This is a genomic window from Enterobacter cloacae complex sp. Mu1197 (assembly GCF_040059225.1).
Lineage (GTDB): Bacteria > Pseudomonadota > Gammaproteobacteria > Enterobacterales > Enterobacteriaceae > Enterobacter > Enterobacter quasiroggenkampii.
Map to the genome: position 1 here is coordinate 4009784 of NZ_CP157375.1, position 112291 is coordinate 4122074.

116 protein-coding genes, 1 tRNA gene, 1 other RNA gene and 1 pseudogene (1 of these 119 only partly in view) are annotated in these 112291 nt (G+C 56.0%); 61 read left to right on the forward strand and 58 right to left on the reverse strand.

Annotation, left to right across the window (positions count from 1 at the left end; genetic code table 11):
- On the reverse strand, positions 1 to 250 hold the 5' portion of the coding sequence (folB, locus tag ABFV38_RS18765; RefSeq protein WP_023309215.1) for a bifunctional dihydroneopterin aldolase/7,8-dihydroneopterin epimerase. It extends 119 nt beyond the left edge of the window; 250 of the gene's 369 nt are visible here — the first part of the coding sequence; its start codon is at positions 248 to 250; its stop codon lies off the left edge, out of view.
- A gap of 107 nt (positions 251 to 357) precedes the next feature.
- Here folB and plsY point away from each other — a divergent pair, with 107 nt between their 5' ends.
- Positions 358 to 972 (forward strand): glycerol-3-phosphate 1-O-acyltransferase PlsY, encoded by a 615-nt coding sequence (plsY, locus tag ABFV38_RS18770; RefSeq protein ID WP_008502955.1) that lies wholly within the window; start codon positions 358 to 360, stop codon positions 970 to 972.
- A 90-nt stretch (positions 973 to 1062) separates the two neighbouring features.
- Positions 1063 to 2529: an MFS transporter gene (locus tag ABFV38_RS18775; RefSeq protein WP_348957783.1), complete on the forward strand. Its 1467-nt coding sequence runs from the start codon at positions 1063 to 1065 to the stop codon at positions 2527 to 2529.
- A 38-nt stretch (positions 2530 to 2567) separates the two neighbouring features.
- On the opposite strand, the gene ABFV38_RS18780 is transcribed toward ABFV38_RS18775, so the two are convergent.
- A complete protein-coding gene (locus ABFV38_RS18780; RefSeq protein WP_126534079.1) occupies positions 2568 to 2990 on the reverse strand; it encodes a MarR family transcriptional regulator in 423 nt (140 codons plus the stop codon).
- Between the two features lie 148 nt (positions 2991 to 3138).
- Here ABFV38_RS18780 and ABFV38_RS18785 point away from each other — a divergent pair, with 148 nt between their 5' ends.
- From ABFV38_RS18785 to ureG, 9 genes are all read left to right on the forward strand, one after another.
- A complete protein-coding gene (locus ABFV38_RS18785; RefSeq protein ID WP_023617354.1) occupies positions 3139 to 4152 on the forward strand; it encodes an alpha/beta hydrolase in 1014 nt (337 codons plus the stop codon).
- A 146-nt stretch (positions 4153 to 4298) separates the two neighbouring features.
- Complete coding sequence (locus ABFV38_RS18790; protein ID WP_348957785.1) at positions 4299 to 5126, forward strand: urease accessory protein UreD; 828 nt, start codon at positions 4299 to 4301, stop codon at positions 5124 to 5126.
- A 10-nt stretch (positions 5127 to 5136) separates the two neighbouring features.
- Entirely contained in the window at positions 5137 to 5439 is a 303-nt protein-coding gene (locus tag ABFV38_RS18795; protein WP_003862556.1) for an urease subunit gamma, read from the forward strand.
- 10 nt (positions 5440 to 5449) lie between these two features.
- Complete coding sequence (locus tag ABFV38_RS18800) at positions 5450 to 5764, forward strand: urease subunit beta (protein ID WP_024906478.1); 315 nt, start codon at positions 5450 to 5452, stop codon at positions 5762 to 5764.
- A complete protein-coding gene (gene ureC / locus ABFV38_RS18805) occupies positions 5757 to 7460 on the forward strand; it encodes an urease subunit alpha (RefSeq protein ID WP_348957787.1) in 1704 nt (567 codons plus the stop codon). Before ABFV38_RS18800 ends, ureC begins: the two co-directional genes overlap by 8 nt.
- Before the next feature lie 9 nt (positions 7461 to 7469).
- Positions 7470 to 7934 carry an urease accessory protein UreE gene (gene ureE, locus ABFV38_RS18810; RefSeq protein WP_045909994.1) on the forward strand — a complete coding sequence of 155 codons (465 nt, stop codon included), beginning with the start codon at positions 7470 to 7472 and terminating at the stop codon, positions 7932 to 7934.
- Between the two features lie 9 nt (positions 7935 to 7943).
- Positions 7944 to 8483, forward strand: coding sequence for a HupE/UreJ family protein (locus ABFV38_RS18815; RefSeq protein ID WP_235402271.1), 540 nt, complete (start codon positions 7944 to 7946; stop codon positions 8481 to 8483).
- Complete coding sequence (locus ABFV38_RS18820; protein ID WP_348957788.1) at positions 8483 to 9157, forward strand: urease accessory protein UreF; 675 nt, start codon at positions 8483 to 8485, stop codon at positions 9155 to 9157. The genes ABFV38_RS18815 and ABFV38_RS18820 overlap by 1 nt, the downstream gene beginning before the upstream one ends.
- 9 nt (positions 9158 to 9166) lie before the next feature.
- The gene (gene ureG, locus ABFV38_RS18825; protein WP_008503187.1) at positions 9167 to 9784 is read left to right on the forward strand and encodes an urease accessory protein UreG; all 618 of its coding nucleotides are present in this window, start codon (positions 9167 to 9169) and stop codon (positions 9782 to 9784) included.
- Between the two features lie 85 nt (positions 9785 to 9869).
- Here ureG and tsaD read toward each other — a convergent pair whose 3' ends face one another.
- Complete coding sequence (tsaD, locus tag ABFV38_RS18830; protein ID WP_045909996.1) at positions 9870 to 10883, reverse strand: tRNA (adenosine(37)-N6)-threonylcarbamoyltransferase complex transferase subunit TsaD; 1014 nt, start codon at positions 10881 to 10883, stop codon at positions 9870 to 9872.
- Between the two features lie 236 nt (positions 10884 to 11119).
- Between tsaD and rpsU the strand changes: the two genes are divergently transcribed.
- The 3 genes from rpsU to rpoD all read left to right on the forward strand — a co-directional run bounded on the left by rpsU (position 11120) and on the right by rpoD (position 15208).
- The gene (gene rpsU, locus ABFV38_RS18835; RefSeq protein ID WP_001144069.1) at positions 11120 to 11335 is read left to right on the forward strand and encodes a 30S ribosomal protein S21; all 216 of its coding nucleotides are present in this window, start codon (positions 11120 to 11122) and stop codon (positions 11333 to 11335) included.
- 114 nt (positions 11336 to 11449) lie between these two features.
- Complete coding sequence (dnaG, locus tag ABFV38_RS18840; protein WP_003862574.1) at positions 11450 to 13195, forward strand: DNA primase; 1746 nt, start codon at positions 11450 to 11452, stop codon at positions 13193 to 13195.
- A 165-nt stretch (positions 13196 to 13360) separates the two neighbouring features.
- Complete coding sequence (gene rpoD / locus ABFV38_RS18845; protein ID WP_023333459.1) at positions 13361 to 15208, forward strand: RNA polymerase sigma factor RpoD; 1848 nt, start codon at positions 13361 to 13363, stop codon at positions 15206 to 15208.
- Positions 15209 to 15647: 439 nt separating this feature from the next.
- On the opposite strand, the gene mug is transcribed toward rpoD, so the two are convergent.
- The gene (gene mug, locus ABFV38_RS18850) at positions 15648 to 16154 is read right to left on the reverse strand and encodes a G/U mismatch-specific DNA glycosylase (RefSeq protein ID WP_008503183.1); all 507 of its coding nucleotides are present in this window, start codon (positions 16152 to 16154) and stop codon (positions 15648 to 15650) included.
- Between the two features lie 124 nt (positions 16155 to 16278).
- Between mug and ABFV38_RS18855 the strand changes: the two genes are divergently transcribed.
- Positions 16279 to 16354: transfer RNA gene (locus tag ABFV38_RS18855), tRNA-Ile, on the forward strand.
- Between the two features lie 71 nt (positions 16355 to 16425).
- Here the strand turns inward: ABFV38_RS18855 and ABFV38_RS18860 are convergent.
- The 25 genes from ABFV38_RS18860 to ABFV38_RS18980 form a co-directional block, all read right to left on the reverse strand.
- Positions 16426 to 16626, reverse strand: a complete 201-nt coding sequence (locus ABFV38_RS18860; protein WP_048224951.1) for an ogr/Delta-like zinc finger family protein — start codon at positions 16624 to 16626, stop codon at positions 16426 to 16428.
- Between the two features lie 67 nt (positions 16627 to 16693).
- Complete coding sequence (locus ABFV38_RS18865) at positions 16694 to 17848, reverse strand: phage late control D family protein (protein WP_348957792.1); 1155 nt, start codon at positions 17846 to 17848, stop codon at positions 16694 to 16696.
- A complete protein-coding gene (locus ABFV38_RS18870; RefSeq protein WP_111967458.1) occupies positions 17845 to 18309 on the reverse strand; it encodes a phage tail protein in 465 nt (154 codons plus the stop codon). Before ABFV38_RS18870 ends, ABFV38_RS18865 begins: the two co-directional genes overlap by 4 nt.
- An 11-nt stretch (positions 18310 to 18320) precedes the next feature.
- Positions 18321 to 20582 carry a phage tail tape measure protein gene (locus tag ABFV38_RS18875; RefSeq protein WP_348957794.1) on the reverse strand — a complete coding sequence of 754 codons (2262 nt, stop codon included), beginning with the start codon at positions 20580 to 20582 and terminating at the stop codon, positions 18321 to 18323.
- Positions 20575 to 20694, reverse strand: a complete 120-nt coding sequence (locus tag ABFV38_RS18880) for a GpE family phage tail protein (RefSeq protein WP_023616176.1) — start codon at positions 20692 to 20694, stop codon at positions 20575 to 20577. Before ABFV38_RS18880 ends, ABFV38_RS18875 begins: the two co-directional genes overlap by 8 nt.
- Before the next feature lie 32 nt (positions 20695 to 20726).
- Positions 20727 to 21029, reverse strand: a complete 303-nt coding sequence (locus ABFV38_RS18885; protein ID WP_023616177.1) for a phage tail assembly protein — start codon at positions 21027 to 21029, stop codon at positions 20727 to 20729.
- A gap of 56 nt (positions 21030 to 21085) precedes the next feature.
- Complete coding sequence (locus tag ABFV38_RS18890) at positions 21086 to 21604, reverse strand: phage major tail tube protein (RefSeq protein WP_045910027.1); 519 nt, start codon at positions 21602 to 21604, stop codon at positions 21086 to 21088.
- Positions 21605 to 21615: 11 nt separating this feature from the next.
- Positions 21616 to 22803, reverse strand: coding sequence for a phage tail sheath protein (locus ABFV38_RS18895; protein ID WP_023616179.1), 1188 nt, complete (start codon positions 22801 to 22803; stop codon positions 21616 to 21618).
- 287 nt (positions 22804 to 23090) lie between these two features.
- Positions 23091 to 23522, reverse strand: a complete 432-nt coding sequence (locus ABFV38_RS18900; RefSeq protein ID WP_348957797.1) for a tail fiber assembly protein — start codon at positions 23520 to 23522, stop codon at positions 23091 to 23093.
- Position 23523: 1 nt separating this feature from the next.
- A complete protein-coding gene (locus ABFV38_RS18905; protein ID WP_348957799.1) occupies positions 23524 to 25602 on the reverse strand; it encodes a tail fiber protein in 2079 nt (692 codons plus the stop codon).
- A gap of 11 nt (positions 25603 to 25613) precedes the next feature.
- Complete coding sequence (locus ABFV38_RS18910; protein WP_104950071.1) at positions 25614 to 26144, reverse strand: phage tail protein I; 531 nt, start codon at positions 26142 to 26144, stop codon at positions 25614 to 25616.
- Positions 26137 to 27045, reverse strand: coding sequence for a baseplate assembly protein (locus ABFV38_RS18915; protein WP_348957801.1), 909 nt, complete (start codon positions 27043 to 27045; stop codon positions 26137 to 26139). Before ABFV38_RS18915 ends, ABFV38_RS18910 begins: the two co-directional genes overlap by 8 nt.
- A gap of 5 nt (positions 27046 to 27050) precedes the next feature.
- Complete coding sequence (locus ABFV38_RS18920) at positions 27051 to 27401, reverse strand: GPW/gp25 family protein (RefSeq protein ID WP_045910031.1); 351 nt, start codon at positions 27399 to 27401, stop codon at positions 27051 to 27053.
- Positions 27398 to 28039 (reverse strand): phage baseplate assembly protein V, encoded by a 642-nt coding sequence (locus ABFV38_RS18925; protein WP_045910032.1) that lies wholly within the window; start codon positions 28037 to 28039, stop codon positions 27398 to 27400. The genes ABFV38_RS18920 and ABFV38_RS18925 overlap by 4 nt, the downstream gene beginning before the upstream one ends.
- Before the next feature lie 112 nt (positions 28040 to 28151).
- The gene (locus ABFV38_RS18930) at positions 28152 to 28619 is read right to left on the reverse strand and encodes a phage tail protein (protein WP_045910033.1); all 468 of its coding nucleotides are present in this window, start codon (positions 28617 to 28619) and stop codon (positions 28152 to 28154) included.
- Positions 28582 to 28827 carry an Rz1-like lysis system protein LysC gene (gene lysC / locus ABFV38_RS18935; RefSeq protein ID WP_229226321.1) on the reverse strand — a complete coding sequence of 82 codons (246 nt, stop codon included), beginning with the start codon at positions 28825 to 28827 and terminating at the stop codon, positions 28582 to 28584. The genes ABFV38_RS18930 and lysC overlap by 38 nt, the downstream gene beginning before the upstream one ends.
- The gene (gene lysB / locus ABFV38_RS18940) at positions 28715 to 29140 is read right to left on the reverse strand and encodes an Rz-like lysis system protein LysB (protein ID WP_348957804.1); all 426 of its coding nucleotides are present in this window, start codon (positions 29138 to 29140) and stop codon (positions 28715 to 28717) included. The genes lysC and lysB overlap by 113 nt, the downstream gene beginning before the upstream one ends.
- Entirely contained in the window at positions 29137 to 29646 is a 510-nt protein-coding gene (locus ABFV38_RS18945) for a lysozyme (protein WP_111967455.1), read from the reverse strand. The genes lysB and ABFV38_RS18945 overlap by 4 nt, the downstream gene beginning before the upstream one ends.
- Positions 29630 to 29851 carry an HP1 family phage holin gene (locus ABFV38_RS18950; RefSeq protein WP_023616187.1) on the reverse strand — a complete coding sequence of 74 codons (222 nt, stop codon included), beginning with the start codon at positions 29849 to 29851 and terminating at the stop codon, positions 29630 to 29632. The genes ABFV38_RS18945 and ABFV38_RS18950 overlap by 17 nt, the downstream gene beginning before the upstream one ends.
- A complete protein-coding gene (locus ABFV38_RS18955) occupies positions 29842 to 30045 on the reverse strand; it encodes a tail protein X (RefSeq protein ID WP_024906438.1) in 204 nt (67 codons plus the stop codon). The genes ABFV38_RS18950 and ABFV38_RS18955 overlap by 10 nt, the downstream gene beginning before the upstream one ends.
- Positions 30046 to 30223: 178 nt before the next feature.
- On the reverse strand, positions 30224 to 30664 hold the full coding sequence (locus ABFV38_RS18960; protein ID WP_348957807.1) for a DinI-like family protein: 441 nt from the start codon (positions 30662 to 30664) through the stop codon (positions 30224 to 30226).
- A gap of 109 nt (positions 30665 to 30773) precedes the next feature.
- Positions 30774 to 32963 carry a replication endonuclease gene (locus ABFV38_RS18965; protein ID WP_348957809.1) on the reverse strand — a complete coding sequence of 730 codons (2190 nt, stop codon included), beginning with the start codon at positions 32961 to 32963 and terminating at the stop codon, positions 30774 to 30776.
- 1 nt (position 32964) lies between these two features.
- The gene (locus ABFV38_RS18970) at positions 32965 to 33186 is read right to left on the reverse strand and encodes a TraR/DksA family transcriptional regulator (RefSeq protein ID WP_048028939.1); all 222 of its coding nucleotides are present in this window, start codon (positions 33184 to 33186) and stop codon (positions 32965 to 32967) included.
- On the reverse strand, positions 33186 to 33413 hold the full coding sequence (locus ABFV38_RS18975) for a DUF2732 family protein (RefSeq protein ID WP_348957811.1): 228 nt from the start codon (positions 33411 to 33413) through the stop codon (positions 33186 to 33188). The genes ABFV38_RS18970 and ABFV38_RS18975 overlap by 1 nt, the downstream gene beginning before the upstream one ends.
- 68 nt (positions 33414 to 33481) lie before the next feature.
- Complete coding sequence (locus ABFV38_RS18980) at positions 33482 to 33820, reverse strand: DUF5347 domain-containing protein (RefSeq protein ID WP_048028937.1); 339 nt, start codon at positions 33818 to 33820, stop codon at positions 33482 to 33484.
- Between the two features lie 227 nt (positions 33821 to 34047).
- Here ABFV38_RS18980 and ABFV38_RS18985 point away from each other — a divergent pair, with 227 nt between their 5' ends.
- Complete coding sequence (locus tag ABFV38_RS18985; RefSeq protein ID WP_045910040.1) at positions 34048 to 34623, forward strand: phage repressor protein CI; 576 nt, start codon at positions 34048 to 34050, stop codon at positions 34621 to 34623.
- Positions 34624 to 34678: 55 nt separating this feature from the next.
- On the opposite strand, the gene ABFV38_RS18990 is transcribed toward ABFV38_RS18985, so the two are convergent.
- Positions 34679 to 35026: a hypothetical protein gene (locus ABFV38_RS18990; RefSeq protein WP_348957814.1), complete on the reverse strand. Its 348-nt coding sequence runs from the start codon at positions 35024 to 35026 to the stop codon at positions 34679 to 34681.
- Positions 35023 to 35526, reverse strand: coding sequence for a hypothetical protein (locus ABFV38_RS18995; RefSeq protein ID WP_348957816.1), 504 nt, complete (start codon positions 35524 to 35526; stop codon positions 35023 to 35025). Before ABFV38_RS18995 ends, ABFV38_RS18990 begins: the two co-directional genes overlap by 4 nt.
- A gap of 397 nt (positions 35527 to 35923) precedes the next feature.
- Between ABFV38_RS18995 and ABFV38_RS19000 the strand changes: the two genes are divergently transcribed.
- Positions 35924 to 37093 (forward strand): DNA repair protein, encoded by a 1170-nt coding sequence (locus ABFV38_RS19000; RefSeq protein ID WP_045910042.1) that lies wholly within the window; start codon positions 35924 to 35926, stop codon positions 37091 to 37093.
- Here the strand turns inward: ABFV38_RS19000 and ABFV38_RS19005 are convergent, their stop codons facing one another.
- Positions 37094 to 37858, reverse strand: a complete 765-nt coding sequence (locus ABFV38_RS19005) for a siderophore-interacting protein (RefSeq protein ID WP_348957818.1) — start codon at positions 37856 to 37858, stop codon at positions 37094 to 37096.
- Between the two features lie 147 nt (positions 37859 to 38005).
- Here ABFV38_RS19005 and ABFV38_RS19010 point away from each other — a divergent pair, with 147 nt between their 5' ends.
- Complete coding sequence (locus ABFV38_RS19010) at positions 38006 to 38500, forward strand: PadR family transcriptional regulator (RefSeq protein ID WP_045910044.1); 495 nt, start codon at positions 38006 to 38008, stop codon at positions 38498 to 38500.
- Here the strand turns inward: ABFV38_RS19010 and ABFV38_RS19015 are convergent.
- Together ABFV38_RS19015 and ABFV38_RS19020 are read right to left on the reverse strand one after the other, a co-directional pair.
- Positions 38497 to 40056, reverse strand: a complete 1560-nt coding sequence (locus tag ABFV38_RS19015; RefSeq protein WP_048028929.1) for a methyl-accepting chemotaxis protein — start codon at positions 40054 to 40056, stop codon at positions 38497 to 38499. The genes ABFV38_RS19010 and ABFV38_RS19015 overlap by 4 nt on opposite strands.
- A gap of 337 nt (positions 40057 to 40393) precedes the next feature.
- Entirely contained in the window at positions 40394 to 41914 is a 1521-nt protein-coding gene (locus ABFV38_RS19020; RefSeq protein ID WP_348957820.1) for a methyl-accepting chemotaxis protein, read from the reverse strand.
- Positions 41915 to 42349: 435 nt separating this feature from the next.
- On the opposite strand from ABFV38_RS19020, the gene ygjG reads away from it, so the two are divergent.
- The 9 genes from ygjG to ABFV38_RS19065 all read left to right on the forward strand — a co-directional run bounded on the left by ygjG (position 42350) and on the right by ABFV38_RS19065 (position 51824).
- Complete coding sequence (gene ygjG, locus ABFV38_RS19025; RefSeq protein WP_348957821.1) at positions 42350 to 43729, forward strand: putrescine aminotransferase; 1380 nt, start codon at positions 42350 to 42352, stop codon at positions 43727 to 43729.
- A gap of 546 nt (positions 43730 to 44275) precedes the next feature.
- Positions 44276 to 44824 carry a fimbrial protein BcfA gene (locus ABFV38_RS19030; RefSeq protein WP_045910048.1) on the forward strand — a complete coding sequence of 183 codons (549 nt, stop codon included), beginning with the start codon at positions 44276 to 44278 and terminating at the stop codon, positions 44822 to 44824.
- 223 nt (positions 44825 to 45047) lie between these two features.
- Complete coding sequence (locus ABFV38_RS19035; protein ID WP_235403243.1) at positions 45048 to 45686, forward strand: fimbria/pilus periplasmic chaperone; 639 nt, start codon at positions 45048 to 45050, stop codon at positions 45684 to 45686.
- 110 nt (positions 45687 to 45796) lie between these two features.
- Positions 45797 to 48352 (forward strand): fimbrial biogenesis usher protein, encoded by a 2556-nt coding sequence (locus tag ABFV38_RS19040; protein ID WP_229226359.1) that lies wholly within the window; start codon positions 45797 to 45799, stop codon positions 48350 to 48352.
- Positions 48353 to 49369 (forward strand): fimbrial protein, encoded by a 1017-nt coding sequence (locus tag ABFV38_RS19045; RefSeq protein WP_348957823.1) that lies wholly within the window; start codon positions 48353 to 48355, stop codon positions 49367 to 49369.
- A gap of 10 nt (positions 49370 to 49379) precedes the next feature.
- Positions 49380 to 49922 (forward strand): fimbrial protein, encoded by a 543-nt coding sequence (locus ABFV38_RS19050; RefSeq protein WP_235403237.1) that lies wholly within the window; start codon positions 49380 to 49382, stop codon positions 49920 to 49922.
- Between the two features lie 9 nt (positions 49923 to 49931).
- Positions 49932 to 50462 carry a fimbrial protein gene (locus ABFV38_RS19055; RefSeq protein WP_235403236.1) on the forward strand — a complete coding sequence of 177 codons (531 nt, stop codon included), beginning with the start codon at positions 49932 to 49934 and terminating at the stop codon, positions 50460 to 50462.
- Positions 50428 to 51165 carry a molecular chaperone gene (locus tag ABFV38_RS19060; protein WP_235403235.1) on the forward strand — a complete coding sequence of 246 codons (738 nt, stop codon included), beginning with the start codon at positions 50428 to 50430 and terminating at the stop codon, positions 51163 to 51165. Before ABFV38_RS19055 ends, ABFV38_RS19060 begins: the two co-directional genes overlap by 35 nt.
- 32 nt (positions 51166 to 51197) lie before the next feature.
- Complete coding sequence (locus ABFV38_RS19065) at positions 51198 to 51824, forward strand: hypothetical protein (RefSeq protein WP_069719935.1); 627 nt, start codon at positions 51198 to 51200, stop codon at positions 51822 to 51824.
- A 53-nt stretch (positions 51825 to 51877) separates the two neighbouring features.
- Here ABFV38_RS19065 and lsrG read toward each other — a convergent pair whose 3' ends face one another.
- From lsrG to lsrA, 6 genes are read right to left on the reverse strand one after another with little or no spacing between them, the layout of a single operon-like run.
- On the reverse strand, positions 51878 to 52171 hold the full coding sequence (lsrG, locus tag ABFV38_RS19070) for a (4S)-4-hydroxy-5-phosphonooxypentane-2,3-dione isomerase (RefSeq protein ID WP_044597614.1): 294 nt from the start codon (positions 52169 to 52171) through the stop codon (positions 51878 to 51880).
- Positions 52168 to 53055: a 3-hydroxy-5-phosphonooxypentane-2,4-dione thiolase gene (gene lsrF, locus ABFV38_RS19075; RefSeq protein ID WP_032653516.1), complete on the reverse strand. Its 888-nt coding sequence runs from the start codon at positions 53053 to 53055 to the stop codon at positions 52168 to 52170. Before lsrF ends, lsrG begins: the two co-directional genes overlap by 4 nt.
- Positions 53056 to 53066: 11 nt before the next feature.
- A complete protein-coding gene (gene lsrB / locus ABFV38_RS19080) occupies positions 53067 to 54068 on the reverse strand; it encodes an autoinducer 2 ABC transporter substrate-binding protein LsrB (protein ID WP_235403234.1) in 1002 nt (333 codons plus the stop codon).
- A gap of 1 nt (position 54069) precedes the next feature.
- Complete coding sequence (lsrD, locus tag ABFV38_RS19085) at positions 54070 to 55047, reverse strand: autoinducer 2 ABC transporter permease LsrD (RefSeq protein ID WP_348957827.1); 978 nt, start codon at positions 55045 to 55047, stop codon at positions 54070 to 54072.
- On the reverse strand, positions 55048 to 56079 hold the full coding sequence (gene lsrC / locus ABFV38_RS19090; protein ID WP_348957829.1) for an autoinducer 2 ABC transporter permease LsrC: 1032 nt from the start codon (positions 56077 to 56079) through the stop codon (positions 55048 to 55050).
- Positions 56076 to 57563, reverse strand: a complete 1488-nt coding sequence (gene lsrA / locus ABFV38_RS19095; RefSeq protein ID WP_348959435.1) for an autoinducer 2 ABC transporter ATP-binding protein LsrA — start codon at positions 57561 to 57563, stop codon at positions 56076 to 56078. The genes lsrC and lsrA overlap by 4 nt, the downstream gene beginning before the upstream one ends.
- Positions 57564 to 57778: 215 nt before the next feature.
- On the opposite strand from lsrA, the gene lsrR reads away from it, so the two are divergent.
- The 3 genes from lsrR (at position 57779) to ABFV38_RS19110 (ending at position 62597) form a co-directional block, all read left to right on the forward strand.
- Positions 57779 to 58750, forward strand: coding sequence for a transcriptional regulator LsrR (lsrR, locus tag ABFV38_RS19100; protein WP_003862617.1), 972 nt, complete (start codon positions 57779 to 57781; stop codon positions 58748 to 58750).
- A gap of 33 nt (positions 58751 to 58783) precedes the next feature.
- A complete protein-coding gene (gene lsrK / locus ABFV38_RS19105; RefSeq protein WP_348957831.1) occupies positions 58784 to 60400 on the forward strand; it encodes an autoinducer-2 kinase in 1617 nt (538 codons plus the stop codon).
- 175 nt (positions 60401 to 60575) lie between these two features.
- Positions 60576 to 62597: an NADPH-dependent 2,4-dienoyl-CoA reductase gene (locus ABFV38_RS19110; RefSeq protein WP_348957832.1), complete on the forward strand. Its 2022-nt coding sequence runs from the start codon at positions 60576 to 60578 to the stop codon at positions 62595 to 62597.
- Positions 62598 to 62687: 90 nt separating this feature from the next.
- Here the strand turns inward: ABFV38_RS19110 and rlmG are convergent, their stop codons facing one another.
- Entirely contained in the window at positions 62688 to 63824 is a 1137-nt protein-coding gene (rlmG, locus tag ABFV38_RS19115; RefSeq protein ID WP_063622490.1) for a 23S rRNA (guanine(1835)-N(2))-methyltransferase RlmG, read from the reverse strand.
- 83 nt (positions 63825 to 63907) lie between these two features.
- Between rlmG and ABFV38_RS19120 the strand changes: the two genes are divergently transcribed.
- The 4 genes from ABFV38_RS19120 (at position 63908) to sstT (ending at position 68194) form a co-directional block, all read left to right on the forward strand.
- Complete coding sequence (locus tag ABFV38_RS19120; protein WP_024906411.1) at positions 63908 to 64411, forward strand: M48 family metallopeptidase; 504 nt, start codon at positions 63908 to 63910, stop codon at positions 64409 to 64411.
- Between the two features lie 70 nt (positions 64412 to 64481).
- Positions 64482 to 65480 (forward strand): Gfo/Idh/MocA family oxidoreductase, encoded by a 999-nt coding sequence (locus ABFV38_RS19125; protein WP_045910061.1) that lies wholly within the window; start codon positions 64482 to 64484, stop codon positions 65478 to 65480.
- A gap of 251 nt (positions 65481 to 65731) precedes the next feature.
- The gene (locus ABFV38_RS19130; RefSeq protein WP_021242367.1) at positions 65732 to 66697 is read left to right on the forward strand and encodes a TerC family protein; all 966 of its coding nucleotides are present in this window, start codon (positions 65732 to 65734) and stop codon (positions 66695 to 66697) included.
- Between the two features lie 255 nt (positions 66698 to 66952).
- The gene (gene sstT, locus ABFV38_RS19135) at positions 66953 to 68194 is read left to right on the forward strand and encodes a serine/threonine transporter SstT (protein WP_048028904.1); all 1242 of its coding nucleotides are present in this window, start codon (positions 66953 to 66955) and stop codon (positions 68192 to 68194) included.
- Positions 68195 to 68280: 86 nt separating this feature from the next.
- Here the strand turns inward: sstT and ABFV38_RS19140 are convergent, their stop codons facing one another.
- Both ABFV38_RS19140 and uxaC read right to left on the reverse strand, forming a co-directional pair.
- Positions 68281 to 69768 carry an altronate dehydratase family protein gene (locus ABFV38_RS19140; RefSeq protein WP_348957835.1) on the reverse strand — a complete coding sequence of 496 codons (1488 nt, stop codon included), beginning with the start codon at positions 69766 to 69768 and terminating at the stop codon, positions 68281 to 68283.
- 17 nt (positions 69769 to 69785) lie between these two features.
- The gene (gene uxaC / locus ABFV38_RS19145; RefSeq protein WP_348957837.1) at positions 69786 to 71198 is read right to left on the reverse strand and encodes a glucuronate isomerase; all 1413 of its coding nucleotides are present in this window, start codon (positions 71196 to 71198) and stop codon (positions 69786 to 69788) included.
- Between the two features lie 476 nt (positions 71199 to 71674).
- On the opposite strand from uxaC, the gene ABFV38_RS19150 reads away from it, so the two are divergent.
- The 11 genes from ABFV38_RS19150 (at position 71675) to ABFV38_RS19200 (ending at position 79041) form a co-directional block, all read left to right on the forward strand.
- Positions 71675 to 72973: an MFS transporter gene (locus tag ABFV38_RS19150; RefSeq protein WP_045910065.1), complete on the forward strand. Its 1299-nt coding sequence runs from the start codon at positions 71675 to 71677 to the stop codon at positions 72971 to 72973.
- Positions 72974 to 73156: 183 nt separating this feature from the next.
- Positions 73157 to 73933, forward strand: a complete 777-nt coding sequence (gene exuR, locus ABFV38_RS19155; RefSeq protein WP_023615584.1) for a transcriptional regulator ExuR — start codon at positions 73157 to 73159, stop codon at positions 73931 to 73933.
- Between the two features lie 344 nt (positions 73934 to 74277).
- Positions 74278 to 74940, forward strand: a complete 663-nt coding sequence (gene yqjA / locus ABFV38_RS19160) for a DedA family general envelope maintenance protein YqjA (RefSeq protein ID WP_023309289.1) — start codon at positions 74278 to 74280, stop codon at positions 74938 to 74940.
- A 2-nt stretch (positions 74941 to 74942) separates the two neighbouring features.
- Entirely contained in the window at positions 74943 to 75326 is a 384-nt protein-coding gene (gene mzrA / locus ABFV38_RS19165; protein WP_045910066.1) for an EnvZ/OmpR regulon moderator MzrA, read from the forward strand.
- A 143-nt stretch (positions 75327 to 75469) separates the two neighbouring features.
- Positions 75470 to 75838: a DUF1090 domain-containing protein gene (locus ABFV38_RS19170; protein ID WP_348957839.1), complete on the forward strand. Its 369-nt coding sequence runs from the start codon at positions 75470 to 75472 to the stop codon at positions 75836 to 75838.
- 29 nt (positions 75839 to 75867) lie between these two features.
- Complete coding sequence (locus tag ABFV38_RS19175) at positions 75868 to 76173, forward strand: YqjD family protein (RefSeq protein WP_008503141.1); 306 nt, start codon at positions 75868 to 75870, stop codon at positions 76171 to 76173.
- Position 76174: 1 nt separating this feature from the next.
- A complete protein-coding gene (locus ABFV38_RS19180) occupies positions 76175 to 76573 on the forward strand; it encodes a phage holin family protein (RefSeq protein ID WP_196346524.1) in 399 nt (132 codons plus the stop codon).
- A complete protein-coding gene (locus tag ABFV38_RS19185; RefSeq protein ID WP_008503139.1) occupies positions 76570 to 76866 on the forward strand; it encodes a YqjK-like family protein in 297 nt (98 codons plus the stop codon). Before ABFV38_RS19180 ends, ABFV38_RS19185 begins: the two co-directional genes overlap by 4 nt.
- A 252-nt stretch (positions 76867 to 77118) precedes the next feature.
- Positions 77119 to 77511 (forward strand): DoxX family protein, encoded by a 393-nt coding sequence (locus ABFV38_RS19190; protein WP_023309292.1) that lies wholly within the window; start codon positions 77119 to 77121, stop codon positions 77509 to 77511.
- Positions 77512 to 77582: 71 nt separating this feature from the next.
- Positions 77583 to 78569 carry a glutathione S-transferase family protein gene (locus ABFV38_RS19195; RefSeq protein WP_045910067.1) on the forward strand — a complete coding sequence of 329 codons (987 nt, stop codon included), beginning with the start codon at positions 77583 to 77585 and terminating at the stop codon, positions 78567 to 78569.
- Between the two features lie 106 nt (positions 78570 to 78675).
- Positions 78676 to 79041, forward strand: coding sequence for a DUF805 domain-containing protein (locus tag ABFV38_RS19200; protein ID WP_023615581.1), 366 nt, complete (start codon positions 78676 to 78678; stop codon positions 79039 to 79041).
- Between the two features lie 39 nt (positions 79042 to 79080).
- On the opposite strand, the gene yhaJ is transcribed toward ABFV38_RS19200, so the two are convergent.
- Complete coding sequence (gene yhaJ, locus ABFV38_RS19205; protein ID WP_008503135.1) at positions 79081 to 79983, reverse strand: DNA-binding transcriptional regulator YhaJ; 903 nt, start codon at positions 79981 to 79983, stop codon at positions 79081 to 79083.
- A gap of 104 nt (positions 79984 to 80087) precedes the next feature.
- Between yhaJ and ABFV38_RS19210 the strand changes: the two genes are divergently transcribed.
- A complete protein-coding gene (locus ABFV38_RS19210; RefSeq protein ID WP_023309295.1) occupies positions 80088 to 80789 on the forward strand; it encodes a pirin family protein in 702 nt (233 codons plus the stop codon).
- A gap of 80 nt (positions 80790 to 80869) precedes the next feature.
- On the opposite strand, the gene ABFV38_RS19215 is transcribed toward ABFV38_RS19210, so the two are convergent.
- Together ABFV38_RS19215 and ABFV38_RS19220 are read right to left on the reverse strand one after the other, a co-directional pair.
- Positions 80870 to 82174 carry a serine dehydratase subunit alpha family protein gene (locus ABFV38_RS19215; protein ID WP_348957841.1) on the reverse strand — a complete coding sequence of 435 codons (1305 nt, stop codon included), beginning with the start codon at positions 82172 to 82174 and terminating at the stop codon, positions 80870 to 80872.
- Positions 82175 to 82194: 20 nt separating this feature from the next.
- Positions 82195 to 83526, reverse strand: a complete 1332-nt coding sequence (locus ABFV38_RS19220; protein WP_348957843.1) for a hypothetical protein — start codon at positions 83524 to 83526, stop codon at positions 82195 to 82197.
- Between the two features lie 348 nt (positions 83527 to 83874).
- On the opposite strand from ABFV38_RS19220, the gene ABFV38_RS19225 reads away from it, so the two are divergent.
- From ABFV38_RS19225 to tssD, 3 genes are read left to right on the forward strand one after another with little or no spacing between them, the layout of a single operon-like run.
- Entirely contained in the window at positions 83875 to 84324 is a 450-nt protein-coding gene (locus ABFV38_RS19225; protein ID WP_348957844.1) for an STM2901 family protein, read from the forward strand.
- 2 nt (positions 84325 to 84326) lie between these two features.
- Complete coding sequence (locus ABFV38_RS19230) at positions 84327 to 84644, forward strand: DUF1493 family protein (RefSeq protein WP_167213870.1); 318 nt, start codon at positions 84327 to 84329, stop codon at positions 84642 to 84644.
- 21 nt (positions 84645 to 84665) lie between these two features.
- Positions 84666 to 85151, forward strand: coding sequence for a type VI secretion system tube protein TssD (gene tssD, locus ABFV38_RS19235; protein ID WP_111967420.1), 486 nt, complete (start codon positions 84666 to 84668; stop codon positions 85149 to 85151).
- A 75-nt stretch (positions 85152 to 85226) separates the two neighbouring features.
- On the opposite strand, the gene ABFV38_RS19240 is transcribed toward tssD, so the two are convergent.
- The 11 genes and pseudogenes from ABFV38_RS19240 to garL form a co-directional block, all read right to left on the reverse strand.
- The gene (locus ABFV38_RS19240; protein WP_167213303.1) at positions 85227 to 85637 is read right to left on the reverse strand and encodes a hypothetical protein; all 411 of its coding nucleotides are present in this window, start codon (positions 85635 to 85637) and stop codon (positions 85227 to 85229) included.
- 152 nt (positions 85638 to 85789) lie between these two features.
- Complete coding sequence (gene pflB, locus ABFV38_RS19245) at positions 85790 to 88084, reverse strand: formate C-acetyltransferase (protein ID WP_348957846.1); 2295 nt, start codon at positions 88082 to 88084, stop codon at positions 85790 to 85792.
- Between the two features lie 15 nt (positions 88085 to 88099).
- Positions 88100 to 89308: a propionate kinase gene (tdcD, locus tag ABFV38_RS19250; RefSeq protein ID WP_167213868.1), complete on the reverse strand. Its 1209-nt coding sequence runs from the start codon at positions 89306 to 89308 to the stop codon at positions 88100 to 88102.
- A 30-nt stretch (positions 89309 to 89338) separates the two neighbouring features.
- Entirely contained in the window at positions 89339 to 90670 is a 1332-nt protein-coding gene (gene tdcC / locus ABFV38_RS19255; protein ID WP_045415282.1) for a threonine/serine transporter TdcC, read from the reverse strand.
- Positions 90671 to 90679: 9 nt separating this feature from the next.
- Positions 90680 to 91669 (reverse strand): bifunctional threonine ammonia-lyase/L-serine ammonia-lyase TdcB, encoded by a 990-nt coding sequence (tdcB, locus tag ABFV38_RS19260; protein WP_167213297.1) that lies wholly within the window; start codon positions 91667 to 91669, stop codon positions 90680 to 90682.
- 100 nt (positions 91670 to 91769) lie between these two features.
- Positions 91770 to 92690 (reverse strand): transcriptional regulator TdcA, encoded by a 921-nt coding sequence (gene tdcA / locus ABFV38_RS19265; RefSeq protein ID WP_045910073.1) that lies wholly within the window; start codon positions 92688 to 92690, stop codon positions 91770 to 91772.
- Between the two features lie 755 nt (positions 92691 to 93445).
- On the reverse strand, positions 93446 to 94303 hold the full coding sequence (gene wcaA / locus ABFV38_RS19270; RefSeq protein ID WP_348959436.1) for a colanic acid biosynthesis glycosyltransferase WcaA: 858 nt from the start codon (positions 94301 to 94303) through the stop codon (positions 93446 to 93448).
- A gap of 99 nt (positions 94304 to 94402) precedes the next feature.
- A pseudogene (locus ABFV38_RS19275) lies at positions 94403 to 94735 on the reverse strand (pentapeptide repeat-containing protein); the annotation flags it as partial.
- A 298-nt stretch (positions 94736 to 95033) separates the two neighbouring features.
- An RNA gene (rnpB, locus tag ABFV38_RS19280) (RNase P RNA component class A) lies at positions 95034 to 95410 on the reverse strand.
- Between the two features lie 59 nt (positions 95411 to 95469).
- Complete coding sequence (gene garR / locus ABFV38_RS19285; protein WP_069719922.1) at positions 95470 to 96360, reverse strand: 2-hydroxy-3-oxopropionate reductase; 891 nt, start codon at positions 96358 to 96360, stop codon at positions 95470 to 95472.
- A 21-nt stretch (positions 96361 to 96381) separates the two neighbouring features.
- A complete protein-coding gene (gene garL / locus ABFV38_RS19290) occupies positions 96382 to 97152 on the reverse strand; it encodes a 2-dehydro-3-deoxyglucarate aldolase (RefSeq protein ID WP_348957848.1) in 771 nt (256 codons plus the stop codon).
- A 374-nt stretch (positions 97153 to 97526) separates the two neighbouring features.
- On the opposite strand from garL, the gene garD reads away from it, so the two are divergent.
- Positions 97527 to 99098 (forward strand): galactarate dehydratase, encoded by a 1572-nt coding sequence (gene garD / locus ABFV38_RS19295; RefSeq protein WP_045415288.1) that lies wholly within the window; start codon positions 97527 to 97529, stop codon positions 99096 to 99098.
- 46 nt (positions 99099 to 99144) lie between these two features.
- Here garD and ABFV38_RS19300 read toward each other — a convergent pair whose 3' ends face one another.
- Complete coding sequence (locus ABFV38_RS19300; RefSeq protein ID WP_045415290.1) at positions 99145 to 99948, reverse strand: DeoR family transcriptional regulator; 804 nt, start codon at positions 99946 to 99948, stop codon at positions 99145 to 99147.
- Between the two features lie 239 nt (positions 99949 to 100187).
- Between ABFV38_RS19300 and kbaZ the strand changes: the two genes are divergently transcribed.
- The 11 genes from kbaZ to ABFV38_RS19355 all read left to right on the forward strand — a co-directional run bounded on the left by kbaZ (position 100188) and on the right by ABFV38_RS19355 (position 112281).
- Positions 100188 to 101495 (forward strand): tagatose-bisphosphate aldolase subunit KbaZ, encoded by a 1308-nt coding sequence (kbaZ, locus tag ABFV38_RS19305; RefSeq protein ID WP_348957850.1) that lies wholly within the window; start codon positions 100188 to 100190, stop codon positions 101493 to 101495.
- An 18-nt stretch (positions 101496 to 101513) separates the two neighbouring features.
- Positions 101514 to 101987, forward strand: a complete 474-nt coding sequence (agaV, locus tag ABFV38_RS19310; protein WP_023333561.1) for a PTS N-acetylgalactosamine transporter subunit IIB — start codon at positions 101514 to 101516, stop codon at positions 101985 to 101987.
- Positions 101988 to 101997: 10 nt separating this feature from the next.
- The gene (agaW, locus tag ABFV38_RS19315) at positions 101998 to 102777 is read left to right on the forward strand and encodes a PTS N-acetylgalactosamine transporter subunit IIC (RefSeq protein ID WP_024906387.1); all 780 of its coding nucleotides are present in this window, start codon (positions 101998 to 102000) and stop codon (positions 102775 to 102777) included.
- Positions 102767 to 103645, forward strand: coding sequence for a PTS N-acetylgalactosamine transporter subunit IID (gene agaE, locus ABFV38_RS19320; RefSeq protein ID WP_348957852.1), 879 nt, complete (start codon positions 102767 to 102769; stop codon positions 103643 to 103645). The genes agaW and agaE overlap by 11 nt, the downstream gene beginning before the upstream one ends.
- A gap of 16 nt (positions 103646 to 103661) precedes the next feature.
- Positions 103662 to 104096, forward strand: coding sequence for a PTS galactosamine/N-acetylgalactosamine transporter subunit IIA (gene agaF / locus ABFV38_RS19325; RefSeq protein WP_045355421.1), 435 nt, complete (start codon positions 103662 to 103664; stop codon positions 104094 to 104096).
- Positions 104093 to 105226, forward strand: coding sequence for an N-acetylglucosamine-6-phosphate deacetylase (gene nagA, locus ABFV38_RS19330; RefSeq protein ID WP_348957854.1), 1134 nt, complete (start codon positions 104093 to 104095; stop codon positions 105224 to 105226). The genes agaF and nagA overlap by 4 nt, the downstream gene beginning before the upstream one ends.
- Before the next feature lie 246 nt (positions 105227 to 105472).
- Complete coding sequence (locus ABFV38_RS19335; protein ID WP_045910081.1) at positions 105473 to 106618, forward strand: SIS domain-containing protein; 1146 nt, start codon at positions 105473 to 105475, stop codon at positions 106616 to 106618.
- A gap of 12 nt (positions 106619 to 106630) precedes the next feature.
- The gene (gene kbaY, locus ABFV38_RS19340; RefSeq protein WP_048225073.1) at positions 106631 to 107503 is read left to right on the forward strand and encodes a tagatose-bisphosphate aldolase subunit KbaY; all 873 of its coding nucleotides are present in this window, start codon (positions 106631 to 106633) and stop codon (positions 107501 to 107503) included.
- A gap of 115 nt (positions 107504 to 107618) precedes the next feature.
- Positions 107619 to 109190, forward strand: coding sequence for a maltose/glucose-specific PTS transporter subunit IIBC (malX, locus tag ABFV38_RS19345; protein WP_045415298.1), 1572 nt, complete (start codon positions 107619 to 107621; stop codon positions 109188 to 109190).
- Positions 109191 to 109202: 12 nt separating this feature from the next.
- A complete protein-coding gene (locus ABFV38_RS19350) occupies positions 109203 to 110375 on the forward strand; it encodes a PatB family C-S lyase (RefSeq protein WP_235403216.1) in 1173 nt (390 codons plus the stop codon).
- Between the two features lie 16 nt (positions 110376 to 110391).
- Positions 110392 to 112281, forward strand: coding sequence for an enterotoxin (locus tag ABFV38_RS19355; protein WP_235403215.1), 1890 nt, complete (start codon positions 110392 to 110394; stop codon positions 112279 to 112281).
- Positions 112282 to 112291: the final 10 nt, after the last annotated feature.

The window sequence follows — 112291 nt, forward strand, 5'->3', positions numbered from 1 at the left end:
GCAGCAGTTCTGCGACTTCTTCCGCCACCCGTTCGACCAGCGCAAAACGTTGCCCTTCAACGTGGGCGATGACCGTTTCACTGATATCGGCGTAGCTCAGACAGTCATTCACGTCATCACTTTTTGCCGACTTGCGGTTATCCCAGCCCATTTCGATATCGAACACCAGCTTCTGCTCGATGGTCTGTTCCCAGTCGTAAACACCAATAGTGGTGATTACCGAAAGTTGCTCTATAAATACAATATCCATCACGACCTGCCTGCTTTTTGGCTAAACCGGATACCACTTCCGGCGAATTATGCGTATTATCCACAGATGCTGAGAATACAGATACATTTTCAAAACGGAACAGCGTTATGAGTGCAATCGCGCCTGGAATGATCCTCCTCGCCTATCTTTGCGGCTCAATCTCCAGCGCCATTCTGGTCTGCCGCATCGCCGGGTTACCTGACCCGCGTGAAAGTGGTTCCGGGAATCCGGGAGCGACCAACGTACTACGAATTGGCGGCAAGGGAGCAGCCGTAGCGGTTTTGATTTTTGATGTTCTGAAAGGGATGCTACCCGTCTGGGGCGCGTATGCGCTGGGCGTCACGCCGTTCTGGCTGGGGCTTATTGCGATTGCTGCCTGTGTCGGCCACATCTGGCCCGTATTCTTCGGTTTTAAAGGCGGCAAAGGTGTGGCGACCGCCTTTGGTGCCATTGCGCCTATCGGCTGGGACCTAACCGGCGTGATGGCCGGGACCTGGCTACTGACCATTCTGCTGAGCGGCTATTCGTCGCTGGGCGCCATCGTCAGCGCGCTGATCGCGCCGTTCTACGTCTGGTGGTTCAAGCCCCAGTTTACCTTCCCGGTGTCGATGCTCTCCTGCCTTATCCTGCTGCGTCATCACGATAATATTCAGCGCCTGTGGCGTCGTCAGGAGACAAAAATCTGGACGAAGCTCAAGAGGAAGAAAAAAGACGCCCCGTAAGGTTAGTTATGCCTTATAGCCAAATGTGATTTTGGTCACCTTCTGCCTGTGGTAACTGTTAATGACACAATACAACCACATCAGAAGAAAATGGCAGAAATCACAGAAACCACTCCCCTTTCAACGGCAGGAAAACACCCCGATGGCGACATCCAGTGGGTGCGCAGCGCCTCGGATGTCTCACGCCTCGTTAATGACGGTTCTCAGGGTCGGGCCAACGCCCGTATCGTGGTCGGTATCGCGCTGGGCGGGATTTTCCTCGATGCCTACGATCTGGGCGCGCTGGCCTTCGGCATTAAAGACATCACCCGCGAATTTAACCTGACGCCCGCCGGTACCGGCATGGTGGCCTCGGCCATTACCTTTGGCGCCATTGTCGGGGCGCTGCTCGGCGGTTATCTCACGGATAAAATCGGGCGCTATCGCGTCTTTATGGCTGATATGGTGTTCTTCGTCGTAGCGGCTATTGCCTGTGCGCTGGCTCCGAACGAATATGTGCTGGCGGGTGCTCGCTTTGTCATGGGGCTTGGCGTCGGGATCGACCTTCCCGTGGCGATGGCGTTTTTAAGCGAGTTCGCCAGGCTGAAAGGCCCCGGCAATAAGGCCTCCAGCGTCGCCATGTGGTGCCCCACCTGGTATGCCGCCATCAGTATCTCCTACCTGCTGGTGCTTTTCTTCTACGCCGTGCTGCCGGAAAGCCACAGCGACTGGCTGTGGCGTTTGATTCTCGGCTTTGGTGCCGTGCCGGCGCTGGTGATTATTGCCATCCGCAGCCGCTATATGAGCGAATCGCCGGTCTGGGCGGCGAATCAGGGCAACCTGAAGGAGGCAGCGTCCATTTTACGCCACTCATACAACATCAATGCCCACGTACCGCAGGATGCGCTGAGCCAGCCAGCCCCCGTCGTGAATAAAGCGAAATGGTCTAACTACCTGAACCTGTTCCGCGGCATCTACTTGCGGCGCACCACGCTCACCACGCTGCTGTCCGTCGTCTCCTCGTTCGCCTATAACGCGGTGGCGTTTGGCCTGCCGGTGATCATCTCCAGCTTCTTTGTCCAGTCGATGCTGACCACCATCCTGATATCTCTGGCGCTTAACCTGCTGTTTGCCTTCGTTGGCGGACTGCTGGCGGTACGCTACGTGCCGCGCTTCGGCGCATGGCGAATGTCGCTGGCGGGTTACGCCTGCCAGCTGGTCGCGCTGCTGGGCCTGGGGTTGATTGGTCGTCCGGAAGGCGCCACCGAAGGCGTGCTTGCCGTGGCGATGCTGGCGCTCTTCCTGTTCGGCCAGGGCTTCGGCCCGGGCGCGCATACCATGACGTTTGCCTCGCTGAGCTACCCGACCTCGCTGCGCGGCGTTGGCGTGGGCCTTAACCAGACGCTGATGCGCAGCAGCTCGACGCTGTCGCTGTTCCTGTTCCCGCTACTGGTCGCCTCGCTGGATACCGCCGTGTTCTGGGTAATTGCGCTGGCGCCGTTTATCGGCCTGGCCTCGCTGCTGGCGATCCGCTGGGAGCCATCGGGGTATGATGTGGATGCGGAGGATTACCGCTAATGACCTCGCTTCGGTGGGTTAACCCCACCGAAGGATTCTTACAAATCATTCAGCAGCGTTCGGGAAAGTTTTTTCAGCATCTCAAGCTCTTCATCATTCATCCGCATGCTGCAGCGTATCTGGTCCGGCAGCGCCATCACCTGCTTTTTCAGTGCGTTAGCCTTCTCCGTCAGAACGACATTTTTCATTCTTTCGTCACCCACAACCGCGATACGGTTGAGAAACCCTTTTGCCTCAAGCTTTTGCACCAGCGGGGTCAATGTACCCGAATCAAAAAACGTCTTATCGCTGAGATCGCGAAGTGGAATGTTGTCTTTCTCATAAAGCGCCATCAAAACAACAAATTGCGGATAGGTAAGATCCATTTCCTGCAATAAGGGACGATATTGCCGAACGAACGCGTTGGTGACTGAGTACAGTGAGAAGCAAAGTAAATCATCTAACGTCTTGTTTTCTTTCATTTCTCTTTCAACCCTTAGTCAGTTTTATAAAAAAATTATAAATAAAGTTTGACTAAAAGTATCTTGCGCGCAAGTATTACAACAACAACTTAATAGCGCACTACTTAAATAACATCACTGTCTAACACTCGCTTAAAGAGGTATTACCATGAAAACATTAGCCGCCATCCTGGTTTCTTCCGTGTTCGCGTCTGCTGCAGCATCCGCCCACACCACCAATACCCCTACCCCGACCGCAGGCGTACAGGCATTTCTTAATGTTCTGAATTCGGGCAAGGGTAAGCCAATGGAACAGATGACCCCGCAGGAGGCCCGTCAGGTACTGATCGGCGCGCAGCAAGGCGCAAAACTGCCGCCCGCTCAGGTTTCAGAAAAAACGATCCAGGTAAATGGTCAGGCGATCAAACTGAAAATAGTGAAACCTGAAAACGCGACCGGCACGCTCCCGGCATTTATGTTCTTCCACGGCGGCGGCTGGGTGCTGGGTGATTTCCCAACCCACGAACGCTTAATCCGAGATCTGGTTCGCGCGTCAGGTGCCGCAGCGGTTTACGTTGATTACACGCCGTCACCTGAGGCCCATTTCCCGGTGGCCATTCATCAGGCCTTTGAAGCGACAAAATGGGTAGCCGAGCACGGTCAGGAAATTGGCGTGGACGGTAGCCGTCTGGGTCTGGTCGGTAACAGCGTGGGCGGCAATATGGTGGCTTCCGTGGCGCTGCAGGCAAAACAATTTAATGGGCCAAAAATTCGCTACAACGTCATGCTCTGGCCTGTGACCGATGCGAATTTTGATACTGCCTCGTATAACCAGTTCGAGAACGGCTATTTCCTGTCGAAAAACATGATGAAATGGTTCTGGGATAACTACACCACCAACGCGGCCGATCGCAACAATATCCTTGCCTCTCCGCTTCGCGCCAGCGCCGCGCAGTTGAAAGGCTTCCCGGAGACGCTGATTCAGACAGCAGAGCTGGACGTTCTGCGGGATGAAGGTGAAGCATTCGGGCGTAAGCTGGATGCGGCTGGCGTCCCGGTGACCGTCACGCGCTATAACGGCATGATCCACGATTACGGCCTGCTCAATCCACTGAGCGAAGAGCCTACGGTCAAGGTTGCCCTGGAGCAGGCTGGCGCAGCGCTGCATGAGCACCTGAAATAACGGCATCGCGATGTTTGTCAGACAGCACGTCCTCCGGGCGTGCTTTTTGTTTCGTCTTAACCGCCATCCATAAGCGACTCATATGACAGCCTTCATTTCTGCCAGGGCATACTGAAACGACCCGATGATGAGCAGATGGATGCAGCATGTTAGCAGCTCAGGTCACTGATAATTCGTACAAAGGCTGGCAGGCGTCGCTTGCCCTGCAGTTTTGTCACACCCCTGAGAAAACCCTCCTGCACTCCGCTCATCACGTCGGGCCGCTTACCGTTCAGCGTCCATTTTATCCCGAAGGCGAGACCTGCCACCTCTATCTTCTGCACCCGCCGGGCGGGGTTGTGGGCGGCGATACGCTGGATATCACCGTGCGTCTGGACGCCAAAAGCCATGCGCTTATCACCATGCCCGGCGCCAGCAAGTTCTATCGCAGCAGCGGCCCGCAGGCTCGCCTGCATCAGCACTTTTATCTCGATGAGGGATCCACGCTGGAGTGGCTGCCGCAGGACACCATTATCTTCCCCGGTGCGAATGCCGCACTGCGCTCCGTCTTCCACCTGAAGGCCTCCAGCACGCTGCTGGCGTGGGAGCTGTACTGCCTGGGACGACCGGTAATCAATGAGGCCTTCAGCCACGGCACGCTGGAAAGCCGCCTTGAAGTCTGGGTTGAGGACGAGCCACGCCTGATTGAACGTCAGCACCTTGCCGACGGCGATCTCACGCCCGTCGCCGGGCATCCGTGGATTGGCACGCTGCTGTTCTACCCGGCCAGAGAAGAACATCTCGAGGCGGCGCGTGCGCTGCTCGCCCCGCTGGATACGTTTGCGGGCGCCACGCTCGTGGACGATCTCATGTCGGTGCGCTTTCTCTCTCACGATAACCTGATTTGTCAGCGGGTGATGCGCGACGTCTGGCAGTCGCTTCGCCCGCTTCTCACCACCAAAACCGCCTGTTCGCCGCGTATCTGGCAGACATAAGAGAAACGTTATGGAACTGACCCCCAGAGAAAAAGACAAGCTGTTGCTGTTCACCGCCGCGCTGGTTGCCGAACGCCGCCTTGCGCGCGGGGTAAAGCTCAATTACCCGGAATCAGTCGCGTTGATCAGCGCCTTCATCATGGAAGGCGCGCGCGATGGTGAAACCGTCGCCTCGCTGATGGAGGCAGGCCGCCACGTCCTGACCCGCGACCAGGTGATGGAGGGCGTACCGGAGATGATCCCGGATATCCAGGTGGAAGCCACCTTCCCGGACGGGTCCAAGCTCGTGACCGTCCACAACCCGATCGTCTAAGGAGCGCGTGATGATCCCTGGCGAATACCAGATCCAGCCCGGCGCGATTGCGATCAACGTCGGGCGCGAAACCCAAACCGTGATTGTCGAAAATCACGGCGACAGGCCGATCCAGGTCGGATCGCACTATCACTTTTACGAGGTCAACCCGGCGCTGAAGTTTGACCGTGAGGTGACTCGGGGCTACCGGCTGAACATCCCGGCAGGCACCGCCGTGCGCTTTGAGCCCGGCCAGAAGCGCGAAGTAACGCTGGTTCAGGTCACGGGTGCGCAGCGCATTGTCGGCTTTCGCGGCGAGGTAATGGGCGAGGTGAAACATGGCTGAGATTTCGCGCCAGGCCTATGCCGATATGTTCGGCCCCACCACCGGCGATAAAGTGCGGCTGGCCGACAGCGAGCTGTGGATTGAAGTGGAAGACGATCTCACGATCTACGGCGAAGAGGTCAAGTTCGGCGGCGGGAAGGTGATCCGCGACGGCATGGGCCAGGGGCAGATGACCGCAGACGACTGCGTGGATCTGGTGCTGACCAACGCGCTGATCGTCGATCACTGGGGGATCGTGAAAGCCGATATCGGCGTCAAGAACGGGCGGATTTTTGCCGTCGGTAAAGCCGGCAACCCGGACATTCAGCCCGGCGTAACGATCCCGATTGGTGCCGCAACCGAAGTCATCGCCGCCGAAGGGAAGATCGTCACCGCAGGCGGGATCGACACCCACATCCACTGGATCTGCCCGCAGCAGGCGGAGGAGGCGCTGGTCTCCGGCGTCACCACCATGATCGGCGGCGGCACCGGACCCACAGCGGGCACCAACGCCACCACCTGCACGCCGGGGCCGTGGTATATCGCCCGCATGCTGCAGGCCGCCGATACGCTGCCGGTGAATATCGGCCTGCTCGGCAAAGGTAACGGATCCAATCCGGACGCCCTGCGCGAGCAGATTGCCGCGGGCGCCATCGGGCTTAAAATCCACGAAGACTGGGGCGCGACGCCTGCGGCGATCAACTGTTCTCTGGAGGTGGCCGAAGAGATGGACATTCAGGTGGCGCTGCACAGCGACACGCTGAACGAGTCCGGGTTTGTCGAAGATACGCTGGCCGCCATTGGCGGGCGCACCATCCACACCTTCCACACCGAAGGGGCGGGCGGTGGCCACGCGCCGGATATCATCACCGCCTGCGCACACCCGAATATTCTGCCCTCCTCCACCAACCCAACGCTGCCCTACACGGTCAATACCATCGACGAGCATCTCGACATGCTGATGGTTTGTCACCACCTCGACCCGGATATCGCCGAGGACGTGGCGTTTGCCGAATCCCGCATTCGTCGGGAGACCATCGCCGCCGAAGACGTGCTGCACGACATCGGCGCGTTCTCGCTCACGTCGTCAGACTCGCAGGCCATGGGCCGCGTCGGGGAAGTGATTATCCGTACCTGGCAGGTGGCGCACCGCATGAAGGTCCAGCGCGGCGCGCTGCCGGAAGAGACTGGCGAGAACGACAATTTCCGCGTGAAGCGCTACGTCGCCAAATACACGATTAACCCGGCGCTGACCCACGGTATCGCCCATGAAGTAGGCTCGATTGAGGCGGGCAAGCTGGCAGATCTGGTGGTCTGGTCCCCGGCGTTCTTCGGCGTAAAACCCGCCACCATCGTCAAAGGCGGGATGATCGCCTGCGCGCCGATGGGTGACATCAACGCTTCAATCCCCACGCCGCAGCCGGTCCATTACCGCCCGATGTTTGGCGCACTGGGCGCCGCGCGCCACGCCACGCGGCTGACGTTTGTCTCGCAGGCCGCTCACGCGAACGGCATCCCCCAGCAGCTCAACCTGCAGAGCGCCACGGCGGTGGTGAAAGGCTGCCGGACGGTGAAAAAGGCCGACATGATCCACAACGCTCTGCAGCCGAACATCACCGTTGATTCGCAAACCTACGAGGTGCGCGTCGACGGCGAACTGATTACCAGCGAACCGGCTGACGTTCTGCCGATGGCGCAACGCTATTTCCTGTTTTGAGGAGTGATGATGATTTATCTGACCCAACGCCTGGACCATGCGCATCAGACTACCGCCAGCGTCACGCTGCCGATTGACGTGCGGGTGAAAAGCCGCGCCCGCGTGGCGCTTAACGACGGCCGCGAAGCCGGGCTGATGCTGCCGCGCGGCCTGCTGCTGCGCGGGGGCGACCTGCTGACCACCGACGACGGCAGCGAAGTGATCGAAGTGATCGCCGCCCCGGAGTCGGTCTCCGTGGTGCGCTGCGCCGATCCGTTCCTGCTCGCCCGCGCCTGCTACCACCTGGGCAACCGCCACGTGCCGCTGCAGGTCATGCCCGGCGAGCTGCGCTATCACCACGATCACGTTCTCGACGACATGCTGCGCCAGTTTGGGCTGGAGGTAACCTACGCCAGCCTGCCGTTTGAACCGGAAGCGGGCGCGTACGCCAGCGATGCCCACAGCCATAGCCACGCTCATACCCATTCACATTAAGGATCCATCATGCGCAAGTTACTCCCGCTGTTACTGCTGGCCTTTTCCGTTCCCGCGCTCGCGCATCCCGGCCACGGCGCCGACAGCTTTCAGGCCGGTTTTTTCCATCCGCTGACCGGGCTCGATCATCTCCTGATGCTGACCGGTGCTGGCGTGCTTTCAGCGCTGAGCGGCCGCAAGCTCCTGCTGCCGTTTGCCACCCTCGGGCTGATGCTTGCCGGCGCCATTGCGGGCAGCCTGCTCGGCGGCTTTAGCGGCATGGAGATGCTGATTATCGCCTCGCTGGCGGTCAGCGGCGTGATGATGTTTAAAACCGAAAATCGCCTGCTGCTGGCGGTGCCTGCCCTGGCGATGTTCCACGGCTGGGCACACGGCGTGGAGATGTCCGGCCATAATTTCTGGCTCTTCACCAGCGGGTTTATGTTCGCCAGCGCCACGGTGCTGTGCGCCAGTTTCGCCGCAGGATTGCTGCTGCGCCGTCACGACGGGCTGCGTAAAACCTTTGGCGGCGGGCTGATTGTGTCCGCCCTGCTGGCGCTGATGAGCTGATGGAGCACGCCCGCCAGAGGCTGCGCCTGATGCAGCTCTCCAGCAGCAGCCTGCCGGTCGGGTCGTTTACCTGGTCGCAGGGGCTGGAGTGGGCCGTTGAGGCGGGCTGGGTCACGGACGCCGACGCCTTTAAACGCTGGCAGATCCAGCAGATGGAGCAGAGTTTTTTCTGCGTCGATCTGCCGCTGTTTCACCGTCTCTGCCAGGCCTGCGATCGGCACGATCTGGCAACGGCCCCACGCTGGACGGCATACCTGCTCGCCTGCCGGGAAACGCGCGAGCTACGCGAAGAAGAACGCAACCGCGGGGCAGCCTTTACGCGCCTGATTAAAAGCTGGGAGCCGGACTGCCCGGTAGAATGGCTGGCGCTGTGCAGGCAAAGCCAGCTCTGCGGCATGGCGTGGCTCGGCGTGCGATGGGGCATTGACGTGCGCGAGCTGGCGTTGAGCCTGGGATACAGCTGGATTGAGAGCGCGGTCATGGCGGGCGTTAAGCTGGTGCCGTTTGGGCAGCAGGCCGCGCAGCAGCTGATTATCGAACTGAGCGACCATTTTGCCGCCGGGCTTGAACAGGCCTTTTTACGTCGCGACGACGTGCTGGGCGCAGCAACGCCGCTGTCCGCCATCGCCTCCGCGCGCCACGAAACCCAATATTCACGACTATTCCGTTCCTGAGGAGTCAACATGGCTGATTACAAACATCCCCTGCGCGTGGGCGTGGGTGGCCCGGTAGGGTCGGGCAAAACCGCGCTGCTGGAAGCGCTCTGCAAGGCGATGCGCGATACCTACCATCTTGCGGTGGTAACCAACGATATCTACACCAAAGAGGATCAACGCATCCTGACCGAAGCGGGCGCGCTGGCGCCGGAGCGCATCGTGGGCGTGGAGACCGGCGGCTGCCCGCATACCGCCATCCGCGAAGATGCCTCAATGAACCTGGCGGCGGTGGAAGCGCTCAGCGAGAAATTCGGTAATCTGGACCTGATCTTCGTGGAAAGCGGCGGGGACAACCTGAGCGCGACGTTCAGCCCGGAGCTGGCGGATCTGACCATCTACGTGATCGACGTGGCCGAAGGGGAAAAAATTCCGCGCAAGGGCGGGCCGGGGATCACCAAATCCGATTTTCTGGTGATTAACAAAACCGATCTCGCGCCGTACGTCGGCGCCTCGCTGGAGGTGATGGAACGCGACACCAACCGCATGCGCGGCGAGCGTCCATGGACGTTTACTAACCTGAAGGCGGGTGACGGCCTGGGGACGATTATTGCGTTTCTGGAAGAGAAAGGGATGCTGCGGGTGTAGTGCGGTTTGTTGCCCGGTGGCGCTGCGCTTACCGGGCCTACAAAACCGTAGGCCGGGCAAACGACGTGCCGCCCGGCAAAAAAACTCACGCCTCAGGCAGTTCCGCCAGCGGCCAGCGCGGACGCACGGACACGCTCAGGTCAGACGTTGCGCCAGCGTTCAGGCGCACCATCCCGGCGTAGGCGATCATCGCCCCGTTATCGGTGCAGAATTCCGGACGCGCGTAGAACACTTCTCCGCGACGCTTTTGCATCATCTCGGCGAGCTTCGCGCGCAGCGTGCGGTTGGCGCTGACGCCGCCCGCCATCACCAGACGCTTGAAGCCGGTCTGATCCAGCGCGCGCTTGCACTTGATCATCAGCGTATCCACCACTGCATCTTCAAACGCGCGGGCGATATCGGCGCGGGTCTGATCGCTGTCGTCGTTATTGCGGATCGTGTTGGCTGCGAAGGTTTTCAACCCGGAGAAGCTGAAGTCCAGCCCCGGACGGTCGGTCATCGGACGCGGGAAGACAAAGCGCCCTTCCGTTCCCTGCGCCGCCATTTTGGACAGCATCGGGCCGCCTGGGTAATCGAGTCCCAGCAGCTTGGCGGTTTTGTCGAACGCTTCACCGGCGGCGTCGTCGATTGACTCGCCCAGCAGCTCGTACTTGCCAATCCCCGTTACGCTGATCAGCTGGGTATGTCCACCGGAGACCAACAGTGCCACAAACGGGAATTCAGGCGGATTCTCTTCCAGCATCGGCGCCAGAAGGTGCCCTTCCATATGGTGAACCGGGATGGCCGGCACGTCCCACGCGAAGGCCAGCGAACGGCCAACCGTCGCGCCGACCAGCAGCGCGCCGACCAGGCCCGGACCGGCGGTATAGGCCACGGCATCAATATCGGTTGAGCTCAACCCGGCCTCTTTCAGCGCCGCCTGGATCAGGGGAACCGTTTTACGCACGTGGTCACGAGAGGCCAGTTCAGGCACGACGCCGCCGTAGTCAGCGTGCAATTTCACCTGACTATACAGTTGGTTGGCCAGAAGCCCTTTTTCGTCGTCGTAAATGGCGATGCCGGTTTCATCGCAGGATGTTTCAATACCCAGTACACGCATGACTTGTTTTACCTCGTTTCAATACCGCGCAGTGTAGAGCCTGGGCGGGTTGATGTAAAACTTTGTTCGCCCCAGGAAGAAGGCTCGTGTATACTCCTCACCCTTATTAAAGTCCCTTTCAAAATCGCATCGGTGCTTTACAAAGCAGCAGCATTTGCAGTAAAATTCCGCACCATTTTGAAATAAGCTGGCGTTGATGCCAGCGGCAAACCGAATTTATTAAAGGTGAGAGTTACATGCCGGTAATTAAAGTACGTGAAAACGAGCCGTTCGACGTAGCACTGCGTCGCTTCAAACGTTCATGCGAGAAAGCAGGTGTTCTGGCTGAAGTTCGTCGTCGTGAGTTTTATGAAAAACCAACGACCGAACGTAAGCGCGCTAAAGCTTCCGCTGTGAAACGTCACGCGAAGAAACTGGCTCGCGAAAACGCACGCCGTACTCGTCTGTACTAATTGGTTGAGGGCCTCAGCCCTCAATTGACAGACAGAGTAATAGTCGTAAGGCCGTGCTTCCGGAAGGAATGCGCGGCTTGTTTTCGTTTATAAGTCGCTTAAATTTTGGGGCATATGGCCGGAAGAATCCCACGCGTTTTCATCAATGACCTGCTCGCCAGAACCGACATCGTCGATCTCATCGACGCGCGGGTAAAGCTGAAAAAGCAGGGCAAGAATTACCATGCGTGCTGTCCGTTCCATAACGAAAAAACCCCCTCCTTCACCGTAAACGGTGAAAAGCAGTTTTACCATTGCTTCGGCTGTGGTGCTCACGGTAATGCCGTTGATTTTTTAATGAACTACGACAAGCTCGAGTTCGTTGAAACCGTCGAAGAGCTGGCGGCAATGCATAACCTTGAAGTGCCGTATGAAGCAGGCAGTGGGCCAAGTCAGATCGAGCGCCATCAACGGCAAACGCTGTATCAACTGATGGATGGCCTGAATTCGTTTTACCAACAGTCTCTTAAGCACTCTGCGGCTGAGCCTGCGCGTCAGTATCTGAACAAGCGCGGACTGAGCGACGATGTCATTGCGCGTTTCGCTATTGGCTACGCCCCGCCCGGCTGGGACAACGTGTTAAAGCGTTTTGGCGGCAATAGCGAAGATCGTAAATCTCTCATCGATGCAGGCATGCTGGTCACCAACGACCAGGGACGAAGCTACGACCGCTTCCGCGAACGGGTGATGTTCCCAATCCGCGACAAGCGAGGCCGGGTAATTGGTTTTGGTGGTCGCGTGCTGGGTGATGCCCTGCCGAAGTACCTCAACTCCCCGGAAACCGATATTTTCCATAAGGGCCGCCAGCTTTATGGTCTTTATGAGGCGCAGCAGGATAACGCGGAACCTCCGCGTCTTCTGGTCGTCGAAGGCTATATGGACGTCGTTGCGCTGGCGCAGTACGACATCAACTACGCGGTGGCGTCGTTAGGAACGTCCACCACGGCGGATCACATTCAGCTGCTGTTCCGCGTGACCAACAACGTGATTTGTTGTTACGACGGAGACCGCGCCGGACGCGATGCCGCCTGGCGCGCGCTGGAAACCGCGCTACCCTATATGACCGACGGGCGTCAGTTGCGCTTTATGTTCCTGCCCGACGGTGAAGACCCGGATACGCTGGTGCGTAAAGAGGGTAAAGCGGCGTTTGAAGCGCGGATGGAGCAGGCTCAGCCGCTCTCCACGTTTTTGTTTAACAGCCTGATGCCGCAGGTCGATTTGAGTACCCCTGACGGGCGCGCGCAGCTCAGCACGCTGGCGCTGCCGTTAATCAGTCAGGTGCCCGGCGAAACGCTGCGCATCTACCTGCGTCAGGAGCTAGGCAACAAGCTCGGCATTCTGGATGACAGCCAGCTTGAACGTTTAATGCCTAAACAGGCTGAAAACGGCACGGTTCGCCCCGCGCCTCAGCTAAAACGCACAACCATGCGTATACTGATAGGGTTACTGGTCCAAAACCCCGAGCTGGCACCACAGGTGCCGTCGCTGGCGGGTTTGAACCACGAAAAATTGCCCGGACTTGGCTTATTTTCAGAACTGGTCAACACGTGTTTATCGCAACCAGGTCTGACCACCGGACAACTTTTAGAGCATTATCGCGGCACAAAAGAGGCCGCTACCCTTGAAAAATTGTCGATGTGGGACGATATAGCAGATAAGGACATTGCAGAAAAAACGTTCACCGACTCACTCAACCATATGTTTGATTCGATGCTTGAGCTGCGCCAGGAAGAGTTGATAGCTCGCGAGCGCACACACGGTTTAAGCAGCGAAGAACGCCGGGAGCTCTGGATGATTAACCAGGAACTGGCGAAGAAATAAGTCAAAGACAAAAGTATTTAACGGCTTAAGTGCCGAATATCGATCGGGAAGCCCCCGGCAGCCGCACTGAGAGGCAGCGGCAAAAATATAAGTACGCCCTCGCTTTAAAGGTTGGCAGCCCCATCGCCGACACCAATCAAACGAATTAAGTGTGGATACCGTCTTATGGAGCAAAACCCGCAGTCACAGCTGAAACTTCTTGTCCAACGTGGTAAGGAGCAAGGCTATCTGACCTATGCCGAGGTCAATGACCATCTGCCGGAAGATATCGTCGATTCAGATCAAATCGAAGACATCATCCAAATGATCAATGACATGGGCATTCAGGTGATGGAAGAAGCACCGGATGCCGATGATCTGTTGCTGGCTGAAACCTCCAACAACACTGACGAAGATGCGGAAGAAGCTGCTGCACAGGTACTGTCCAGCGTGGAATCTGAAATCGGGCGTACCACTGACCCGGTCCGCATGTACATGCGCGAAATGGGTACCGTTGAACTGTTGACCCGCGAAGGCGAAATTGACATCGCAAAACGCATCGAAGACGGGATCAACCAGGTTCAGTGCTCTGTTGCCGAGTACCCGGAAGCGATCACCTATCTGCTGGAGCAGTACGATCGCGTTGAAGCGGAAGAAGCGCGCCTGTCTGACCTGATCACCGGTTTTGTCGACCCGAACGCTGAAGAAGATATGGCGCCTACCGCCACTCACGTCGGTTCTGAGCTGTCTCAGGAAGAGATGGATGACGACGAAGACGAAGATGAGGAAGAGAGCGACGACGACACCGCGGACGATGACAACAGCATCGACCCGGAGCTGGCGCGCGAGAAGTTTGCCGAGCTGCGTACCCAGTACGAAGTGACGCGTGACACCATCAAAGCGAAAGGCCGCAGCCACGCTGCCGCTCAGGAAGAGATCCTGAAGCTGTCTGAAGTGTTCAAACAGTTCCGCCTGGTGCCAAAACAGTTCGACTACCTGGTGAACAGCATGCGCGTGATGATGGATCGCGTACGCACCCAGGAACGTATCATCATGAAGCTGTGCGTTGAGCAGTGCAAAATGCCGAAGAAGAACTTCATCACCCTCTTCACCGGCAACGAAACCAGCGAAACCTGGTTCAACGCGGCTATCGCGATGAACAAGCCATGGTCTGAAAAACTGCACGACGTGAAGGACGATGTCTATCGCGGTCTGCAGAAGCTGCAGCAGATTGAAGAAGAGACCGGTCTGACCATCGAGCAGGTCAAAGACATCAACCGTCGCATGTCCATCGGTGAAGCGAAAGCCCGCCGTGCGAAGAAAGAGATGGTTGAAGCGAACTTGCGTCTGGTTATCTCTATCGCCAAGAAATACACCAACCGTGGTCTGCAGTTCCTGGATCTGATTCAAGAAGGCAACATCGGTCTGATGAAAGCGGTAGATAAGTTTGAATACCGTCGTGGTTACAAGTTCTCCACCTACGCAACCTGGTGGATTCGTCAGGCTATCACCCGCTCTATCGCGGATCAGGCGCGCACCATCCGTATTCCGGTGCATATGATTGAGACCATCAACAAGCTCAACCGTATCTCCCGCCAGATGCTGCAGGAGATGGGCCGCGAGCCGACGCCGGAAGAGCTGGCCGAGCGCATGCTGATGCCGGAAGACAAGATCCGTAAAGTGCTGAAGATCGCCAAAGAGCCAATCTCCATGGAAACACCAATCGGTGATGATGAAGATTCGCATCTGGGTGATTTCATCGAGGATACCACCCTCGAGCTGCCGCTGGACTCTGCCACCACCGAGAGCCTGCGTGCCGCAACGCACGACGTCCTGGCTGGCCTGACCGCCCGTGAAGCGAAAGTGCTGCGTATGCGTTTCGGTATCGATATGAACACCGACCACACGCTGGAAGAAGTGGGTAAACAGTTCGACGTTACCCGCGAACGTATCCGTCAGATCGAAGCGAAGGCGCTGCGTAAGCTGCGTCATCCAAGCCGCTCTGAAGTGCTGCGTAGCTTCCTGGACGACTAACCTGTCCTGACCGTGAAAAAGCTCCCAATCGGGAGCTTTTTTTTTGTTTATTCCCTCTCCCTTTGGAGTGTGGGCTCCCCAGTAATTTATAAGCAGAAGCAATAACCTTGTTCCAGAACAAGTGAAGACTTTCAGCGATGCTCTGGTCCGGCTGTAAATCACTGAGGCGTTTCCTGCAGGCCGTGGCGAGGCGCATGGATGCGCCGAGAGGGCGGGTCGCCAGGGTGGTGGCGACTGAGCCATCCTGGCACGTTCACAGGTCATGTCGTGACAGAGTAGCAAGGAACATAAAGTGAACGGAATGACCACCACGGCCGTATATTCCCCTCACCCAAACCCTCTCCCCGGAGGGGCGAGGGGACTGTTCCGTGCTGCCATAACGTTGTGGGGATCCCTCAGTCATGTGGGGAGAGGGTGAGGGCATCCAGGCCGCAGAGGCTTAAAGCCCCCGCACCATCAGCGCCTCATCCAGCTCCCGATACGCCTCTACCAGCTTGTCCAGCGTCGCCCTGTTGAGCCCGCTCGGGTTCGGCAACACCCACACCTGCGTCACGCCAATCATAATGCTCTGCTTACCCCACTTAGCTCCGCGCTGGCTAAATGCCTGCTCGTAGGCCTGCTTGCCGAGGATCGCCAGCGCGGCAGGCTGGTAGTCTTCAATCTTCTTCACCAGCTCCCGCCCGCCGCTGCGCAGCTCATGCAGGTTGACCTCGCTTGCCTGCACCGTCGGCCGCTCGACCAGCATGGTGATTCCGCAGCGCGTGTCCAGCAGGTGCTGCTCCTCTTCAGGCTTGAGTAACCTGTCGGTAAACCCGGCCTGGTAGATCACCTTCCAGAAGCGATTGCCCGGATGGGCAAAGTGAAAACCGGTGTGCGCCGAGGACTTGCCAGGGTTAATTCCGCAGAACACCACCCGCAGGCCAGGGGCCAGAATATCGTTGATCATCTTTACTCCCGCTGATACATCGTCAGGGAAGTATAAAGGATTGATTATGCGTTGTTTATAAAAACAGCAGGCAGGTGTGAATGGCTGGATTGCTGCGGGGAGTTACTTTATAATTCACCGCCACGGCCCCTTAGCTCAGTGGTTAGAGCAGGCGACTCATAATCGCTTGGTCGCTGGTTCAAGTCCAGCAGGGGCCACCAAATTTTAGCTTTAGAATCATATAATTAAGCCACTCAATTGAGTGGCTTTTTTATTGTTTTTTTTAAACCCGCTAACCCTGGCTCAGCGAAGCCGCCTGGACACGTCCAGAGGCACCAGGAGTCGCAATCAGGCGCTCCACGGACTCCATCGTCACGAACGTACAGCTGCAGTCAACATTGGTGCACTGGTGATAGCGCTCTTTGGTATTTTCACTTAAATAGCGACTGGTACGCGCATGCGCTGAATGCTTGCACTTAGGACAATGAAACATGTACCCCTCCATTTAATTCACATTTTGTGAATCAATAATACCCAAAATAAAACCAATAGCAACTAAATTACTCACTATCAACAGTAAATTTTTCGTCGCTGACGTTCAGCTCAAGCTTAAGCTGCGTGGTAAATCCGCTATCGTTGAGGGTATGCACCACTTCGCTGATGATCCACGCCTGCTCGTCGATGACGCGTTTAAAACCGTTTACCAGCACCGGCGTTTCTGGGAACAGATCGGCGCGTCCCAGGGCAAGCTGGATGGAAAACTCTACGGTTCCCCGCTGAAGCGCGCGCCACTTAGCCTCTGCGGCCCTGAGCGCCTGCTCTTCAGAGGCATAAACCGTGGTAAGCTCAAATACGTTCTCCGCCGATCCCACCAGCCTCTCTTGCGGCTTCTGCTCCTTGCCTCCTGTTTCCGCTACTGGTGCGACGGCATCCGGGTGCTGCAGTGCTTCTGTCGGCTGCCCCCCTGATTGACATGAAATACTCAATTGAGGATTTTGTTGCTTTGGGTCGCGCGTTTGCAGCCATTTGGCTGTCACGCCGGAATAATTTTCACGGTCAGCGACGGAAAAAAGATGCTTATCGCCATCCCCACGCTCAATCATCATTAAGGGAATCGGCGTGCCGCTGGCCGTCACGGCCTGGCCCGCTTTCATAAAGATAATCTTCCCGGCTTTGATTGAAACAAAGGCGCCATTACGTTCGGCCAGTCGGGAGAGAAACGCAGCGTCTGTCTCCTGAGACTGATCGATATGAGAAATGGCAATCGATGAAAGACCTGCCGCAACGCTGGCAGTTAACTGGTTACGCTGAGCAATAGTGTTGACTATCGCGCCAATCGTCGTGTCATGCCACGACTGTTCGCGCCGCACGTTTAGCTTTCCACGAAAATCCGCGCTGCATCCCCGAATCGTTAGCGTGTCCGGTGCGCCCCGAAACTCAATCGTATCGATCGTAAAGCTCCCTTTCGGCTGGAGCGGGGTTCCCTCCCATCCCAGCCATAAGGAGAGCCTAGCCCCCCGGGCCGGCAAGTCTAGCAGCCCGTCGGAATCATCCAGTTGAATATCCAGCTGATCGGCTTCCAGCCCACGTTTGTCGATCATGCTCAGACTGATAAGGCGGTGGCTGAAATTCTGTGTTACATCGCGATCGTCAAGCTTAAGCATAAAATCAGGGGCGATTTTCCCACCCGCCCGGATATTCATTTCGGTGATCATCCCACCAGCCCTCCAATGCTATTACGTGCGCTCGTCACCAGCTCTTCGGCCTGGGTTCTCAGATCGCCAAACATCGTCATCAGCGATTCGTCCACGCGTTTCAGTTCCAGCGTAAAATTAATTTTTCGGGCAGTACCGTCACTGTAAAAATCCGAATGCGTATGCGTGACTTTCTCAATGATAAACATGCCGTGAATGATGCCGGTTCCGTCTATCAACGGCCATGCCCTCCCCTCATTCGCCATCAGCTCGACCGCCTTAAGGGAAAGCCGCCCTCCCGTGAGCTCCGGGTAAAGCAGTCCGGAGAGGGTAAAAGATGTCTCGCCTTCGCCAAGGTACTGCCAGGCTTTAGGTTTCCCGATCCGGTCGTTGGACGCCCAGCGGTAGTCCTTTGTAAACTGCATTGTCTGATAGGGTAAAGTTCGTCGTTCAAAGACAAACAGACCCAGCACCATTAACATGTTCTCTCTCCTCAACCGTACGTAAAGCTGGCTTGCCGCTGTCTCGCTTTATCACGCTCACTGTTCTCGATTTCCTCCCGGATTTGACGCGTCAGATCCGTTGCGGAGGCCGCACTCCCCTGCAGTGTGATGTGATATTCGCTTTTACTCTGATCGACGTAAGAGCGTCCTCCCGGCACGAGGGTGGGCTGATACCCCTGGCCGACGCCAGAGATCCCCGCCACCGGAATGGACGAACTGCCCGCAGGAGAGGATGTCGCGTCTGCTTTTGCCGCCGCGGCGTCGAGATGACCCGACTCGTTTTTGATAAGACCGAGTTTCTCCAGCAGCCAGCTGGCCTTGCCGCTCAGGCTGTTAAAGAGATTAAGCGGTGCCATTAACGCATCACCCAGCGCCTGTCCAAAAATCACGCCAGCGTTTTTACAGCTATCCAACGTTTCCTGCGTCGCCTTAATCGGCGCAATCAAATCGGTGAACCACTGCCATATCCCGCCCAGTTTTTCTGAAATGAAACCAAACGCCTGTAAGAGCGGAGAGAACAGCTCGCCCAGCGGTGCGAAGACCGCAGACAGTCCCTCAATCACCCCGCCAAAGAAGGCGCTGATGGGCTCCCAGTATTTGAAAATCAGCAAAGCACCGGCGGCAATCGCCGCGCCAAGGGCTATCACCGGCCAGCTAAGGGCGCCCAGCACCGTCATGACGGCCCCGCCCACCACGCTGAATACCGTTCCTAACATCCCGGCCGCGGTAATAACCATATTGATGCCCGTCAGAACCGGACCAATAACCGTGCCTACGCCACCCAGTACCCCAGCAAACGCCTGCGCGCCGACAACAATGCTGGCAAGGGTCTGCGTCAGCTCAGGGTTGGCATTCACCCACAGGGAGGCCGTGCCAAGCCAGCCGGTTGCGGTTGTTATCAGGTTGCGCAAAGCGCCATCTGCTTTATCAAATACGTCAATCTTCAGCCCGCTCCACGCGGCCTGGAATTTGCTGATATCGCCGTCAAGATTGTCGGTCTGCACGGAAGCCACGAGCGCGGCACTGCCTGTTTCCCCCTGCAACTGCTGGCGTTTTTTATCAAGCGCGCCGTTACCCGCGGCTGAACGCAGTGCATCCGGAGCCTGTGGCTGTCGCAGCATCGCGCTGAGCGCGTCCCCGGCGGCGGCACCGTTCATTCCCTTTTCCGTCAGAACGCCAAGCTGCGCGATTGTCTCTTCAAGACCCATACCTGTCGCATCCGCAGCGGGCGCAGCGGAGGTGATGGCCGCCGCCATCTCAATGAGACTGGTGTTCGAAGAGGTAAACCCGCGGGTAAGTAGATCTGCGATGCGTCCCGCATCCGTATTGGCCAGGTTATAGGCGGCCTGGGTGCTGCTGAGAATATCGGCCGCTTTAGCCGCGTCGACATTCCCCGCCAGGCTGAGGTTAACCGTGGGTACAGTGGCAGCAATAACCCCATCGGCGTCGTAGCCTGAACGAGCCAGTTCGGTTTGTGCACGGACGACCGTATCTGCGGGTACTCCGGTCCTGGCACTGACCTCCCGCGCCTGCTGGCGAATGGCCTCAAGCCGGGCGTCGCCCTTATCCAGACCAAGGCTTGCCTGAATAGTCGACATCTGTTTTTCAAAACTGATGCCAGGCGCCATAAACCGGGACGTCTGATCAAAGCCCGCCTTGGCCATGCCCACGCCCGCATTAGCCAGTTGATGCACCCGCGCGGCAACGCGTTTGCCTGACTCGTAGCGATTCTGAACGGTACTCAGTTGCGCCTGCTGCTGATTGACGCGGGCCAGCGCATCCCGCTGTCGGTTAAGCTGCTGCGTTTTTTCGCCGATCTGACTTTTTAAACGACGCTCATCCGACGAAAGCGTTCGCGTGTTGATTCCCGCCTGAGCGAGTTCAGTCCGCTGACGCTGTACCGAGTAACGTAAGCTGTTGTACTCAAGCTTGAGGTTGGCTGCCGATTTTCGGGCTGCGGACAGCGCATCAGCCTGTGCCTGAGTAGGGTTTTGTGTGTTTTTAAACTGCAACGCCAGCGCCGCCGCCTGCTGTTTCGCCTGAGCAAGCGACTGCTCCGTCGTGGCGAGCTGGGCATTTGCATTTCTGAAGCCGTTAATGCGCCCCGCCTGCTCGTCGAGCGCCCCCAGCGCCGTCTGCGAATCATGGATATCGCTCGCGAGAGTCAGGCTGGCGTTCTGAAGAGCGTTAAGCGGTCGGCTTGCACGATCAACTGCCTTAAGCAGCTCCTGAAGACTGACATTATTACTCATGGTGGTTTCCGCTTCGCTGCAGCGCTTTTTCGCGCCATAAGAGGAGTTCGGTCACGCTAAGGGAGTACAGTTCTGACGGCGGCCAGTGAAAAATCACCGCGATATCCGCCATCAGATCGTCGACCGACAGGTTTTCGGGAAATCTCAGCGAGCCGAAGCCGGTGACAAAAAACCGATCACCTTACCGGCAAAAGAGAGCAGATCGCAGGCATCCAGACGCGCAACTTCATGCTCGGTCAGAGCCGGCGAGGTCATTCGCGGCAGCACCTTGATCAGCGCATCAACGTCGGATTGCGCCAGCGAGGCCAGCGAGATCCCACGCAGAGTCCCGGCATTCGGTTTGGAGACCGTCACCTGTTCAATTTTTTGCTCACCGCGCAGAACGGGACTATCAAGCGTGACGATGTATGAGCTGTTGTTCATGGCGTTCTCGTTGCTATTTTCCATTTCATTACTCTTCTGAAAGTTAGCTTACCGGCCGGCTATCCCGGCCGGTTAAAGGGTTACAGGCCGATGGCCTTACGGTGTTCAGCCAGACGATCGACGCCGTCGACTTTCAGCACCATGTTGATGATGTCGATCTCGATGATCTCTTTGCCATCAATGGTCAGCTGGTAGTACGCGCACTCGGTGGACATCTTGGTGGTGCCGCTTTCGCCCTGCTTGTTCTCGCCGCCATCAAACTCTTTATGACGGCCGCGCATGACGATTTCGACGGCGGAGATTTCGCCGGTATCATCACGCTGGAAAGAGCCGGTAAAGCGCAGCGGCACGCTGTCCGCGCCCGGAGAAGCGTACTGCGCCCACAGCGCGGCGTCCGGCAGACCGCCAACGGTCCACTCCAGCGCCAGGGCATCATCGTCCAGACCGAGATCGACAGAGACCGAGCCCGGCATACCGCCGCCGCGATACTTCTCCAGCTTGCGGGTAAGCTTCGGTAGGGTCACAGACTCAACAACGCCCATATAGCTCAGGCCATCGTTGAACATATTCAGGTATTTAAGTTTGCGTGGTAACGCCATGCTTCAGCTCCTTAGCTATTAACCGAATCTGACAGGTCTGCCAGATAGGTATCGGTGATGCGCTGGCGCAGGGTCAGATTTTCCAGCGGCGGGACAGGGGTGTAGTCGTAATCGATATACAGTTTCCCCGCTTTCAGGGTGGTTGCGTCGTTCGACTCAGGGTCATACCAGCAGGAGCCGTCGACGATATAGCCATTGGTTTTCAGCTCGCGGAACTTGGCATTAATACCGGAAACGATGTCGCGGATAAGCGTTGGGGTGATGGGTTTATCCATCGCCCACGCGTGCGCTTCCGCCATGGTATCGGCCAGCACCTGCGCGGTACGGGTGTAGTTTTCAAAGACGAATAACGGATCGTCTGAGCAGGTACGGTTACCCCAGAATTTGAAGCCGTCGTTGCGAATCAGCGTGGTGACGCCCGCCTGGTTTAGCAGGTTCGCATCGGTAGCCTGTTCCTGCAGATCCCAGGAGACAGAAGCGCTTACGCCCGTGACGCCGTTGACGCCAACGTTTGACAGGGTTTTATGCCAGCCGATGGTCTGGTCGATTTTGGCGCGCAGGCCAAGCGCGCGAGCGGTTGCCCAGGCCGTCGTCGTTGCGTTCGTGGTGGTATCCCATGCCAGAAAATCAGGGTGGATAACCATCAGCTCGCGCTGGCTGAAGTTTTTGCGGTAGTCGATCGCCTCAGAAATGGTTTTACATTCCCATGCGCTGACATAGCCGAACGCGCGCAGGCTCTGGCACATCGCGGCCAGCGCGGTTGCCACTTCCTGAGAATCCAGCCCCGGCACGCCGAGAATACGTGGCTTAACGCCGGTTACCGTTTTCGCGGTCAGAAGTGCCTTCAGGCCGGTATATTTGCCGTTTTCATCGGTGGTACCGATGATGTTGGAAACGGTCTGTTTGCGCGCCTCTTCCGGGGTTTCAGCGGTGCCTTCGGCCACGCGAACAACAACGACAACCGGTTTACACTGGTCGGCGATCGCCTGCAGAGAAGCGGACAGCGTCCCCGCCTTGCCGGCTTTCGCAATCGCAGTTTGCACGTTGGTAATGAGCACGGGCTCGTTTAAAGGAAATGTCTTGTCGTCAGCATCGCTGGCCGTACAGACCATACCGATGATTGCCGTCGAGACGGTGGAAATGGTGCGGGTGCCATCGTTGATTTCGATAACTTCCACGCCGTGGTGATAGTCGCCCATCCGGTTAACTCCTTCGTTTAGTGGTGAGGCTATTTTCTCTTGGGCGAAGGAGGTATGAAACGTAATGCCGTTGGCGGTAGGACAGCACAACGAACAATGAGCAGTTGAATTGATTCACCCGGAGCTTTGATCGCTGATGATAATTTTATTGTCTAATTAAACAGCAATGGTTGTTCCAGAGTTACTGGTATAAGAATTTTTTGAGGGAGTATTTTCTTTGTTATAGAAAAGTGCACCTCAATAACGGGATGTCCAGCTATTAGGGTGCACTATAAGTTGAAGTTTATTTATTCGCTTGACGGTGATTCAGGCCATTCAATATCTGGTGCTGCATTGACGTCAATACGGTTTAGACGTACACGATACTTTTTCCACTCCGTCAGTAAAGTCGTCTCTTTATCAGTAGCCATCTCTAAATCAACAGCATCCTGTAACGGTAAGATGGCCTGAGTAGCAACAGACATCAATTGTGCTTTCAATGAATCGGCATGTTGAATAGCCTCTTCTTTTGAGGGCGGAGCTATGTCGACCCACTCCATGCAATTACGATTGATATTGAATCGTGGCGTCTTTCTGTCTGGTGACACCATAAATGATTCATATTCTGAGTCGGTTATTTTCATCAGATCTGAGGGAACAGAAATACCTTGTTCTTCGTACACCTCAACAGTTTCCTCAAGGTAAAAACTACTCTCTGTATTACTAAAATATTTATTCATATCAATAACCCGAGACAATTAACGAAAATGTTCCAGTGCAGTTATGGGTTTCAATTTTCACCTGATTTTTCCCAACCGGAGTGCATAGATAAAACGAGTCCGAGTTATTGCCTCCAGAACCGTAATAGCTGACCCCCGTCCCCAAAATGCCATTAGGGAATGACGTAGGCAGAGTCACGGTGACGGCGGTGTTATTACCAATAGAGATCCCTCTTACAGCCTGCATGAAAACAGCTCCATTGCCGTGTGTGTAGTAGGCGTTGTTATTACCCGTCGTCGTTTTCCCAACGCCGTATCGGGCATCCGATTCTGCTTTGGTATAGGCCTGGCCTGCAGGCGTATAACTCCCTTTGGGCTGAAATCGTCCGTCGCTCTCTGCTTTGGTATATGCGCCCGTTTTCGCCATGTAGGCTGCATCCGATTGCGCTTTGGTATAATAACGAGCGTCGAAATACTGAAAATTTGTTAAATTCAGCTTACCCATGGTTACATCACCAGAAGACAAGCTAACCGCTAAAGGACGAAGGCTGTTATAACTGCCGTACTGATCTCCGCTATTAGTCAGCATGAGATATAAATTGCTACCATCCTGACGCCAAAAAGCACCGTAGTTACCATAAACCATACGATAGCTGTTTGCCGAAATGCTTTGAAATTCTGCTGAATTTCTAACTACCCCGCTTACTGCGGTGCTGCCCGCCAGGGGGATCGCACTAACATCCACAGCCGTTGGTTTATTGGCCTCATCATACTGCCTGCTCCAGGCTGACCACACGCCACTGTAAAGCGTGCGAATGTATGTGCGAGAGCTGTTATAAATCCGGTAAATCTGCGTGAAACCAGCATGCTTATAGACTTCCAGCGAACCGGCATTTGCCTCAGGGTAATTTTTCCCTGTTGCGGCCTGCGCATTTGCTGGCTGGTAATACAGCCCTGGTGTCGTGTAAGCATTTAAGTCAGCAGCATTGCCAATTCCTACAGCTTGACCGTTAAAAATGTCCTGGGCAGTAATATTAAAATCATTTGTTAGCGCATAACCATTAATCTTTCGCCCTGACGGCACGCGCCCGCTGGCATTATCATTCGCGGCCTTAACCGCTCTCGACGTCGCGGCAACTGTCTCGGACGTACTGTCAGTCGCGTTACTGAGCTGAACGATGCCCTTTTGCGTCGTTGTTGCATCCGCAGCCGTATACTTCCCATTAGCCAGATCATACGCGACCTTCACCGCCTTAGGCGTCGCTGCCAGCACCTCGGACACGCTGTCGATCGCACTGCTGAGCTGGACAAGCCCCTTGCGCGCCGTAGTAGCATCCACCGCGGTGTACTTGGCGTTTGCCAGATCGTACGCAGTCTTCACCGCTTTCGGCGTCGCCGCCAGCAATTCAGACAGGCTGTCAGTAGCACTACTGAGCTGAACGATGCCCTTTCGTGCCGTCGTTGCGTCCGCAGCCGTGTATTTCCCGTTAGCCAGGTCGTACGCTGCCTTTACCGCTTTAGGCGTTGCTGCGAGCACCTCGGAAGCACTGTCAATGGCGCTGCTGAGCTGCGTAAAGCCCTTCGCAGCAAGGGTCGCATCGGGATGGCGGCGTGAAAGCTCGTGCTCAGCGAGCTTACCGTCGACGTAATCCTGCGTCGCCATCACCGTTGAGGTGTCAATCGTCAGCTCGATGGATGCGATATCGCTTACCATGATGACCATTCGCAATGTCTGCGCGCGACCCGACCCCTCCACCAGCGTGGGTTTATAGCTTTCAGCCATATTCCCGACCGCAATCAGCGTTCCGGCATCGTCATACAACCCCATCTCGCGCATCCAGAAACCGCCAACCTCAGGAGGGATCAGCAGCTCCGCCACGACATAGTTTTTATTCTTTTTGTCCTGGCTGATTTTATTCAGCGCTTGACGCCAGACTTCATTGATGAGTTTCGTCTGGTTTGCGTTTGGCGTTGGCAACACACCGCCACCGTCACCCACGGCCATCGCCGTAAAATTGACTTTCTTGCCGTTCGGGACGGTCGCGGCAGCCAGTTTTTCGGCACCGGCTTTGGTGATAACCGTTTTATATTTTACTGTCATTGTGCTCTCACTTATCCGGGATAAACCGTGATGATGTCGCCGTCATAGCTCAGGGCGCCGGTATAGAGATAACCCGGAATGTCCTGGATGATATTCAGGCCAATAAGGTGGCGGCTGGCAGGCTTTGCATCAGCAATAAGCCTCTCCATTTCGTAATACATTTCCTCGGTGATGCCCGTGTCCAGTACGCCGATATCAAGGCGGAAGGTGCCGGGCGGATCGTTGGTTTGCCACCACTCGGTAACATTAATCAGATAGCCAAGCGGCTCCACCACGCGACGTACAGCGCCTATCGTTCCCTTGTGGGCATGAATAAACCACGCGGCGCGGATCACCTCCCGTTTGGTGGCCTCCGGCCAGTTCTCATCCCAGCGGTCAACCGAAAACGCCCACGCCAGCCAGGGCAGCAAATTCGCCGGACAGGTGTCCGCATTCCAGAGATGGCGCAGCGGAACCGGCGTATTTTCGATGTCCGCACAGGCGCGCGCCGCGGCGACCTCAAGCGTCGATGAGCCAACCGGTAAAAGGCGGGCATTACTCATCGTTTCCCCCCACGGTTACGCTGTAGTGGCTGCACCAGGAGGCCTGGGTTTCATCAAGCACGATGTCAGCCGCGGGTGCGGTCAGTTCCACCCGCTGCACCCCTTCCACGTGAAGGGCAGCGTAAATGGCTGACTTGCGGATATCGCGTCCCAGCCGATGCTGAGCCGTGATGTAGGTCTGTAATCGGGCTCTTGCCGCATTGAGTACCGGTTCACTTTCGGGGCCGGGAAAAATGAAAAGCGATGCTTCAATGCTGTAGTCGACAATGTTGGCCGACTGGACGGTCACGCGGTCGGCAACGGGCCTGACGTCCTCATCGTTCAGCGCATTGCGAACAACGGCGAGCAGTTCCTCAGACGCTACGCCGTTATTTTCCCTGGAGAGCACGGAAACCGTGACGTTTGCGGGCTGTGGGCTAATGACGGAAATGTCAGCCACCCGACCATCTGCACTGCGGCCATGGAACTGATACGCGCCCGTCGAACCGGCCACGCTCAGCCCTTCCGGTGCCTGCTGGATGCGCAGACGAAAGTCGGTATCGGACTCCATCACAGCCGGAGTGGGCGGTAACGTGGTGTCGTCAGCAGGGGTAATCGTCAGACGCGCAAGGTTCGCGTTTGCCCCGATCTGGTCCAGGTCGCGGCCTGCCGCATAGGCCAACATGACCGCCCGTGCAGCCTCGTTTACACGCTGGCGCCAGATAACTTCCCGGTAAGCATTCTCTTGCAGCAGCTTCACAATCGGCTCGGATTCCAGCGTCAGCGTCCGTGCAATCGCCTCTCGCTCCTCTTCCGGATAGAGCGAGACAAAGGTGGCCTTTCGTTCTGCCAACAGCGTTTCATAATCCACCTCCTCCACGACATCAGGCGCGGCGAGCTGGCTCAGATCAACAATAGCCATAGCGTTTAACTCAGTGAAATGGTGATAGAAAAAGATTGTCCGGAGGTCGGGCGCGAGCCGGTAATATCGACATACAACGTCCCGTCGTTCTCCGAACGTTCGAAAGTGATGGCCGTCAGGCTTATCCGCGGCTCCCATTTCTGGATGGCGGAATAACAGGCGGCCATGATCTGCAGGCGCAGCGCCGGGCTCTGCGGCCTGTCGATCATCGCCGCCAGCAGCGAGCCGTAATCCCGGCGCATGACCCGCGAGCCAATCGGCGTAACCAGAATGTCGCGCACGCTCTGCCGGATGTGGTCAGCCTCTGAAAGGCTTAGCCCGGTCTGCCTGTTCATTCCCCTGTAACGCACCGTCATTGTGTCCCCTTAGTCCAGCTTCCGCCGCTTTGCACACTGCCGTGCGCGTGGTTGTCCACCTGCACCCCGTTGGAGGTCAATTTACCGCCGGAGTGCTCAATATTTCCGGTCATCACCCCGCCCTTCTGCACTTCCAGCGAGGCGGTAATTAACTTGTTGGTACACACCACTTCAGGCGTATCCAGCGTGATACGGGACGTTGAGATGACCCGCACCTCCGGCACGGTAGCGGTCAGCGATTCAGAAGCGGAAATGTCGGCCGTTTTAATGCCTGAAACCGTCAGCGCCCCGCGTCCGGGTTCGTACTCGATCACCGCGCCGTCAGGGAATGCGACGTGGAACGCGTCAGGCGACCCGGACGGTGCCGGATGGTCATCAGAGAAAATGCCGGGCAGCACAAAGGCGGTATCCAGCTCACCGCCGATGGCCAGCAGCAGCACCTGCTCTCCCTCGGAAGGGGCCCACCACACGCGCGAACGTCCCGCACGGCAGGTTAGCCAGTTCAGCCAGGTGGTTTTCATCCCGCCGGTCTGGACACGACAAAGCCCTCTGTTGAGGTCAACGTCGGTCACAACACCGATACGAATCAGATTGCGGATCGCGCGAGCGATACCGTGCATGGAAGTTAATGTATTCATGAGAAGAGAATGCCGTTCAGGAGGAACGGCAGCAACGAGACGGGGTTTTCTGCGGGATGATACAACAAGCGGTCCAGACAGCTGGCGGCTGGCGGCCTTCAGCGTGGGGAGCTTAGTCCTCCCACTGGCTGACCAGCTCACCGTTGATGTACAACGCCTTCGGACGCGTGACGGGCTCCGGCAGCGGCGGCTCCGGGGAATAGGTTGCGTGCAGAACGCCCTGTTCCTCGGAAACAAGAATGCGCTCGGTTAATTGCATGCTGATGCTGATATCCATCGTAGCGTCATCGTTTAAAACGATCGCGAAGGTGTATCCGTTTTTGCGTCCGTCATCGAGGGTAAAAATGTCCGGCTGGTTTTCCCGCAGCCAGGCCAGTACCGGGACAAAAAATCCCTCGCTGTCGCCGGTGAAACCGCTAACCTTCGCGTTCAGCACATACCGTTTTTCAAAGGAGAGCGAGGAGGCCAGGCGGGCGTCTATATTGCCGCTGCCGACCGACATCTGCAGGCGCTCCGGGTTGGCATTCAGTTGGGGGATCGCGTCAATTAATGCCTGACGCAGGCTCTTGAGTTTGTGCATCGAGTTTATCCTGACAGTCTTTAATGGTTTCAACCTGCAGCGCGCAGGCGATAAGGGCGTACTCAAGCCTGCGAATATCGGCGCTGAGATCGCCGTTAGTGGCGGGTTCGCTTCCCGGCATCGGGCAGCGGCTCACCTTCGGGCAGGCGTTGTAAACAATGGGCTGCGGAGGCGCAGGCGGTGCGGGTGTGCAACCTGCGGACAGCATCAGGCAGCTGAGCGGTATACCAGCGGCGTAACGCTTCATTTTCATTGAGTAATCTCCCGATAGTCGCTTCCCGTCTTGCCCTCTCCTCACCCGCAGCGACAAGCTCTTCACGGAGCCTGACCTGGGCGTTTTCGTTTGCTCTGGCCATCCGTTGCGACTGGGACAGCTGATGGTTGAGCGTGGCGAGGGCATTTTTGTGTTCGCTGGCGACCCGGTTGGCCGTGGCTAAGGAACGGGACAGGGTCTGGTTGTCATGACGAAGCCACAGCGCGATCGCCAGCAGCCCGGCCAGCAGCAGCATGAGGACTCTCATGGCAGCCCCTTCATGCACCAGGCCTTCTCGCGGACACGGCGGTTTTCCAGACCGGTGTTTTTGACGCCGTTGACGTACACCCAGCGGGTAAGCTCGCCGCATGCCTGCGACCACTGTTTACGCTTAATAAAAGACACCAGAGTCGAACGGCAGGCGGCGCCTGCGCCAACATTAAAGGTAAAACTCACCAGCGCGTCGTAGACCCGCGGCGGCATCTCCACCGGCGCGCACGTCGCCAGCCGTCGCTCAACGTTAAGCACATCAGCAACCAGATTTACCGCGGCCTCACGCTCGGTAATGTCCCGCGTCGGCACAACGTTTGCCGTGTGGCCAATGCCTGACGTCCATACCCCAGCGCTGCACCGATAGGGCGAGAGGCGACAACCTTCGAGATCGGCAATCAGCGCCAGCCCCTCAGGGGACGTTTTCAGTAAACGAAAATCGGGCATCAGCACCGCCAGGGCCAGCACGCCGGCGACGCTGCAACGCTTAATGATTGAGTTCACGAATGCTCTTCTTATCGAGGCCCAGCGACTGGAGATAGCGCCAGGTTTTTCGCTTAAACCAGTAGTTCGTCAGCGCGGTAAAAATGGCGCAAACACTCCCCACGTACAGCGCGACCTTTTCAGGAGACATCGCCCCGAACCAGGCCAGCGCCACGGCCAGCCAGTAGGCGATAAACGTGGTGATTTTCTCCAGGCTCAGTCCCATAGATTTACGGATTCTTTGGTGGGGGCGCTATTTACCTCCGGCATCTCTACCGGCGTGCCGTGAGGCAAGATAACGCCTGACTCCGCGAGGCCAGGATTGGCCTTCAGAACGGCTTCTACGACGCCAGCCGTGCGCCCATAATAGCGGGCGCAAACGGCATCAAGCGTGTCCCCCTGCATTGCATAGATCTTCATCAGACGCTCCCAACATCCGGTTACCAGGTACTGTAGAGTTTCCCGGGCTGGCGGCCTTTTCGCTATCGCTGAAGGATGGACAATCGCGGACACAACAGACCGTCCACATGCAGCGAAGCGTGGGTCAACGAAAGCGCAAAATCTGAATGAGGGCGTGCGTTCGGGTAATGACGCTGGGCTAGCGCCAGCTCTCGTCTTCCCAGACTTCCCGGAGAATATTATCCAGCATCTCGCGATCGGCTTCTCCTTCAAGCCCCTGGAGCTCTACTCCCGTCATCGATCCTATTTTCACGGTCACCCGCGATGACGGGAACAGGGATCTTATTCGGCGGGTCAGTTCGTTCTGGAAGGCCTCGACGACGCCATGGCCAATCTGCTGGTCTTTATCGAGGGTAATGTTCACCCGAACGTTACTCTCTTTTTTGATGCGTTCCGGAACAGGCGATGCTGAGAAAACAACGGTAAACGCATTGTTTTTGATTAAATTTCCCCGCGCAATCTCAGCAATCAAATTCAGGGCAATCTCACGATCTCTTTCCTGACATGTTCCTTCTGTCGTCAGTCGAGCAATCATCTCGACGCGTTCAATCATGACCTGCTCGTTCAACTCTCTGTCCACACAACCTCCACCACGAGATACTGTATAAACATACAGTAACACGTATTCATAAAAAGAGTGAAGCGAAAAATCAGAACTCTTCACGGTATGTGCATGATATCGATGGAGATTAGCGTGCTCTCAGAGCGAACAGATCCGATAAATGCCCAATACGTTCAAGGATTTTCCGCGCCTTGTGCTGATAAGAACGCGCTGCCGGAAAGAGCGATCCGTCAGTTGCGCCTCTGCACCATTTGTCGTTAAAGCGGCTTACGCCGCCCGCCATAAGATGCAGGGCCTCTGCGCGGCTGATGGCGATTCCGGTGGCGAGCCAAACCTCATCAATCACCTTCTCCGGGACCCCGTTCTGCGGATCCCGCTCGTAGACAAAGGGCGCCGCTGCGCCGGGCCGGATGCGCTTAATACGCTCGGTTAATGCCCGTCTCGCACGCCGGTTAAGGGGTTGAGAGAGATCGCTCAGCGTACAGTTATTGACAGAACTCCGAGAAGGCGCAGTTACATTCTCAGGCTCCTGGGTCCGCTTCGGCACAATTTTCCACTGCGTGAGCCGGGTTAAAACCGGGCTGCCCGCGCCGACGGCGGAATCGTACACGCCGCGGATGCGGACCGTTTCTTCGCCGTACTGGTTAAATCCGGTACCCGGCTCATACAGCGTGCGCACCTGTAAATCATCGCGACGCACAAACGGGCCGCCCTGTGCAGTGACGTAACCCGCCCAGTCACCGGCGTCGGCAGCTTCATGGACGGCAGCAAACTCGACGCTCAGACCACGCGCGGTCTCTGCGTCTGCCAGTCGGCGCAGCTCGCGGTAGACTGTTACCGGCGCGCCGCCGATGAACTGAAACTGGCGAATGTGCCAGCGCCCTGCCCAGGCCGATACGGCGGACGCCGTCTCCTTCAGCAGGCCGCCGCTTTCGTTATCGGTCTCGCCATCGAGCGCATAGCCGTCGATATTCTTTGAGATGTATTTGGCGATATAGCCGGTAGCGCTGCCTTTCTGCGGATCGATCGCGTCCGCGTGAAAGCGAGCCTGTCTGGCGCTTTCGCTCTGCAGCTCAGCGGCATCCTCCTCCCGGGCGTAGTCCCCTATAATCCGGCGAACGCATTCGACGTCTTCCGGCCGCATAAACATCAGCATGTGCCAGTGGGGCGTACCGTCGTGATGGGGTTCCGCGACGCGGATACCAAAAATACGGCGACCTTCCCGGTGCAGCTTTGCGCGGATGCGCGCCCACACCCGGGTGAGGTAGCCTTGCGTCTTCGCCGGGCTGGCCCCGTTCCACTTCGCGTTGGGGTAGCCCGATTTCACGGTGGCGTGATACTGCGCGGGGGCGGTTAAGGTATAGAATTCGCCCACATAGCCCAGCGCCTGACAGATATTTTCAAACCCGCGAATGCGGGTCATGAGTTCACAGCGACGTATCGCCGGGTTGGCCACCGAACTATCGTATTTTTCAATCAGGCTAATGCGGTTGCCTTCTTCATCTTCCAGCTCCATGCCCTTGAGAAATTCACGGGTGCGGCGCTTCTGCTCGCGCCACTCGGTCACGCAGCGTTTGCTCGCGTACGCCATTCTCTTTTTGCTGACGTTGCCGAGGGCAATCTGCAAATGCTCGCGCCAGGCAGCCGCGATCCGACGTAAACGCCCGCGCCACCACGCCTCGGAAAACATCCGCATCACCGCGGCGGCAACATCGTCTTTGTTGAAAAATTTCTTCGACACCCGCTCCCAGTGCGGAGGCGACACGTTGAACTGCCGGGCGATCAGTCCAGCGCGCTGATACCAGATGTACAGCGTCTGGTATTCGCCCATATCAGCATCGTTAATATTCGCCAGCTCGCCGCGAATAAAGCTGGCAATATCGGCGGCCAGCAGGTCGATATCCGCGCGGGACATATCCGGCAGACGGTTATAGCGGGCAACCAGTTCAACCATTCGCGAGGCAAGGTACTGCAGAAGCTGGGTATCGAAATGGCCTTTAAACACGGCTCGGGAGACTGCGTCATGCAAACCTGCGCAGGCATAGCGTTCAGAGACCCGCCGCAGGCGGGGCAATATCCTGTGGCAGAAGCGGATCAAAAAGGCGTTAGCCTGCGGATTGCCCCGATGCTGTTCGAGGGCGTCAACGGCGCGCCAGACCTCAAAACGCACGCAGTCAGGCTGCTGTGAGAGGGCCATTCTTGCCTGCTGCAGCGTCGCGAAGAAGCGATCGCGACGCTGCTGCTGGGCATGGGTAAGATAAGGGCTGGCGATGGCTGACCGCGGCGCATTCCACGGATAAGCGAATGACGTAGCCAACTCACCCTCCCCGGACGTGTTTATTTTTCATCTCCGCGATCTCCTGACAGGTGACGCACAGGGCCACGCCGGGCACCGCCATACGGCGCGCCTGCGGTATTGGAGCCTCGCACTCCTCGCAGAAGAAACGTGAAGGCGATGCGGGTCGTCTGCGGGCGCTATTAATGTGGCGCTCTCTGTCTTCCTGCTCGCGCGCCTGGGCAAGATCGATAAAATCGGCCATCAGTGCAGCTCCTGGGATTCACGCTCGTAGCGAGCCGCCTCGTGGCACAGCAGTTCGGCAACGTCTTCTCCGCTCATGCCGGTTTTGTAGATCTGGCTCGCCAGCGCCTCCAGACGCAGGGAGACCGCAAGGGCGCGCGCGCATCGTTCCTCTATTTTTGCCTCCATCAGCAGGCGTTGCAGTTCTTCACTTCCGATCGGATAAGGGCGGTTTTCACTGTGTCGCATTACGCGTTCTCCTTAAATTCAGGCAACAGGGTGCCCGGCGGGTTTACGCCATTCGTTTTTGGGTTGGGTTACAACGGCATGGTCAGCCGTTCAGGAAATAAACTCACAACAGCACGAAAATGATTCATCGCGGTAATTAGCGCTCTTTTCTCCTCTGTGGTCAGCTCGCTGATATCGCACTCATGACGGGCGACGGGTAATCTCGCCAGGAAAAAGAGAGCGGCCAGCGCCCTGCTGTTCTCCTCAAAAAAGGGATCGCGCTTATCGCGCATGTCGGCCATAAACCGCGCCAGCTCTTTCCCGCTATCGCTCCCGTAGCGGGCGCGCAGTTCAGCGATGTGGTTAAGCCCGCTAAGACGCGCCCCCACACTTAGTGGAACCCTTGCACAGGCAGCTTCTATCGCCATATCTCCCCTCGCATAAATGTATGCACGCTAATGCGTTCAAAACGGGCAGAGCACGGCTTTTTCCGCCGTTTGAGGATTGCGATTTCGGAAGCCATGCTGCATGATTCCCATTTTGATAATGCCTGCAATCATTAGCCTCAGTTTGCCAACGTCTGCCGCTGATTGCCCGAATTTGTAATGATACTAATACCCAAATGAGTATTAGTAAACACCCAAAGGAATATATTTTGATACTAGATTCTCAAGTGAATAATGAAGAATTGCTCGATAGAATCTGTCAGGTATATGGTTTCACGCAGAAAATTCAGCTGGCCCGACACTTTAATATCGCCGCCAGCTCGCTTCAGAACCGCTACGCGCGCGGTACCATCTCTTACGACTTTGCGGTTCAGTGTGCGCTGGACACTGGCGCCAGCCTCCGCTGGCTGATGACCGGCCAGGGTGCGCAGTTTGCAGGAAACCCCGCCCCGGGCGATCCCGTTTCGGTTGCGACATTCACACTCAGTGACGGAAGGCTGGAAGAAAATTCCATTTTGAGTATCGACGCTGCTTTCTTTAGCAAACCGCTGACGCGCGGCATCGCCGTCCGCGCGGAGGGGAAACTGCACTTTATCGAAAAAGAGGCGTCGTTAACCGACGGACTGTGGCTTGTTGAGATTGAAGGCACCGCCAGCATCCGCGACCTGACGCTGCTGCCCGGGAAAAAACTTCACGTGGCGGGCGGCAAGGTTCCCTTTGAATGCGGTATCGACGAGATAAAAACGGTGGGACGCGTGGTGGGGATCTATAGCGAAGTAAGCTGAGGATACTAAATCCAAGGCTGACGAGATTCGCCAGCCTTTTGGTTGATTTTAAACGCTATTTTTCGATGTAGTTGTAAGAAGTCAGAATTCCTTTGTCAGAAAAATCGACGGACAGATGCTGCTTGCGATCCAGATTAAGAGGAATGATGAGATAGATACGACGATCGATGATCTGCGACGTATACTCCCAGTGGCGCGCATTATTGTAGTCAGCCGTATTTGCTGGTACGCCAAAAGCAATCAGGACATCTTTGCGGGTCGTGACCTCTGGGATCAGCTTCTGCTTTATCTCTTTTTCCGAATACTGAGCCAGGCTTGTCGCCTTGGTTCCGTCGTAGTTCGATGCACATGAGGCGCTCAGGAGACAGGTTAACGCCACACCTAAAAAGTTAATGGCTTTCACTGTACAAAATCCTTTTCAACATAAATGCCATTGACGGTATCAAGCGCGACTTCTTTCATATAAAGCACGCAATATCCCGTTTTATCGCTATAGCTAATATGCCCTTCGTAGATCTTTTTCTTTTCTGGCGTGAAAGTCAGCGATACATTACATCCCTGATATAAAGCGTGCTGGATAGTGGTTTTTTCATCTGGCACAATCAACGTTTCGAAATAGTCTTTATCGTATTTCTTGCCCGTGACTTTAGGGAGACCAATATCTTTCGTCGACCCAAGGAAAGGGTTCAAATAACGATTGTGCTTAAGTACCCACCCACCTGTTTCTTTACCATATTTATCATACTGATAGATGCCATAACTCATCGGCGGGCCAATGAGACGAAGCTTAGCGACATCCTCGCTACTCGGCGGTGGCGTGTACATTTTCGGCTCAGGAAAGAAAGTACTGCAGCCAGAAAGACTCACTATTGCTGGAATAATTATATATTTTAAAAATCGCATACCGTTACCTTTATATATATCCTTGCTTATTTTTCAGAGAGACACCCCGAGGCATTAACATCCCTGAATGCTATTAACAAATCACTCATAGATATAAAGGTCAACTAAAAAAAATAAATTTAGGTTTAGTGTAATAAAAATGCGCGTGCCGTTGGATTTTGAGGCGTTTATTAATACTCTTTGAACAACGAATCGCCAATGTTGGCTCACTCTTCAAGCGTGGCAACACTGGCAGAGCGGGAACCGTAAACACAAACCCTCCAGTTCCTATACTCACAAACTGCAAAACTAAAGAAATCCCCCATCGCGCCGATCATCATCCGTGTGTATTATTTCCTGTAGCTTTTACAACAACTAACCTTAACTCAAATACTTAAGCGCCAAAGCGAAAGGCATCATGAGCACACCGATCAAACGGCTAGAAATCATTAAAAATGCCATTGAGCTGGAAGATGATGACATCATCCAGAGCCAGCTGACACGCCTGAAAAATGAAGCGTTTGACGATGAGCTACAGGCAATCGTCGTGGCGCTTGAGGAGAAGAACTACACCGCGGCCATGGCGGCCATTACCGCCTGGCTGCAGGGCCAGCGCGCCGTGACCCCGTGGCGCGATCCGCAGGTGGCGGCCAGCAAGCTGGAGCTGAAGGCGCTGGAAGAGCGTCTGCGCGATCTGATTGACCGCCGCAACGCGCGGGTGCAGCAGCTTGATGAGTTCAACGATCTCTATTTCTCCCGCCTCGGGCCGCTGATGCAGCAGATCCTCGCCCTGCGTAAAACGCTGGCGGAGCTGAACCTGCGTCGTCAGCAGGCGGAAGCGCGTCGTCGCGAGGAGGATTACCGTCGCTGCCAGCACTATATGGCGCAGGCGGTAGAGGTGCTGGCGACGCTCACCCAGCGCTGGCGCGATCTCCCGGCGGACTCCGTCCAGGCCGCCGAGGCGCGTAAGCATCTGGAGCAGCAAAGCAATCTGATTGCCAACCTGTTGGCCGAAGCGCAGGAGCTGGAGAGCGGCTTAACGCGCGAAGAAGAGCCTGCGCGTCAGGCTCGCGACGAGGCCAACGAAGAGTACGAGAAGTATCGCGAACAGCATCACGATGCCGAAGTGCGGCTGCGCAAAGGTAAGCATCTTTCGCAAGAGGACCAGAACGAACTCAAGCGTCTCTGGCGGCAGGCGAGCAAGCTCTGCCACCCGGATCTGGTGGCGGACGATCTGAAAGAAGAAGCCAACAACATGATGGTGCAGCTTAACCAGGCGAAGCAGCGCGGCGATGTGAAAGCCATTCGCTCGCTGGTGGCCCGCCTGCAGCAGGGCTTCGAGCCATTGATGGCCAGCGACAGGCTGAACGATCTGGAACGTATCCGCAAAAAAATGGCGCAGGTCCGCGAGCAGATCGACACCTTAGTGAACGAGCTGGCGGAGCTGGAGAAAGAGGAGTCCTGGCTGCTGGTCTCCTCGCTGAGCAATATGGAAGCGTACTTTGCTCAGCAGGAGAAAGCGCTGCACGAGGTCCGCGCCTCGCTCGAACATCAGGTGAGCGAAGCGCAGCTGGATTCGGCAGCCTGATTATTTGGCGTGCCAGTATGCGCTGGCACGCACCAGCTGCGGGTCAATGGCGTCGGCTTCAAACTGACGGCTCAGGCTTTTCACCACCTTCCCTTCCCCGGTCAGCCAGATAAAGTAATCGTCCCCCGGAACGGTCAGCGTCGCCAGATGGTCCGCGACGGCCTGCTCGCTGTGGCCCACTACCCAGGTGATGTTGAACGCGCTCAGGTGCGCCAGATAGTCCTTATACGATTCATCCCCAACCGTCACGACCGCCTGCACGTCCGGGCGAACCGGCAGTTGCGCAATGCTCTCTAAGCGTCGACGCAGCGCGGGCATGCCGGACTCGTCGCACACGTACAGCTGCCAGGCGTAATCCTCCGGCACCACCAGCGAACCGCGCGGGCCGCCGATGGTCAGCTTATCGCCTACCTTCGCCTGTAGCGCCCATCCGCTGGCTATGCCGCCGTCATGAATGAAGAAATCCAACGCCAGCTCATGACGGGCCTCATCGTAGAGCGGCGTATAGTCGCGCGCCTGCGGACGCACGCCGTCACCCCAGTCGATGCCTTCATCGGTGACCACCGGCGGCGTAAACGTCGTCCCGGATGCCGGGAAAAAGACTTTGGTATGGTCGTCGAAACCGCGGGAGCTAAAGCCCTCCAGCGCCTCGCCGCCTAGCACAATGCGCTGGAAACCCGCGCTGACGCGCTCAACGCGGAGCACCGTCAGTTCGCGAAAACGCAGGTCATTACGAACACGCTGTGGATAACGGGTAGATGCCATTTTTAGACCCTTTTCTGATGAATACGATATATCTAAATCAATTTTCAAATGATAATGATTACTAATAAGTAAAAATGCAAGATCTTTTAGATTGCATCTGAATATATCTTAGATATAGTTTAGATATATCAAAATGAAGGGCATATTATGCGACACGAACACGATGGCGGCGGACGTAGACCGCGCTTTTTTGGCCACGGCGATCTGCGGCTGGTGATTCTGGATATCCTGACCCGTAGCGCAAGCCACGGCTACGAGCTGATCAAAGAGATCGAGAACCTGACGCAGGGAAACTACACCCCGAGCCCGGGCGTCATCTATCCCACCCTGGATTATCTGCAGGATCAGACGTTTATCACCATTACGGAAGAAGAAAACGGGCGTAAGCGGATTGCGATTACCGCTGAAGGACAACGCTGGCTGGATGAAAACCAGGAACAGCTGGAACAGATCCAGGTGCGTATCAAAGCGCGCAGCGTCGGCTTTCAGCTACGCAAAAACCCGCAGATGAAGCGGGCGCTGGATAACTTCAAAGCGGTACTGGACCTGAAGGTAAATCAGGGAGAGCTCAGCGACGCGCAGCTTAAGCAGATTATCGGCGTGATTGACCGCGCGGCGCTGGAGATCTCTCAGCTGGATTAAGCCGGTGCGTGCTCGCTCACGCGGAAGACGCGTACCAGCTCTTTCAGGTGCATCGCCTGTTCGTTAAGCGATGCAGCCGCCGCGACGGACTCCTCCACCAGCGCGGAGTTTTGCTGGGTGGTGGCGTCAATCAGGCCAATCGCGCTGTTGATCTGCGAGATCCCCTCCGTCTGCTCATGGCTGGCCTGACGGATCTCACGCAGGATCGCATCCATCTCCTCCACGTTGCCGACCATGCCATTAATCAGCCCACTCGCTTTTTCGACCAGGTTCATCCCGTCCTGGGTCTGGCTGGTGGAGCTCTCAATCAGCTCCCGGATTTCGCTGGCAGACGACGCGCTCTTCTGGGCAAGCTGGCGCACCTCTCCGGCGACAACCGCAAAGCCGCGGCCATGCTCACCGGCGCGCGCCGCTTCCACCGCCGCGTTCAGCGCCAGAATGTTGGTCTGGAATGCAATGGCGTCGATCAGGTCGATAATGTCGGACATCCGGTTGGAGGTCTCGTTAATCAGGCGCATTTTGCTGGTCACCTGCTTCATCATCTCACCGTTGTTTTTGACCACCGTGGCGGCATCGGCAGAAAGATTGGTCGCTTCACCAGTATGCGAGGCGGTATTTTTCACCGTCGCGGTGATCTGCTCCATCGAGGCGGCAGTCTGTTCAACGGAGCTGGCCTGCTCTTCCGTGCGTGCGGCCAGATCCTGGTTCCCGGCGACAATCTGCGCGGCTGCGCTGGAGATATTCTCTGAGCCGGTCTGCACCTGCTGCACAATGTCCAGCAGTCGCGTCTTCATCTCCATCAGCGCATGCAGCAACAAGCCCGTTTCGTCTTTGCCGTGCGGCGTGATGCTGCCCGTCAGATCGCCCTCTGAAATCGCTTTTGCGAAACTCACCGCCTCACCGAGCGGGCGGGTGATAGCGCGCACGATAAACCAGCCAATCAGGCTGCCTGCCGCAACGCTAAAGAGCGTGAGCAGGATCAGCAGCAGACGGTTAGACCTGAAATCCCCTTCCACCTGCGTACCCGCACGCTGCATCTCGCTGTTCTGAATGGCAATCAACTCCTTCACCTTCGCTTTATAAGCCTGCTGCACGGCAAGGGTGGTGGTCATCATCTCCTGAATGGCGCCCGCACGGTTGTTGTTCTGCACCGCCTGCAAAATGCGGTAGCGCGAATCCAGATACTGCTGGCGCACGCTGCGGATATCCGCCAGCACCTGCTGAGACTTTTGATCCTGCAAGGCGTTGTTCAGCTCGCCCAGAATCACCGTAATATGCTCGCTGATCTCTTTCAGGCGCTGCTGAGATTGCCCTGTGTAAGTCCCCTGCTCGTCCAGCAGCATCAGCTGTTGAGTGCTAATAAATTCCTGGAAGTTATCGATTAACTGGTTCGCTTTTACCGTGGTCGGATAGTCATGGGTAATAATGGATTGCATCCCATTATTTGCCCGGTTCAGGCTCAGCAAAGACACACTTGCGCTGATCGCCATCAGGACAATAAAGAACCCAAACGCCAGAAATAATTTCGTGCCGATCTTTACGTCATGTAAGAACATATTTACTCCATCGATGTGATTATTTCTCAGACGATCGCTGTTATCGGTAACGGATTGGCTAACTTTATGACTTTGATCGTTTTTTTATTTCATAACCCTCACAATGCATAGGTGTAGACTATTAATATTGCTTCATCGATCGTTACCAGACCGTCAAACGGGGTATTTTTGAAACAGGATTCTGAAGAACTGACTTAGGCAGGAATAAATAACTGAGGCACTTTCTTTAGTTATTTAATATTAAATTAACAATAAACCACATTAATAGTCACAATGAGAAAAATAAAAAGCCGTTTATTCCTTATGGGATAAACGGCTTTTTTGGAACATGACTGACTCAATGGAGCACGGTCACCGCATCCTTAAGACGTCCGGCGCGATGTTTCACCATGGCAGAAATGTGCGCGCTCTCCTCCACCAGGTCGGCGTTTTTCTGCGTGATGCTGTCAAGTTCAGCCACCGCGCGGGTTAACTCTGATAACCCGGTTGCCTGCTCGGAGGTCGCGTGGCTGATCTGGGCGATAAGCTGCGTCACGTTTTTCACCTGCACAACGATATCATCCATCGTACGGCCCGCAGCGTGTACCTGCTCAGAGCCGGACAGCACCTTGCTGGCGCTGGCATCAATGAGTTTACGAATATCATTAGCCGCACTGGCGCTGCGGCTGGCAAGATGGCGGACTTCGCCCGCGACCACGGCAAACCCTTTACCCTGCTCGCCTGCCCTTGCCGCTTCAACCGCCGCGTTCAGCGCCAGAATATTGGTCTGGAAAGCGATATCGTTAATCAGAGAGGTAATCGAGCCAATTCGCTGCGTGCTGTCGGCAATGTCATCCATCGTTTTAACGACGGTCTGCATCGCATTGCCCCCTTTCGTTGCCGCGCTGCTCGCGGCCACGGAGAGTTTGTCCACCTCGGCGGCGGTTTCGGAGTTACTCTGAACGGACGCGGCCATCTGGTTCATTGTCGCGACGGTCTGCTGCACGTTCGCGACGGTCTGACGCGTACGATCGTTCAGATCTTCATTTCCCTGCGCCAGCCTGTCGCTGCCGTCACGGACGCTCACCACCTGGCTCGACACGTCATTGATCAACCAGCGGCACATCAGGCCAAGCTGCCCTACCGCGCGCAGCGTCAGGCCCAGCTCGTCGCTGCGGTTCAGGTGCTGCACGCTATTGCGCTCGCCGGTGGCGACCTTCAGCGCCTGTCGCGCCACATTCTCGATCGGGCGGACAATCTGTTGCTCAAACAGCAGCGTTCCCAGCAGCATCACCATCGCGGCCGCGGCGAGCGGCGTCCAGCCTGCGGAGGTCGCGGCCAGCGTGGCGGCGAGTACGGCAAAGAGCACCGCCATCACGCTGCGCACGCGCCAGCGCAGCGGCATGGCCGGCAGTTTACCCAGCCAGCCCTTTCCCACCACCAGCCCTTTGTGAATACGTTTTTTACAGCGCCCGTCGTTCAGCGCCCGGTAGAGCGGCTCCACGGCGGCGATCTCTTCCGCTGTGGCTCTGGTGCGAATCGACATATAGCCCGTCACCTGCCCACGGCGCACCATCGGCACCGCGTTAGCACGCACCCAGTAGTGGTCACCGTTTTTGCGCCGGTTTTTGACAATCCCGCTCCACGGCTCGCCCTGCTGCAGCGTGTACCACATATCGGCAAACGCGGCTTTTGGCATATCGGGATGGCGCACCATATTGTGCGGCTGGCCCGTCAGCTCATCGAGCTGGTAACCGCTCACCTGCACAAAGGTGTCGTTGGCGTGGGTAATGTAGCTGTGGATGTCTGTGGTAGACATTAAGGTGGTGTCATCGTCCAGAGGATATTCATTCTGGGTGACATAGGTTGGAGAGGACATGGCGTGCATCCCTTGCAGGTTATTTGAATGTTAATTTTGTGGGTCATTGTTTTTTCGGCGGTAAACAATTTATCTTTAGTTGTTAAACTTGATGGAGATCGCAGATTTGACTTAAACCATACTTTTTGTACGATTTCTTAATCCATTGATTTCAAATACTTTCGCAGAGAAATTACCCACAAAGCATGACCCGTTAATGCCCGCTTAAGTCGCAGCGTATGCACTTCTTTAGTGCAGCGGCGCTTTTACCCCCTTCTTTATATTCTCTACCCCGTACCGCTAAATCCCGTTTGGCTTCTATCGGCATGATTAAATATTGTGCAACATTATTTTAACCTGGCGTTTATCCCGATTTTCGTTAAGGCATCTGAAGTGGCGTAATCCCTGCAATACTTAAACCAGTATCATGTGATACGCGATCCCCGGGAGCACATTTTGAACAGGTTACCTTCCAGCGCCTCGGCTCTTGCCTGTACCGCGCACGCACTGAATCTCATTGAGAAGCGAACGCTTGATCATGAGGAGATGAAACAACTTAACCGAGAGGTCATCGATTACTTTAAAGAGCACGTCAATCCAGGGTTTCTGGAGTATCGCAAATCTGTTACCGCCGGCGGGGATTACGGAGCCGTAGAGTGGCAAGCGGGAAGTCTGAACACGCTTGTCGACACCCAGGGACAGGAGTTTATCGATTGCCTTGGTGGTTTTGGTATCTTCAACGTGGGGCACCGTAATCCAGTTGTGGTTTCCGCCGTACAGAATCAACTTGCGAAACAACCTCTCCATAGCCAGGAACTGCTCGACCCGCTTCGCGCCATGCTCGCGAAAACGCTGGCGGCCTTAACGCCCGGCAAACTGAAGTACAGCTTCTTTAGCAACAGCGGCACGGAATCGGTCGAAGCGGCGATTAAACTCGCCAAAGCGTATCAGTCGCCGCGCGGGAAATTCACCTTTATCGCCACCAGCGGCGCGTTCCACGGGAAATCCCTGGGCGCACTGTCTGCTACCGCCAAATCCACCTTCCGCAAACCGTTTATGCCGCTGCTGCCGGGCTTCCGCCACGTGCCGTTTGGCGACATCAACGCCATGCGCACCGTGCTGAGTGAATGCCGTAAAACCGGCGATGACGTGGCGGCGGTGATCCTGGAGCCGATTCAGGGTGAAGGCGGCGTGATCCTCCCTCCGCAGGGCTATCTGCCCGCCGTGCGTCAGCTGTGCGATGAGTTTGGCGCTCTGCTGATCCTCGACGAAGTCCAGACCGGGATGGGGCGCACCGGCAAGATGTTTGCCTGCGAGCACGAGAACGTGCAGCCGGACATCCTGTGCCTGGCGAAGGCGCTCGGCGGCGGCGTGATGCCAATTGGCGCAACGGTGGCCACCGAGGAGGTCTTCTCGGTGCTGTTCGACAATCCGTTCCTGCATACCACCACCTTTGGCGGTAACCCGCTGGCCTGTGCGGCGGCGCTGGCGACCATCAACGTGCTGCTGGAGCAAAACCTGCCTGCGCAGGCGGAGCAAAAAGGCGACATGCTGCTGGACGGCTTCCGCCAGCTGGGCCGTGAATTCCCGGATTTGATCCAGGATGCGCGCGGCAAAGGGTTGCTGATGGCCATTGAGTTTGTTGACAACGAAATCGGCTACAGCTTCGCGAGCGAGATGTTCCGCCAGCGGGTGCTGGTGGCCGGCACGCTCAACAACTCAAAAACCATCCGCGTGGAACCCCCGCTGACGTTGACGATTGAGCAGTGTGAGCAGGTGCTGAAAGCGGCGCGTAAAGCGCTGGTGGCGCTGCGGGTAAAAGTGGAAGAAACATAATTATTCCTCTTTTCTTTTGTACGGTCCGGGAACAGAGTTGACAGATATTGACTTCATTCCCGGACCGTACAGCTTTCGCAAGAAGAGGTGACTATAGCGCCGACGCGAATCATTTCAATTTGTAATCAAGTATTCCATAATGAAAATGAATAGCCTCTTCCCTTGACGTGTAATTTCAGCCCGAAATTAAATATTTAATCTTTACCGTAAGACAACGCTTAATAATACACTCCAATTATCAATCTCAGCGATACAAACCCGCAAAATTTCACCGCGGCGAGTATTTAATGCACTAATTCATACTAAAAATTAATAAAGATAAAGTTAAAAATACATTTAGAATTTCTAATTTAAAATGAGAAATCAACAGATTGATATAATATTTATCAGCGCATAAAATAATTCCCCGGAACATCACGAGAATGTGCGAAACATATTTATTGTATAATGCTGTATATCAAGGCTTTTTAAACCAGCATTATTTGATTCAGGTATTTACAATTTTGTTTCAACTTGACAGAGAACTGTTTATTTAAAAGGATTTGTATGAAAAAGCATGTCTTAGCAATGGTTGTTGCGGCCACAATGGCAAGCGCTGTAACCATGAATGCACAAGCGGAAAGCACAACGGTAACGGTAAGTGGCGGTACCGTTAACTTCGTAGGTCAGGTTGTGAATGCAGCGTGTTCAGTCGCTGCAGACTCCGTCGACCAGACCGTAATTCTTAGCCAGGTTCGTACCGTAAAACTGACTGAAAGCGGAATGTTGGCCAATCAGAAAGAAGATTTCCACATCAAGCTGGAAGACTGCGACACGACCGTGAGCCAAAATGCAGCCGTCATTTTTAACGCCCAGCAGGATGCCACTCAGCCGGGTGCGATGGCGAATACTGCGGGTGCAGGGTCTGCGCTGAACGTTGCTCTGCAACTGTTTGGCCCTGACGGTAAAAAACTTGACCTGGGAACCACGTCTTCAGCGATCGGTCTGATTAACGGTGAAAATATCATTCCACTGAGCGTTGACTATATCGCGACTGGCGCGGCAACACCGGGTAACGTAGCGTCTACGGCAACTTTCCAGATGGTTTATTCCTGATCTGGACGGAAGGTTGTTGAACCTCCTTCACGCCCCGGTGTGAAGGAGGTTTTTTCAATGTAAACACGCATTTTTATATGTATTGAATACAGAGGATTAAACGAAATACGGTGTCCTGTGTATTCAGTTATATATTTAAGAAAGTGAAATATAAATGACACGAATTACTCCAGCAACTTTTATCAGCCAGCTGATTACTCATTCTTTCTTATTAGCCGCTTCAATGCTGACTATGGCTCACGCTGGTGGTATCGGCCTTGGCGCAACGCGAATCATTTATCCGCAGGGTGATAAGCAGATTGCATTGCCTGTTACGAATACTTCCGAGAACAATGCCTTTTTAGTGCAATCCTGGGTAGCAAATGCTGACCAGTCTAAATCTCAGGATTTTATTGTTACTCCCCCACTTTTTGTGATGCATCCAAAAAAAGAAAACACTGTGCGAATAATGTACGCTGGACCGGATCTGCCTACGGACAGAGAAAGCGTCTTTTTTTTCAACAGTAAAGCCATCCCGGCGGTCGATAAAAGCAAGTTGCAGGGAAATACGCTGCAGATTGCGACCCAAAGCGTTATTAAGCTTTTTATTCGTCCTAAAAAGTTACCGACGCCGTCCATTGATGCGCCAAAGACGCTGCGTTGCGCGCTGGCTAACGGCAAACTGACCATCAAAAACCCATCGCCTTATTACGTTTCTCTGGTTCAACTCAAAGTCGGAAGCGCGAAATTAACAAACACAATGGTTTCGCCCATGAACAGTCTGGTCATTGATCTCCCGGCAGGAAGCGGGAGCCAGGTGAGTTTCCAGACGGTTAATGATTTTGGTGCTACCACACCTGTTCAGTCATGCCCTGGAGCATAACGTTCCCGAAAAAACACGAACATAGCGCGTTGAAGCAGGCAGGAAAAATGAAGTGTCGTAAGTATCAGACAAGGATTGTCATTCATCGTTTGGCCCCTCTCACACTGGCCATGCTCGGTGCCTTATCATCCGTTAGCGCGGATGCAAACTATTATTTCAACCCTGCCTTCCTCTCAAGCGATCCTGCTGCGGTTGCGGATTTATCCCGTTTTAGTACTTCAGGTCAGGCGCCCGGGGTTTACCGCGTAGACGTCTGGCTGAATGACAATTTTATCGCCACGCGCGACATCACCTTTAATATTCGTAAGGTGTCAAAACCCACAGATGATGATACGGGGCTCGCGCCCTGTTTATCGCTCAAATCACTGGATGCAATGGGCGTTAATGTCGATGCATTTCCAGGCTTGAAAGACGAAAAAGAGAGCCAGTGTGCGGACTTACCTTCTGCCATCCCTGCGGCCAGCACCCTTTTTGATTTTGAACGGCAACGCCTGGATATCAGCATCCCGCAAGCTGCGCTGCGTAATAACGCACGTGGTTATATTCCTCCAGAACAATGGGATGAAGGGATCAATGCCCTGTTGCTGAATTACGACTTTACGGGTTCACACAGCCGTAATAGCGGCGATCATGGTTCGACAACCGACAACTACTTTTTGGGAATGAACAGCGGGTTTAACCTGGGTCCCTGGCGACTGCGGGATTTTTCCACATGGAACTACAGCAGCAGCGGTTCAGAGACTTACACAGACTGGCAACACATTAAAACCTACGTTGAACGTGCCGTTATCCCACTGAAGAGCAAGCTCACAATAGGTGAAAATTACACAACGTCGGATATTTTCGATAGCCTGCCGTTTCGGGGAGTGCAGATCAATTCGGATGAAAACATGCTGCCGGATAGCATGAAGGGCTTTGCCCCCACCATTCGCGGGATCGCGAAATCCAATGCGCAGGTGACGGTTAAACAAAACGGTTACACCATCTATCAAAGCTATGTCCCGCCAGGCGCATTTGCGATTACCGATCTTTACCCCACCTCATCCAGCGGCGATTTGAATGTCGAGGTAAAAGAATCTGACGGTACGATCAACAGTTACTCCGTACCCTATTCTGCGGTTCCGGTTTTACAGCGTGAAGGTAGCGTAAAATATTCCGCTACCGCTGCCCGTTATCGCAGTAGCAGCGATCAGCAAGAGGACGTGAACTTTGTCCAGGGGACGCTCATCTGGGGTTTACCCAAAGGATTTACGGTTTATGGCGGTTCTCAGCTGACGGAAAAATACGCCGCCTTTGCCGCCGGTTCCGGCGTAAACCTTGGTAACTTTGGTGCTGTCTCGGCCGATTTCACCCATGCCCAAAGCGAACTGAGCGACGGTAGTTCGCACAGCGGGCAATCAATACGTTTTTTATATGCAAAATCGCTGAACAACGTTGGAACCAACTTCCAGCTGTTAGGTTATCGCTACTCAACATCCGGTTTTTATACGCTGGATGAAACCACCTATAAGCAGATGAAAGGGTATATCGGCCAGGACGATCCAAATAACGGCACCGAAGACCATGAGCCCGTGTGGACTGATTATTACAATCTCTACTACACCAAACGCGGTAAGTTACAGGCCAATATTTCCCAGCAATTGGGTCAGGCCGGGTCGATTTTCCTCAACGGCAGTCAGCAAACATACTGGCATACCGATGAAAAAAACACGCTTCTGCAGCTAGGCTATAGCGGAACGGCAGCAGGCGTGAGCTATAACCTGACGTATAACTACAATAAAGCGCCAGGCATGAGCAACAGCGATCGCATTTATTCGTTAACGCTCTCATTCCCGCTTAATCTCTGGCTCCACCCGGGTGGAGACGTGACCAAACGTTTAAACAGCATTTATACCACTTACGGCATGAGCGCCGATGATAATGGTAGGGTTACCAACACAGCGGGCATTAACGGAACGCTGCTTGAGGATAACAACCTGAGCTACAGCGTTCAGCAGGGTTATCAAAACCAGCATGCCGGTGCCAGCGGTAGCGTCAGTACGGAATATGATAGCGCCTACGGTAATGCGAACCTGGGGTACAACTACAGTAATAACGGTGACTACCAACAGATAAACTATGGCCTCAGCGGCGGTATTGTCGCCCACCGCAATGGCATTACCTTGAGCCAGCCGTTAGGCGATACCAATGTCCTGATCGCAGCGCCAGGCGCAAGCAACGTTAAGGTTGAAGACGGACCCGGGATCCACACTGACTGGCGAGGCTATGCCGTTGTGCCGTACGCCAGCGCATACCACCGTAACCGTATGGCGCTGAATACCAACTCCCTGAGCGACGACCTGGACATTGACGAGGCCGTTACCCAGGTTGTTCCCACCCAGGGTGCCCTTGTACGCGCGACCTTCAAAGCCCGCTCCGGCAATCGTGCCATGATCTCATTAATTCATAACGGTCAACCAGTGCCTTTTGGTGCCATTGTCACGCGCGGTGATGAAGGGGGAGACACGATTGTAGGCGAGAACGGCGAAGCTTATCTGTCAGGGCTGGGCTCAACAGGCACCCTGACGGCGCAATGGGGCGACACCCGCGATAAAAAATGTATTGCGATCTATAAGCTAACTGAAACAAAGCAGTCCCTCGTGCGTTTAAAAGCGGAGTGCCGATAGGTGAAATTACGTATTTTTATTTTATTACTGAGTCTTGTCACGTCAGCGAAAAGCCTGGCGGTGATCTGCCATAATTTTTCAAATAGCATTACGATTGTAAATTACGATCTGTCAACGACGTTGACCAAAGAAGAAAACCAGCTGGGAAAGGCTGTTGAACTGATTAAGTCACAGGATGTGGGCGTCGAAGCCATATGCGCGCAACACCCTGACGGGGATTCTCGAACCTATCGTTCATACCGAAGCCCCTTTCCGGTTATCTTCACAGAAGATCAGTGGAAATATATGAGCCTCGATCCAACCTATATCGCGGGCGCGATGCGCATTACCGACTCTGATATTGGTGATTATTATCCCCCTGAGGATTACATCCATATGGGGAAAGACTGGAGGGTCGATAAAGAAGATCTTAACGAACCCTTTTCAGTATATGATTCCAATCTGGTGTTCAGAATAAAAATTGTCAAACCGTTTATTGGCACGGTGATTATCCCCAATAAAGTGATGTTCAATGTTTATGTTACAACAACGAACACTGACCCGCTGAATACTATTGTTTATCAAATTACGTACAACGGCGCCGTAACCGTGCCGCAAAACTGCGTCATTAATGCGGGGCAGGTGATCACTGTTGACCTGGGAAAACTAAACAGTTCTTCCTTCACGACCGTCGGTGAGAAGCCGTATAACGCGCCGGTAAAAACCTTTAACGTTCCTGTCGAATGTAATGCGGACGTGATATCACCCGCGCATCTCACGCTTCGACTGGTGGCAACAGCAGACACGCACGTTAGCCAGGCGCTTGCAACCGATAATAAAGATGTTGGCGTCGTGGTAACCAACGAAAATGGCACCGTCATGATCCCTAACGACACGTCCAGTGTCGCTGATTTTATTACTGATGATACGGGCCATGCCGATGTAACGTTAAAAACCTACCCTATCAGCACCACAGGCAATGCTCCAGCAGAAGGTGTTTTCACAGCTCTGGCATGTTTACGTATCGATTTTGCGTAAGGGGTGAATAATGAAAATCGTTTATTTTTTCCCGCTGGCGATGCTGTTTTCCGGAATACCGGTCACCTATGCGGATGATGGCGTGTCAATGAACCTCCAGATATTCGGCACCATTATTGGTGAGTCCTGTGATGTTGATGTGAACAGTAAAGAACAAACGGTTGATCTGGGCGACTTTGACGCATCGGAATTTCCAGTACCGGGAACAACGTCGCCAGAAAAAGCGTTTACCATCGACCTGAATAATTGTTCACGTGCCATCCAGGGAACAAAAGTCTGGTTCAGCGGTACGCCCGATAGTAATAATCCCGATCTGTTAGCCCTGAGCGACACGGGTAAAGGCACGGCCACCGAAATGGCGACCGGCGTTGGCGTGGAGCTTCTCAATGCCGAACTGAATCCAATCAAGATAAATAATGTGGAATCAGCAATCTATCCGTTAAAGCAAGGCGATAATAGCCTGACGTTTAATTTACGGTATAAATCTACTCTGCCAGCGGTTACGCCTGGGAATGCAACGGCCATTATGTATTTTGATTTGCTCTATCAGTAGGATGCGGAAATGAAAAAAAAATTAACAATGATATTCACCGCGCTTTTTCTGGTGGCATTGTTTTCTGAATGTACACTGGCGCACGACGGTACAATTTATATCACTGGCGTTATCCATAAAAAGACGTGCACTATCGCGCCTGACTCACAGACGCTGACGGTCCCAATGGACAGCGTTCAAAGCCTCTACTTCACCCAACCGGGTATGGGGGCCGATTATCACCCGTTTGCCATTAATGTGGAAAACTGTGCCGGAACAGAAGGCTCCGTCAGTATTACCTTTGATGGTACACCCGACACGGTAAACCCCGATTTGCTAACGCTCATCGGCGGTGAAGGCTATGCGACGGGCATCGGTGTAGGTATTTACAATCAGGACAAATCGCTGATTTCCATCGGAAGTAAAAGCCAGGAGGTCTTGATTATCCCTCATCAAAGCGACGCCATTCTGCATTTTTACGCCCGCTACATTGCCACTGCCAGTACCGTCACCACGGGGACGGCAAATGCGACGACGACATTTATTCTTAATTATGCGTGAACGTTTATTTCCGGCGACGATGCTGCTTCTCTTTTTATTCTCGATGACCGTGTCCCAGGCAAGGGCAGGGGTCACGATCGGTGGAACACGTTTTGTCTATCCGGAACGAGAGAAATCAATCAGTTTTTCTGTCCGTAACCCTTCTGACGCTTCTTACCTGATCTACACCAAAGTCGAGCCAGGCGGCCTCTGGGCAGGCTCTGAAACCCCGCCCGGGTTGCAATCGGCATTTGTCGCCACGCCACAGCTGTTTTCATTGCATCCTGAACGTGAAAACACGGTTCGCCTGATATTTACGGGAGGCGTCATACCTGAAGATCGCGAAACGCTGTTCACGTTAAGCGTTTCGGCTATTCCTTCTGCGAACAAGCACTCCGCAGGCGTTCAGACTGCAGTGCGTTCACGCTTTAAACTTTTTTATCGCCCCGCCGGGCTCACCGGTAATCCTGATGATGCTTATCAGGCTCTACGCTGGTCGCGAAGCAAAAGTAAGGTCGTCGTGTATAACCCGACGCCTTATTACATCACGCTTTATCAGCTCAGCCTCGGGGGGAAGAACATACCCGACGGCGGCGTTGTCGCCCCTTTTAGCAAGCGCGAGCTCGAAGGTTGTATAGACGCCGCGCTGTGCCAGGTACGCTGGCAAACGATTAATGACTATGGCCGCATTATGCCTGTTCGAATGCAAACACTTTTGTCGTAGTCCAGTTCTTACTCTTTTTACGGAATAATAGTATGAAAGTCCCTACCGTCCTTTGTCGCCTCTCAGTACCCCTTGCTGCGGCACTTGTTTTCTCCACCGCAACGCAGGCAGAGCCCGCCACGCCCCAGCAGATCGAGCAAACAGGAAAAGCGGCAGAAGCCTATTTCGCTGCACACCCTGAAAAATTAGGGGAAATTGTCTCGACCTATCTTGCCGAGCATCCTGAGTTTTTGGTTGCGGCGGGCGAAAGCCTTCGCCAGCGTCAACAGATAGCCCAGCAGCAAGCCATGGTGCAAAATGCCGTGATCCATCGCGATCGGTTACTTGCCGCCGGCGATCCCGTCGTCGGCCCCGTTGACGCAAAAGCCGCCGTGGTGGCTTTCGTGGAGGAAAACTGTGTGAACTGCAACATCACACAAGATCTTATCCATGCCAATCCGGATGTGCGTTTTATCTTTAAAAAATTGCCTTCAGCCGGGTCGGCAAACAAAGCATTACAGGAAAACGTGACGCTAGTGAAGCAGATCGGTTTTACCAACATGCCAGCGTTTGTCGTTTTGCCTCAGGAAAAAGATCCCGTCATTCAGCGCATTAGCGTTATGTCCGGCAATGTTTCTGCTGATGCATTAATCATGGCGATTCAGAAAGCCAAAGGATAGCCCGAACGCTTTTCTTTCCGATGACGCGCAAAAGCACGTCATCGGACACGAGCTTACTCCGGCAACAGCCCGACGAAGCTGCGCTTTTTACGCGGCTCCGACATCAGCTCCTCAAGTTTATCCACGCACGCCAGATAGTGTGGCGTTTGCTTATGCGCCAGCACCGCCTCTTCGTCTTTGTAGGCCTCGTAGATAAAGAACCGGGTTTTCACGCGTGGGTCCTGCAACACGTCAAAGCGCAGGTTCCCCGGCTCCCTGATCGCTCCCTCGTGGTTGGCGCGAAACACCTCCAGAAACTCGTCTACCCGCTCGGGCTTAATGTTGATCTCCACCAGCGTCACGTTCATTTTGCTTCTCCCTGTTTCTCTTCCTGCCAGAACTGGAACGCATCGCGGGCATTCCAGTTCTCGTGAACCACTTTTTTCACCGCCTTCAGCATGGCGAGCGGCGCGCTGGACTGGAAGATGTTGCGCCCCATGTCCACGCCCGACGCGCCCTGGTCAATCGCGCGCCAGCACATCTCCAGCGCCTCGTGCTCCGGCAGCTTTTTACCCCCGGCGATGACGATCGGCACCGGGCAGCTGGCGGTCACCTTTTCAAAGCCTTCATCCACGTAGTAGGTTTTGACGAACTGCGCCCCCATTTCGGCGGCGATGCGGCTGGCCAGCGAGAAATAGCGCGCGTCCCGCGCCATCTCTTTCCCCACGCCCGTTACCGCCAGCGTCGGCATGCCGTAGCGCGCCCCCGCGTCCACCAGCTTGATGATGTTGTTGATCGACTGATGCTCAAACTCGCTGCCGATATAGACCTGCGCCGCCACCGCGCAGACGTTCAGGCGCAGGGCATCTTCCATCGCCACCGCCACGCATTCGTTGGACAGTTCCCCCAGAATCGAGTTACCACCGGAGGCGCGCAGCACGACCGGTTTATTGGTCGCAGCAGGCACCTGGCTCCTGAGGATGCCGCGGGTACACATCAGCACGTCGGTTTCACCAAACAACGGCGCAATGGAGAGATCGATCCGCTCAAGGCCGGTGGTCGGCCCCTGAAAGTAACCATGGTCAAAGGCCAGCATCACCGTACGGTTGCTCTGCGGGTTGAAGATGCGTGCCAGGCGGGACTGCATGCCCCAGTCCAGCGAGCCACAGCCCTTCAGCGTGAACGGCACATTCTGCTGCGGCGTGCCGATGCCAAAATCCTTACCGTCTTTGATATCGTCTAAATCAGCCATTTGCTCCCCCGTCAGAAATCGTATTTGCTGATGTTCTCTTTGGTGAACACCACCCGCTCCGGCAGCAGCACGATGCCGTTGCCCTTCGCCTCATACTGGTAGCCCTGCACGCTGTTCGGCTCGACCTTCAGCGCCCCGATGTTTTTTACGTCCACGCTGTCGCCGACGTTAAGATCGCCTTTTTTCAGCAAACGATCGGCGACATTGACCGCAATTTTGCCCTGTTGCACCACATCCCAGAGGCCAAAGGCCTTCACCGTGCCGCGCTCAACGTAAGGACGCATCACGTTTGGCGTGCTGAAGCCGACAATCGCCACCCTCTCCCGCTTCAGGTTTTCCGCCGCCTGCGCCGCGGCAGGCAGGGCGTTGGCGTCCGGGGCGATGATCGCATCCAGATCCGGATACGCTTTTAAGATCCCCTCGGCGGTTTGCAACGATTTGGTGGCGTCGTTATAGCCAAACTGGGTGGTGACGACCTGCCACTGCGGATGATCTTTCTCGATTTTAGCCTTCGCCTCTTTCACCCACTGGTTCTGGTCGGTGACGGTCGGGCTGGAGTAGAAGAACGCCACTTTGGCATTCGGTTTGGTGACCTGCTTGCCCGCCATGTCCACCAGCAGGCCGCCCAGCTGTTCCGGCGTCCCCTGGTTGATGTAGATGCTGCGACACTCCGGTTTGGTGTCGGAGTCCCAGGTCAGAACCTTGACGCCGCGCTGCATCGCGCGCTTCAGCGCCGGACACAATCCGTCCGGCGACACGGCGGAGACGATAATGGCGTTATAGCCCTGGTTGACGAAGTTATTGATGAGCTGCACCTGGCCGGAGACGCTCGGCTCGGTCGGACCGTCATAGGTGACGTCCACGCCAAGATCTTTCCCCGCCTCTTTCGCGCCGTTGCCGCCGCTGGTGAAGAAGCCGACGCCCACCAGCTTCGGGATAAAGGCAATGCGGTCCGCCGCCTGCGCCGAGGCGAAGCTGAGGGCCATTGCCAGTACGAGCAGTTTTGTTTTCATCTTACGCTCCGGATAGTTTTCTAAAGAGAGATCGCACCCATTCGCGGTGCAGACTCAGCGAACGTCCCATCACCACCACAACCAGCAGCGCCCCTGACAGCGCGCTCGACACCTGGTTGGGGATGCCGACCATCTGTAAACCCTGTTGCAGGTACCCCACCAGCAGCGCCGCCAGCGCCGTACCGACAACCGAACCTGAACCGCCGTAGATATTGGCCCCGCCGAGCACGGCGGCGGTGAGCGCAGGCATCAGTAAATCGCGCCCCAGATCCGAACGCGCGGAGCCGAAATAGGAGACCATTACCAGTGCGGCAATCGCCGAGGCTACGCCTACCAGGCCGTACAGCACGTAGGGCATGCCGTTCACCGACAGCGCCGCATAGCGCGCCGCGCGCGGGTTCTGCCCAATCAGGAACAGATGGCGCCCAAAGCGCCCGCGGTGGGTAATGAGCCAGAAGAAGACGGTGATAGCCGCGAACAAGACCAATGGGATCGGCAGGCCAAATACCGTGAGGTTAGCGAAGGCGGTAAAGCTGTCCGGGAAGCCGCCGATGCCCTCGTAGCCCGTGGCCCCCGCCATGCCGGAGAGCAGCAGCGCTCCGCCGCCGTAAAGGTAGAGCGTGCCGAGGGTGATCACCAGCGGGCTGATGCCGGTGTAGTGGATCAGTGCCGCGTTTACCAGCCCGCACAGCAGTCCCAGCAGCAGCGTCAGCGGAATGGCAACCGCCATCGGCCACCCGGCCTGCATCATCACCCCCAGCGCAATCGCGCACAGGCCGATGGTCGAGCCGAGGGAGATGTCGATCCCGCCGCTGATAATCACCAGCGTCAGCGGCAGCGCCACGATGCCAATGCAGATAAAATCGCTGGTGCTGAATAACAGCATGTTGATGTCGAGCATGCGCGAGTTGATGGCGCCGAAGAGCAGGATCTCCAGCACCAGCAAAATGAGCAGCGCGCTTTCCCAGTTAAGCCTCATTTACGCCACCTCTTTTTTGCGTTTGGGAAAGGGGGTGACGTGCTTTCCCCCTTTGTTGCCCGGCTGGAAGCGACCGTACTTCAGCGCCCGCTGATGCCGCGCCAGCGCCTGGCGCAGACGCCCGTCGAGCACCAGCACGCCCAGCAGCACCAGCCCGGCGATAAAGTCATTCCACCAGGCAGGAAGCCTGAACAGCACCAGCACGGTGTCGATTTGGGTGAGGAAGAACGCACCGAGCAACGCGCCGATCAGCGTGCCCGTGCCGCCCAACAGCGAAATGCCGCCGAGGACGCAGGCGGCGATGGCCTTCATCTCCAGCCCGCTGCCGGTCTGGTTGGGCACGAAGCCAATCTGTGCAGCAAAGACAATCCCGGCGCAGGCCGCCAGCATGCCGTTGAGGGTAAAGGCGATCATGCGGGTGCGGTTCACCGCCACGCCCAGCTGCCGCGCGGCGGCGAGGTTATCCCCCACCGCGTAGAAATCACGCCCGAACGCGGTGCGCGACAGCGTCCACGCGCCGGTGACCACGATAATCAACACCACCATGCCAAGGGGCGACACGCCGATGGCCGCAGGCTCAGAGAGGGATTTCAACCCCGGCGGCAACCCCTCAATCCACTTCCCGCCGGTCCAGAGCAGCATCGCCCCGCGGTACAGCCCCAGCGTGCCGAGGGTGGCGACGATCGCCGGGATGCGCAGCCCCACCACCAGCAACCCGTTGAACGCCCCCGCCAGCGCGCCGATCGACAGCGCGAAGAGAATGGAAACCGGCAGGCTGTAGCCGCCATTCAGCGCTACGCCGACGGCAATGGCGGAGAGCCCGACCGTGGAGCCGACGGAGACATCGATATTGCGGGTCAGCATTACCAGCGCCGCGCCGATGGCCAGCAGGATCAGGATCTGCGAGCTGGCGAAAATCATCCCCAGCGTCTGCAGGCTGAAGTAAGAGGGATTAAGCGCCACCAGCACGGCGAACAGCGCCAGAATGGCGAGAAACGCGCTCAGCTCGCGGTTTTTCAGTAAGATCTTCATGCTTGCCCTCCGAACGCCAGCGCCATCATGCGACCGAGGCTGACGGCATGGCGCGGCAGCTCGCCGCTGAGCACGCCCTGGTGCATCACCAACACGCGGTCCGCGAGGCCAGGAAACTCATCGAGATCGCTTGAGATCATCAGCACCGCCACGTTTTGCGCCGCCACGCTTTTGATAAGCTGGTAGATATCGGCGCGCGCCGAGACGTCCACGCCGCGCGTCGGTTCATCGACGATCAGTAATAAAGGATTGGCCTCCAGACAACGCGCCAGCAGCACTTTCTGCTGGTTGCCGCCGGAGAGCGTGCGCACGGTTTGATCCGCATGGTTGAGCTTGATCCCCAGCGCCCGGTGATAGCGCTCCACGACCGCAGACTCCCGCTTGCGCTGCTGCCAGAGCGACGGCTCGTTCAGCGCCACGGTGTTCCAGCGGATCGGCGCGTCGAGGAACAGGCCGGACACCTGCCTGTCTTCCGGCAGGTAGACCAGGCCTCTGTTTAGCCGCGAGCGCACCGGCTCGTTGGCGATCTCCTGGTTCTCCAGCCAGATGCGTCCCCCGCGTACCGGCCGCAGGCCGTAAAGGGTTTCGGCAAACTCGGTACGTCCGGATCCCACCAGCCCCGCAAGGCCGACGATCTCCCCGGCGTAGATTTCAAGGCTCAGATCGATAAACCCTTCCCCGGTGAGATCCTCCACCCGCAGCACCGGGAAATCCTGCGGCTGGGTGCGACGGTTGCCCGGCAGCGCCAGCCACAGCTTTTGCGTATCGCTCAGGGATTTCTCCCGGCTCACCGGCGTCATGGCGGCAATCAGGGCGTTATCGTCGAACTGCGCGGTTTCCCCGCTCAGCACCACCGCGCCGTCGCGCATCACCGAGACGTGGCTCGACAGCACGCGAATTTCCGGCAGCTTATGGGAGATAAAAACAATCCCGACGCCGAGCGCCTGCAGGGCGCGGATCTGGCGGAACAGCCGTTCGGTTTCGCCCGGCGTGAGGGAGGCCGTGGGCTCGTCGAGGATCAGGATCCGGGCGTTGCGCATTAATCCGCGCAGGATCTCCACCATCTGCTGATCCGCCACTTCCAGGGTGCTGGCGGCGGCGTCGAGGTTGAGCTGGCACTGCAGCTGCTCAAGTTTTTCCGCCAGCCGCTTTTCCCGATCGCGTTCGCGCGGCAGGCGGAACAGGATATTTTCCCGCACCGTCAGGTTAGGGAACAGCAGCGGCTCCTGCGGCACGAGGTAAATGCCGAGCCTGTGCGCCTGCACGGGCGTCAGCCGCGCATATGACTGCCCCTCGACAGAAAGTTCACCGCCGTCCGGCGTCTCGACCCCGGCGATGATCTTCATCAGCGTCGATTTTCCCGCGCCGTTTCCGCCCATCAGCGCGTGCACCTGGCCCGCAAGCAGCGTGAAATCAATGCCTTTTAGAACCGGCACGCCTGAGAACTGCTTGCTGATATTCCGCGCGTCGAGAAGTGAGGTCATCATCGCTCCGCTATTGAACAAATGATTTTTAGATTTAATAATGTTCAAAAGCGTAGACGGTGAACTATATTTACAACCGTGCAGGGATCACAGTTTTATCGATTGAGATTCAGATAAACCAGAAACGATCGAAATGATCCGTTTTGTCGCGTGGCTCACACTTTCCCTTCGCGCCATTACGAACATATGATCTAAATTTTTATAAGAGTTCAACTATGAGCGATAAACGCACTGCGGAAGAAGGACGGTTTGCCGGGCTGGCGCTGGCGGAAGAGGAGCTGGTGGCGCGCGTGGCCTGGTGTTACTACCACGACGGGCTGACCCAGAACGATATCGGCGAACGCCTCGGGCTGCCGCGATTAAAAATCTCCCGTCTGCTGGAGAAAGGCCGTCAGTCCGGGGTGATCCGCGTGCAGATCAACTCCCGCTACGAGGGCTGTCTGGCGCTGGAAACCGAGCTGCAGCAGCGCTTTGGCCTGAAGCTGGTGCGCGTGATGCCTGCCTTAAATACGCCGCCGATGAACGTGCGGCTGGGCATTGGCGCAGCGCAGTCGCTGATGGGCGTGCTGGAACCCGGCCAGCTGCTGGCGGTGGGGTTCGGTGAAACCACCATGAGCAGCCTGCAGCACCTGAGCGGTTTTATCAGCTCACAGCAGATCCGCCTCGTGACGCTGTCCGGCGGCGTCGGGCCGTACATGACCGGTATCGGCCAGCTGGATGCGGCCTGCAGCGTCAGCATGATCCCCGCCCCGCTTCGCGTGTCATCCGCAGAGGTGGCCGGGATCTTAAAACGCGAAACCAGCGTGCGGGACGTGATCCTCGCAGCCACCGCCGCCGACGTCGCGGTGGTGGGTATTGGTTCAGTGAACCAGCGCCGCGATGCCACGATCCTGCGCTCCGGCTACATCAGCGAAGGTGAACAACTGATGTACGCCCGCAAAGGCGCGGTCGGCGATATTCTCGGTTATTTCCTCAATGCCGAAGGGGAGTGCGTCGAGGAGCTGGAGATCCATAAAGAATTACTCGGCGTCTCGCTTGATGAGCTGGCGCAGCTGCCCACCATCGTTGGCGTGGCCGGAGGGGAAGAGAAAGCCGATGCGATTTATGCCGCACTGAAGGGTCGCCGTATCAATGGCCTGGTGACGGAGGAGACGACAGCCCGCGCGGTGCTGGCTCTGGCCAAGTAAGAGCCCGCCCTGCGCTAACAGCGAGGCAAGCTCATGAGTTACCTTTTAGCGTTAGATGCAGGGACCGGCAGCGTTCGCGCCGTGATTTTCGATTTGCAGGGCAACCAGATTGCCGTCGGCCAGGCCGAGTGGAAGCACCTGAGCGTGGAAAACGTGCCGGGCTCGATGGAGTTCGACCTCGAGACCAACTGGCGGCTGGCCTGCCAGTGCATTCATCAGGCGCTGACGCGCGCGAATCTGGGCGCGGCGGATATTCAGTCCGTCGCCTGCTGCTCCATGCGCGAAGGGATAGTGCTTTACGACCGCAACGGCGAGGCCATCTGGGCCTGCGCCAACGTTGACGCCCGCGCCAGCCGCGAGGTGGCCGAACTTAAAGAGATCCACGACAACCGATTTGAATCCGAAGTGTATGACGTCTCCGGCCAGACGCTGGCGCTGAGCGCGATGCCGCGCCTGCTGTGGCTGGCACACCATCGTCCGGATATTTACCGCAGCGCCGCCACCATCACTATGATCAGCGACTGGCTGGCAGCGAAGCTCTCCGGCGAGCTGGCGGTCGACCCGTCTAACGCGGGCACCACCGGCATGCTGGATCTCTTCTCCCGCGACTGGCGTCCGGCGCTGCTGGACATGGCCGGGCTGCGCGCCGATATTCTCTCCCCGGTAAAAGAGACCGGCACCGTGCTGGGCGCTATCACCCGAGAGGCCGCACAGCAAAGCGGCCTGCGCGAAGGCACGCCGGTCGTCATGGGCGGCGGCGACGTGCAGCTGGGCTGTCTGGGTCTGGGGGTAGTCCGCGCCGGCCAAACGGCGGTGCTGGGCGGGACCTTCTGGCAGCAGGTCGTGAACCTGCCGCAGGTGCGCACCGACCCTGGCATGAACATTCGGGTGAATCCGCACGTGATTCCCGGCATGGCGCAGGCGGAGTCGATCAGCTTCTTTACCGGGCTGACCATGCGCTGGTTCCGTGATGCCTTCTGCGCCGAGGAAAAGCTGATTGCCGAGCGGATGGGGATGGATACCTATTCTCTGCTGGAAGAGATGGCCAGCCGGGTGCCGGCGGGCTCCCACGGGGTGATGCCAATCTTCTCCGACGCCATGCATTTTAAGCAGTGGTACCACGCCGCGCCGTCGTTTATTAACCTCTCCATCGACCCGGAAAAATGCAATAAAGCGACGCTGTTCCGCGCCCTGGAGGAGAACGCGGCGATCGTCTCGGCCTGTAACCTGGCGCAGATTTCCCACTTCTCCGGCGTGACGTTTGAAAGCCTGGTCTTTGCGGGCGGGGGCTCGAAAGGTGCGCTGTGGAGTCAGATTTTAAGCGACGTCACCGGCCTGCCGGTGCGCGTGCCGGAAGTGAAAGAGGCGACGGCGCTCGGCTGCGCCATCGCGGCAGGTGCTGGCGCGGGGCTGTTTGCCGATATGGCCTCGACGGGCGAGCGGCTGGTGAAATGGAGCCGCGAGTTCACGCCAAACCCGGTACATCGCGAACTGTACGACGGCATGATGCAGAAATGGCAGGCGGTATATGCAGACCAGCTCGGGCTGGTGGACAGCGGGCTGACGACGTCGATGTGGCAGGCGCCGGGGTTAGTAAAAACCCATCCCCCTCACCCCATAGGGGAGAAGGAAAAAACCAGATCGAACTGATTCTTTAAGGCCGCACCGGCCAGTCCCCTCTCCCCTCCGGGGAGAGGGTTAGGGTGAGGGGAAGTTCTTTGAGATCTATCACAATCATTCGATCCCGCTTTTACCTTTCCGCTGCCGCTGGCTAAATTAGTAACTCATCCGACCACATAACAATAATTTTACACTGGAAGAGACTATGAGCCGCTACCCGTCGTTATTCGCCCCCCTCGATCTGGGGTTCACCACACTCAAAAACCGCGTGTTGATGGGCTCGATGCATACCGGGCTGGAGGAGCATCCGGACGGGGCCGAGCGTCTGGCAGCCTTCTATGCCGAACGCGCCCGCCATGGGGTAGCACTGATCGTCACCGGTGGCGTGGCCCCTGCCCCTTCCGGCGTCGGCATGGAGGGCGGCGCGGTGCTGAACGATGCGTCACAGCTGCCGCACCACCGCATTGTGACCGACGCGGTACACAACGAGGGCGGTAAAATCGCCCTGCAAATTCTGCACACCGGACGCTACAGCTATCAGCCGAATCTGGTCGCGCCATCGGCCATTCAGGCGCCGATTAACCGCTTCACTCCGCATGCCCTGAGCCACGACGAGATCCTGGCGCTGATTGACGACTTCGCCCGCTGCGCGGCGCTGGCGCGTGAAGCGGGCTACGACGGCGTTGAGGTGATGGGATCTGAAGGCTATCTGATTAACGAGTTTCTGGCCGCCCGCACCAACCAGCGCGACGACGAATGGGGCGGCGACTATGCCCGCCGGATGCGCTTTGCTGTAGAAGTCGTGCGCGCCGTGCGCGAACGTGCGGGCGCGGATTTTATTATCATCTTCCGCCTGTCGATGCTCGACCTGGTGGAGGGCGGCGGCACGTTTGACGAAACCGTGCAGCTGGCGCAGGCGATAGAAGCCGCGGGGGCCACCATTATCAACACCGGCATCGGCTGGCACGAGGCGCGCATTCCGACCATCGCCACGCCGGTGCCGCGCGCGGCGTTCAGCTGGGTAACGCGCAGGCTGAAAGGGAAAGTGTCTGTTCCGCTGGTCACCACCAACCGCATTAACGATCCGCAGGTGGCGGACGATGTGATTTCACGCGGCGATGCTGACATGGTCTCGATGGCGCGCCCGTTCCTGGCCGATGCCGAGCTGCTGTCCAAAGCGCAAAGCGGCCGTGCGGATGAGATAAACACCTGCATCGGCTGTAATCAGGCATGCCTGGATCAGATCTTCGTCGGGAAAGTGACCTCCTGCCTCGTCAACCCGCGCGCCTGCCACGAAACCAAAATGCCGGTGATCCCGGCGACAGCGAAAAAACGCCTGGCGGTTGTCGGCGCAGGGCCTGCGGGCCTGGCGTTTGCGGTCAATGCCGCCTCGCGCGGCCACAGCGTGACGCTGTTTGATGCGCTGGGGGAGATTGGCGGGCAGTTTAATATCGCCAAACAGATCCCCGGCAAAGAGGAGTTCTACGAAACGCTGCGCTACTACCGCCGGATGATCGAGCTGACGGGCGTCGAGCTGCGGCTTAACCAGTTTGTCCACGCGGCGGATCTGACTGATTTCGATGAGGTGATCCTGGCGAGCGGGATCGTACCGCGCACGCCTGCGATCGAGGGTATCGATCATCCAAAAGTGCTGAGCTATCTCGACGTGCTGCGTGACAAAGTACCGGTTGGCGAGAAGGTGGCGATTATCGGCTGCGGCGGGATCGGCTTTGATACCGCTATGTATTTGAGCCAGCCGGGCGAGGCGACCAGCCAGAACATTGCTGAGTTTTGCGTCGAATGGGGCATTGATACCAGCCTCAGCCAGTCCGGCGGCCTGCGCCCCGAAGGGCCGCAGCTGCCGAAAAGCCCGCGCCAGATCGTGATGCTGCAGCGTAAGGCCAGCAAGCCGGGCGAAGGGCTGGGCAAAACCACCGGCTGGATCCACCGCGCTACCCTGCTCTCACGCGGGGTGAAGATGATCCCGGCGGTCAGCTATCAGAAGATCGACGACGAGGGGCTGTACGTCACGATCGGCGGCGAGCCGCAGCTGCTGCGCGTGGATCATGTGATTTTATGTGCCGGGCAGGAGCCAAAGCGCGATCTGGCGGATCCGCTGCGCGAGGCCGGTAAAACGGTGCATCTGATTGGCGGGTGTGACGTGGCGATGGAGCTGGATGCGCGGCGCGCGATTGCGCAGGGGACGAAATTAGCTCTGATGATCTAGAACATTGCCGGGCGGCGCTGCGCTTGCCCGGCCTACGGGTCCGAGGCCATTGTAGGCCCGGTAAGCGAAGCGCCACCGGGCAAAACAATCTTAACGACGACGTCCCAGCTTCACCGACTTCAGCACCACAAACTTATTGTTCGTCGCAATGGTGACGCAGTTACCGAAAATCTTCTTCAGCTTGTGGAAGTAGTCCAGGTGGCGGTTGGCCACGATGTACAGCTCGCCGTTGATTTTCAGGCAGCGGCGCGCGTGGTGGAACATCTCCCAGGCGACGTTATCCGTCAGGGCGTGCTTCTGGTGGAACGGCGGGTTGCAAAACACGGCGTTGAAGCGGAACGGCTCTACCCCAGACAGCGCGTTGTTGATCATAAACTCGCAGCGGTCCAGCGCGTCCGGCAGGTTGGTTTCTACGTTCAGACGGCTGGAGGCCACCGCCATCGGCGACTCGTCGCTGAACACCACGCTGGCTTCCGGGTTCTTCGCCAGCAGCGTCAGGCCAATCACGCCGTTGCCGCAGCCAAGATCGACAATCTCACCTTCCAGATTTTCCGGCAGATGTTCCATAAAGAAGCGCGCGCCGATATCCAGACCGGTGCGGGAGAAGACGTTCGCGTGGTTATGGATGGTCCAGTCTGTCCCTTCCAGCTTCCAGCTCAGCGTTTCTGGCGCGTCGGCCAGCTCAGGGGCGGCGAACGTACAGTTGATCAGGCGCGCTTTTTTCCAGGCCAGCGTGGTGGTGGTCGGGCCGAGGACTTTCTCGAACAGCTCCAGCGTCGAAGTATGAATATCGCGCGCTTTGGCACCCGCGATGATGCGGGTTTCTGGCGTGACGACCTTACGCAGCGCGCGCAGTTGCTGCTCCAGCAGCGCCATGGTTTTTGGCACTTTGATCAGCACCACGCCCGGCGCCTGCGGGTAGTCCGCGGTACTGTCGAGGAACTTCACGCTGGACTCTTCGATGTCGTTATGGCGAAGGTTTTCACGCGTCGCCAGCTCGCTCAGGTAGGAGTCGCCGATACTGTACGGCGTGTGTTCCGCCAGCGCACAGCCCAGGGCGCCAAACGCGTCATTCAGGATCAAAACCGGGCCGCGGATTTCAGTGTCATCCAACTGCTGCAGCAGATATTCATCCGCCGCTTCCCACGCCTGAAGCGGGTTAACGTCGTCCGTCTCCGGGAAACGTTTAAGGTTGAGTGAACGGAAACCGTTGTCTAAGTGGCTCATCGGCCCTCCTGAATGGTAAAATTTGGCGTATCCCTGAAAAGGGTGCGTGAGTATACCCGTTTTATTGTCGATTTGGGGCGTTGATGAACCAACTTACTTATCTCCAGGGCTACCCGGAGCATTTACTGACTCAGGTTCGCAGCCTGATTGCCGAGCAGAAGCTGGGCGCGGTGCTGGAAAAACGCTACCCGGGCACGCACGATTTCGCGACCGATAAGGCCCTCTGGCAGTATACGCAGGATCTCAAAAACCGGTATCTGAAGAGCGCCCCGCCGATCAACAAGGTGATGTACGACAACAAGATCCACGTGCTGAAAAACGCGCTCGGCCTGCACACCGCCGTCTCCCGCGTGCAGGGCGGCAAGCTGAAGGCAAAGGCCGAAATCCGCGTCGCGACGGTTTTCCGCAACGCGCCGGAAGCCTTTCTGCGGATGATCGTCGTCCATGAGCTGGCACACCTGAAAGAAAAAGAGCACGACAAAGCGTTCTATTCCCTGTGCTGCCATATGGAGCCGCAGTACCACCAGCTGGAGTTTGATACCCGGCTGTGGCTTACGCATTTATCGTTAAAAGGTAATGCGGAATAGCGCACGCGAATTGTCATGATGACGTGCTACAGTGGCTGAAGGTTCCCCGCTACGGAGTACGTAAACGTTTATGATACGTTTCGCAGTCATTGGAACGAACTGGATCACGCGCCAGTTCGTCGACGCCGCCCACGAAACCGGCAAACTGAAACTTACCGCAGTCTATTCCCGCAGCCTTGAGCAGGCGCAGAGTTTTGCCAACGACTACCTCGTCGAGCATCTCTTCACCTCGCTTGATGAGATGGCGCAAAGCGACGCCATTGACGCGGTCTATATCGCCAGCCCGAATTCCCTGCACTTCCCGCAAACGAAGCTGTTCCTCAGCCATAAAAAGCATGTGATTTGCGAGAAGCCGCTGGCGTCGAACATCGATGAAGTCGAAGCCGCCATTGCGCTTGCCCGCGAAAACCAGGTGGTGCTGTTCGAAGCCTTCAAAACCGCCAGCCTGCCGAACTTCCTGCTGCTGCAGCAGTCCCTGCCGAAGGTGGGCAAAGTGCGTAAAGCCTTTATCAACTACTGCCAGTACTCGTCGCGCTACCAGCGCTATCTCGACGGCGAGAACCCGAACACCTTTAATCCGGCCTTCTCTAACGGCTCGATTATGGATATCGGTTTCTATTGCCTGGCCTCTGCCGTGGCCCTGTGGGGCGAGCCGCACGGCGTCACGGCCACCGCCAGTCTGCTGGAGAGTGGCGTGGATGCGCACGGTGTCGCGGTGCTGGATTACGGTGATTTCAGCGTGACGCTGCAGCATTCCAAGGTGAGCGACTCTGTCCTGCCGAGCGAAATCCAGGGCGAAGCGGGCTCGCTGGTCATCGAGAAGATCTCCGAGTGCCAGAAGGTGAGCTTTGTGCCGCGCGGCGGCAAAGCTCAGGAGCTGACGCAGCCTCAGCATATTAACACTATGCTCTATGAGGCAGAGGTCTTCGCCCGTCTGGTGGAAGACAACGAAGTGAATCACCCAGGCCTTGCGGTGAGCCGCACCACGGCGAAGCTGCAAACGGAGATCCGCCGTCAGACCGGCGTGGTGTTCCCGGCAGATGGCGTGAGCGCGGAAGTTATCGCGTAAAGCTGTGTAATGAAACGGCGCAGACCATTGACGAAACCAATGGTCTGACATATTTTGTTACCTGCAAAGGGGAGTAACTTCTTCGTCGGTGGATCGTCATTACGATGCGTGCAATACCGCATCCGGTCGCCGGGCAACCCTCGTGGTTGTAAGTGAGACCTTGCCGGAAGGCGAGGTCTATGCATAAAAAGCTAACGGCTATCGTCTTCTGACCATGGCCGTTTTTGTTTTTTATGTGTAAGGAAAATAGTATGCATTCTGTCGGCACTCCCATGTTGTGGGGCGGATTCGCGGTTGTCGTGCTCATCATGCTGGCGATCGACCTCTTTTTACAGGGGCGTCGCGGCGCGCACGGCATGACCATGAAACAGGCTGCGGCCTGGTCGCTGGTGTGGGTTACCCTCTCCCTGCTGTTCTGTGCCGCCTTCTGGTGGTATCTGGCCTCGACCGAAGGCCGCGCGGTGGCCGATCCTCAGGCCCTCGCCTTCCTCACCGGCTATCTGATTGAAAAAGCCCTGGCGGTCGATAACGTCTTTGTCTGGCTGATGCTGTTCAGCTATTTCGCCGTGCCTGCGGCCCTGCAGCGCCGCGTGCTGGTCTACGGCGTGCTGGGGGCGATTATCCTGCGTACCATCATGATCTTCGCCGGCAGCTGGCTGATTACCCAGTTCGAATGGCTGCTGTACGTCTTCGGCGCGTTCCTGCTGTTCACCGGGGTCAAAATGGCGCTGGCGAAAGAGGACGGCTCTGCGATAGGCGATCGCCCGCTGGTGAAGTGGATCCGCGGCCATCTGCGCATGACCGACAAGATCGAGAGCGAGCACTTCTTCGTACGCAAGAACGGCCTGCTGTTTGCCACCCCGCTGCTGCTGGTGCTGATCCTGGTTGAGCTGAGCGATGTGATTTTCGCCGTGGACAGCATTCCGGCCATTTTTGCGGTGACCACCGACCCGTTCATCGTCCTGACCTCTAACCTGTTCGCCATCCTCGGCCTGCGCGCCATGTACTTCCTGCTGGCAGGCGCGGCGGAGCGCTTCTCAATGCTGAAGTACGGCCTGTCGGTGATCCTGGTGTTTATCGGTATCAAAATGCTGATCGTCGATTTCTACCATATCCCGATCGCCATTTCGCTCGGCGTGGTGTTTGGCATTCTGATCGTGACGCTGATTATCAATACCTGGGTTAACCGCCAGCACGATAAGAAGCAGCAGGCTTAGTGCGTTTTGCCCGGTGGCGCTGCGCTTACCGGGCCTACAACGACACCTCGTGGGCCGGGTAAGCGCAACGCCAGCCGGCACTTTCGTTAATCAATAGTTAAAAAACATGACGCAACACGTAAAATCCAGCATTTTACGCTTCCCTCCGCAGACGCTTTCCCTATACTCGACCAGGCAAACATTTACTTACATCCGGACATAAATGTGACTAAGAGCACATCCGGGATGGAACGCAATTTCACTTAAGGAACACTCATGACGACAACCTCATCGGGCCTGCTTGCGCGCCTGTCGCGCGGCAGCCTTGTTAAGCAAATACTGGTTGGACTGGTGCTCGGCGTCGCGCTGGCACTGATCTCAAAACCTGCCGCCGAGGCCACTGGCCTGCTCGGCACACTGTTCGTCGGCGCACTAAAAGCGGTCGCGCCGGTTCTGGTTTTGACGCTGGTGATGGCCTCAATCGCCAACCACCAGCAGGGGCAGAAAACCAATATTCGCCCGATTCTGTGGATGTATCTGCTGGGGACGTTCTCGGCTGCGCTGACGGCGGTTGTCGTGAGCTTTATCTTCCCGTCCACGCTGCAACTGACCACCGGCGCGACCGACATTACGCCGCCCGCAGGTATTGTTGAGGTGATGCACGGCCTGCTGATGAGCATTGTCGCCAACCCGATCCATGCGCTGATTAACGCGAACTACATCGGGATCCTGGTATGGGCCGTCGGTCTGGGCTTCGCTCTGCGCCACAGCAACGACACGACCAAAAACCTGGTTAACGACCTTTCGCACGCCGTGACCTTTATCGTGACGGTGGTCATCCGCTTTGCGCCGATTGGTATTTTTGGCCTCGTGGCATCCACGCTGGCTACCACCGGTTTCGGCGCGCTGTGGGGCTATGCGCAGCTGCTGCTGGTGCTGATTGGCTGTATGGCCGTCGTGGCACTGGTGATTAATCCGCTGCTGGTGTTTCTGCAGACCCGTCGTAACCCGTACCCGCTGGTGCTGATGTGCCTGCGCGAAAGCGGCGTGACCGCCTTCTTCACCCGCAGCTCGGCGGCAAACATTCCGGTCAACATGTCCCTGTGTGAGAAGCTGAATCTGGACCGCGATACCTACTCCGTATCCATTCCGCTGGGTGCGACCGTCAATATGGCGGGAGCGGCCATCACCATCACGGTGCTGACGCTGGCCGCGGTGCATACGCTGGGTATTCCGGTGGATCTGCCAACTGCGCTGCTGCTGAGCGTGGTGGCATCGCTGTGTGCCTGCGGCGCATCCGGCGTGGCGGGCGGTTCCCTGCTGCTGATCCCGCTGGCATGTAATATGTTCGGCATCCCGAACGAGATCGCCATGCAGGTGGTTGCGGTAGGCTTTATCATCGGCGTGCTGCAGGATTCCTGCGAAACCGCGATCAACTCCTCCACCGACGTGATGTTTACCGCCGCCGTGTGCCAGGCGGAAGACGCGCGTTTAGCGAAGAACGCCCTACGCAGTTAAAAAGAAAAGCCCGGTGGCGGCTACGCCTTACCGGGCCTACAGGGTACAGTAGGTCGGGTAAGCGCCAGCGCCACCCGACAAAGTACTTAAAGCGTCACACCACTCTTAAAGATCGCCAGCTCGCGGAAATCGTTCTTCTCGTTGCAGGTCTGCCTGCCGTTGGCAAATTCCACAATCGCGTCCACGAATTCCGTCAGCAGCTGCGGCATCGCCTTGCCGTGGATAAGCTGCCCGGCATCGAAGTCGATCCAGTGTTTTTTCTTCGCCGCCAACTCGCTGTTGGTGGCGATTTTCACCGTCGGCACAAAACCGCCGTACGGCGTGCCGCGACCGGTGCTGAAGAGCACCATATGGCAGCCGGCTCCCGCCAGCGCGCTGGTGGCGACCGCATCGTTACCCGGCGCGCTCAGCAGGTTCAGACCGTGCGTTTTCAGGCGCTCGCCGTAACGCAGAACGTCAACCACCTGGCTCGCGCCCGCTTTCTGGGTGCAGCCGAGGGATTTCTCTTCCAGCGTGGTGATCCCACCCGCTTTGTTACCCGGAGACGGGTTCTCATAAATGGGCTGATTGTGGGCAATGAAGTACTGTTTGAAGTCGTTCACCATGGTGACGGTTTTTTCAAACGTCTCCTCGTCGCGGCAGTGGCTCATCAGAATACGTTCCGCGCCGAACATCTCCGGCACCTCGGTCAACACAGTCGTGCCGCCGTTAGCGATCACATAGTCCGAGAAGCGACCCAGCATCGGGTTGGCGGTGATACCGGACAGGCCGTCAGACCCGCCGCACTCCAGCCCAAACTTCAGCTCGCTCAGCTTGCCCGGCTCGCGCTTGTCGTGGCGCATCACGTTATACAGCTGGTGAAGCTGTTCAACGCCCGCCTCCACTTCGTCATCCTGGTGCTGACACACCATAAAATGCACACGCTCAGGGTCAAACTCGCCCAGCGTGTCGCGGAAGGCATCAACCTGGTTGTTCTCGCAGCCCAGGCCAATCACCAGCACCGCGCCCGCGTTCGGGTGACGCACCATGTTTTGCAGCATGGTGCGGGTGTTAATGTGGTCATCCCCCAACTGGGAGCAGCCGTAGGTGTGGCTGAACAGATGCACGCCGTCGGTGCCTTCGGCATTGTTGGTCTCTTTCAGGAAGCGCGTCTGGATCTGACGCGCAATCCCGTTCACGCAGCCGACGGTCGGGAGGATCCACAGCTCGTTGCGGATCCCCACGTCGCCGCTGGCGCGGCGGTAGATCTGCACGTCACGATCCGCCGCCTGCTCTTGTGCCCCAGGTAAATCAGGTTGATAGTTGTACTCGTCCAGATCACTCAGATTGGTGCGGGTATTATGGGAATGAAGATGTTCACCCGGCACGATATCCGCCAGCGCATGCCCAATCGGAAGACCGTACTTAATGACGTTGTCCCCTTTCGCGAGAGGCTTCACGGCAAACTTGTGTCCGCGTGCAATCGCCTGACGCAGGGTGACGCTCTGGTTATCAACGGTCACCACGTCGCCTTCAGCGAGATCCGTCAGCGCGACGGCCACGTTATCCAGCGAATGGATTTTGATGTATTGCATATCAACCTCAAACGGCCTTAGTTCAGTTCAATGCCGAAGTAGTCACGCGCATTGTTAAAGCAGATGTTTCTCACCATGTCGCCCAGCAGCTGGATATCCGCCGGCGCTTCGCCTGCGTGCACCCAGCGGCCAATCATCTGGCACAGAATGCGGCGGAAATATTCATGACGGGTATAGGACAGGAAGCTGCGGCTGTCGGTCAGCATGCCGACAAAGCGGCTCAACAGACCAAGCTGCGCCAGCTGCGTCATCTGACGCTCCATGCCGTCTTTCTGATCGTTGAACCACCAGCCGGAACCGAACTGCATCTTGCCCGGCATCCCTTCGCCCTGGAAGTTGCCCACCATGGTGCCCAGCACTTCGTTATCGCGCGGGTTCAGGCAGTAGAGAATGGTTTTCGGCAGCAGGTTTTGTTCGTTCTGTTTGCTCAGCAGTTTTGACAGCTCTTCCGCCAGCGGACGGTCGTTGATGGAGTCAAAGCCCACGTCCGCACCAATCAGTTTGAACTGGCGCTGGTTGTTATTGCGCAGCGCACCGATGTGGTACTGCTGTACCCAGCCGCGACGCGCGTATTCCGCGCCGAGGAACACCAGCACCGCCGTTTTGAACTGCGCCACTTCGTGCTCGCTAAGCGATTCACCGGACAGGCGACGCGCCAGAATGCTGTCCAGCTCGGCCTCGTTTGATTCCGCGAACAGCACGACGTCCAGCGCGTGGTCAGAGACTTTACAGCCATGCGCCGCGAAGTGATCCAGACGTTTGGTCAGCGCGGCTTGCAGATCGGCGAAACGACGGATGTCGGTATCGGACACTTCCGCCAGCTTCGCCATGTAGTCGTTAAACGTGGCCTGCTCAATGTTGAAGGCTTTGTCCGGGCGCCAGCTTGGCAGCACTTTGATATCAAAAGCGGTGTCTTTGGCGACAACGGCATGATGCTCCAGGGAGTCGATCGGATCGTCGGTGGTGCCCACCATCTTCACGTTCATCTGCTTCATGATGCCGCGCGCGGAGAAGTTCTCCTCAGCCAGCAGCGCATTGCACCGCTCCCAGATTTCATCGGCGGTCGTTGGGGAGAGCAGTTTTCCGGTGATACCAAACGGGCGACGCAGCTCAAGGTGCGTCCAGTGGTAGAGCGGGTTACCGATGGTGTGCGGGACGGTCGCCGCCCAGGCATCAAACTTCTCGCGGTCGGTGGCGTCACCGGTACACAGGCGTTCCGCCACACCGTTGGTGCGCATGGCGCGCCATTTGTAGTGGTCACCCTTCAGCCAGATATCATACAGGTTTTTGAAACGATAATTTTCGGCAACCTGCTGCGGCGGCAGATGGCAGTGGTAGTCGAAAATTGGCTGGTCTTTTGCGTAGTCGTGGTACAGGCGGCGAGCAAATTCGGTATCTAACAGAAAATCGTCGGTCATAAACGGCGTCATTATCGTCTTCCTCATTACGGGAGCGTCAGAAAGCGTATGTTCATATGCTGCAAAGTTATCACACCAATTTCCAGCCACCGAAGCTTTTTTCGTGAGTGAGATCAATAAACGCTAACAAATAAATTACCCTCAATGGCGTAAACCCTTCTACAGGCCGCGCCATTACTGGCTTTGCGCGCAGCGATTAATGTCCCTACAAAGAATCATACATTTGTGATGTCACTCACCCTTTAAAGTTGTATGACAAGTTATCTTTTCGCCGTCGCAAACGCTAAGCCGACGGAATGCATTACCGGTGTGAGAGGCATCGGGTTTAACGGTACGGATACCGACTTATGCACGCTTACTTATGGCAAGGTTCGGGCCGTTCCGGGACATGCTTCCGGCTACGCCCCTCCCGTTACACAACGGCTCCCGGAAACGGTTGAGAAGTTGCCGTGCTCTGGCGCGGACATAACATAACGATGAGGTTTTAGATGCGTAAAATTAAAGGGTTACGTTGGTATATGATCGCACTGGTGACGTTAGGCACCGTGCTGGGCTACCTGACACGTAACACCGTGGCAGCCGCAGCGCCGACGTTAATGGAAGAGCTGCATATCTCCACACAGCAATACTCCTACATCATTGCCGCCTATTCCGCGGCGTATACCATCATGCAGCCTGTTGCTGGCTATGTGCTGGACATTCTCGGTACCAAAATCGGTTATGCCTTCTTCGCCATCGCCTGGGCGGTGTTCTGCGGAGCCACCGCGCTGGCAGGCAGCTGGGGTGGACTGGCGCTGGCGCGCGGTGCGGTCGGTGCGGCAGAAGCTGCGATGATCCCGGCGGGCCTGAAAGCCAGCTCCGAGTGGTTCCCGGCAAAAGAGCGCTCTATCGCTGTTGGCTACTTCAACGTGGGCTCGTCCATCGGGGCAATGATTGCGCCACCGCTGGTGGTGTGGGCTATCGTGATGCACAGCTGGCAGATGGCCTTCATCATCTCCGGCGTGCTGAGCTTCGCCTGGGCAATCGCGTGGCTGGTTTTCTATAAGCACCCGCGCGATCAGAAAAAACTCTCCGAAGAAGAACGCGAGTACATCATTGGTGGTCAGGAAGCACAGCATCAGACCAACAACGGCAAGAAAATGACCGTCTGGCAGATCCTGGGCACCCGTCAGTTCTGGGGTATCGCCCTGCCGCGCTTCCTGGCAGAACCGGCCTGGGGGACCTTTAACGCGTGGATCCCGCTGTTCATGTTTAAAGTCTACGGCTTTAACCTGAAAGAGATCGCGATGTTCGCCTGGATGCCCATGCTGTTCGCTGACCTGGGCTGTATCGTGGGCGGCTATCTGCCACCGCTGTTCCAGCGCTGGTTTGGGGTGAACCTGATTGTTTCCCGTAAGATGGTAGTCACCATGGGCGCCCTGCTGATGATTGGCCCGGGCATGATCGGCCTGTTCACCAGCCCATACGTCGCGATTGCCCTGCTGTGCATCGGTGGCTTTGCGCACCAGTCCCTGTCCGGCGCGCTGATTACGCTCTCGTCTGACGTCTTTGGTCGTAACGAAGTGGCCACCGCCAACGGCCTGACCGGGATGGCCGCCTGGACCGCGAGTACGATGTTTGCGCTGGTCGTCGGCGCGCTGGCAGATACCATCGGCTTCAGCCCGCTGTTCGCCGTGTTGGCTATCTTCGACCTGCTGGGCGCGGTGGTGATCTGGACGGTGCTGAAAAGCAAATCGGCAGAGGAGCTGGCGAAAGAGTCGCTCGGGAAACCAGCAACGCAGAGTTAGCAACCCTTTTTCCGCCGGGTGACGCTTCGCTTACACGGGCCTACGGGTTTTGTAGGCCGGGTAAGCGTAGCGCCGCCGGGCATTTAAAGGCCGCTCAGTAGCGGCTTTTTTAATGGCAAATCTGGAGAGTGGCACGCAAAAGTGGTATAACAAATCATCTGCCGTACCCTGCCTGGAGCGCATATGGAAATCACCGAACCACGTCGTTTATATCAACAACTTGCTGCGGAGCTGAAAGATCGCATCGAGCAAGGGGTCTATCTTGTCGGTGATAAACTGCCCGCTGAGCGCTTCATCGCGGATGAAAAAAGCGTCAGCCGCACCGTGGTGCGCGAAGCGATCATCATGCTGGAAGTGGAAGGCTACGTTGAGGTACGCAAAGGCTCCGGCATTCACGTCATTTCCAATCTGCCGAAACACTCGCCCGTCGCGGACGAAAGCCTGGAATTTGCCAGCTATGGTCCGTTTGAGCTGCTCCAGGCTCGCCAGCTGATTGAAAGCAACATTGCCGAATTTGCGGCGACGCAGGTGACCAAGCAGGACATCATGAAGCTGATGGAAATCCAGGAGAATGCCCGTAAGGAAAAATGTTTCCGCGATTCAGAGTGGGATCTGCAGTTTCACGTCCAGGTCGCCCTGGCAACCCAGAATACGGCGCTGGCGGCAATCGTTGAGAAAATGTGGACTCAGCGCGTTCACAACCCGTACTGGAAAAAACTGCACGACCATATCGATTCCCGTACCGTCGACAACTGGTGTGACGATCACGACCAAATCCTTAAGGCGCTGATTCGTAAAGATCCGCATGCCGCTAAACTGGCGATGTGGCAGCACCTGGAAAACACCAAGCAGATGCTGTTCAATGAAACCAGTGACGACTTTGAATTTAACGCTGACCGCTATCTTTTCGCCGATAATCCCGTTGTTCATCTCGATACGGCCCCCAGTGCCGCAAAATAGATGACCTTCCCGCTGGCAGGCGCCTCGCTGCGCCTTCTGGCTTCAGTGGGTAAGCAAAACATATATAGTGTCAGCCTTTGTAAATCCCCTCGCTCACTTCCTGGGCTTACGCCAAAATCAACTCACGCCTGCAAATTCTGTGACGCAGAACGTTGGGCTTTGTTACAATTGGATTCACTTCGTTATTTTGTAAGTTAGTGCTTGCTAACCAGCCAATTAACAGGGAACCGTGTTGGCCACACCGCAATGTGTCCGCGAGCGACCATAATGAAATCACAACAATGTCGCCGTGCTGTTTGCCCCGGATAACAGGCGTGACGTTAACCGATTTCCAGGAACACTGAATGGAACTTTTGACCCAACTACTGCATGCCCTCTGGGCGCAGGATTTTGAAACGCTGGCCAACCCTTCCATGATTGGCATGCTCTATTTCGTCTTGTTTATGATCCTGTTCCTTGAGAACGGTTTGCTGCCTGCAGCCTTCCTGCCCGGTGACAGTTTGCTGGTGCTCGTCGGCGTGCTGTGTGCCAAAGGGGCGATGGCGTTTCCGCACACCATTTTATTACTGACCGTCGCGGCCAGCCTCGGCTGCTGGGTGAGTTACATACAGGGAAGATGGCTGGGCAATACCCGGATCGTCCAGAACTGGCTCTCGCACCTGCCTGCACATTATCATCAGCGGGCGCACCACCTTTTCCATAAGCACGGGCTTTCCGCGCTGCTGATTGGCCGCTTTATCGCGTTTGTACGTACCCTGTTGCCGACCATTGCCGGTCTGTCGGGGCTGAGCAGCGCGCGCTTCCAGTTCTTTAACTGGATGAGCGGTCTGTTATGGGTGCTTATTCTGACAACGCTCGGCTATGCGTTGGGTAAAACGCCGGTGTTTATGAAATATGAAGACCAGCTGATGTCCTGCCTGATGCTGCTACCTGTGGTTCTGCTGGTCTTCGGCCTGATCGGCTCTCTGGTCGTGCTGTGGAAAAAGAAATACGGAGCCAGAGGCTAACGATGGCTATCTCACCGCTTGCCCTGCGCCGTTTTGCCTGTGCCGTGATGACGCTGGTGGTGCTCAGCGCCATGCTGTTGGTATGGAGCGCGCTTTCGCACCAGGAATCCACGCTGGCCATTCGCCCGGTCAACCAGGGTGCCAGCGTGCCTGACGGTTTTTCTGTCTGGCATCATCTGGATGCGAACGGGATACGTTTTAAGAGCATCACCCCGCAGGACGATGTTTTACTGATCAAGTTTGATTCCCGTGCGCAAAGTGCCGCCGCAAAAGTGGTTCTCGACCGTACGCTGCCGCAGGGTTATATCATTGCTCAGCAGGAAGATGACAGCCAGCCAGCAGCCTGGCTGTCGCTGATTCGCGATACGTCGCATCGATTTGGATAATTACCAGGATTCCGAATCTTTTCACTCACTTTGGTGAATCCCCCGTTTACTTACTATGCTTAAGTACGCGGAGCACCCCTCGACTGTACTCCGTATAACTTTGGATAGCGGCTTACGCCGCAACACAATGGAAGGTTTCGATAATGAAATTCCGCATGACTCTGGCTCTGGCCCTTTTTTCTTTAAGCACAGCATCCTTCGCCAATTCTCTCTGTCAGGAGAAAGAACAGGATATTCAGCGTGAGATCGGTTATGCCGAAAAGCATAACAATCAGCACCGTGTTGATGGTCTCAAAAAAGCGCTGAGCGAAGTGAAAGCGAACTGTTCAGACAGCAAGCTTCGTGCCGACCACCAGAAGAAAATCGCTGAACAGAAGGACGAGATAGCCGAGCGCCGTCGCGACCTGCAGGAAGCGAAAGAGAAAGGGGATGCGGAAAAAATTGCTAAGCGCGAGAAGAAGTTGAAAGAAGCGCAGGACGACCTGAAAGCGCTGGAATCTCGCGATTATTGAGTTAACGGAAATCTCAACAGGAGAGAATCATGTCAAAAGATACGACGTCTGAACATCTGCGCGCTGAACTGAAATCCCTGGCCGATACCCTTGAAGAGGTGCTGAACTCCTCTGCTGACAAGTCAAAAGAAGAGGTCAGCAAGCTGCGCAGCAAAGCGGAGCAGGCGCTGAAAGAGAGCCGCTATCGCCTGGGTGAAACCGGTGATGCACTGGCAAAACAGACCCGCGAAGCAGCCGCGCGTGCGGACGAATACGTGCGTGATAATCCATGGACGGGCGTAGGGATTGGTGCCGCAGTCGGTGTGGTACTGGGTGTCCTGCTGACGCGTCGTTGATATGGAAGATCCTCGTCACGCACAAGGGCCTGCTAACAACGTCCTCGGCATCGGCCAGCGTATTTTAACGACGCTGGTCGGGATTGCCGAAACGCGCGTCCGGCTGGCAGTGGTCGAGCTGGAAGAGGAGAAAGCCAACCTCTTCCAGATGCTGCTGATGCTCGGACTCACCATGCTCTTCGCCGCGTTTGGTCTGATGAGCCTGATGGTGTTAATCATCTGGGCCATTGACCCGCAGTATCGTCTTAACGCGATGATTGCCACCACCGTCGTTCTGCTGGTCGCCGCGTTGATTGGCGGTGTCTGGACGCTGCGTAAAGCGCGTAAATCCACGTTCCTGCGCCATACGCGTCAGGAGCTGGCTAACGATCGCGCCCTGCTGGAGGATGACAAGCCGTGAGCGGTAAAGCCGAACGTCAAAAGCGAAAAGCGTACCTGCTAAGCCAGATCCAGCAGCAACGGCTGGATCTGTCGGCGAGCCGCCGCGACTGGATTGACGCGACGCGACGGTTTGACCGGGGCTGGAACACCTTCCTGAGCCTGCGTTCATGGGCGCTGGTCGGCAGCAGCGTGATGGCTATCTGGACGGTTCGTCATCCAAATATGCTGATCCGCTGGGCGCGCCGTGGATTTGGTGCCTGGAGCGCCTGGCGTCTGGTGAAAGCCACGATTCGTCAGCAGCAGTTGCGGTAACCTTCTCGCCGGGTGGCGGCTACGCCTTACCCGGCCTACTTGCACGCGTAGGCCGGGTAAGCGCAGCGCCTCCCGGCAAAATCCTCTCCCCTCCCTTACTCAATATCTTTGAAGAAGATTGACAGTTTTCCTTGCTAACAATCGCCCACCGTCACGTTTATGATGCTCTCCATCGACAGCAACGACGCGGTATCTACCCGGAATTGCAGACAAATAACGTTCAGCCGCTGATGTGGTTTCCTGGAGAGTAAAATGAAAAAATTAGAAGATGTTGGTGTACTGGTAGCGCGTATTCTGATGCCAATTCTGTTCATCGTGGCAGGTTGGGGAAAAATCACCGGTTATGCAGGCACCCAGCAATATATGGAAGCCATGGGCGTTCCGGGGTTCCTGTTGCCACTGACCATTCTTCTTGAGTTCGGCGGCGGCCTGGCAGTCCTCTTCGGCTTCCTGACCCGCACCACCGCGCTGTTTACTGCAGGCTTCACCGTGCTGACGGCGTTCATCTTCCACAGCAACTTTGCGGAAGGCGTGAACTCTCTGATGTTCATGAAAAACCTGACCATCGCGGGTGGCTTCCTGCTGCTGGCCGTTACTGGCCCGGGCGCATACAGCATCGACCGCGTTCTGAATAAGAAATGGTAAGCACGCTATACTGAATAAACACAAAGCGAGGAGACATCTCCTCGCTTTTGCTATCTGACGGAGGAGAAAAAATGGGACAACTCGTAGACGGCGTCTGGCAGGATGTCTGGTATGACACCAAATCCACCGGAGGTCGCTTTAAGCGCTCTGTTTCGGCCTTCCGTAACTGGCTGACCGCCGACGGTGCGCCTGGCCCAAGCGGCGAAGGCGGCTTCGCGGCTGAGAAAGACCGTTATCATCTTTATGTTTCCCTCGCCTGCCCGTGGGCCCACCGCACGCTGATCGTGCGCAAGCTGAAAGGTCTCGAATCCTTCATTCCGGTTTCCGTCGTCAACCCGCTGATGCTGGAAAACGGCTGGACGTTTGACAGTGATTTCCCTGCGGCAACCGGCGACGAACTCTATCACCACGATTTCCTGTACCAGCTCTATCTGCGCGCCGATCCGCATTACACCGGTCGCGTGACCGTGCCGGTGCTGTGGGACAAGAAAAACCAGACGATTGTCAGCAATGAGTCTGCGGAAATCATCCGCATGTTCAATACCGCATTTGATGCCCACGGCGCCCGTGCCGGGGATTACTATCCGGTTGAACTGCGCGATAAGATTGATGAGCTGAACAGCTGGATTTACGACAACGTCAACAACGGTGTTTATAAGGCCGGTTTCGCCACCAGCCAGGAAGCGTATGACGAAGCGGTCGGGAAGGTGTTTGAATCACTGGAACGCCTGGAACAGATTCTGGGCCAGCATCGCTACCTGACGGGCGATCGCCTGACGGAAGCGGACATTCGCCTGTGGACCACGCTGGTTCGCTTTGATCCGGTCTATGTCACCCACTTTAAGTGCGATAAACACCGCATCAGCGACTACCTGAACCTGTATGGTTTCCTGCGCGATATCTACCAGATGCCGGGCATCGCGGAGACGGTCGACTTCGACCATATTCGCACCCACTATTTCCGCAGCCACAAGACCATCAACCCGACGGGTATTATCTCCATCGGCCCTTGGCAGGACCTGGATGAACCGCACGGGCGCGACGTCCGTTTTGGATAAATAGTAAGGGCATCACCAGATGCCCTTTTTTAATTCACAATCTCCATCTATCCTTACCTCGATCGCTTAGAAAACAAGTGATTGACTGACTAATGAGGCAAGGAAAATGGACTGGTATTTAAAAGTACTGCGCAACTACATTGGATTTGGTGGCCGCGCCCGCCGCAAAGAGTACTGGATGTTCGTTCTGGTGAACTTCGTCCTGATTATGGTGCTGGGCATCGTGGATAAAATTCTCGGCTGGGAGCGGGCTGGCGGTGAAGGCGTACTGACCACCATCTATGGCCTGTTAGTCCTGCTGCCATCATGGGCGGTACTGTTCCGTCGGCTGCACGATACCGATCGTTCGGCGTGGTGGTTACTGCTGCTGCTGATTCCGATCGTGGGCTGGATCGTGATTTTGATCTTCAACTGTCAGAGTGGGACGCCGGGCGAAAACCGCTTTGGTCCGGATCCTAAGATCGGCGCATAAAAAAAGCCCGGTGGCGCTTCGCTTACCGGGCCTACACGCTTATTTGTTGTGGTGCGCAAACAGCTTTGGAATTTCACGCAGGCACCACGATTTGGCTTCGCCCATGCTGTCGCGACGCCACGCCATAATGATATCCACTTCGCTGGTGTACTCCGGGCTCACGACCCGCAGTCGCCCTTCCGCAATATCTTTTTCCACAAACGGGTACGGCATCGTCGCCACGCCCAGACCGGCCAGCAGCGCCTGCCGTTTGTCTTCCAGCGAGGTCACCGTCAGACGAGGCTGTTTATCCAGAAGTTGCACCGTCAGCACCGGACGCTCGCGCGCGGTATCCGCGACCGCCACGCCGCGATACTTCACGCGTGTGACTTCAGAGAGCGGCTCCGGCTCCTGGTGAATCGGGTGGTTGGGGGCGGCAACGTAGACGTTCATGACGCTGTAGAGCTTGCGCGAGTTGATTTCTGACGATGAGCGGAAGTGCATGTCCGGAGCAATAACGATATCCGCCCTGCCCGTCTCCAGACGCTCCCACGCCCCTGCCAGCACCTCGGTGATGATGGACAGCTGCGTATTGGCCTTCGCCGCCAGGCGATCTACCAGCGGGAACAGCGCTTCGGTCGGGACCAGCGCTTCGGTAACTAACGTCAGATGCGTTTCCCAGCCGCGCGCGAGCGCTTCGGCGTCTGTCGTCAGCTTATCCGCCGCTTCCAGCAGCACGCGGCCGCGCTCCAGCAGCATTCGGCCCACGTTGGTGAATTTTGTTCGATGACCGGAGCGGTCAAAAAGCACCACGTCCAGCTCTTCTTCCAGCTTCTGCATGGTGTAGCTCAGCGCAGACGGAACGCGCCCCAGTTCATCGGCCGCCGCCGCAAAACTGCCGCGCCGGTCAATCGCGTCCATGACGCGAAGCGCCTCAAGCGTCAATGCTCTCTCTTTAGCCATCTCGTTCTCATTCAGGAAATTTGAACATACCAGGCAGAATATCTGGCTAACAATGAAGCGTCCATACCTTTACCATTGTTTTAGTGTAAAGAGAGGTCAAGTTTATGATTACGACAAGAACAGCTAAACAGTGCGGACAAGCCGATTTCGGTTGGCTGCAGGCCCGCTACACCTTTTCCTTTGGACACTACTTTGACCCTAAACTCCTCGGTTACGCTTCACTGCGCGTGTTGAACCAGGAAGTGCTCGCCCCGGGTGCCTCCTTCCAGCCGCGTACGTACCCGAAAGTCGATATCCTGAACCTGATCCTGGAAGGCGAGGCAGAATACCGCGATAGCGAGGGCAATCATGTCCAGGCAAAGGCTGGCGAAGCGTTGTTAATTTCCACGCAGCCGGGCATCAGCTACAGCGAGCATAACCTCAGCAAAGACAAAACGCTGACCCGCATGCAGCTGTGGCTCGACGCCTGCCCTGAGCGGGAAAATCCGCTGGTACAGAAGTTAGATTTAACGGGCGATAAGCAGCAACTGATTGCATCGCCGGATGGCAGCAAAGGGAGCCTGCAGCTGCGTCAGCAGGTGTGGCTGCATCATATCGAGCTGAAAAAAGGTGAACAGGCAAGCTTCCAGCTTCATGGTCCGCGCGCCTATCTGCAGTCCATTCACGGTACGGTGCATGCGGTGACGCACACGGAAGAGAAAGAAGCCCTCACCTGCGGCGACGGGGCGTTTATTCGTGATGAAGCGAATATCACCCTGGTGGCGGATACGCCACTGCGCGCGCTGCTGATTGATTTGCCGGTTTAAGATAAACACGCTCCCTCGCTCGATCGGTTCCCTCTCCCTGTGGGAGAGGGTTAGGGTGAGGGGTAACGGGTTGGATTAAATCACGACACCTTACTCGCCATAATCTCAATAATCTGCCGGTCCGTTGCCTGCATCGAGCGGCACGCCAGCGCGCACAGGTTCGCGATCGACTGCTCCACATCGTGCGCGACAATCCCCTCGTTGCCCGTCACGCCCGACTCATCCAGCGCCATCATCACCGCTTTCCAGGCGCTACTGACGCTGGTAGAGACCTTCATGGCGCAGCTGTTTGACGCGCCGTCGCAAATCATCCCGCTGACGTCGCCGATCATACTGCCGATCGCCATCGCGATGGTCTGGTAACTGCCACCCATCAGCCACGCCATTCCCGCCGCAGCGCCCATCGCCGCCGTTGTCGCCGCACACAGTGCGGACAGGCGTGGAAGCTGATAATGGATATAGATCGCCGACAGATGCGACAGCATCAGCGCCCGCGCCAGCCGTTCGTCACCGGCCTGAAGATGCTCAGCCACAACAACGACGGGCATGGTGGCGGTAATCCCCTGATTACCGGAGCCCGAATTGCTCATCGCCGGCAGCGTTGCGCCCCCCATCCGGGCATCCGAGGCGGCACTGGTGCGAATAACAATGTCTGAACCCAGATCCTGCGCCAGCCATCCGCGCGAGCGCTGCTTATCAAGCGTTGCGCCAATATGCAGCCCCCACTTCCCGCTGAGCCCTTCCCGGGAGAGCGCATCGTTCAGTTGTCCTGCTTCCAGGATGAAGCGGATGGCTTCAAACGGCACCTGCTCGACAAATTCCAGGATCTGCGACAGCGTAGCGTGCGACAGTACCGCCAGCGGATCGCCATCCGCCTCGGTCACGGGCTTATCCAGCGTAAAGCGCGTTTCCCCCTGGCAAACCACTTCCACCACCCGGGTATGCCCGCCCGCGATGGTCACCATCGCCGAGACATCCCCGGCATGAACGCAGGCGCGGGAATAGAGGATCTCATCACAGGGATCCTGCAGTTTTACCTGCACGTGCCCTGCCTCAAGCAGGGCTTTGGCGCGGACCAGTGCATCGGCGGTGGCATCTTTCAACACCTCCAGTCCGGCGTGCGCGTTACCGCCAATTGCGCCCAGCGCCGCCGCAATCGGTAACCCGACCATGCCGGTACCCGGCACCGTCACGCCCAGCCCGTTTTTCATCAGGTTCGGCGAGACCCACGCCTCAATCCGTGTGACCTCCCCCGGCAGAAGGTCTGCGGCAGTCGCACAGGCCAGTGCCAGAGAGACGGGTTCGGTACACCCAAGGGCAGGCTTCACTTCTTCCTGCACCGCGCGAATAAATTGATTCCATAAAGGATGAGTTTGCTCAGACATCGTTACGACCTTAATGACCCTCAGGAGAATGCGAGGAAAGGAGAAACACAAAGCAGCAGTCCGGTGATGATGATTATCACCAGCGATACGCCTTTATATTTATGCAGCGCCGGTACCTTGTAGACCAGCCATGCCGGGATCAGGCAGCCCACCATGCCGAAGATGGGGCTGCAAATAGAGGTGAAGCTCAACACCGGCGCGTTCAGGACTATCGCGCTCCAGGCCAGCAGAATGGCGAACAGCTTAATCCCGCGCTGGACGGCGTTTTCATTGATTTTTTCTGCCGGCATTTTGCGGCGCAGGATGTTCATGACGATACCCTGCGTAGCCTCGCGGAAGCCGAGGTAGACGCCGAAGAACGCGGTCATCACAGCGAAGATATTGAGGATCACGCTGACGATTTTGACCCAGCCCGCGCCGTCGCCGCTGATAAACTGCGCCGCAATCGCCAGGGCAGAGATATTCTGCTCGTAGGCTTTGACCGCCTCATCGTGCCCCATCGCCAGGGTGAAGGAGACGGCGTAGAAGAAGACCGTCACAAACAGGATGCCAAAAGCAATGTTCATCGCCCGCAGCGCCTTATGACGCGCCACCTCCACCGATTTTTCACGTGAACGATACGAGATCACCATCGGGCTCAGGGTCTGAATAAAGAGAATGGAGGTTAAGGTAAAGGGCAGCGTAATGATGGCATTTTTAATCAGCAGCCCCAGCGGCGGCAGCATGCCCACGTTGGCTAAATGCCAGAGGCCAATCATTGACAGCCCCAGCGCCGCAACGACAAACAGCTTGGTAAGCACCATCAGGCTGGACACTTTAAACAGCAGCTTTTCACCGCGTGACGAAATCGCGACCAGAATGCAAATCAAAAATAAACCGTAGAACGGATTTTCCGAGAGCAAACCGTCGGTCACGCCGAAGGTATGCAAATACGAGGCGCTGTCGTTGGTAATGGCCGTGGAATAGACAAACATCCAGATCACCAGCATGACGAAATAGAGCGCACCTAATAAAATCCCCCAGTTCTTACCCAAATACCCGCTAATCACGCTCGGGTAGTCTTTGCATTCCGGGGATTCCGCCAGCGTGTTAATAAACAACCGCTGGAATAAATACATGGCGGGATAACCAATAATGGAGGAGAGCAAAAATACCCACAGCCCCATTAATCCGACCTGCACGGGGAGAAAAACAATCCCCGCGCCAATAGCCATCCCAATACTCATGATGACCCAACCCGTGTCGGTGCTGTCGAATTTAATCGCCTCTCGCCACTCGCTTTCACTCATTCCCGCCCGCCTTGCCGCGGGGGAATCATTCACAATGACACTGCTGTTTGTTGCCGTATCCATGGGGCACTCGCTTATTTTGTAGGGTAAACAGTTGTTTTTATAGGGTTCCGATCGCCAGCGATTGCGATTCAGATGGCAGCAGGTGCTTGTTATTGGTGTGAGAAAATCTTAACCGGAGCGAGGGAGAAAAAAGTCACAACTTTTATGAGAGTTTTCCGCATTAAGAGTAAGAAATTCTATTAAACCATAAAAAACAGATAACATTTTCCAAAAGTGATGCTGTTCAAAAAATCATATCATCATTAAAACGAGAATATTTCAGAATTTATAAAGATGAAAGCCCTACTCTCAGCCTTTTCTTTTTTATAGGATGATATTTCAACAAACCACCGGATGATTACGGTTACTATGGACAGCGTTGAAGAACTCAATGGAACATACTTTTATAAAGGTGTATGTAACATCTCAGCATCTGAGTTATTTTTTTGGATTTTTCTGGATACCACCGATGAACATTTCGGCGGATTAAAGGATGTCGTAATGATGGCCACTATGGTTCTTGGTTTACCGATACTTGAAACCAGAACAAAGCCAGAAACGGCTACAATAGGCACATCTGTAGCATCTAAATACCTGCGAGATCTACTGAATGTACAGCTACCACACCGGCTACCTACAATTACACTTGCAAGCTTCAGATACCGAAAACCAATGTATACCAAAAACTTAGGTGCATTCATCGGTAGATGGATACCGGCATTAGGAATAACCATACTTACTGCAGATGTTGCAATGATAAGTTACAAAACGCTCTCACGCTATAATATAATTGCTCATCCTAAAGATCGGATTTGGTGAATATGACTAGTGAAACGGATGTTTTGAAATTCTTCAGGGATATTTTACCAGAACAAGGAACATTTACTGGCAAGCGAATCCCACTTGAGATGGATGATGTTCTACAGGATTACACCGATCTGGATGATGTTGTATATGCCATTGAGAGATTTGAAAAAGAGTACCTTATCGACGTTAACACTGAAAATTATTTCCCCTGGACTCAAACCTGGTTTTTCAGGAAATGGTTTACTAAAGAACCGGTTAAGCAAATATCAAAGCCATTGACGGTAAGAATGTTTGCCGAAGCGGTTAAAGCAGGTAAATGGATACACGATTGATATTTAGAAGGAGTATTTATAATGGCCGTACCTGTTCACATTTGGTTCTATGACGATGGTGGCTCACTCATTAAAGGTTCATGTGATGTTCAGGATCGTGAAGGGAGTGTTGAAATTAGAGGTTTAACCCATAATGTGAGTATTCCAACCGATCCACTCTCCGGAAGATTAACCGGGACGAGGAAACACGCTCCTTTTCTTTTCGAGAAGGAAATTGATAGCTCATCTCCCTATCTTTATAAGGCGGTAGCGACAGGACAAAACCTTAAGAAAGTTGAGATTAGATATTACCGAATTAATGACGCAGGTTTGGAAGTAGAATATTTTAAAACTGAGCTGGACAGTGTGAAAGTTGTCTCTATCTCCCCAATTGTTAACGATACTCGTCACTGTCCTGGTACTGGCCACCTTGAATCTATTCAATTGCGCTACGAAAAAGCGACCTGGACCTATTGCGACGGGAACATTCAATTCTCAGATGCATGGAATGAACGGGCATCAGCATGAAAGTCAGTATCATTCCTCACAGAATCTATTTAAAGCGATTCTGTGAGGTCTCATTTCTAATGAATGATTTCAGGATTACTCAGCCAGCGCGTTAGCCATATCCGTTCTAATCTGTTTGCGCTGTTCCGGTGTTAACACCTGGCTGACGTCGAAGTAATATTTCACGCGGTAATAGCGGGTCTGCTCTTCAATTTTGCTGAATGCACTAAGCTGGCTTTTCACCGTGCTTTCGTCCCATTTACCCGCCTGGAACATGTCGATCAGCGCGCCGTCCTTCACGCCCGTCATTGGGATCTTGCTGACATTTTGTTCCAGCTGCTTATGCAGATCTTCAATCTTCTTAACCTGCTCATTGCTGAGCTTCAGGTGCTGAACCAGCGGGTCCTGCGATGGAGACGGAGCAGCCTCAACATTAGCGGCCTGCGCCGTAAAGCTGCACACGGCCAGCGTGGCGGCGGCCAACGCAATACGGGTCATTTTCATCATCTTACTGTCCTTACATTCTGTTATAGGGGAAAGCAGGCGTATTGTTTTTCAAGAGCGGATGAATATGTGTGAGTAATTATATAAACAATTTTGTATGTTTAGCGGGCAAAAAAATGCCCCCTGCAGTGAGGGGGCATGAGAAGGGGTTTTCGTCAGATTGCCTGTGTAAACGTTCGCGAAATCACATCCTGCTGCTGCTCGCGCGTCAGGGCATTAAACCGCACCGCATAGCCCGAGACGCGGATGGTCAGGTTCGGGTAGTTCTCGGGATGCGCAATGGCATCGAGGAGCATCTCCCGGTTCATCACGTTAACGTTCAGGTGCTGCCCGCCTTCAATAGACGCTTCGTGATGGAAGTACCCGTCCAGCAGCCCTACCAGATTGGTTTTGCGCACCAGCTCGTCTTTGCCCAGCGCCTGCGGCACGATGGAGAAGGTGTAGGAGATGCCATCTTTGGCATAAGTGAACGGCAGCTTGGCGACCGACGTTAACGAGGCCACCGCCCCTTTTCTGTCGCGGCCGTGCATTGGGTTCGCGCCTGGGGCAAACGGCGTGCCGCCGCGTCGTCCGTCCGGCGTGTTCCCGGTCTTCTGCCCGTAAACCACGTTGGAAGTGATGGTCAGGATCGACTGAGTCGGTACCGCGTTGCGGTAGGTTGGCAGCGCCTGAATTTTCTTCATAAAGCGCTCCACCAGATCGCAGGCGATGCTGTCCACGCGATCGTCGTTGTTGCCGTACTGCGGATAGTCCCCTTCTATCACGAAATCGACCGCCAGACCGGTATGGTCGCGCACCGGTTTCACCGTGGCGTATTTAATGGCCGACAGGGAGTCCGCCGCTACCGACAGCCCGGCAATGCCGCAGGCCATGGTACGGTAGACATCCCGGTCGTGTAGCGCCATCAACGAGGCTTCGTAGCTGTACTTATCATGCATGTAGTGAATGAGATTCAGCGCGCTGATGTACTGCACCGACAGCCAGTCCATAAAGTGATCGAGACTCGCCATAACGGTGTCGTAATCCAGCACGTCGTCCAGCAGCGGCTCGGTTTTCGGGCCGACCTGGATCTTCAGCTTCTCGTCCACCCCACCGTTGATCGCGTACAGCAGCGTTTTGGCGAGGTTAGCGCGCGCACCAAAGAACTGCATCTGCTTGCCGATCACCATCGGGCTGACGCAGCAGGCAATCGCGTAGTCATCACTGTTGAAATCGGCACGCATCAGGTCGTCGTTTTCATACTGCAGCGACGAAGTGACAATCGACACCTGCGCGGCGTATTTCTTGAACGCGATCGGCAGCTGTTCTGACCAGAGGATCGTCAGGTTCGGCTCCGGCGCGGGTCCCATGGTGTGCAGCGTGTGCAGATAGCGGAAGCTGTTTTTGGTCACCAGCGTGCGGCCGTCCAGCCCCATGCCGCCGATCACTTCCGTGGCCCAGATCGGATCGCCGGAGAAGAGCGTGTCGAATTCCGGCGTGCGAAGGAAGCGCACCATGCGGATCTTCATGATGAAGTGGTCGATCAGCTCCTGGGCCTGCACCTCATTCAGGCGTCCCGCCTGCATGTCGCGTTCGATGTAGATATCGAGGAACGAGGCCGTGCGCCCCAGCGACATGGCTCCGCCGTTCTGGGATTTCACCGCTGCCAGGTAGGCAAAATAGAGCCACTGCACCGCTTCCTGGGCATTCATCGCCGGGCGTGAGATATCAAAGCCATAGTTCGCCGCCATCTGCTGGATCTGCAGCAGCGCGCGCTTGTGCTCAGCAAGCTCTTCGCGCAGGCGGATCGTCGCCTCCAGCTCTTCGCCGCGCTCCAGCCTGCCCTGCAGATCGGCGAACTGAAGTTCACGCTCGCGCACCAGATAGCTGATGCCGTACAGCGCCACGCGACGGTAGTCGCCGATGATGCGTCCGCGCCCGTAGCCGTCCGGCAGACCGGTCAGCACCCCCGATTTGCGGCAGCGCATCATCTCCGGGGAGTAAACGTCAAACACGCCCTGGTTGTGGGTTTTGCGCAGGTCTGTGAAGAGATATTCAAACTGCGGATCCATCTCGCGACCGTAGGCTTCGAACGAGCTGCGGATCATGTTGATCCCGCCGTACGGATGCAGGGCGCGCTTGAGCGGCTTGTCGGTTTGCAGGCCGACGATCGTCTCCAGATCCTGATCGATGTAGCCCGGCCCGTGGGCCGTAATGGTGGTGGCAATGTTGGTGTCAAAATCCACCGGGGCGTGGGTGGCATTCTCCTGACGAATGCCGACCATCACCTTCTGCCACAGCGCCGTCGTTGCTGGCGTCGCCTGCGCGAGGAAAGCTTCATCGCCGTCGTAAGGGGTGTAGTTATGCTGAATAAAATCGCGCACGTTGACGGCGTTTTTCCATTCTTCACCGCGAAACCCGGCCCATGCGTCGCTGTAGGGGGCGACGCCCGTATCGATTGTTACGTTCATGTGTTTCTCGCTTTATCAGGCGTAAGCCGCAGCCGGGGTAACCTTCCCAAGACGGAGGGCGTCCAGCGCGATCATTTTTTCTTCGTTGGTAGGGATCACCGCGCAGGCCACGCGGGACGAATCGGTGCTGATGACGCGCTCACCCGCGCTGCCCGGCAGGGAGTTTTTGGCGTCGTCGAGGATGACGCCAAACACCTTCAGGCGTTCAGCCACCAGGGCGCGAATCAGCGTTGAGTTTTCGCCGATGCCGCCGGTAAAGACCACCGCATCCAGGCGGTGCAGCGACGCCGCGTGCCCGGCAATGTGTCGCGCAATGCGGTGAACGAAGGTCTGGATCGCAAGCACAGCCCGCTCGTTGCCTTCATGCCAGGCTTTCTCCAGCGCCCGCAGGTCTGAAGAGATGCCGGAGATCCCCAGCAACCCGGACTCTTTGTTGACCACGCGCTCCAGATCCTCAAACGACTGACCGGTCTGCTGAGCAATCCACGCCATCGCGCCAAAATCCACGTCGCCGCAGCGCGTACCCATCATCAGTCCTTCCAGGGGGGTCATCCCCATGGAAGTATCCACGCTTTGGCCGTTGCGCACCGCGCAGATGGACGCCCCGTTGCCGAGATGGGCGATCACCAGGCCGCTGTCATCGGGGGACAGCCCGAGAAGCGAATGTGCCTGCGCGGCCACATAGCGGTGAGAGGTGCCGTGGAAGCCGTAGCGGCGCACGCCCAGCGCTTCAAAATAGCGGTACGGCAAACCGTACAGATACGCCTGCGGCGGCAGCGTCTGGTGGAAGCTGGTATCAAATACCGCGACCTGCTGCACGCCCGGGAACAGACGCTCTGCGGCTTCCACGCCGCTCAGGTTGGCGTAGTTATGCAGCGGCGCCAGCGGAGAGACCTGGCGGATCTGCTCAATCACCTCTTCCGTAATCAGGGTCGACTCGCTGAAGAGGTCGCCGCCGTGCGCAATGCGGTGGCCAATTAAGGCCACGCTGCTCATCAGGTCACGCTTCTCCAGCTCCAGGGCGATGGCAGCCAGCGCCCCTTCGTAGTCCTGGTGAGCCAGTCTGGCTGGCTCACCCCCGTTCACGGAAATAAAGGCCTTTTCAGTGTTGATGCCGTCAGCAATGCCCGTCATCAGGGCGTCGCAACTGCTGGCGTCGAGCACCGAAAACTTAACAGAGGACGAACCGCAGTTAATTACCAGTACAACCGGAAACTCAATCATCATGTGACTCCGCTCTTCCTGAGCAATGGTTTAGAACAGTTTGTAAACGATATTCAGAATGGTCAGCAGGCCCACAACCGTGACGAAGATGTTTTCGGGTTTGCCCTTATATTTCGCCATGGCTGGCGCTTTGCGGATGGCGTACATCGGCAGCAGGCACAGCAGAGAGGCGATAATTGGCGCGCCCATGGCTTCGATAAGGTCGAGAATATTCGGGTTGGCGTACGCCACAATCCAGGTGGAGCCCATGATGAAAACCATGCTGATGGTGTTCAGTTTGCCGACAGAGACCTTCTTCTTATCGCCTTTGTAGCCGAACTTGAGGATCAGGCCATTCAGCCCTTCCAGCGTGCCCAGGTAGTGGCCAAAGAAGGATTTGAAGATAGCGACCAGGGCAATAATGGAAGCGCCGTATTCCAGTACCGTCGCAAACGTCGATTTGGTGCCGGACATGGAGGCAAAGTGGTTCGCCAGGTAAGAGAGCACCGGGATGTTCTGCGCTTTGGCATCCGCCATGTTCTGCGGAGAGAGCGTAAACAGGCAGCTAAAGGCGAAGAACATCACCACGGCGACCATCAGCATGCTGGCGCGACCGATGATTTTGGAACATTTCTGCTCGGTGAATTCTTTACCGAACTCCGGCTCGTACTCTTCGCGCTTGGAAACCACAAACGAGGAGACGATAGGCGAAAAGTTAAAGGAGAAGACCATGATGGAAATCCCCAGCCACACCGTGACCAGGATGCCGTCATGGCCGGTGAAGGCGATATCGCTCAGGTTGACCTGGTCGATCACTGCGGAGTTCCAGTAAGGGATCAGCGACAGCGAAATCAGCACCAGACTGGCAATAAACGGGAATACCAGGAAGCTCATCACCTTCACCATCAGGTCCTTACCGAACCAGATGACAAAAGCCATCAGCAGCAGCAGGAACAGCGCCACCACGCCGCGGTTCAGCGCAGGCAGCTGGAGCTGGTTTTCCCAGAAGGTCATGAAGGTGTTAGTAATGGTGACGCCGTAAATCCACAGCAGCGGGCAAATGGCAAAGAAGTAGAGGAACGTGATCACCACCCCGCCGGTTTTACCGAAATGCTCTTCCACCGTTTCGGTGATGTTGCCGGAGACGTTGCTGCCGGACAGGCAGAGGCGCGCCAGCGCGCGGTGGCAGTAAAACGCAATCGGGAACGCGAGAACCAGCATCAGCAGGATAGGGATTAATCCGCCAAAGCCTGCGCGAATGGGGAAGAACAGCACGCCTGCGCCAATGGCGGTACCAAACAGGCCAAGCGTCCAGGTGGTATCAGACTTACGCCAGGAGGACGTTTTTGTCTGGCCAACGATAATGCTTTCTGTGTTGCTCATAGGTCACCTTTATGCGTCAACGAAGCCGGTAATTTGGGAAACACGGGAGAGATCGATATTGCCGCCGGAAATAATGCAGACGGTTTTGCGGCCCTGAATATAGTGATCCAGTTTGCCGCTTAATAACGCCGCGCAGGCCAGTGCGCCAGCGCCTTCCGTCACCACTTTATTTCGCTGAATAAGGGCAATCATGCTGTTGCGAATATCGTCTTCGCTCACCAGCACAATGTCATCGACCAGTTCACGAACGATTTCGAAGGTTAATTTGCCCGGGCGAGAGACGTCGCAGCCGTCGGCTAACGTGCCGGTGACGCGATGGTTGGTTATTTCTCCTGCCTGCCAGGAGGCTGCCATTCCGTGCACGTTTTCAGACTGTACGCCGATAATATTAATGGTCGGGTTGATGGATTTAATCGCCGTTGCAATCCCGGCAATTAAACCGCCGCCGCCGATAGGGACAATCACGTTATCCACGTCATATAAATCTTCGAGAATTTCCAGGCCGATGGTGCCCTGCCCGGCAATCACTTTGGCGTCATCGTAAGGCGGAATAAAAATACGCCCTTCCATCTCGACGATTTCGCTGACTTTGGCGATGGTGTCGTTAAAGTTCTCACCGTGCAGCACCACTTCCGCCGAGTAGTCGCGCGTCGCGGCCACCTTGGATTTTGGTGCGCCGATTGGCATCACCACTTTGCCATCGATGCCGAGCATGGCGCAGGAAAGGGAAACCCCCTGCGCGTGGTTTCCCGCTGAGCAGGCGACCACGCCTTTGCGTTTTTCAGCATCGGTCAGCGAGCTTAATTTATTAAACGCGCCGCGAATTTTGAACGAGCCGGTACGCTGCATGTTCTCAAACTTCAGGAATATTTCGCCCTTACAACGTTCGCTGAGATAATTCGAGCGTGGCATACCGGTTTTATATATCTTGCCTGCCAGGCGTTTTCTGGCATCCTGAATATCTTCAATGGTTACCGGGAGATCGTAAGTAATATGCATAATATCCTCGTTATAATAATTCATTCTTTTCAGGCAAAGTCAGGGTATCAGAGCGTTAATGCGTTAAGCTCTGGGTATTTTTAAAATAGAAACTTATTATTTATCGTCGTCTTTCGACATTCATCGACGAATATTGTTTTGCCAGCTCAACTAATACGGACGCCGATTTTTTAATTCTGTAATTTTTAGACCACACGGCGGCATAACGCGCCACGGGTAATTCATCTTCCACAGGCAGCACAATAAATTGATCCGAACCGAATGGGGCGATCATGTCGCGGGGAATCACCGTCAGATAATCGGCATTCAGGACAAGGTTATAAATGGTGACGACCGAATCGGTCTGGACGATGTTTTCGATGCTGATGTGGTTGTCTTGCAGAGTAGTCAGGAGTTCTTTGTAGTAGCCCATATCGGTTTGCGGCATCACCCACTGCTCATGCGTGAGCGATGCCAGTGTCGTCGGGCCCGTGCACGTTCGCGTTTTGCTGGCAACCAGCACAAACTCGGACTCAAACAGCGGTTCGACGTGCAGATCCTGCAGCAGCATTTCGTCGCTCAGCGTGCCGATGGCAAAATCCAGACGGCCGTCGCGAATGGCCGGGAGGAATGAGGAGAGCTGGGCTTCATACATTGAGACGCGCGCTTTCGGGAACACTTCCTTAAATTTTTTGATCATCCCGGACAGGAAGGTAAAGCCGATCAGTGACGGGTAGCCAAAGGAGACATCCATAACGGTGCTGAAGCTCAGGCTGTTGATTTCGCTCACCATGTTTTTCATTTCGCGGGTGATCGACTCTGAGTACGAGAGCAGAACCTGGCCCGCGGCGGTCAGTTTCACGCCGGTGTTTTTGCGCACCATCACTTCCACGCCGAAGTAGGACTCAATATCGCTGATAATTTTGCTGACGGCGGGTTGCGTCAGGCCCAGCTGTCTTGCCGCAGAACCTATGGAGCCACTTTTAATGACTTCCTGAAATACCACGAGGTGCTGTGTTTTCGGTAGAATAATAGTGTTCATAATATTCTGCGCTTATTTCCCTATGACGGGGTGAATTCTACTCAATAATGTTTAAAGGGGTATGTGCTGTTACTCACAATTTGCTTTTCAGCCCTTTTAACCCACCTCTCAAAAACCCATTAAAAACCTTATAAATCAACAAAATATAAGCATAAAAATACGCTACAACGCTGATATTGATCAACAAAAATAGCGGTAATAAATTTATTTTATGGCGATAACCCGGATAAATTTCACCGCTCTTAAAAAATCAATAAAGACGATATTTCAGACAATTAAAGACCAATAAATAACCGTTGTTTGTTTGAAACATTCTTTCAATTTATCAATTTTTTACGGCGTGAATTTTCAGACTTCAGGAAAAGAGTGGAATACGTCACACATTCATGGGAGAAATGTATTTGATTTCAATATGTGCATATCAAACGAGAAAAGATTGGCGATCATTAAGCTAACAATCATAACAAATTATCAATACTACAGATCGTCGATTTTTTGGATTTAAATTTTGTGATGTCGATCGTCTGCAGATACCGGGGTGGAATTGATAAGGAAAAAACAGTGAAATGTGCTTAATGTCGCAAATATGAGAATTGATGTCGTTTGTGTGGTTGTCGGGTGGCGCAGCGCTTACCCGTTCGTCGAGGTTGTCTGCCGGGGTGATTCCCGGCGACTTACCCAGCCCATCGTCGCTAAGATTTCCGTATCCATCTACTCATTCTGAACACCACCACGACTCTTGTCGTTTGTAGGCCTTAGAACTTTTTGTTCCGGAAGCGGGTATACGTCATCAGATAGCGTTTCAGATTGCGTAGCGTCATCAATTTCATCAGGGTTTGCGGGCGCATTTTTTTGTTGCGAATGTAGTAAAGAGTGAAGAGCTGATATTTTTTACTCGGTACGTCTAATTTGGCTTTGTGTTTCCGGTAAAAACGTAGATAACCTGAAAATTTTCGTCCTGAGCAGGTGATGCGGACGTCGCCGTGATTGACATAAAGCACCTGGGTGATGTCATCCAGTTTGAAAGGTTCACCGAAGGTTTCTGCAAGCCGATAAAACGCATCATAATCCTGAGCCGCAGGCAAGGCGTCGTCGAACAGGATCTGTTGCATTCTACTGGTTAAGGTCAGCATTTGGTTGCCTATAATATTGCGTTTATCAAACAGGCTTTTTTTATAAGCCGGTTTCGGATATACCTGCAACTCATGAGGGTGATGATATCCGGTACCGTCACAGAGATAATCATTTGCGTATAAAAAACTGTGCAACTGAAGTTGATGTTGACAGGTAAGAAAAGAGGACAGGCGTGTCGGCAGCCATTCATCATCATCGTCCAGACCCGTAATAAGATCACCCCGGGCCATCCGTATAGCCTGATTTCGAACTGCACAAGCGCCAGAGTTAAATTCATTGCGAATATAGGTAATGCGCGGGTCATTCAATTCAGTGATATACGTCAAGAGCTGGTCAAATGACGATGAGAAATCATCAATGATAATGAGTTCCCAGTGCACATAGTCTTGATTCAGCACCGATTGTATGGCTCTGATCGCCAATGTCTGGCGGTTCCAGGTTGGCATATAGATGGAGATGAGTGGTCGGGATAGTGGCATGTCACTTTCAATTTTCTCATGTTCCATCAATGGCCCGGTGCGATCGTTGAAGCAGGCATTATGGATATCGCTTCCAGTAAAATCCACGCAAGTACAATCAGCATGACTAAAAATAGTACCTTCCGTTTTACAGTAGCTAAGATTAGCGCCTGCAAGATTAGCACAGGAGAAATCGGCTCCCCGAAGATCACAAAACGAAATATCGCATCCCGATAAATCAATATTGCGTAAATAGAGCCCCCTGAGATCCATAAACCGCAGGTCTGCACCTGCCAAATCAGGCTGGTATCGGTGATTTTTCAGTATATTTCGATGATATTTAATCAGTTTTTTTCGTTTGTTTTTTTTGTTCATGCTCAACTGAATACCGATGGGTAAATGAGGCGTTGAGTTAAGCGCTCTTATCATCCTGTAGCAATAGCCCCTCTTCATTTTCAGAAATTAATTAGGGGTAAACTGTATTTATTAACGATTCATTTATTTTTCTCATACATTTTAGTGAGCCAGCGTGGTCTGAAGATCAAATATTGACAGGGAATAAACGTGAATCGCAATCCAGAGACATACGAAAAAACCACCTGAAGGTAGTCAGAAATGAAGGCTGTCGCGGTTGCCAGGTTTCAGGATAGTCGGGATGGAACAGCCGTTGGTGTGCCTCGTTTGTATCACAGTCTGTGTTTCATTTTCGCCTGTGAAGGCCTGAGGCACACCAACGAATTGTTTTAGAAGAAGTTGAAGCTGACCGATAAGCCGGGTTCTGTCGTGGACAGTCATTCATCTAGGCCAGCAATCGCTCACTGGCTCAAGCAGCCTACCCGGGTTCAGTACGGGCCGTACCATGTGAACCCCTATTTGGCCTTGCTCCGGGTGGAGTTTACCGTGCCACGGACTGTTACCAGCCGCGCGGTGCGCTCTTACCGCACCCTTTCACCCTTACCTGATCCCGCTTACGCGGGCCATCGGCGGTTTGCTCTCTGTTGCACTGGTCGTGGGTTTCCCCCCCAGGCGTTACCTGGCACCCTGCCCTATGGAGCCCGGACTTTCCTCCCCTCCGCCCGTCTCCCCCGAAAGGGACGACGACGAAGCGGCGACTGTCTGGTCAGCTTCGGCGCGCAGTATAGAGGGTTTGCGCGCCGCTGTCACCCTCAGGTATAGGTAAGGCGTGATTAACGCGCCACTTCCACCTTCGCCAGTTTTTCGTAGTAGCATGCAATTGCGCTGTGATCGGCCGTGCCCAGGCCATCGGCACGCAGCGCCTGCATCATCTCCATGACCGCTGCGGTCAGCGGCAGCTGTGCGCCCACGCCGTGGGAGGTATCCAGCGCGTTGGCCAGATCTTTAATATGCAGGTCGATGCGGAAACCGGGTTTGAAATTGCGATCCATGACCATGGGCGCTTTGGCATCCAGCACGGTACTGCCCGCCAGACCACCGCGAATGGCCTGGTAGACCAGGTCCGGATTGACGCCCGCTTTGGTTGCCAGCGTCAGCGCTTCAGACATGGCGGCAATGTTGAGCGCCACAATCACCTGGTTTGCCAGCTTGGTCACGTTACCCGCCCCAATCTCTCCGGTGTGCACCACGGAGCCCGCCATGGCTTTCATCAGGTCGTAAAATTTATCGAAAACGGCTTTATCACCGCCGACCATCACCGACAGCGTGCCGTCGATCGCTTTCGGCTCACCGCCGCTGACCGGCGCATCCAGCATATCGACGCCCTTTGCTTTTAGCGCCTCGCTGATTTCACGGCTTGCAAGCGGTGCGATAGAGCTCATATCGATCAGCACCAGGCCAGGCTTCGCGCCGTCGATAATGCCGTTTTCACCCAGCGCAACCTCTTTAACATGCGGGGAGTTTGGCAGCATGGTGATGATGACATCGCACTGCTCGGCAATCGCTTTCGCGGTGGTGGCCGTTTCTGCTCCCGCCGCCATCACCTCAGCCACGGCCTGTGGATTATGATCGGATACCACCAGTGAGTAACCCGCTTTGATGAGGTTCTTACTCATTGGTTTACCCATGATCCCCAGGCCAATAAAGCCCACTTTCAGCGTCATAATCTATTTCCTCAATGATGGTTATTTTTTAAAAGCGTCCGCTAATTTCTGCGTAGCCGAGCGGAAAACGCCGAGGTCGCTGCCGACGGCAACAAACGAGGCTCCCCACTCCAGATAGCGGCGTGCGTCAGCCTCAACCGGCGCCAGAATGCCGCACGGTTTACCGTGTGCTTTGGCGCGGGCAAAGATGTGCTGGATCGCGCGCTGCACGTCAGGGTGGCTGGCGTTGCCCAGATGGCCAAAGGCGGCAGCCAGATCGCTTGGACCGACGAAGATCCCGTCCACGCCGTTTGTGGCGGCAATCGCGTCGACGTTATCAACGCCCTGCTGGCTCTCGATCTGAACCAGAATGGTGATGTTGCTGTTGGACTGCGCGAAATAGTCCGGGACGGTGCCAAACATATTGGCGCGGTGTGAAACGGAGACGCCGCGGATCCCTTCCGGGGGATAGCGCGTTGATGCAACGGCCAGCGCCGCTTGTTCTTCCGTCTCCACAAACGGGATCAGGAAGTTGTAGAAGCCGATATCCAGCAGACGCTTGATAATCACCGGTTCGTTGGTGGGGACACGCACCACCGGAGCACTGTGGCTGCCTTTAAGCGCCATCAACTGCGGAATAAAGGTGCTGATATCGTTCGGTGCATGCTCGCCGTCCAGCACCAGCCAGTCGAAACCGGCCAGGCCCAGCACTTCGGTGCTGATGGGATTTGCCAGCGCGGACCAGCAGCCAATCTGAATCTGGTGCGCCGCGAGAGCCGCTTTAAATTTATTCGGGAAGATCGCGTTATTCATCGTATTTACCTTTTTAATTCAGCAGCCTTTTTCAGCATCATTTTATTTATTCAGACACCCCGCCAGCATGATATTTATTATTCTGCCGTATTCTGGCGTGATAAAAACGTCATTCAGTATAAGACGCTATCCGCGACCGCACATTGTTTTAATGCTCAGGTATTACGGTATATTTTGATAAAAATTTTTGCATATGCACAAAGCACTGGGCGCTAATGCACAGAATCAAGGATTACGGGTTCTGAAGCGATCGGGATCACATTTTGCTATTCATTCTGCTGACATGCTTTATTTCTGAAAGCCGCGTATTTATTTCTACCATTAGAAAAATGGCTGAATTTATTATCAGACTTTTTGCTGGAGAATACTGAACAATGGCCGACATTGAAATTCGACAGGCACCGCCGACAGCGTTTTATATAAAAGTGCACGACGCCGATAACGTGGCGATTATCGTCAACGACAATGGCTTAAAAGCGGGAACCCGCTTTCCGGACGGGCTGGAACTGATTGAGCATGTTCCGCAGGGACATAAAGTCGCCCTGGTGGATATCCCTGTTAACAGCGAAATCGTGCGTTACGGTGAAGTCATCGGCTATGCCGTTCGTTCGATACCGCAGGGAAGCTGGGTGGAGGAGTCGCTGGTGGCGCTGCCAGAAGCGCCGCCGCTGAACACACTTCCGCTGGCAACCCGCGTGCCGGAACCGCTTCCCCCACTGGAAGGCTATACCTTTGAAGGCTATCGCAATGCGGACGGCAGCGTCGGCACCAAAAATCTGCTCGGCATTACCACCAGCGTGCACTGCGTGGCGGGCGTAGTGGATTACGTGGTGAAAATAATCGAACGCGATCTGCTGCCAAAATACCCGAACGTCGACGGCGTGGTGGGCCTGAATCACCTCTACGGCTGCGGCGTGGCGATTAACGCGCCCGCTGCCGTGGTGCCTATCCGGACCATCCACAATATCGCCCTGAACCCGAACTTTGGCGGCGAGGTGATGGTCATTGGCCTCGGCTGTGAAAAATTGCAGCCAGAACGTTTGCTGCAGGGGACCGAGGATGTCAAAGCCATCCCGGCAGACGAGGCCAGCATCGTGCGCCTGCAGGACGAACGCCACGTCGGTTTCCGCTCAATGGTCGACGATATTTTGCAGGTAGCAGAGCGACATCTGGACAAGCTCAACCGCCGCCAGCGCGAAACGTGCCCGGCCTCTGAGCTGGTTGTGGGCACCCAGTGCGGCGGCAGCGATGCCTTCTCCGGCGTGACGGCCAACCCGGCGGTGGGCTTTGCATCCGATCTGCTTGTTCGCTGCGGCGCCACGGTGATGTTCTCCGAGGTGACCGAAGTGCGAGACGCCATCCATCTGCTGACGCCGCGCGCGGTTAATGAAGAGGTCGGCAAGCGCCTGCTTGAGGAGATGGCCTGGTACGATAACTATCTCGATATGGGCAAAACCGACCGCAGCGCCAATCCCTCCCCCGGGAACAAGAAAGGCGGCCTGGCAAACGTGGTGGAAAAAGCCCTCGGCTCGATTGCCAAATCCGGGCAGAGCGCCATTGCAGAGGTGCTCTCTCCGGGACAGCGCCCGACGAAACGCGGACTGATCTACGCGGCAACGCCGGCCAGCGATTTTGTGTGCGGCACGCAGCAGGTCGCATCCGGCATTACGGTGCAGGTCTTTACCACCGGGCGCGGCACGCCGTACGGCCTGATGGCGGTGCCGGTGATTAAAATGGCGACCCGCACCGCGCTCGCGAACCGCTGGTATGACTTAATGGATATCAACGCGGGAACCATCGCCACCGGAGAAGAGAGCATTGAGGACGTGGGCTGGAAGCTGTTCCACTTCATTCTCGATGTCGCCAGCGGGCGGAAGAAAACCTTTTCGGATCAGTGGGGATTACACAACCAGCTGGCGGTGTTTAACCCGGCACCGGTGACGTGACTTCCCCTCACTCTGCCCTCTCCCCCAGGGAGAGGGTAAAAAAAATTTAAACCAACACCACCTCAATCCCGCTTTTCCGTAATCCTTCCAGACTCTCCGCCGGAATACCTTCATCGACAATAATCATATCAATCCGTTGCGTATCAATGATTTTATGCAGGCTTGAGCGGTTAAATTTGCTGGAGTCAGTGACAACGATAATACGCTCCGCCACCTCGCACATTTTGCGATTCAGACGGGCTTCGTCTTCGTTATGCGTACTCACGCCCCGGTCGAGATCGATGGCATCGACGCCCAGGAACAGCAGGTCAAAATGGTAATTCTGTAGCGACTGCTCGGCCTGGTCACCGTAGAAGGATTGCGACTGACGACGCAAATGCCCGCCGGTCATCAGCAACTCCACCCCGTCCGCTTCCAGCAGCGCGTTCGCTACGTTCATGCCGTTAGTCATCGCAATCACGTCCGTGTGCTGGCGCAGCATGCGGGCGATTTCAAACGTCGTGGTACCCGAATCCAGAATGATGCGGTGCCCGGGTTTGACCAGCGCGGCAGCGGCCTGAGCAATGCTGCGCTTAACCGCCGTATTCAGCGAGCTTTTATCTTCCACGGAAGGCTCAGCGCCCGGCACATTACCTTCGCAAATCAGTGCCCCGCCGTAGGCGCGAACGGCAATGCCCTGCTTCTCAAGAAAGGCGAGGTCATTGCGGATCGTCACCGTCGAAACGCCGTACAGATGAGACAGATCGTTAACCTGCACGCTTCCCTGCGCCCGCAACCGCTGAATGATCTGTTCTCGCCTTTCACTGGTGCCGGTGATGCGCTTTTCTGCGGATGAATCGGTGCTGCTCATACGAGCTCCTTAATCAATATTCTTTCGTTTCATTTCGTTTTGCCTATTAAGGCCTTTCCTTTAAGGGAATGCAAGCCCTGCATGGTGACGATACGCAAGCTGGCATCGCGCTGAAACCTTTCATTATGTTTCTTTTGTGAAACAGATCGGAAAACCATTATCTTTCGTTTTATTTTTATATCACCATGATGCAGGATTAAATGAAACAAAACGAAAGATAAATATCATTGCCATCCGAAATGGAGAGGAAAGTGAAACATCTGACAGAAATGGTGGAACACCATAAACGGGGGAATTCAAACGGGATCTATGCCGTCTGCTCCGCGCATCCGCTGGTACTGGAAGCGGCAATTCGTTATGCGCATTCGCATCGATCCCCGCTGCTGATCGAGGCCACCTCCAACCAGGTGGATCAATTTGGCGGCTATACCGGCATGACGCCCGCTGATTTTCACGGGTTTGTCTGCCAGCTTGCCGAGTCGCTCGGTTTCCCGACGTCACAGCTGATCCTCGGCGGCGATCATCTGGGCCCCAACCGCTGGCAAAATCTTCCTGCGGAACAGGCGATGGCCAACGCAGACGATCTGATCAAAAGCTATGTTTCTGCCGGATTCAAAAAGATCCACCTCGACTGCAGCATGTCCTGTGAGGACGATCCGGTTCCCCTGACCGATGCGATCGTCGCCGGACGCGCCGCACGCCTGGCGAAGATTGCCGAAGCGACCTGTCGCGAGCAGTTTGGGGTAGCCGATCTGGTCTACGTTATCGGCACGGAAGTGCCAGTTCCCGGTGGTGCGCACGACACGCTCACCGAACTTGAAGTCACCACGCCGGATGCGGCCCGCGCCACGCTTGAAGCGCACCGTCATGCATTCGAAAAGGAAGGCTTAACCGACATCTGGCCGCGCATTATTGGTCTGGTCGTCCAGCCCGGCGTGGAGTTCGACCATGCGCACGTCTGCGACTATCAGCCGCAGAAAGCCGTCGCCCTGAGCAAAATGGTTGAAGCCTACGACACGCTGGTGTTTGAAGCCCACTCCACCGACTACCAGACGCCGCAGGCGCTGCGAAAGCTGGTCAACGATCACTTTGCGATTCTGAAGGTTGGCCCTGCCCTGACCTTCGCCCTGCGCGAAGCGCTCTTCGCGCTGGCCGCCATCGAAGAGGAACTGCTGCCAGCGAAAGCCGTTTCTGGCCTGCGTCACGTGCTGGAAAACGTCATGCTCGATCGCCCGGAATACTGGCAAAGCCATTACCACGGTGACGGCAACGCGCGTCGCCTGGCCCGCGGCTACAGCTACTCTGACCGCGTGCGCTATTACTGGCCGGACAGCCAGATTGACGACGCTTTTGAACGGCTGGTGCGCAACCTTGCAGACGAGCCCATTCCGCTGCCGCTGATCAGCCAGTACCTGCCGCTGCAGTACGGCAAAGTTCGCGAGGGCGCTCTCAAGTCAACGCCACGGGAACTCATCATCGACCACATTCAGGACATACTCCAGCAGTACCACGCCGCCTGCGAAGGCGTAACAACGCAAAACGCATAATAAAAAGAGGAAAGCGCTATGCCAAACATTGTTTTATGCCGCATTGATGAACGTCTGATTCACGGTCAGGTGGGCGTGCAGTGGGTGGGGTTTGCGGGGGCAAACCTGGTACTCGTCGCCAACGATGAGGTGGCTGAAGATCCGGTTCAACAGAACCTGATGGAGATGGTGCTCGCGGAAGGGATCGCCGTGCGCTTCTGGTCACTGCAAAAAGTGATCGACAACATTCACCGCGCCGCTGACCGCCAGAAAATCCTGCTGGTCTGCAAATCACCCGCTGATTTTCTGAAGCTGGTTGAGGGAGGCGTGCCCATCACCCGTATCAACGTAGGAAACATGCACTACGCCAGTGGCAAACAACAAATTGCCAAAACGGTCTCTGTCGACGCGAACGATATCGCCGCGTTCAACGGCCTGAAAGCGGCCGGGGTGGAATGCTTCGTTCAGGGCGTTCCAACAGAAACTGCTTTGGATCTCTTTAAACTGCTCTGAGGGATTCACAATGGAAATCAGTCTGTTGCAGGCACTGGGGTTGGGCATACTCGCCTTTATCGCCGGTCTGGATATGTTTAACGGGTTAACGCACATGCACCGCCCGGTGGTGCTCGGGCCGCTGGTCGGCCTGATTCTGGGCGACCTGCATACCGGTATTTTGACCGGCGGCACGTTAGAGCTGGTCTGGATGGGGCTGGCGCCGCTCGCCGGTGCCCAGCCGCCGAACGTCATTATCGGCACCATTGTGGGTACCGCATTTGCCATCAGCACCGGGGTGAAGCCAGAAGTTGCCGTTGGCGTCGCCGTCCCGTTTGCCGTCGCGGTACAGATGGGAATTACGTTCCTCTTCTCGGTGATGTCCGGCGTGATGTCACGCTGCGATCGCATGGCGGCCAATGCAGATACTCACGGTATTGAACGGGTGAACTATCTTGCGCTGCTGGCGCTCGGCATCTTCTATTTTCTGTGCGCCTTCCTGCCGATCTACTTCGGTGCGGAACATGCGAAAACCGCCATTGATGTTCTGCCGGCACGGTTGATTGACGGCCTCGGCGTTGCGGGCGGCATCATGCCTGCCATCGGCTTCGCCGTACTGCTGAAGATCATGATGAAAAACGTCTACATCCCTTACTTCATTATCGGTTTTGTCGCCGCCGCCTGGCTCAAGCTTCCGGTGCTGGCGATTGCGGCCGCCGCGCTGGCCATGGCGCTGATCGACCTGATGCGTAAATCACCTGAACCGACGGCTCCTGCGGCCCAGAAAGAGGAATTCGAAGATGGCATCTAATCAAACAACGTTACCGGGCGTGTCTGAATCCGAAGAGACGCTGCTGACCGGCGTCAACGAAAACGTCTACGAAGACCAGAGCATCGGTGCCGAACTGACGAAAAAAGATATTAACCGCGTGGCCTGGCGTTCAATGCTGCTGCAGGCCTCGTTTAACTATGAACGTATGCAGGCCTCCGGTTGGCTGTACGGGCTGCTGCCCGCGCTGAAAAAGATCCACTCCAACAAGCGGGATCTGGCGCGCGCCATGAAAGGCCATATGGGCTTCTTTAACACCCACCCGTTCCTGGTGACCTTTGTTATCGGCATCATTCTGGCGATGGAGCGCTCCAAGCAGGATGTGAACAGCATCCAGAGCACCAAAATTGCCGTCGGCGCGCCGCTCGGCGGTATCGGCGACGCCATGTTCTGGCTAACCCTGCTGCCCATCTGCGGCGGTATCGGCGCCAGCCTGGCGCTGCAAGGGTCGATTCTGGGGGCCGTGATCTTTATCGTGCTGTTTAACGTGGTGCACCTCGGCCTGCGTTTTGGTCTGGCGCACTACGCATACCGGATGGGCGTGGCGGCCATTCCGCTGATCAAAGCCAACACCAAAAAGGTCGGTCACGCGGCGTCTATCGTCGGGATGACGGTGATTGGCGCGCTGGTGGCAACGTATGTCCGACTCAATACGACGCTTGAAATCAAGGCGGGTGATGCCGTCGTCAAACTGCAGGCCGACGTTATCGACAAGCTGATGCCCGCGTTCCTGCCGCTGGTCTACACCCTGACCATGTTCTGGCTGGTACGCCGCGGCTGGAGCCCGCTGCGTCTGATTGGTATCACCGTGCTGCTGGGCGTAGTCGGTAAGTTCTGTCATTTCCTGTAAAAGCAAAGAGGTTGCGATGTTAGGCATTATTTTGACGGGTCACGGCGGTTTTGCCAGCGGGCTTGAGCAGGCGATGAAGCAGATCCTCGGCGAACAGCCGCAGTTTATCGCCATCGATTTTCCTGAAACATCCACCACCGCGCGACTGACCGCTCAGCTTGAGCAGGCGGTGAGTGAACTCGATGCAGAGCACGATATTGTGTTTCTCACCGATTTGCTCGGCGGCACGCCGTTTCGCGTAGCATCGACGCTCGCCATGCAACGGCCGGGCAGCGAAGTGATCACCGGGACCAACCTGCAGCTACTGCTGGAGATGGTGCTGGAGCGCGACGGATTAAGCAGCGAAGCGTTTCGTCTGCAGGCGCTGGAGTGCGGGCACCGCGGCCTGACCAGCCTCGTAGACGAACTGGGACGCTGTCGCGAGGAAGCCCCTGCCGAGGAAGGGATATGAGGCAGCTGCTGCGCGCGAGGCGGGTGCTTACCGAACAGGGCTGGCTGGATGACCACCAGCTACGCATTGAAAACGGCGTGATTGCGGCTATTGAGCCTGTCCCGGCGGGCGTGACGTCGCGCGATGCGGAACTGCTCTGCCCGGCGTATATCGATACGCACGTCCACGGCGGCGCTGGCGTGGACGTAATGGATGATGCGCCTGACGTGCTGAATATTCTCGCGATGCATAAAGCGCGCGAAGGCGTGGGCGCCTTTTTACCCACCACCGTTACCGCGCCGCTGGAGGCTATCCACGGCGCGCTCGCGCGAATCGCCCGTCGCTGTCAGTCGGGCGGCCCCGGCGCGCAGATCCTGGGCAGCTACCTGGAAGGACCGTACTTTACGCCGCAGAACAAAGGGGCGCATCCGCCTGACCTGTTCCGGGAACTGGATGTCGCCGAGCTGGACGGCCTGATTGACGTTTCACTGAGCACGTTACGGGTGGTGGCGCTGGCGCCGGAAAAACCTGGCGCGTTGCTGGCGATTCGCCATCTCAAACAGCGCGGAATACGCGTGATGCTGGGCCACAGCGCCGCTACGTTTGATCAAACCCTCGCCGCGTTTGACGCGGGTGCCGATGGGCTGGTGCACTGCTATAACGGCATGACGGGACTGCACCACAGGGAACCCGGCATGGTCGGCGCAGGGCTGACGGACAAACGGGCGTGGCTGGAGCTGATTGCCGACGGCCACCATGTCCATCCGGGAGCCATGCGGTTATGCCGTTGCTGCGCAAAAGAACGCCTGGTGCTGATCACCGATGCTATGCAGGCAGCCGGTATGCCGGATGGTCGGTATACGCTCTGTGGTGAAACGGTCACGATGCAAAACGGCGTGGTTCGAACCGGCTCCGGCGGGCTGGCCGGGAGCACGCTCTCGCTGGATGCCGCTGTACGCAATATGGTGGAACATACAGGTATCACTGCCGAAGACGCCATTCATATGGCCTCGCTGCATCCCGCCCGCCTGCTGGGCATGGATAATCAACTCGGTTCGTTAGCGCCGGGTAAACGCGCGAATCTCAACGCGCTGAACGGGGGTTTACACCTCCAGCAGATCTGGATTCAGGGCCAGGCTCTCCCCCTTTAGCCCTTTCATTGTGTCTCCTTTTGGCTTTACGGCCTGAAATCGTAAGGCCTTTCTTTTCCTTTCCTTTAATCTGCCTCTTCCTTTCATGATCACACTTTTCGTTTTATTTCTTTTCTTTCATTGATGTTTCGATTTCTTTTCTATAGATTTTATTTAACTGCTAAAGTGAACAAGTGAAACGAAACGAAAGATAGCGACACGATTGCCAGCGTCTGATGTGGAATTCACACGACTAAGGATTGAGTTATGCCACAAACTACCACCGCCGCAACCGGCACCTGGACCGAGGAAGAGATCCGCCAGCAGCCTGCCAGCTGGATCCGCTCGCTCAACAATATCGATAGCCTGCGTTCTTCGATCGACAGCTTCCTGACGCCGCTGCTGCGCAAGCACGATCTGCGGATCGTCCTGACCGGCGCGGGCACGTCCGCGTTTATCGGCGATATCATTGCGCCATGGCTTGCGAGCCACACCGGGAAAACTATCTCCGCCGTCCCGACCACTGACCTGGTCACAAACCCGATGGATTACTTCAGCCCTGCGCATCCGCTGCTGCTGGTTTCGTTTGCCCGATCCGGCAACAGTCCGGAAAGCGTCGCAGCCGTTGAGCTGGCCAATCAGTTCGTACCGGAGTGCTACCACCTGTCGATCACCTGTAACGAGGCCGGAAGCCTGTACCAGACCGCCGTCGACAGCGATAACGCTTATGCCCTGCTGATGCCTGCCGAAACGCACGATCGCGGGTTCGCGATGACCAGCAGTATCACCACCATGATGGCGAGCTGTCTGGCCGTATTCGCCCCGGAAACGATCAACAGTCACACCTTCCGCGACGTGGCCGATCGCTGTCAGGCGATCCTCACCTCGCTCGGCGATTTCAGCCATGGCGTCTTTGGCAGCGAACCGTGGAAACGGATCGTGTATCTGGGAAGCGGCGGTCTGCAGGGCGCGGCGCGCGAATCGGCGCTGAAGGTGCTGGAGCTGACGGCGGGCAAGCTGGCGGCATTCTACGATTCCCCCACCGGTTTCCGTCACGGGCCGAAGTCGCTGGTGGATAACGAAACGCTGGTGGTGGTGTTCATCTCCAGCCATCCGTATACGCGTCAGTACGATCTGGATCTGCTGGCCGAACTGCGCCGCGATCGCCAGGCCCTGCGCGTCGTCGCCATCGCCGCTGAAAACGATCCGGCCATTGAAGCGGGGCCGCATATTCTCCTGCCGCCTTCCCGTCCGTTTAGCGATATGGAACAGGCGTTCTGCTTCCTGATGTATGCGCAGGTCTTTGCCCTTACCCAGTCGCTCAGCGTAGGCAATACGCCCGATACGCCATCCGCCAGCGGGACGGTCAACCGCGTGGTGCAGGGCGTTGTTATTCATCCGTGGCAGGCTTAAGAGGATCTGATTATGAGTATTATCTCGACGAAATATCTTCTCCAGGACGCGCAGACAAAAGGCTATGCCGTTCCGGCGTTCAACATCCACAACGCGGAGACGATCCAGGCGATCCTCGAAGTGTGCAGCGAAATGCGATCGCCAGTGATCCTCGCGGGCACGCCGGGCACCTTTAAGCATATTGCGCTGGAAGAGATTTACGCCCTGTGCAGCGCCTACTCCCTCACCTACGACATGCCGCTGGCGCTACACCTCGATCACCACGAATCGCTGGACGATATTCGCCGCAAGGTCAACGCGGGTGTGCGCAGCGCGATGATCGACGGCAGCCACTATCCGTTTGAACAGAACGTGAAGCTGGTGAAGTCGGTGGTCGATTTCTGCCACCTCAACGACTGCAGCGTCGAAGCCGAACTGGGCCGCCTGGGCGGCGTGGAAGATGACATGAGCGTGGACGCCGAAAGCGCGTTTCTCACCGATCCGCAGGAGGCGAAACGCTTTGTCGAACTGACCGGCGTCGACAGCCTTGCCGTCGCCATCGGCACCGCACACGGCCTGTATACCAAGCGCCCAAAAATCGACTTCCAGCGGCTGGCCGAGATCCGTGAAGTGGTCACCGTGCCGCTGGTGCTGCACGGCGCGAGCGATGTGCCGGATGAGGATGTGCGTCGCACCATCGAACTGGGCGTGTGCAAAGTTAACGTGGCAACCGAGCTGAAAATCGCCTTCTCTGACGCGGTGAAAGCCTGGTTTGCCGACAACCCGCAGGGCAACGATCCGCGCTTCTATATGCGGGTCGGCATGGACGCCATGAAAGAGGTGGTCAGAAGCAAAATCACCGTTTGCGGCTCCGCAAACCGGCTGCTGCTTCCAGCGGAAGCCTGATCCCATCGCGCATTACGTCAGTACCTAAAAATAACTATAAGCCTCGCAAATATGAAGGCGCGTCCTTAAGCCGGACAGCGCCTTCCATTATCCTAAAAATCCGAGGAGTCCCTACATGACACAGGAAAAGTCGTTTAAATCGAAAGCGTGGGAATTTTTCCAAAGCCTGGGAAAGACCTTTATGTTCCCGGTCTCCCTGCTGGCCTTTATGGGGTTGCTGCTGGGGATCGGTAGCTCCGTCACCAGCCCTTCCACCATTAAAAGCTTTCCCTTTCTGGGCGGCGAGTTAACGCAGCTAACCTTTGGCTTTATCGCCATGGTGGGCGGCTTCGCCTTTACCTATCTGCCGCTGATGTTCGCCATGGCGATCCCGATGGGCCTCGCGAAACGCAACAAGGCCGTGGGCGCTTTTGCCGGGTTCGTTGGCTACATGCTGATGAACATGAGCATCAACTACTACCTGACCGCCACCCACCAGCTTGCCGATGCCGCGACCATGAGACAGGTGGGACAATCGATCGTGCTGGGGATCCAGACCCTGGAGATGGGCGTGCTGGGCGGCATCGTGGTGGGGGTGATTACCTATTTCCTGCACGAGCGTTTTCAGGACACGGTCCTCCACGACGCCTTTGCCTTCTTTAGCGGCATCCGTTTTGTACCGATTATCACTGCCCTTACCCTTTCGCTGGTCGGGCTGTTCATTCCCCTACTGTGGGAATACGTGGCGCTGGGGATTGCCGGGATTGGCCATATTATCCAGAGCACCAGCGTTTTCGGCCCCTTCCTTTACGGCGTGGGCGTGCTGCTGCTTAAACCCTTCGGCCTGCACCACATTCTGCTGGCGATGGTGCGCTTCACGCCAGCAGGCGGGATTGAGATGGTCAACGGCCATGAGGTGGCCGGCGCGCTGAATATCTTCTACGCCGAGCTGAAAGCCGGACTGCCGTTTAGCCCGCACGTTACCGCGTTTCTGTCACAAGGGTTTATGCCGACCTTTATCTTTGGCTTACCTGCCGTGGCCTACGCCATCTACCGCACCGCGCGTCCGGAAAACCGCCCGGTGATTAAGGGGCTGCTGCTTTCCGGCGTGCTGGTGTCCGTCGTTACCGGTATTTCAGAGCCGATTGAGTTCCTGTTCCTGTTTATCGCCCCTGCGCTTTACGCCTTCCATATCGTGATGTCGGGCCTGGCGCTGATGGTGATGGCCCTGCTTGGGGTGACCATCGGCAACACCGACGGTGGGATTCTGGATCTGCTGATCTTTGGCGTGATGCAGGGGATGTCGACCAAATGGTATCTGCTGTTCCCGGTCGGTATCGCCTGGTTTGCTATCTACTTCGTCGTCTTCCGCTGGTACATCCTCAAACACGATATCAAGACGCCGGGACGTGAAGTGGATGTACAGGCTGCACAGCAGGCCGTCGAAGCCAACACCCGCGCGCGTGGAAAATCGAAATACGATCATGGGCTTATCCTGCAGGCGCTCGGAGGCAAAGAGAACATCGAGTCGCTCGACAACTGCATCACCCGCTTGCGTCTGGTGGTGAAAGAGATGGGCCTTATCGATCAGCAGGCGCTGAAAGCAGCGGGCGCCCTGTCGGTGGTGGTGCTGGATGCTCACAGCGTACAGGTGATCATCGGCCCGCAGGTTCAGAGCGTCAAAACCGGCATTGAAGCCTTAATTTAACAGGGGGTCGTTGTGTTTGATTTCGACAAAATCATCGAGCGTAAAAGCGATAAGTGCCGTAAATGGGACCATGCGTTTGTCTGCTCACGCTTTGGTGATGTTCCGGAGGGGTTTATCCCGCTGTGGATCGCCGATATGGATTTCACCTCGCCGCCCGCCGTTATTGAAGGCTTCCGGCGCATCGTGGAGCACGGCACCTTTGGCTATACGTGGTGCTTCGACGAATTCTACGACGCGACGATCGCCTTTCAGCGCACGCGTCATCAGGTTGAGGTAGACCGATCGTGGATCACGCTGACCTACGGCACCGTCTCCACCCTGCATTACACGGTTCAGGCGTTCTGCCAGCCTGGCGACAGCGTGATGATGAACACGCCGGTCTACGATCCGTTTGCGATGGCAGCACAGCGTCAGGGCGTGCGGGTACTTGCAAATCCGCTGAGCGTGAAGGAAAACCGCTATCAGCTGGATTTTAATCTGATTGAAGATCAGCTCAAAACCCACCGTCCAAAACTGTGGTTTTTCTGCTCGCCGCATAACCCCTCGGGCCGAATCTGGCGCGCAGATGAGATACGGCAGGTGTCCGATCTCTGTAAGCGCTACGGCACGATTCTGGTGGTCGATGAGGTTCACGCCGAGCACATTCTGGACGGTACATTCGTCAGCTGTCTGACTTCGGGCTGTGCCGCGCAGGACAACCTGATCGTGCTGACGTCGCCCAATAAAGCCTTCAACCTGGGCGGGCTGAAAACGTCTTATTCGATGATCCCGGACGATTCGCTGCGCCAGCGCTTCCGCCAGCAGCTTGAGAAGAACTCGATTACTTCCCCCAATATGTTCGGCGTATGGGGGATTATCCTCGCCTATCAGCACGGTCTGCCGTGGCTCGACGCGCTGAACGGGTATCTGCAAGGCAACGCGCGCTACCTTGCGGACGCTATTCAGACCCACTTCCCGACGTGGAAGATGATGAACCCGGAATCGTCGTATCTGGCCTGGATAGACGTGAGCGCCGACGAGCGCAACGCCACCCAGTTAACCCAACATTTTGCCCGGCAGGCGGGCGTGGTCATTGAAGACGGCAGCCACTACGTGCAAAACGGCGAAAACTACCTGCGGATCAACTTCGGCACCCAGCGCTACTGGCTGGAGCAGTCCATCACCCGAATGCTGAAGCATTACTGATAAGGATCTAAACCCGATGAAAAAAGTGCTCACTCTTTCGCTGCTGGCTCTCTCTGTTTCTCATGGCGCGGCGGCCGCCAACTACGCGCTCAATAACGACAATATTGCTCTGTCGTTTGACGATGCAAACGCAACGGTGGTAGTGAAGGACAGCAAGGCTAACCATCCGCTCACGCCCCTGGAGCTGTTCTTTCTGACGCTGCCGGATGAGACAAAAATCCACGCCGCTGATTTCTCCATCAAGCATGTCGAAAAGCGGGACAACGCGATTGTCATCGACTTTACGCGCCCGGATTTTAACGTAACGGTGAAGCTGAATCTGGTGAAGGATAAATATGCCAGTATCGATTACACCCTCGCGGCTGTTGGTCAGCCGCGAGACGTGGCGAAAATTACCTTCTTCCCGACAAAAAAACAGTCTCAGGCACCGTATGTTGACGGGGCCATTAACAGTTCGCCGATCGTGGCTGATTCGTTCTTTATTCTGCCGGATAAACCGATCGTGAATACTTACGCCTATGAAGCGACGACCAACCTCAATGTCGAGCTGAAAACCCCCATTCAGCCTGAAACGCCGGTCAGCTACACGATGTATTTCGGCACCTTCCCGGAAACCAGCCAACTGCGCCGCAGCGTGAACCAGTTTATCGATGCCGTGCGCCCCCGTCCGTATAAGCCTTACCTGCACTACAACAGCTGGATGGATATCGGCTTCTTTACACCTTACTCCGAGCAGGATGTGCTGGGGCGGATGGACGAGTGGAATAAGGAATTTATCACCGGACGCGGCGTGGCGCTGGACGCGTTCCTGCTGGACGACGGCTGGGACGACCTTACCGGGCGCTGGCTGTTTGGTCCGGCATTCAGCAACGGTTTTGGCAAGGTACGGGAAAAAGCCGACAGCCTGCACAGCTCGGTTGGGCTGTGGCTCTCACCGTGGGGAGGCTACAACAAGCCCCGCGACATTCGCGTCTCGCATGCAAAAGAGTATGGATTCGAAACCGTCGACGGGAAGCTGGCGCTGTCAGGGCCGAACTACTTTAAGAACTTCAATGAGCAGATCGTTAAGCTGATCAAAAACGAACACATTACCTCGTTCAAACTTGATGGGATGGGAAACGCCAATTCGCATATTAAGGGCAGCCCGTTCGCCTCGGATTTTGACGCCTCTATCGCCCTGCTGCATAACATGCGCAGCGCTAACCCAAACCTGTTTATCAACCTGACCACCGGGACCAACGCCAGCCCGTCCTGGCTGTTCTACGCTGATTCGATCTGGCGCCAGGGGGACGACATCAACCTGTACGGCCCCGGCACGCCGGTGCAGCAGTGGATGACCTACCGCGATGCGGAAACGTACCGCTCGATTGTGCGCAAGGGCCCGCTGTTCCCGCTGAACTCCTTGATGTACCACGGGATCGTCAGCGCGGAGAATGCCTACTACGGTCTGGAGAAGGTACAAACGGACAGCGATTTTGCCGACCAGGTCTGGAGCTATTTCGCGACCGGTACGCAGCTGCAGGAGCTGTATATCACCCCGTCAATGCTGAATAAGGCGAAGTGGGACACCCTGGCGCAGGCCGCGAAATGGTCCCGGGAAAACGCCAGCGTGCTGGTGGACACCCACTGGATAGGCGGCGACCCAACGGCGCTGCAGGTTTACGGCTGGGCATCATGGAGCAAGGACAAAGCGATTCTCGGCTTGCGTAACCCGTCGGATAAGCCGCAAAGCTACTACCTGGATTTGACGAGAGATTTCGAAGTCCCGACAGGAAACGCGGCGCAGTTTAGTCTGAAGGCGGTGTATGGCCGTAATTCAACCGTACCGGAGGCGTACAAAAACGCCGTGGTGATTACGCTGCAACCGCTGGAAACGCTGGTGTTTGAGGCGATACCTGCTAGCTAAAAGACGCTTA

What these genes read in the sequence shown, in the direction of transcription:
- ABFV38_RS19050 (WP_235403237.1), top strand. Translation starts at nt 49,380, where the DNA reads ATGAAAATCGTTTATTTTTTCCCGCTGGCGATGCTGTTTTCCGGAATA.
- ABFV38_RS19170 (WP_348957839.1), top strand. Translation starts at nt 75,470, where the DNA reads ATGAAATTCCGCATGACTCTGGCTCTGGCCCTTTTTTCTTTAAGCACA.
- garL (WP_348957848.1), bottom strand. Translation starts at nt 97,152, where the DNA reads ATGAATAACGCGATCTTCCCGAATAAATTTAAAGCGGCTCTCGCGGCG.
- ABFV38_RS19175 (WP_008503141.1), top strand. Translation starts at nt 75,868, where the DNA reads ATGTCAAAAGATACGACGTCTGAACATCTGCGCGCTGAACTGAAATCC.
- rpoD (WP_023333459.1), top strand. Translation starts at nt 13,361, where the DNA reads ATGGAGCAAAACCCGCAGTCACAGCTGAAACTTCTTGTCCAACGTGGT.
- tssD (WP_111967420.1), top strand. Translation starts at nt 84,666, where the DNA reads ATGGCCGTACCTGTTCACATTTGGTTCTATGACGATGGTGGCTCACTC.
- rlmG (WP_063622490.1), bottom strand. Translation starts at nt 63,824, where the DNA reads ATGAGCCACTTAGACAACGGTTTCCGTTCACTCAACCTTAAACGTTTC.
- ABFV38_RS18795 (WP_003862556.1), top strand. Translation starts at nt 5,137, where the DNA reads ATGGAACTGACCCCCAGAGAAAAAGACAAGCTGTTGCTGTTCACCGCC.
- ABFV38_RS18975 (WP_348957811.1), bottom strand. Translation starts at nt 33,413, where the DNA reads ATGCGACACAGTGAAAACCGCCCTTATCCGATCGGAAGTGAAGAACTG.
- wcaA (WP_348959436.1), bottom strand. Translation starts at nt 94,303, where the DNA reads ATGCCACTATCCCGACCACTCATCTCCATCTATATGCCAACCTGGAAC.
- ABFV38_RS19015 (WP_048028929.1), bottom strand. Translation starts at nt 40,056, where the DNA reads ATGTTCTTACATGACGTAAAGATCGGCACGAAATTATTTCTGGCGTTT.
- tdcA (WP_045910073.1), bottom strand. Translation starts at nt 92,690, where the DNA reads ATGAACACTATTATTCTACCGAAAACACAGCACCTCGTGGTATTTCAG.
- dnaG (WP_003862574.1), top strand. Translation starts at nt 11,450, where the DNA reads ATGGCCGGAAGAATCCCACGCGTTTTCATCAATGACCTGCTCGCCAGA.
- ABFV38_RS18785 (WP_023617354.1), top strand. Translation starts at nt 3,139, where the DNA reads ATGAAAACATTAGCCGCCATCCTGGTTTCTTCCGTGTTCGCGTCTGCT.
- ABFV38_RS19020 (WP_348957820.1), bottom strand. Translation starts at nt 41,914, where the DNA reads ATGTCCTCTCCAACCTATGTCACCCAGAATGAATATCCTCTGGACGAT.
- agaV (WP_023333561.1), top strand. Translation starts at nt 101,514, where the DNA reads ATGCCAAACATTGTTTTATGCCGCATTGATGAACGTCTGATTCACGGT.
- agaF (WP_045355421.1), top strand. Translation starts at nt 103,662, where the DNA reads ATGTTAGGCATTATTTTGACGGGTCACGGCGGTTTTGCCAGCGGGCTT.
- mug (WP_008503183.1), bottom strand. Translation starts at nt 16,154, where the DNA reads ATGATCAACGATATTCTGGCCCCTGGCCTGCGGGTGGTGTTCTGCGGA.
- lsrC (WP_348957829.1), bottom strand. Translation starts at nt 56,079, where the DNA reads ATGAAGATCTTACTGAAAAACCGCGAGCTGAGCGCGTTTCTCGCCATT.
- exuR (WP_023615584.1), top strand. Translation starts at nt 73,157, where the DNA reads ATGGAAATCACCGAACCACGTCGTTTATATCAACAACTTGCTGCGGAG.
- kbaZ (WP_348957850.1), top strand. Translation starts at nt 100,188, where the DNA reads ATGGAGAGGAAAGTGAAACATCTGACAGAAATGGTGGAACACCATAAA.
- ABFV38_RS18980 (WP_048028937.1), bottom strand. Translation starts at nt 33,820, where the DNA reads ATGGCGATAGAAGCTGCCTGTGCAAGGGTTCCACTAAGTGTGGGGGCG.
- malX (WP_045415298.1), top strand. Translation starts at nt 107,619, where the DNA reads ATGACACAGGAAAAGTCGTTTAAATCGAAAGCGTGGGAATTTTTCCAA.
- ABFV38_RS19040 (WP_229226359.1), top strand. Translation starts at nt 45,797, where the DNA reads ATGCTCGGTGCCTTATCATCCGTTAGCGCGGATGCAAACTATTATTTC.
- ABFV38_RS19030 (WP_045910048.1), top strand. Translation starts at nt 44,276, where the DNA reads ATGAAAAAGCATGTCTTAGCAATGGTTGTTGCGGCCACAATGGCAAGC.
- agaE (WP_348957852.1), top strand. Translation starts at nt 102,767, where the DNA reads ATGGCATCTAATCAAACAACGTTACCGGGCGTGTCTGAATCCGAAGAG.
- ureG (WP_008503187.1), top strand. Translation starts at nt 9,167, where the DNA reads ATGGCTGATTACAAACATCCCCTGCGCGTGGGCGTGGGTGGCCCGGTA.
- ABFV38_RS18905 (WP_348957799.1), bottom strand. Translation starts at nt 25,602, where the DNA reads ATGACAGTAAAATATAAAACGGTTATCACCAAAGCCGGTGCCGAAAAA.
- ABFV38_RS19000 (WP_045910042.1), top strand. Translation starts at nt 35,924, where the DNA reads ATGAGCACACCGATCAAACGGCTAGAAATCATTAAAAATGCCATTGAG.
- ABFV38_RS19195 (WP_045910067.1), top strand. Translation starts at nt 77,583, where the DNA reads ATGGGACAACTCGTAGACGGCGTCTGGCAGGATGTCTGGTATGACACC.
- ABFV38_RS19010 (WP_045910044.1), top strand. Translation starts at nt 38,006, where the DNA reads ATGCGACACGAACACGATGGCGGCGGACGTAGACCGCGCTTTTTTGGC.
- ABFV38_RS18800 (WP_024906478.1), top strand. Translation starts at nt 5,450, where the DNA reads ATGATCCCTGGCGAATACCAGATCCAGCCCGGCGCGATTGCGATCAAC.
- lsrG (WP_044597614.1), bottom strand. Translation starts at nt 52,171, where the DNA reads ATGAACGTGACGCTGGTGGAGATCAACATTAAGCCCGAGCGGGTAGAC.
- lsrB (WP_235403234.1), bottom strand. Translation starts at nt 54,068, where the DNA reads ATGAAAACAAAACTGCTCGTACTGGCAATGGCCCTCAGCTTCGCCTCG.
- lsrF (WP_032653516.1), bottom strand. Translation starts at nt 53,055, where the DNA reads ATGGCTGATTTAGACGATATCAAAGACGGTAAGGATTTTGGCATCGGC.
- ABFV38_RS19230 (WP_167213870.1), top strand. Translation starts at nt 84,327, where the DNA reads ATGACTAGTGAAACGGATGTTTTGAAATTCTTCAGGGATATTTTACCA.
- ABFV38_RS19035 (WP_235403243.1), top strand. Translation starts at nt 45,048, where the DNA reads ATGCTGACTATGGCTCACGCTGGTGGTATCGGCCTTGGCGCAACGCGA.
- ABFV38_RS18915 (WP_348957801.1), bottom strand. Translation starts at nt 27,045, where the DNA reads ATGGCTATTGTTGATCTGAGCCAGCTCGCCGCGCCTGATGTCGTGGAG.
- lysC (WP_229226321.1), bottom strand. Translation starts at nt 28,827, where the DNA reads ATGCTGTCCGCAGGTTGCACACCCGCACCGCCTGCGCCTCCGCAGCCC.
- lsrR (WP_003862617.1), top strand. Translation starts at nt 57,779, where the DNA reads ATGAGCGATAAACGCACTGCGGAAGAAGGACGGTTTGCCGGGCTGGCG.
- ABFV38_RS18860 (WP_048224951.1), bottom strand. Translation starts at nt 16,626, where the DNA reads ATGTTTCATTGTCCTAAGTGCAAGCATTCAGCGCATGCGCGTACCAGT.
- ABFV38_RS18970 (WP_048028939.1), bottom strand. Translation starts at nt 33,186, where the DNA reads ATGGCCGATTTTATCGATCTTGCCCAGGCGCGCGAGCAGGAAGACAGA.
- ABFV38_RS18995 (WP_348957816.1), bottom strand. Translation starts at nt 35,526, where the DNA reads ATGCGATTTTTAAAATATATAATTATTCCAGCAATAGTGAGTCTTTCT.
- ABFV38_RS18780 (WP_126534079.1), bottom strand. Translation starts at nt 2,990, where the DNA reads ATGAAAGAAAACAAGACGTTAGATGATTTACTTTGCTTCTCACTGTAC.
- lsrA (WP_348959435.1), bottom strand. Translation starts at nt 57,563, where the DNA reads ATGACCTCACTTCTCGACGCGCGGAATATCAGCAAGCAGTTCTCAGGC.
- ABFV38_RS19180 (WP_196346524.1), top strand. Translation starts at nt 76,175, where the DNA reads ATGGAAGATCCTCGTCACGCACAAGGGCCTGCTAACAACGTCCTCGGC.
- ABFV38_RS19215 (WP_348957841.1), bottom strand. Translation starts at nt 82,174, where the DNA reads ATGTCTGAGCAAACTCATCCTTTATGGAATCAATTTATTCGCGCGGTG.
- ABFV38_RS18875 (WP_348957794.1), bottom strand. Translation starts at nt 20,582, where the DNA reads ATGAGTAATAATGTCAGTCTTCAGGAGCTGCTTAAGGCAGTTGATCGT.
- ABFV38_RS19220 (WP_348957843.1), bottom strand. Translation starts at nt 83,526, where the DNA reads ATGGATACGGCAACAAACAGCAGTGTCATTGTGAATGATTCCCCCGCG.
- ABFV38_RS18820 (WP_348957788.1), top strand. Translation starts at nt 8,483, where the DNA reads ATGGAGCACGCCCGCCAGAGGCTGCGCCTGATGCAGCTCTCCAGCAGC.
- ureC (WP_348957787.1), top strand. Translation starts at nt 5,757, where the DNA reads ATGGCTGAGATTTCGCGCCAGGCCTATGCCGATATGTTCGGCCCCACC.
- uxaC (WP_348957837.1), bottom strand. Translation starts at nt 71,198, where the DNA reads ATGACGCCGTTTATGACCGACGATTTTCTGTTAGATACCGAATTTGCT.
- ABFV38_RS19065 (WP_069719935.1), top strand. Translation starts at nt 51,198, where the DNA reads ATGAAAGTCCCTACCGTCCTTTGTCGCCTCTCAGTACCCCTTGCTGCG.
- ABFV38_RS19120 (WP_024906411.1), top strand. Translation starts at nt 63,908, where the DNA reads ATGAACCAACTTACTTATCTCCAGGGCTACCCGGAGCATTTACTGACT.
- rpsU (WP_001144069.1), top strand. Translation starts at nt 11,120, where the DNA reads ATGCCGGTAATTAAAGTACGTGAAAACGAGCCGTTCGACGTAGCACTG.
- yqjA (WP_023309289.1), top strand. Translation starts at nt 74,278, where the DNA reads ATGGAACTTTTGACCCAACTACTGCATGCCCTCTGGGCGCAGGATTTT.
- tdcD (WP_167213868.1), bottom strand. Translation starts at nt 89,308, where the DNA reads ATGATTGAGTTTCCGGTTGTACTGGTAATTAACTGCGGTTCGTCCTCT.
- ABFV38_RS18885 (WP_023616177.1), bottom strand. Translation starts at nt 21,029, where the DNA reads ATGGAAAATAGCAACGAGAACGCCATGAACAACAGCTCATACATCGTC.
- ABFV38_RS19240 (WP_167213303.1), bottom strand. Translation starts at nt 85,637, where the DNA reads ATGATGAAAATGACCCGTATTGCGTTGGCCGCCGCCACGCTGGCCGTG.
- ABFV38_RS18890 (WP_045910027.1), bottom strand. Translation starts at nt 21,604, where the DNA reads ATGGCGTTACCACGCAAACTTAAATACCTGAATATGTTCAACGATGGC.
- nagA (WP_348957854.1), top strand. Translation starts at nt 104,093, where the DNA reads ATGAGGCAGCTGCTGCGCGCGAGGCGGGTGCTTACCGAACAGGGCTGG.
- tdcB (WP_167213297.1), bottom strand. Translation starts at nt 91,669, where the DNA reads ATGCATATTACTTACGATCTCCCGGTAACCATTGAAGATATTCAGGAT.
- ABFV38_RS18880 (WP_023616176.1), bottom strand. Translation starts at nt 20,694, where the DNA reads ATGGCGGATATCGCGGTGATTTTTCACTGGCCGCCGTCAGAACTGTAC.
- lsrK (WP_348957831.1), top strand. Translation starts at nt 58,784, where the DNA reads ATGAGTTACCTTTTAGCGTTAGATGCAGGGACCGGCAGCGTTCGCGCC.
- ABFV38_RS19200 (WP_023615581.1), top strand. Translation starts at nt 78,676, where the DNA reads ATGGACTGGTATTTAAAAGTACTGCGCAACTACATTGGATTTGGTGGC.
- ABFV38_RS19140 (WP_348957835.1), bottom strand. Translation starts at nt 69,768, where the DNA reads ATGCAATACATCAAAATCCATTCGCTGGATAACGTGGCCGTCGCGCTG.
- ABFV38_RS19210 (WP_023309295.1), top strand. Translation starts at nt 80,088, where the DNA reads ATGATTACGACAAGAACAGCTAAACAGTGCGGACAAGCCGATTTCGGT.
- lsrD (WP_348957827.1), bottom strand. Translation starts at nt 55,047, where the DNA reads ATGAGGCTTAACTGGGAAAGCGCGCTGCTCATTTTGCTGGTGCTGGAG.
- ureE (WP_045909994.1), top strand. Translation starts at nt 7,470, where the DNA reads ATGATTTATCTGACCCAACGCCTGGACCATGCGCATCAGACTACCGCC.
- ABFV38_RS19110 (WP_348957832.1), top strand. Translation starts at nt 60,576, where the DNA reads ATGAGCCGCTACCCGTCGTTATTCGCCCCCCTCGATCTGGGGTTCACC.
- ABFV38_RS19125 (WP_045910061.1), top strand. Translation starts at nt 64,482, where the DNA reads ATGATACGTTTCGCAGTCATTGGAACGAACTGGATCACGCGCCAGTTC.
- ABFV38_RS18865 (WP_348957792.1), bottom strand. Translation starts at nt 17,848, where the DNA reads ATGATCACCGAAATGAATATCCGGGCGGGTGGGAAAATCGCCCCTGAT.
- ABFV38_RS19130 (WP_021242367.1), top strand. Translation starts at nt 65,732, where the DNA reads ATGCATTCTGTCGGCACTCCCATGTTGTGGGGCGGATTCGCGGTTGTC.
- ABFV38_RS18955 (WP_024906438.1), bottom strand. Translation starts at nt 30,045, where the DNA reads ATGAAGATCTATGCAATGCAGGGGGACACGCTTGATGCCGTTTGCGCC.
- sstT (WP_048028904.1), top strand. Translation starts at nt 66,953, where the DNA reads ATGACGACAACCTCATCGGGCCTGCTTGCGCGCCTGTCGCGCGGCAGC.
- tsaD (WP_045909996.1), bottom strand. Translation starts at nt 10,883, where the DNA reads ATGCGTGTACTGGGTATTGAAACATCCTGCGATGAAACCGGCATCGCC.
- ABFV38_RS18815 (WP_235402271.1), top strand. Translation starts at nt 7,944, where the DNA reads ATGCGCAAGTTACTCCCGCTGTTACTGCTGGCCTTTTCCGTTCCCGCG.
- mzrA (WP_045910066.1), top strand. Translation starts at nt 74,943, where the DNA reads ATGGCTATCTCACCGCTTGCCCTGCGCCGTTTTGCCTGTGCCGTGATG.
- ABFV38_RS19335 (WP_045910081.1), top strand. Translation starts at nt 105,473, where the DNA reads ATGCCACAAACTACCACCGCCGCAACCGGCACCTGGACCGAGGAAGAG.
- ABFV38_RS19190 (WP_023309292.1), top strand. Translation starts at nt 77,119, where the DNA reads ATGAAAAAATTAGAAGATGTTGGTGTACTGGTAGCGCGTATTCTGATG.
- ABFV38_RS18930 (WP_045910033.1), bottom strand. Translation starts at nt 28,619, where the DNA reads ATGCACAAACTCAAGAGCCTGCGTCAGGCATTAATTGACGCGATCCCC.
- ABFV38_RS19060 (WP_235403235.1), top strand. Translation starts at nt 50,428, where the DNA reads ATGCGACGACGACATTTATTCTTAATTATGCGTGAACGTTTATTTCCG.
- garD (WP_045415288.1), top strand. Translation starts at nt 97,527, where the DNA reads ATGGCCGACATTGAAATTCGACAGGCACCGCCGACAGCGTTTTATATA.
- agaW (WP_024906387.1), top strand. Translation starts at nt 101,998, where the DNA reads ATGGAAATCAGTCTGTTGCAGGCACTGGGGTTGGGCATACTCGCCTTT.
- lysB (WP_348957804.1), bottom strand. Translation starts at nt 29,140, where the DNA reads ATGAGAGTCCTCATGCTGCTGCTGGCCGGGCTGCTGGCGATCGCGCTG.
- ABFV38_RS19355 (WP_235403215.1), top strand. Translation starts at nt 110,392, where the DNA reads ATGAAAAAAGTGCTCACTCTTTCGCTGCTGGCTCTCTCTGTTTCTCAT.
- pflB (WP_348957846.1), bottom strand. Translation starts at nt 88,084, where the DNA reads ATGAACGTAACAATCGATACGGGCGTCGCCCCCTACAGCGACGCATGG.
- ABFV38_RS18910 (WP_104950071.1), bottom strand. Translation starts at nt 26,144, where the DNA reads ATGAGTAATGCCCGCCTTTTACCGGTTGGCTCATCGACGCTTGAGGTC.
- ABFV38_RS18895 (WP_023616179.1), bottom strand. Translation starts at nt 22,803, where the DNA reads ATGGGCGACTATCACCACGGCGTGGAAGTTATCGAAATCAACGATGGC.
- ABFV38_RS18925 (WP_045910032.1), bottom strand. Translation starts at nt 28,039, where the DNA reads ATGAATACATTAACTTCCATGCACGGTATCGCTCGCGCGATCCGCAAT.
- ABFV38_RS18920 (WP_045910031.1), bottom strand. Translation starts at nt 27,401, where the DNA reads ATGACGGTGCGTTACAGGGGAATGAACAGGCAGACCGGGCTAAGCCTT.
- ABFV38_RS19005 (WP_348957818.1), bottom strand. Translation starts at nt 37,858, where the DNA reads ATGGCATCTACCCGTTATCCACAGCGTGTTCGTAATGACCTGCGTTTT.
- plsY (WP_008502955.1), top strand. Translation starts at nt 358, where the DNA reads ATGAGTGCAATCGCGCCTGGAATGATCCTCCTCGCCTATCTTTGCGGC.
- ABFV38_RS19055 (WP_235403236.1), top strand. Translation starts at nt 49,932, where the DNA reads ATGAAAAAAAAATTAACAATGATATTCACCGCGCTTTTTCTGGTGGCA.
- ABFV38_RS18950 (WP_023616187.1), bottom strand. Translation starts at nt 29,851, where the DNA reads ATGGGACTGAGCCTGGAGAAAATCACCACGTTTATCGCCTACTGGCTG.
- ABFV38_RS19300 (WP_045415290.1), bottom strand. Translation starts at nt 99,948, where the DNA reads ATGAGCAGCACCGATTCATCCGCAGAAAAGCGCATCACCGGCACCAGT.
- ABFV38_RS18775 (WP_348957783.1), top strand. Translation starts at nt 1,063, where the DNA reads ATGGCAGAAATCACAGAAACCACTCCCCTTTCAACGGCAGGAAAACAC.
- kbaY (WP_048225073.1), top strand. Translation starts at nt 106,631, where the DNA reads ATGAGTATTATCTCGACGAAATATCTTCTCCAGGACGCGCAGACAAAA.
- ABFV38_RS18870 (WP_111967458.1), bottom strand. Translation starts at nt 18,309, where the DNA reads ATGTTAATGGTGCTGGGTCTGTTTGTCTTTGAACGACGAACTTTACCC.
- garR (WP_069719922.1), bottom strand. Translation starts at nt 96,360, where the DNA reads ATGACGCTGAAAGTGGGCTTTATTGGCCTGGGGATCATGGGTAAACCA.
- ABFV38_RS18900 (WP_348957797.1), bottom strand. Translation starts at nt 23,522, where the DNA reads ATGAATAAATATTTTAGTAATACAGAGAGTAGTTTTTACCTTGAGGAA.
- ABFV38_RS19225 (WP_348957844.1), top strand. Translation starts at nt 83,875, where the DNA reads ATGGACAGCGTTGAAGAACTCAATGGAACATACTTTTATAAAGGTGTA.
- tdcC (WP_045415282.1), bottom strand. Translation starts at nt 90,670, where the DNA reads ATGAGCAACACAGAAAGCATTATCGTTGGCCAGACAAAAACGTCCTCC.
- ABFV38_RS19150 (WP_045910065.1), top strand. Translation starts at nt 71,675, where the DNA reads ATGCGTAAAATTAAAGGGTTACGTTGGTATATGATCGCACTGGTGACG.
- yhaJ (WP_008503135.1), bottom strand. Translation starts at nt 79,983, where the DNA reads ATGGCTAAAGAGAGAGCATTGACGCTTGAGGCGCTTCGCGTCATGGAC.
- ABFV38_RS18790 (WP_348957785.1), top strand. Translation starts at nt 4,299, where the DNA reads ATGTTAGCAGCTCAGGTCACTGATAATTCGTACAAAGGCTGGCAGGCG.